Raw genomic sequence first — 115,343 nt, 5'->3', positions numbered from 1 at the left:
TACGTTCACGATACGCTACAGCTTCTTCTACAGTTTTGACGGGTGGAACAAGGTTCGGCATACAAATCGCACGTGCGAATTGTTTAGCCAAATCGGGTACTGTGCGTTTTAATGCTAAGCCATCACGTAAATGAGCATGCCAATCATCGGGTTGTAAAAGCGTAATAGTATTCAAGGTGAACTTCAAACTTAAAAATAATACAAATAATAATGCATAAAGTGTGAAAATGGTAACTACATTTACGGATAAGTGGTTAAGCAAAGTGCATGACAAAATGAGAAATTGTGTTATTTTTATCCAGCACAAAAATACATCACCATAAGAAGAGTAAAAAGGATGGAAAATCAATATGATCTTGATGAATTACAGAGGTCTAAAGAGGATCTAGAGCAGCTTGTTGCTCGACACTATAAAGGTCAAAAAACACAAAAAACTTTACCAGCAAAACTAGAAGAAGATTTCTGGAAATTTAACATTGATCGCACACGTATTAATGCGATTCAGTTTTTTGGACAAGGTGTCATTACTTACACGATTTTTGTCTTATTAATCTTACCTTCTAACTATTTGGTTATTCGTTCCAGTCCTCATTTTATTGTTGATTTTGTTTATAGCATTTTAAGTTTACTCATCGTTGGTGCAGCATTATTTTTATTTTGGACTTTTTCTAGATTTAGAAAATTGAGCCGACTTTTTTATCCAGTTGCTTGCGTTATTGGCTTTTGCACAATTTTCTTTCCATCTTTATTGATGATGAGTGTGTCTAACGTTGTATTACAGAATCAGGCAATGGTACTGATTGCATTTTTGTATATGTTAGGCTTCATTCTGAGTGGAATAAAACCCAATCATATGCTGTGGATTGGAACACTGGCTGCAGTATGTATTTTATTATCCCTCTATTATTTTAATATACCGTGTGATTTTTTGATGCTTGGGCGCACGTTTATAGGAAGCTTGCTCTTAGGTTTTTCTATCAGCATCATGTTGACCTCAAAAGAAAGAAAACTATTTTTAAAAACTAAAATTTCGGAAATAAATGAGAGAATTCTCCGTTTACAAGCATCAGAACTTTTACATTTAAGCCAGCATGATGAATTAACAAAGGTTTCCAATCGACGAACTTTTGAGGAAATGTTTAGTTATTACTATGACATGGCTTGTAAAGAAAATAAGTCGATGTCAGTTCTGTTTATCGATATTGATTATTTTAAAAATTATAATGACTTTTATGGTCACCAAATGGGAGATCAGGTTATTTCGTCTATAGCGAAGACCATTAAAAGTTCAATTCGGCACATGGACTTTATTGCACGCTATGGGGGGGAGGAATTTGTTGTATTGCTTCCTGAAACATCGGCTCAAGGTGCTTATGCCGTCGCAACGAATATTTATAAAGCAATTGATCGGCAAATGATTCCTCATGAAAAATCATTAGTTTCAAATCATGTCACGATCAGCTTAGGAATTACGGTATTTAATGGTAATCCTAAAATTAGCCAAGAATTATTGATTCATACTGCTGATAAAGCACTTTATAGAGCCAAACAATTAGGTCGAAATCAAATCTATTATCAGCCACTACCTGTTGTTGAATAATTATAGAATCAAAAAAAGCCGAATCATAAAATTCGGCTTTTAAAATTATGAAATGATTGGAATTATTCAAGGAATTTTACAGTCACACCTGAGCGAACTTTGTTACCCAAATCATTTGCATCCCAGTTCGTTAAACGAATACAGCCATGTGAAGCTGTTTTAGAGATTAATGAAGGGCTTGGAGTACCATGAATACCAAATGATTTTTTACTTAAACCAATCCAAATATTACCCACTGGCGCGTTAGGACCTGGTGGTAAAGAAAGAGGTTTAAGGTTATTACCTTGAACAAAGTTAGACGGTGAATAGCTATACCAAGGATTTTTTGCAACGCCAACTACTTTATACGTACCCGTCGGAGAAGGCGTGTCAGTACTACCAATTGTCGCAGGAAATGAAGCAATCATTTGGTTGCGACTGTTGAAAAGATAAAGCTGACGAGCACCTTTATGTGCAACGATCAAGTGAATATCTTCTGGTAAATCATTACGCACATTGGCAACAATAATTTTTTCACCAGCTTTTTTGAAAGTTGCTGTTGGGTTGATCTTTTTCAAGAAGTTTTCATCCATATGAAACTTCTCACCCAACATTTCTGTTACACGTGTGTAATACAAACCTTTCATTTTTGCTTGTAAAGCATAATCAGAAGGAATTGATTCGGCATATGGACCTTTCAAATCTGCTTCTGTAATTGTGTATTCTACATAAGCTGGTTTAGTTTGTTTCGCAACTAATGCATCCCAAGTTTCCTTGGTAAGTTCACCTGTCGGTGTTAAACCATTCATCTGTTGGAAAGATGCAATTGCTTTTAAAGTGTTTTTACCATTTGAGCCATCAATTGCACCAGGTGAAGCATGTGCATTGTTTAGCATTACATGAGCACGCGCATATACCGGAAATTGACCCTTACCAATATTTTCATACCATTCTGAATTGTTCAGACTGTCTAAAGTCCAAGTAACTTTTGGTGCTGGAGTTGTATTGGTTGTATCAGGAGTATTTTCTAGTTTTGAAGAAACTGCTGAAGCAACACCTGTGTTTACTTGAGGATCAGAAACTGCATTATCAGCGACACTAGATGCTGGTTGAGCAACAACGCTTGAAGCAGCTGAACGTTCTACTGCTAAAGGATCAATCGGATCTTGAACAGGTGCCGAGATTTTTTTTGGATTTAAAGGTTGCTCAGTTGTTGGGGCAGCAAAAGCAACATTGGCAATAATACAACTTAAACTCATAGCGAGTAATGAGCGAACGAACATGTAATTCAACCTTAAGAATTATTCATATTGAGATATAAGATGTTGCAAGTATTACAGAAAATCAGTGAGCTTGCAGTAGCAGTTTTGTGTCTAAGTAAAAAAATAATGTAGGAAGTCTGAATTTTTGTATGGATTTGGAATTATAAAAATTGGGTTAACTTTGTTATCATGCGTTTCACATGAAAAAATTTAGAGATTGGTAATGACAACGTTGAAAAATGATCGTTTTTTACGAGCTTTGCTACGTGAGCCTGTAGACACCACACCAGTGTGGATGATGCGTCAAGCAGGGCGTTATTTACCAGAATATAGAGCAACTCGTTCACAAGCGGGTGATTTCTTATCTCTTTGTAAAAACACTGAATTTGCTTGTGAAGTTACTTTGCAACCGTTGCGCCGCTATGAGTTGGATGCTGCGATTTTATTTTCTGATATTTTGACGGTTCCAGATGCGCTTGGATTGGGTCTGTATTTTGAAACAGGTGAAGGCCCAAAGTTTCATAAAACAGTACGGACAGAGCAAGATGTTGCTAACTTGCCGAAATTAAATTCAAAGTCTGATTTAGCCTATGTGATGAATGCTGTGTCCACGATTCGATCTGCATTAGGTGGTCAGGTCCCTTTAATTGGGTTCTCTGGAAGTCCTTGGACTTTAGCAACTTATATGGTTGAAGGGGGCTCAAGTAAAGAGTTTCGTTTCACTAAAAATATGATGTACGCTCAACCAGAAGTGTTACATGCATTACTTGATCATCTTGCAGATTCAGTAATTGATTATTTGAACGCACAGATCGATGCAGGTGCGCAAGCGATTCAAATCTTTGATAGTTGGGGCGGAGCACTTGCACATCGAGAATATGTGGAATTCTCATTGAATTATATGACAAAGATTATTGCAGGGCTTCAACGAGAAAAAGATGGTCGCCGAATTCCGATTATTGTCTTTACCAAAGGTGGTGGACAATGGTTAGAGACGATGTTAACTACAGGTGCAGATGCATTTGGCTTAGATTGGACGACACCTCTTTATACTGCACGCGAAGTTGTAAATGGTCGTGCAGCATTACAAGGAAATCTAGATCCAGCGGTACTTTATGGATCAGCAGCATCAATTGAAAAATCTGTAAAAGCGATGCTCGATGACGCTTATAAAAATGGTGAAAAAACAGGATATATTGCAAATCTTGGTCATGGTATTACTCAATGGGTTGATCCAGCTCAGCCGAAGATCTTTGTAGATACTGTCCATGCATACAGCCAGAAATATTTAGGTTAATCCCTTCGAATTTTTCATGATTAAATTGATTAGGATCATTTCGTGCATTTGATTGGATTAGCTTTAAATTTTGGAACTAAGGCAGCTTCGGCTGCCTTATTTGGATTGTTACTTTTAATCGCTTTTGCAGTAACAGCACCGATGGGAAGCCAAGAATATTATGGTATCTTCCGTTATGATTATCTATTGTTTTATGCATTGAGCATTCAAGTCTGCCTAATCTATTTAAAGTTAGAATCTTGGGCAGAGGCAAAAGTGATTGCTTTGTTTCATATCATGGCGATGGGGATGGAAATTTTCCTAACCCATCCAGCAATTGCTTCTTGGCAATATCCACAACCTGCAGTATTCAAACTATTAACTGTGCCTCTATTTGCGGGTTTTATGTATTCAGCTGTAGGTAGTTTTTTTGCTCGTTCATTGAGATTATATAAAGTTTCTTTTGAGAACTTGCCAAGATTTGCAAATATGTTGTGTTTGGCAGTTTTATCCTATTTAAACTTTATGACTAAGTTTTTTATTCCAGATTATCGGTTGGTTCTATTTGCATGGAGTATCATTATTTTCTGGAAAACAAAATTATATTTTCAGTTAAGTGATTCACGGTTCAAAGTGCCGATGCTTCCAATCTTACTTTTACTTGCGTTTTTGATTTGGATTGCTGAAAACATTAGTACATTTTATAAAATTTGGCTGTATCCAAGCCAGGTTGATGCTTGGCATATGGTCGGATGGGGGAAATTGGGGTCTTGGTATTTATTATTACTCTTAAGTTTGGTTTTGGTATTAAAAATCTTAGGAAAACGAGATAAAAAAGGTACTTGGCAGTTAAACTAGCTCAAGAGTTAAGTTTAAAATGAAGTGATTATTAACTTCTATATAAATATTTCAACTTTATTTCAAATTTTATTTGCTAAAAAAAGCTAACCTCGTTATTTTAATTCACGTGCGTATAGATTTAATGCTAAGCACGATAGTGATAACAAATACCAATAAATAATTGATACTGGAGATCTTTCCTATGTTAAAAAAAATTGCATTAGCAGCTTTGTTAGCAGCTGGTTCAAGTGTAGCTATGGCAGACAATGATGTTGGTTGTGGTGCAGGTACACAAATTTGGGCAGGACAAAAAGGTATTGCACCTAAAATCCTTGCTGCGACTACAAATGGTATTTTTACTAACCAGTTATTAGGTATTACTTTCGGTACTTTAGGATGCCGTCAAGGTGGAACTGTTACGGCTCAAGTCGTTACATTTACAAATGAAAATGCTGAATCTTTAGCGCGTGATATGGCAGTAGGTCAAGGTGAAAGCTTAAACGTACTTGCTGAACTTATGCAGATCAAAGCAACAGATAAAGCGCGTTTCTTTGCTGTTTCTAAAGCAAATTTTGCTGAAATTTACTCAAGCAAAAATAAAAATACGCTTCAAGTTTTAGATTCTTTACAAAGTGTAATGGCGAAAGACGCTGTACTCAAAGCTTACGTTTAATACGTTTGAACATAAAACCCTGTCTTAATGGCAGGGTTTTCTTATAGATAATTTATTCTTAATAATCTTAAAATTTGCGACTGAATGAAATTAATAACTTGCACCATTACTACTTTAATGTGCCATTTTGCACATGCTTCAGTTGAAACCGATATACAAAATTATTTGAAGATTGCTGAGCAGAAACAACTGCATCAAGACATCACATGGCAACGCCTAATGTATGCTGACCAATCGCAAAAAAGTGAGGTTACTTATGATGGATATTTTTATGCAAAAGATGGAAAAAATAATTTAAAAAATGAATTAGAAGCCGATGTAAAAGCTTTATTTATTAATTCAGCTGAGAATCAATCGATTCGTTGTAAACTTCCTGCTCGTAGTCGTTGGTTGATCCAACAACTCAATATTGATACCGAAAAGCTTCCAATCGTGAAGTGTCCTGAGTTTGATCAATGGATTAATCAAATTAAACCTTATAAAGCCACGTTGATTTACGCAACTGACTTTATGGGGAATCCAAGTTCGATGTTTGGGCATACCTTACTACGTTTAGATCCTAAAGATCAGAAACAACTGAATTTAGTTTCATACGCAGTAAACTATGCAGCGACAGTCAGTGGTGAAGATAATTGGTCATATGCTTGGAAAGGTCTAACAGGGCAGTATCCTGGTGAATACTCTTTAATGCCTTACTATCGTAAAGTAAAAGAGTATGGTGACTTTGAAAGCCGTGATTTGTGGGAGTACGAGTTAAATTTAACCCCTGAAGAAACTCGTTTCTTAGTCGAACATATTTGGGAAATGCAACATGTGAGTTTTCCTTATTATTTCGTAAGTGATAATTGTGCATATCGTTTGCTTGGATTAATTGATTTAGTTCGTCCGAACTTAGACTTAAAAAAACAATTTAATTATGCTGCAATTCCGATTGAAACGTTAAAGGCGGTTGATCAACAACACTTAGTCAAAGAGGTGGTCTACCGTCCAGCTTTGGAAACTCAATTACTATCACAAGCAAAACAACATGGTACTCCACTGGCTAAAGTTGCCCATCAAATTGCATTTCAAGATGTGGAAAAAGCTCAACTTTTATTAGAGAAATTTAATCGACACGATCAAGCAAAAATCTTAGAAATGGCATATGACGATTTGTATCTGCAATATATCAGTCGTCAGGTTGATGCAGACTTTGCACAGCCGAAGCTAAGACAACTACTTGCCGAGAGAAGCCAAATTGATGTTGAAAAGCAACGTCAAGAGCTTGAGCGTCCTAAAAAGCAACCTGTTGAAGGACACCATGCGCGAAATCTATCTGTAAATGTCGGTGAACTACAAGGAAAGAAGTTTATCGAGTTAGGACATCGTCAAGCTTACCATGATCTGATTGATCCTCAAGGTGGTTATCGTTTAGGTACTCAATTATTGTTTTTAGACGGCAATATTCAATATCGTGATGATCAACTCAAGCTCGAACATTTAGATTTATTGACCGTGAATTCCTATAATCCTATTCAGCCATTTAAATCACCCATTACTTGGGGATTTAATTTAGGTTGGAAACAAGAAGCTCTAGATCAAGGAAATTTTAGTGATGATCAGCAGCATGGTGTTATGAACCTAAATATGCAGGTCGGCTACAGCTTAGCTGATTATGATCGTCGACATTTGTGTTATGCCCAAATGCAAAGTCATTTTCAAGGTGGTCGTTCGCTGGATAAAGGTTGGCGAGTTGGTGTAGGACCAACAGTTGGGTGTATGAATATCTGGACGGATACGATTAATAGTGTTGTGCAAATTGAATTGCCGTATTGGGAAGATCAAAGTCAGTGGAATCTAAGAGTAGGTTCTCAACTCCAATATAGTTTAAATTCAAATAATGCTTTAAGGTTGAATTGGAACTTCGAACAGCAAGATCATAAAGACTGGAGTAAAGTTGGGTTGGGCTATGTTTGGTTCTTCTAATATTAAATTTTAAAGAGTTTGATAGATTAAAAATCTATCAAACTTCAACAATAACAAAGTATTTTTTTACAGTTTCAATCACTTCAAATGTACCCACAAATGCAGGTGGGATAATACCTGCTTGACCCGCAGAAACTTCAATATATGAATCTGTTTTGACATCATGAATACGAACAACGCCCTCAATGACTTGAAAGAACTCTTGTTTATTATCGGCAAACTGAATGTTCCAAGCACCCACTTCACATTGCCAAATTCCACATCCCATATGTGGGTGTGTATATAAGTCATAGGTAAGACGTTGTGGATTGCCCTTAACCAAACGGTCAGGCCGAGGATAATCAATGCTGGCTTCAGATTGAATTAACTCACCAAAGCCTGCTAATTGGATTGAAGTCATGACAATGCTCTGATTAATAACTCTCAGGGACAGCGCTTAAAAACTCACGACGTGCATCTTTGTCCGTTTTAAAATCACCCACAAAAGAAACAGTACGAGTGGTAGATTCTTGCTTACCAACACCGCGCATCATCATACACATATGTGCAGAATCGATCACTACAGCCACACCACGTGCTTGTGTCACCTCGGCAACAGCTTCAGCAATTTGTTGTGTTAAGTTTTCTTGAATTTGCAAACGGCGCGCAAACATTTCTGTAATACGTGCAAACTTAGATAAACCTAAAACCTGACCTTCAGGCAAATATGCAATGTGGACACGACCGTAAAAAGGGAGTAGGTGATGTTCACAAAGTGAATAAAATTCAATATTTTTAACCAATACCATTTCATGGTTATCGGATGGAAAAACCGCACTATTTGTAACTTCTTCAAGTGTTTTACTATAACCAGAAGTTAAAAAAGAAAAAGCTTTAGCCGCACGCATAGGCGTATCTTTGAGGCCAGGACGATTCAAATCTTCGCCAACGGCAGTTAAGATATTTGCGTACGATTGCTGCATAGACATAACAATGTTCACTTAGGTGGGTTGAACAAAACGGGAATTGTATCAGAAAACGATTCAAAAACTTAATTTTGAGTCAAATGCCGATTATTGTTTGTACTTTGGATTCTTTTCTGCACGTTTTAGTAGCACGAGAACAGCACCCGTACCACCTTGATTTTCAGGTGCACTGACAAAGGCAAGTACATCACGATGTTGTCTAAGCCAGCCATTTACATAGGTTTTTAAAATCGCTTCTGGACCTTTACCATGAACAATTTTGATGACATTTTGATTTTCGTCTTTAGCCATCTGAATGATTTGTAAAACTGCGGCACGTGCTTGCTCGACAGTACAACCATGTAAATCTACAGCTTCAAACCAACGAATTTTACCTGCTTTTAAGTCTTCGAATACTTTGTGCTGTAAAGTTGCAATTCGATAGCTTAATGCAGCTTGGCTTGCCACAGGATTTAAAATCGCTTGAGTATCTGAAATCTCAGTGAGTTCCTGTTCGGCGCTACCTTCAGCTGCTGCACGTTTTGCAAGGGTTTGCGCGTCAATTTTTTTTACGCGTTTTGGTTTGATTTGTGCAATGTTACCATTATCAATTGGCTTTACGCCTGTTAAGGCTTTTTTAAAAAGCTCAGTATCTTCCATTTCTTCTTCAACAGCTTGAGATTTTTTCATCTCTGCTTGTTTAACAAGATTGCTGGATTGAGGATTTGAGATTTGCTTTTTAAAAGCTTTCAGTAAATTAAACTGATCTTTAGAAAGCGAAGAATCATTTTTACTCATAATTTTAAGAAAATATGTAAGATACGAGAGGGATGGAAAATTATAGTCTGAAACCGTGTTGATTTGAACTGAATCAGATTCACATAATTTTTTTGATCAATGAAAGCTTGGTAGTGGTCTATTCTAAAAACAATGATTGATTATCTAAATCATCTTATTTCATATTGATGGTTTATATAGCCTATATTTTATAAAAAGTTCATCACTAAGCATAATTTCACTTTCCAGCTCAAATCCTAATAAATAAACCCCTTTAAATTTATTTCTTGTAAGGGGGGGAATAAGATCGTGATTGATTCCATCCACATTTCATTAAATGCTCTTCTTATAATTTCATTAAAGATTTTCTTGCTGAATCCCCAGTATTGAGGATGTAACACTAGTGCTAAATCAGCATCTCCATCTTCATATTGTAAGCCACCTCAACCTGCAAATTTATTGTCGACTAGAAATGCCCAAGGACCATAACCATGGTCTTGCTATTGTTTTTTTTCCCTTAACCCAAGTGAGACATTATTTTTCATCAAATAGGCTATCTTTAGCCAAAGGCATATGTTTGAGCACTCGGTCATTAGTTAGTAACGAAATAATGTCAGCGATTTCAATATTACTTAGATGACAAAACTCAATATTCAATGTTTATTCCTAAAAATATGAATGGTTCTTTATTATAAAATTTAAATGATTATTCTTTTCAAAATAAGATTGAGATATGAAAAAAGCCCAATCATAAGAATTGGGCTTTGCATTGAGCTATAAATTTAAATTTGCTCAGGCTTTCCAAACAATGCTGCAAATGCTTGATCTGGTTTAGGCTGTTTCATAAAGCTCTCACCAACTAGGAAAGTATGAATATCATTTTCCTGCATCATTTGGACATCAGCAGGAGTGGCGATACCACTTTCAGTGACTAACACACGAGAAGCAGGTAACAACTTCTTCAAACGGATAGAAGTATTCAAATCTACATCAAAGGTTTTAAGGTTGCGATTATTCACACCTAAAATGCATTGTTCAGAGAGTTTTAATGCACGCTCTAACTCATGTTCATCATGTACTTCGACCAGAATATCAAGCTGATGTTCAAATGCGGTCTTCGACATTTCTTCAAGTTGTTGATCAGATAAACATGCCACGATTAACAAAATACAATCGGCATGTAAGGCACGTGCTTCAACAACATTATAAGGATCAATCAAGAAATCTTTACGTAATGCTGGTAGGGAACAATGCTGACGCGCAATTGCAATATTCTCATCAGCACCTTGGAAAAAGTCTACATCTGTTAAAACAGAGAGACAGGCTGCACCTGCTTGTTCATATTGCTGTGCAATTTCAGCGGGATTAAAATCTGCACGAATCACGCCCTTGGAAGGTGATGCCTTCTTGATTTCAGCGATAACAGCGGGACGTTTGTGTTGTAAAGCATTCGCAAAACCACGAACAGGTGTTGCTTCTTTTGCCCACTGTTCTACATCATGCAAACTACGTTGTTTTAAACGTGCAGTAAGCTCCTCATGTTTGCGGTCAACAATTTTACCTAAAATGGTATTTTGAATATCGATCATGAGAAGTCCTTAGTCAGCCTGATATTGTTTCAATGTTTTAGTAAATTCAGCCAAGATACTCATTTTTTCCAAGGCTTGACCGCCATAAAGAATATCTTGAGCGAGTTCAACTGCTTGTTTATATGTTTTAGTCATGCCAGCCACGTAAATACCAGCACCAGCGTTCAAAGCAATCATATTTGCTGCTTTTTCACCAATTTCAGACTTATCTCGACTCAAAGCATCCTTGATCAACTTTAAACTTTCTTCTGAGCTATTCACCACTAAACCTGTAAGGGTTTGCGATGGGATACCTACTTCATCAGGTGTAAGTGTCCATTCAGTGATTTCACCATCTTTAAGTTCAGCCACAGTAGTTGGCGCAGCAAGACTGATTTCATCTAAACCATCTTTAGAATGTACAACCATTACGTGCACAGCACCGAGTTGTTTTAAAACCTCTGCGATTGGTCGGCAAAGTTCATCTGAGAACACACCTATGACGAAACGATTGACACCAGCCGGATTGGTAAGAGGGCCGAGTAAATTAAAAATACTGCGAATACCTAGCTCACGACGTGGAGCAACCGCATAACGCATTGCTTTATGATGATTTGGCGCAAATAGAAAACCTACACCAATTTCACGGATGCAACGTTCAGTTTGCTGCATATCCAAATCAAGTTGGATACCCATCTGTTCAAGTACATCAGAGGAACCAGATTTACTCGATACACCACGATTGCCATGTTTCGCAATGGTTGCACCAGCGGCAGCAATTACAAAACTAGATGCTGTAGAGACGTTAAATAAATTTTGACCATCGCCACCTGTACCAACAATATCAACCAAATGTGGAATATCACTGACATCAATTTTAATCGCAAACTCACGCATGATACGCGCAGCCGCAGTTATTTCATCAATACTTTCACCCTTCATACGCAAGCCCATCATCAATGCGCCAATTTGTGCATCAGTTGCTTCACCTTGCATGATACTGCGCATTACATCTTCCATTTGAGGTTGGGTAAGATGAATATTTTTAGTAATGTGATTCAGTGCCTGTTGGATATTCATAGTCATGAGTTACAGTATTAGGATTGATTAAAATTTGAAAATAACCTGATTTGGTCGCAATTGGTTCGGTATGACGAAAGAGTAATACTTGAGCTAAAAGCTAGAGAGTTATGTTATCAGAAAATAAAGTGGATTTTATATGCTTTGAATAAAAAGCTGATGTGCTCTAAATATAGACATATTGCTATAATTTTCCACTATTATACTTGGTTGATAAAAATTGAATTTATAAATTACTGTCTTGATGAGAATATCGATATGTACGTCAGTCAACTTTTAAATTATCCAGTGAAATCTTGTAGAGGAAATCAACTATCTGAAATGGAAATTGATAGTTTTGGACCAAAGTGGGATCGTAGATGGATGCTAGTTGATTGCGATGGTCGTTTTGTGACTCAGCGACAAATTGCTGAAATGGGACAAATAGGAGTTGCTATTTCATCAGAAATCATTCGCTTTTATTATCACTCTGAACATATGGAACTCAGTTTAATTGAGGCTCAGGGGCATAAAGACGAACGCCTTGTAACTGTTTGGCAAGATCAGGTAAAAGGAAATCGTATTGATCATCCCGTGAATGATTGGATCAGTGATAAATTAGGCAAAAAAGTACAGTTGGTTTATATGCCACAGGAAACGATTCGCCAAGTCGATCTTGAATACGCACAATTTGGAGATCGTGTAGGTTTTGCAGATGGTTTTCCCTTTTTGATTTTAAGTGAAGCATCTGTCCAATTTCTTTCCGAAAAAGTTGGATATTCATTGGATGTACGACGTTTTAGACCGAATATTGTCATCTCTGGTTGTGAGGCTTTTACAGAAGACACATGGCAGCAGATACAAATTGGTGAAATTGTATTTGATCTAGTTAAACCATGCTCACGCTGTGTCATTCCAACGATTGATCTTAATACTAGTCAAAAGCAACCTGAAGTCATGCAGGCGATGTTGGCTTATCGAAAACAAGGTAATAAAGTCATGATGGGGCAAAATGCATTACATCGTGGAGAAGGTATTATCAGAGTTGGAGAAGAGGTTAAAATTCTCTGATAGAAATGATTGAATTAAAAAAATTTGTACTAAAAAAGCCAATCACAAATAGCATGATTGGCTTTTATGACCTGACAAATCTTAATCCTTAGTCACGGTATCTCTAACACCGAGTAGTTGACTTGTTGCTACACCAGCTGTCATAGATCCATTTACGTTTAGCGCAGTGCGTCCCATATCAATTAATGGCTCAATTGAGATAAGTAAAGCGACTAATGTTACGGGTAAACCCATAGCTGGTAATACGATTAAAGCTGCGAAGGTTGCTCCACCACCGACACCAGCAACCCCAATCGAGCTTAAAGTTACAATTACGATAAGTTGAGCAATCCATAAAGGGTCTAAAGGGTTAATACCAACCGTTGGTGCCACCATGACTGCAAGCATTGCAGGATATAGTCCCGCACATCCATTTTGACCAATGGTCGCTCCGAAAGAAGCTGAAAAACTAGCAATACCTTCTGGTACGCCCAGTTGTTTTGTTTGAGCTTCAATATTCAGAGGAATACTTGCAGCACTGGATCGGCTGGTAAAAGCAAATGTTAAAACAGGAAAAACCTTTTTGAAAAACTCGATGGGATTGACACGGACAAAAAGCAAAATCAACGCATGGACGATGAACATAATCGTAAGACCCAGATAGGACGCGACAAGAAATTCACCTAGTTTCACGATATCAGCAACATTTGCCGTAGCAACCATTTTTGCCATTAATGCGAATACACCATACGGTGTAAATTGCATGACCAAACGAACTAAGCTAATGATTAATGCTTGTAGAGCTTCAATTCCATTTCTAATTCTCTCACCATTGATTGGATCTTTATCCATCAGCTTAAGTGCTGCAACCCCTAAAAAAGCAGAGAAAATTACAACACTAATAATTGCGGTTGGACGAACTCCAGTCAGATCAGCAAAAGGATTTTGCGGAAGTAGCGAAAGTAATAACTTGGGAATATCAAGGTTGGTGACTTGACCGATATAATCAGTTTGAATTGCAGCAAGTCGGGCTGTTTCTTGAGTGCCTTGAACTAAGCCCTCGGCAGTTAAACCAAATAAATTGGTCACACTAATTCCGACAAAAGCAGCAATCGCCGTGGTAAACAATAAAATACCGATAACGAAACTACTGATTTTACCGAGCGAAGTCGTTTGATGAAGTTTAACAACTGCACTTAAAATCGAGATAAAAATAAGTGGCATGATCACCATTTGTAACAGTTGAACATAACCATTACCAACTAAATTAAACCACGTCACCGACTCTGCAATAATAGAACTGTCTGCATAAACCGTTTTTAATACTAGACCATAAATGATACCGACACCCATACCGATGAGCACTTTTTTTGCAAGGCTCCAATATGCCCGATAAGTAAAAAACAATCCTGCCATGAGCAAGAAAAATACAATAATATTCAATAAAACCAAGGTATTCACAATAAGGCTATCCTGATTGGTATTTCAGGGGGAGATAAATAAAAAATAATATTCAGATTCTATCATCCAGTTACCCCTGAAGCTTAATCATTCCTATGACTATAGTTAATCTAAAAAATTAAAAAGGAGTCTAAATTGTCAGAAACCTATGTTTTAATTTTCTTTTGAAAATGAATGAAAAGTTGATTAATTATTGAAAAAGAATGAATTGTTCTAAATAAATGTTTCTTGTTTGATTTTAATGCTGAAAATTTAACCAGTGTGTATAAGTTCTATATTGATTTTATATGTTCAAAATAAAAACAGCCTATTCATAAAATAGGCTGTTTAAAGAATGAGAATTTGTTAATTCTTGCGATTATGCATAAATATCCAAGAAGTTTTTAAAAATCTGATGCCCATGTTCGCTTAAAATTGATTCAGGATGGAATTGGACGCCTTCAACAGGTAAGGTTTTATGCTTCACACCCATAATTTCTTCAATCGTGCCATCTGGTTGATTAGTCCAGCAGGTAACTTCTAAGCAATCAGGCAGTGTTTCTTGTTCAATCACTAGAGAGTGGTAGCGAGTAGCAGCAAAAGGAGAGGGTAAATTACTAAAAATTCCTTTATCACTATGGTGCATATCAGATAAACGACCATGCATGACTGTTTTAGCACGGATAATATTGCCACCAAAAGCTTGTCCAATCGCTTGATGCCCTAAACAAACGCCTAGTAATGGAATTTTTCCAGCAAAATGATTGATCGCAGGTATTGAAATCCCAGCTTCAGTCGGTGAACAAGGACCAGGGCCAATCACTAGGTATTTAGGCTGCCATCGTTCGATTTCCTCTAATGTCACTTGATCATTACGAACAACTTTTACTTCTTGATTCAACTCGCCAAAGTATTGAACGATGTTGTAAGTAAAACTGTCATAATTGTCAATCATTAGAAGCATGATTATAACCTTTTGAAAATATGCACTTTATTGTGCTTTTAGGATTCAATTGACCGATCAAAACAATTCAATATCCGTTACTAAGAATATATAAAAATATGTTCAAGATCGTTAGGGTAAATAATCATAGCAAAAACAGAAGCTCAATGTTCAATATTTCTAATTTGGTCGAGTAAGTCGTCAGTTCAAAATGAGCTTTTGACACACAAATAATTATCAATATTATTTTAAAATTTAAAGGTTTGATAAAAAAACATGTCGGTGAATCGAAAGTCCAGTGGAATTGATTGGAATGTACTCCAAAAGAATGATATAAAAAGCCAATTTATGCTAATAAATGATGGCGTAATTTAGCACTACAATAGTTCTTTGTTGCATATACTGCACTATTTTGGTTCATTATGTCTTTTTTGGGGACGGGCTGAAATGGAAATGTGTGAATATGGTGCATTTGCGATTGCAAACATTATAGAAGACATAGGACATGGAGCTTAAAGCATTTTTTCTGCAAAGAATTTCAATGTTTTAGGTATGCTTTAAAATTGTTGGTATGATAATTGCTAATTGTACACCAACAACTAACACGCACTTAACAAGTGCATATAAATTTCATTGGAGCAAATGAGCATGGCGAACAAGGTCCTTCAACTCATCAAAGAAAGTGGCGCAAAATGGGTCGATTTTCGCTTTACTGATACTAAGGGTAAAGAGCAACACGTAACTTACCCAGCTGACACGATTGATGAAGATACATTTGAAGATGGTAAAATGTTCGATGGTTCTTCAATCGCTGGTTGGAAAGGCATTGAAGCTTCTGACATGATCTTACGTCCAGATGCTGAAACAGGTTTTCTTGACCCGTTCTTTGCTGAGCCAACTGTTGTTGTGACTTGTGACGTTATTGAGCCATCTACTGGTCAAGGTTACGAGCGTGACCCACGTTCGATTGCTCGTCGTGCTGAAGAATATTTAAAATCTACAGGTATCGGTGATACAGCATTCTTTGGTCCAGAACCAGAATTCTTCGTTTTCGACGAAGTTAAATGGGATATCGATATGTCTGGCGCTCGCCATACACTAATCGCTGAAGAAGCTGCATGGTCTACTGGTAAAGATTACGAAGCTGGTAACTCTGGTCACCGTCCACGTGTGAAAGGTGGTTACTTCCCAGTTCCTCCAGTTGACTCACATCAAGACATGCGTGCTGAAATGTGTGCACGTATTGAAGACATCATGGGTCCAGGTCGTGTAGAAGTACATCACCACGAAGTTGCTTCTTGCCAATTAGAAATTGGTGTGAGCTTCAATACATTAGTTCGTAAAGCGGACGAAGTTCAACAGTTCAAATATGCAGTTTGGAACGTTGCTCACCAATATGGCAAAACAGCGACTTTCATGCCTAAGCCAATGGTAGGTGATAACGGTTCTGGTATGCACGTTCATATGTCTATCTCTAAAGATGGCAAGAACTTGTTTGCTGGTGATGAATATGCTGGTTTATCAGAAATGGCATTGTTCTTCATCGGTGGTGTAATCAAGCACGCGCGTGCATTAAATGCGATTACTAACCCATCTACGAACTCTTATAAGCGTTTGGTTCCTCACTATGAAGCGCCAATTATGCTTGCTTATTCAGCGCGTAACCGTTCTGCGTCAATCCGTATTCCATATGTTTCTAGCCCTAAAGGCAAGCGTATTGAAGCTCGTTTCCCAGATCCAATGATGAACCCGTATTTAGGTTTTGCTGCATTGTTGATGGCTGGTCTTGATGGTATACAGAACAAGATCCACCCAGGTGAAGCAGCTGACAAAAACTTATACGATCTTCCTCCTGAAGAAGAAGCAAAAATCCCAACAGTTGCTCACAACTTAGAAATGGCGATTGATGCTCTTAAAGCGGATCACGAGTTCTTATTAAAAGGCGGTGTATTCACTAAAGAAATGTTAGATGCTTACATCGAACTTAAAACTGAAGATGTACGTCGTCTTAACACGACTACTCACCCAGTTGAATTTGATATGTACTACAGCTTGTAATACATCCCAAATAAAAAAGCTCGCTTCGGCGAGCTTTTTTTATGCTTTGATTCAATTGAAAGTCATACGCTTTTTATTAAAAAATTCATGTAAACTAGATGCGATGTTTTTAGTGAGCCAAGCATGCGAAATTTACGACCAAACACAATAAATTCAAAGCAGATTCCTAAAGAATTAAAAAAATGGTTGTACGCATCAGGTTCATTAACTCAACAACTTACTGATCTTGCTCGTGGTGATTTCCATGTTGAGCGGATTAGAGAGCATTATCAACGTTTAACATTTGCTGACAGTAAATGGATGTTAATGCCTTACCATCATGTTGCTTGGGTACGTGAAACTCATTTATATGGTAGCGAGCGAGAGCCTTGGGTGAAGGCAAAAAGTATTTTCCCGATTCTTAGTCTACAAAAAAAAGCAAGAATATTTAAATATATACGCAATAAGCCAATCGGTTGGTTCTTATTTCAAAGAACTGATCCTCAGTGTGAACGACGTGTTATTCAACTTGATGACGGCTGGACTAGACAAAGTTGTTATACATGGCATGGGTGTAAATTTATTGTGCAGGAAACTTTTTTGCCTGCTTTTGAACAGTTTATTCGACAGCATTGACTCTCAGGATTACTCATGGAAACAGTGCAACATATAACATGGCGACAACGTTTAGAAGCCTATTATTATCTATGTAGATTTGATAAGCCGATTGGTACGGAATTGGTTTTTTGGCCAACCATGTGGGCGTTATGGATTGCATCTAAGGGTATACCTGATCTTAAGATATTACTAATCATGGCTTTGGGATGCTTATTTATGCGTGCTGCGGGTTGTGCAATTAATGATTTTGCTGATCGTAAAGTAGATGCACATGTAGAACGAACGAAAAATCGTCCTTTAGCCACAGGTGTGATCAAAGCAAAGGAAGCAGTATTTGTTTTTTTAGCCTTGGTAGTGCTTAGTGCAAGTTTGTTGTTGTTCTTGCCTATAGAAGCATTTTATTGGTCATTTGGAGCGCTATTGTTAGCGTTCATATATCCATTTATGAAACGTTATACGCATCTACCACAAGTTTTTCTCGGTGCTGCATTTTCTTGGTCAATTCCAATGGCATATGCCGCTGTTGGGCAGACCCCAGATTTGACTTGTTGGTTGCTTTATTTTGGCAATTTGGCATGGACTGTAGCATATGACACCCAGTACGCGATCACAGATCGTGAATATGATTTAAAAATTGGGGTCAAATCGACGGCTATTTTATTTGGTCGCTACGATATACAAATTATTGGTGTTTTGCAGCTTGTGAGTTTGGTATTGATCGGCATTGCATTGTATATCGAAAGTCTGCTTGTACCTTTTGGAATAGCTGGATTGATTGTTGTTGCTGGAGATTTTATTTATCAAACATTTAAGACTCTAGATAGGGATCCGCAACTTTGTTTTTGGGCATTTCGTCACAATAGATGGGTTGGAATGATAATTTTTCTAGGAATCTTTTTACAATTAGTGGTTTAAAATGACCAATTAGTTGAAAAGTGTTCTATGCAGAACACTTTTTTTATGCCTTAATAAAGTCGCATGTAGTTTCGTGCACACAAAAACAAGACTAAAAGAAAATTTTATGAAACGGTCTAAAATTGGATTAGCAATTAGCTTTTCAATCTCTGCTTTATTTCTATTTGCGTGTAATGACAGTAATGATGGTTATTCAAGCAGCAATAAAGATAAAACATATATTTCAGAAAGTAGCTATTCAAAAGATAATTTGACTTTTGCAGCATCGATCAAAGTTATGACCTATAACATGACTAATGTTCAGGGTAAAACAGCAAAAGCGACTGCGATGGTTATGTTTCCTAAGGTTGCTGCACCAAGCGATGGTTATCGTGTAGTGGTATGGGAACATGGAACAGTGGGAGTCGCTGATAGCTGTGCTCCTAGTAATAATGTGCTTAATCCGCGTTTTAGAATTTTAGCTGAAACCCTACTTGCTGCTGGTTATGTGGTGGTTGCACCTGATTACGAGGGTTTGGGAACGGCTGGTATCCATCCTTATCTTAATTTAGCAAGTGAAGCAAAATCTGCTATCTCAGCGATGCAAGCGGTTAAAGATCGTTATGGCACCCAATTAAATGGTGCATGGATGTCAGTAGGGCAGTCTCAAGGTGGGCAAGCTTCTATTGGTACGGCTGAATATGCAAATGCTGATGTATCTTATAAAGGGGCGGTTGCTGGAGCACCAGCTTCAAGTTTAGGTAAGATTATTCTTGAAGTCGCTCCAGCTGCATTGGCAAACATCGAGCAGGAAGAAGTAGCCAATAATGTTCCATTAGTAAATCGTGTGTCTGTAGATTCTTACGCAACGCTACTGGCATACGCTGCTTTAACGGGTGTTGGTATCAAAGCATATGAACCAAGATTTGATTATCGAGATATTTTCCAAGATCGTGCTAAATCATTAGCAGAGTTTGCTGAAGGTACAACTGGTGAAAATGGTTTATGTCTTGATAATGAAAGTGACCCAAGTGTAAATCTCATCGAGAAGTTCAAAGCAGATATCATCAAATTTATGACAGATAATCCAGATAAAAAAGTGATGGATTACCCTGGATTAGATACAAACAATTTTAAAACCAATCCAACCGTTCAGAAGTTTTTGGTAGATAATCAGCCTGGAACTAAGCGAATTGATAAGCCTGTCTTAGTTGTACAAGGTACAGCTGACACTAACGTTCCTTTCCCAGTGACTCAGGCATTGGTAGCTAATTTACAGGCATTAGGTTCTGATGAGGTGGAATTAAAACCTGTGCTTAATGCAACACATACGCAAGCGATCGTATGTAAAAACTTAGACATTTATAACTTTATTCAAGAGAAAATGCCTGCTAAGACAAATGTGGTGATTGATCCTGCAAAAATTGATGTAAGCAAAGACCCGCAGTGTACAGGTGCGAGTTCTTAATTATTCAACGATATGGTGATTAGATTGTAGAACTTGTAAATCAAAAAAGAGTCTCATCAGTGAGGCTCTTTTTTGTTATATTGTTGCATCGATTTTGATAGCGCATTTTGAATACTATGAGTCAGAATTCAGTTGAAAAAAAGCAAATCCCATGGGGTTTAATGGCTTTGGGTTTATTGATACCAATATTTATTGTTGGTATGGCTTTTATTGCAGCAAGAAGTGATGCAGAAACAAAACGTAAATATGATCAACAACGTGCTGAGATTGCAAAGAAGTTTGAAGATCAAAAAAATGCTGAACAAGCTAAGAATGCTGAATAAATGCTTATACCATTGTTTTTAAGAACGAATATCCATCTGTAATTGTTTTATGGATGGAATTTCAGTATAGCGAATGACATCATAGCCTGCCTCTTGTAACATTTGATCTCTTTGTTTGTCTTCCTGCTCTTTTCCGAGATGACTCGGATCATCTAATTCAATAATCACAACAACTTTCATATCTTTATTGAGTAGCACGAAGTCGGTAACTTTACGATTAAATTTGCTTCGAATTTTATAATGATCACTAGTAATTAATGCACTAAAAGCCACTTGAGTCAGAACGTGGTAGTGGGGGAAGGCTTGTTTTAATCGAAGGAACATTTGAGTTTCAAATGAACTAATGACTGATCGAGGAAAGAATTTTTGTTTAGGTAGAAAAAAAGGAACAAAGCTAACAAGAAGAATAATACTACTTATGCATCCAATAACTAGGAAAATAGTTTGAAGTAAGTCCAGCATATTCAAATCAAATAGTTAATAAAAAACCCACTCAAAGTGAGCGGGTTTTTAGAATTTGGCTCTCCCACCTGGGCTCGAACCAGGGACCTGCGGATTAACAGTCCGTCGCTCTACCGACTGAGCTATGGGAGAATCTAGGTAGGCATTCTATGCATGAAGCAGATGTAGGTCAAGTGAGTTTAAGCTAAAAAATTTAAATATTGATTTAATTGTATTTTTTATCATCATTTTCTAGATTTTAGCGATAAGGAAATGAAAACTAATTTTATTTGACAGAATTGGGGGAAATAAAAAAGCCTACATCAATGATATAGGCTTTTTTTTGAATCTTGGCTCTCCCACCTGGGCTCGAACCAGGGACCTGCGGATTAACAGTCCGTCGCTCTACCGACTGAGCTATGGGAGAATAGTAGATGGCTCTCCAACCTGGGCTCGAACCAGGGACCTGCGGATTAACAGTCCGTCGCTCTACCGACTGAGCTATTGGAGAATCTGATGCGCATTTTAGGGATGAATTTCAGATGCGTCAACAAGAATAGTAAATAAAATGAATTGTTTGCTTGATAATTATTCTTTTATGATTGGATAAATAAAAAAACTGCCCGAGATGGGCAGTTTTTACGCAAGAAATAAAAAATTATTTCTCTACACCAGCTGGCTGACCAGCTAATTTAGCGTTAGCGTAGTCCCAGTTCACTAAGCTTTCTAAGAAAGTAGCAATGTATTTTGGACGTAAGTTACGGAAATCGATGTAGTAAGCATGTTCCCATACGTCAATTGTTAATACTGCAACTTGACCGTGTGCAAGTGGAGTATCTGCGTTTGAAGTTTTAGTAATTGATAATTTACCGTTAACTTCATCAGCAACTAACCAAGCCCAACCTGAACCGAATTGAGTTGTTGCAGCAGCAGTGAATTCTTCTGCAAATTTTTCATAGCTACCAAAAGCTTCTTCGATTTTTGCAGCAATCGCGCCAGTTGGTTTACCACCACCGTTTGGCTTCATGCTGTTCCAGTAGAATGTATGGTTCCATACTTGAGCAGCATTGTTGAAAATTCCTGCTTTAGAAGCATCACCAGCAGATGCTTTGATGATCTCTTCTAAAGATTTACCTTCAAGGTCTGTGCCTTTGATTAAGTTGTTTAAGTTAACAACATAAGTATTGTGATGTTTATCGTGATGGTATTCTAAAGTTTCGCGAGTAATATGCGGAGCTAAATCATCATAGCCATATGGAAGTGCAGGTAAAGTAATGGTTGTCATGTTCCAATCCTTGCAATTGCTGGGTTTTACGTTAAGTGGCTCTATTGTAAATGATTCCAAACACAATAGGGCAGTCTTTTAAAGAACGATATACAATAAAGGTTCAATTAAAAACGATAAATGAAATCGGATTATTCAATTTAATTAAATCGGATTGTTTAACTCAAAATAATCTGTATCTACTGAAAATTGTGTTGTGATTGCCTTAGCTAAACGTTGAACGCCATAACGTTCTGTTGCATGGTGACCACATGCAAAATAATGGATGTTTTGCTCTTTTGCTTCGTAGAAAGTGCGTTCGCTGACTTCACCAGATATGTATGCATCACAATTGGCTTCAGCTGCTTTTGCAATGAAGTCTTGAGCGCCTCCAGTACAAAAACCTACCTTGTGAATAGTGTTTTTGCTGCAAGGTAAATGGAGAATATTAAAATCAAAAATATTTTTTAACTTTTCTTTGAACTGTTCAGGGCTTAATGGACTTTCTAGGTAGCCAATATTGCCAATTGGATGCTTTTCAAATGGATCCAAAGCTTCCAAATGGTTTAAACCAATTAAATCTGCAATTGCGGCATTATTACCAAGCGTGGGATGTGAATCCAAAGGTAAATGGTAAGCCACTAAAGAGATATTATTTTGGATTAATTTCTTAATTCGATTACCGCGCATTCCTGTGATTGGATATGGTTCGCCTTTCCAAAAGTAACCATGATGTACGAGCAAAACATCTGCATTTTGCTCAATTGCTGCATCAATTGCATCTTCAGATGCTGTGACAGCGCAAAGAATTTTATTAACTTCAGTTCGACCTTCAATTTGTAAGCCGTTAGGAGCATAGTCTTTAAATTCGTTGGTTTTTAAAGTTTGATTACACCATTGCACAATTTCATGCAAATTAGCCATGCTTATCCTCAGATTGTTAACACTCTCATTGTGAATAATAAAAACATATTTTTAAATGTAACTAAAGCTAGACAAAACTTTTTTAACTTTTGCATTGATTTTAAGGTATTTACTTTACAATGATAGAAATTTCTAGTTCATCAATATTTTACTTACTCATAAACTAATTTCGCCTAGAGGATAATAGACGTGCGCCGTGCATTTACATGGTTACCTTGGGTATTACTCATTCTTGTTATATTTAGTTTTCTGGCTTGGCAGAGATTTCATCAACCTAAACCAACAGTTGCAGCTGATGGTGTAAAAATGCCTGCTGAAAAAGTTGAACCTCTGATTGATACGACGCGAGCTGGTGGCGTTGTTTCATATAGTGCTGCAGTTAAAGTTGCTGCACCTGCTGTAGTCAATATTTTTACTACACAAAAAGTCAAACAGTTGAATCATCCATTGCTCAATGATCCTGTATTTCGTGAGTTTTTTGGTAATCAAATGCCACAACAACCACAGAATGAAAATAGTTTAGGTTCTGGGGTAATCGTTCGTGCAGACGGTTATATTCTGACGAATAATCATGTAATCGCTCAGGCTGAACATATTGTGGTTGCTTTGCATGATGGTCGTCGTGCAGAAGCGAAAGTGATTGGCACTGACCCTGATACAGATCTAGCTGTGATCAAGATTGAGTTGGATAAGCTTCCTGTATTGCCATTCAAATTGAGTGGTAATGAAGTAGGTGATGTCGTTCTCGCAATTGGCAATCCATTTGGTGTAGGGCAAACCGTGACTCAAGGGATTATCTCTGCCACTGGTCGTTCAGATCTTGGTATTAATACTTACGAAGACTTTATTCAAACAGATGCTGCAATTAACCCAGGTAACTCAGGCGGTGCATTAATTGATGTTGCTGGTAATTTAATCGGTGTAAATACCGCTATTTTCTCGCAATCAGGTGGATCACTTGGAATTGGTTTTGCGATTCCTGCAAATGTATGCCAACAAGTTCTAAATTCAATTTTGAAAGATGGACGTGTTGTGCGTGGTTGGTTAGGTATTAGCTTAATTCCGAACACTGTTGAGCAAGATGTATTAGCAGCCAAATCTGTAGGTGTTGTTGTTGCCGATGTTTTACGTGGTGGACCTGCGGATGAAGCAGGGGTGAAGCGTAATGATAAAATTATTCAAGTGAATAATGAGCAGATTACATCTGCATCTCACTTAATTAATTATGTAGCATTACAAGCACCTGAAAGCATCATTAATGTGATCGTTGAGCGTGATGGAAAACAACAAACGCTGCAAGTGAAAGTTGGTGAGCGAAAAGTTCAACAAAATGCTCAGTCACAGTACATACCATTACCAAAACGTTAATCAAAGAAAAAAGCTTGCTGAAGGTCAATCAGCAAGCTTTTTAGTTTTTTAAGCTTTTTTATTTTTCATTTAACCAGTCAATTCTTATATTTTGATGACAGTTTTTTGATGCTTTGATGACATTTCATCGCAACTTAACCTTTTCAATTTCTGCACCTTGGTTAATAAAGTGAATCAAATGAAATGATTAAGTGCATTCAATTCCACTGGATTAAAGTGAATAGTTATTGATCAATATTTATAATCGACCTGTAACCATAATTTTTGTGTATCAACACCAAAATCATTTGCTTGATAGTCTGAATATTTTGCTAGAGCAGATAAACCTTTGATTGGTAGGGTATGGCTATAAGAAATTGAATATTCTTGACCATAATCTATATTCTTTTCCTCGCTTCGATATTGATGCAATTCCGTACCCAGTTTCCCTTTGCTGAAAATATTAAAGTTAGATGTGATGTACAAGTCTTTCAAACCATTGGCAGGCGTCGTTAATAACATATCCGTCCAACCATTAAATTTATGTTTGGTTGCTAATGGTGTTTGGAATGCAATTTTTCCATCATCACTACCAAGAACTTCATAACCAATCGAAATGTCCCCAATAATTGTTGATTGACTCGATATATTGTAACCCAGCTCAAGAGCATAGTAGTCAGCATCATAATCGGTTGGTTGGTCTGCATATTCTGTTTGATTTGCATATTCTGCTGAATATTTGAAGTCATTTTTCTTACCTGTCACTCTCAAACCATAGGTTTGATTTGACCATGCAGCAAGATCTTCAAAGTCCATCAAATAACCATAAACCACAGCATTTAAAAGAGGATTGTAATTCATTTTGGCTTGAATCAAATGAATTTTACTTTCTTGTTTACTCGCTTGGGCTTGAATGAACTTAGGCTCAGGTTCTTCACTACCAAAAATGGTATTGACTTGATCAATATATGAATAAAATAATCCAAATTCTTTGCAAGGTTTATAGTTCAAACTTACAGCGTCAAAGGTTTGGTCATTCTGTCTCCAAGCAACTGCACCTACAAAACGTTGATTATCTAAGTTAATTGTTTGACGACCTACGGTTAAATCAAAATTAGGGTTGTAAACATATTTTAAATAGGCTTGATTGAGTTGCAAGTTTTCAGCATCAGGAACAGTGCTGTATTGAGTTTGACTATTTCGAGTGCTATTAAATTCATCATTAATCTCGACTGTACCTTCACCTTGAACGAATGCACTTAGACCATACCATGAACCCGTTTGGATCGCAGGACGAATACGTAATGTCCATGCATCAGCATTTTTGAGAGTATTATCTTGATCAACAAGCTCATAACGTAAGCGAGTATCTAAGCTAAGTTTTGTTTGAGAGAAAAAATTATCTGATGCTGAAGTAAGGGTAGATAAACATGCAAGCGTGATTAATGAATACGAAAATTTATTCATCGCAGTATCCTTAATAAAGTATTTGAATTTGGAGAGAGGGAGGATGAGAAAGCCTCATCCTCTAAAAGTATGCATTTAGGTTGTTAAATTACGCTCAAGCAAAGCTTGTTCATATAATTCTTTTTCTTTGTCTTTGTGTTCAACTGAGAAGCGAATGAGAACGACAGTGAATGCAGCTACAGTCACAAGGCATCCCAAAATCATCAAACAAGTTTGAACATCAAGTAAGCCTTTTAATAAGAAACCTGCTGCGACTGCACCCACATTTCCGCCTGCACCAATAATACCTGCTACGCCACCAAGTGCATTACGATCAATAAATGGTACTAAGGCATATGTCGCACCGCATGACATGTGTGTAAATAATGCAAACACAGTCATCGTGATGATTGCCAAACCAATTGTATTCATTTGAGAGAATAAAATGAGGAATAAGCCTTCAAGTAAAATCAGGATGAATAAAACTTTTGTACGACCATCTAATCCTTTAGTAAGTGCCACTTTATCCGATACGATACCACCAAGTGCGCGAGCGAATAGTGCGAGAAGACCAAAGATACCCGCAGTTAAACCTGCTTCTTTTAAACCCATGTTGAAGTGGTCAACGTAGTACATTGCTGCAATGTTATGAATGAAGATTTCGATACCGAAACATGCTGCATAAGAGACAAATAGGATCCAAACGCGGTAGTTACGTGCTGCCTGCATTAAAATCGCCATTCCACCTTTTTTACCGCTACCAACTTCGACACCGTTCGCACGTAATTCTTTGAAATCACCTTGTGGACAGTCTTGAGTGAGTTTCCAATAAAGTACACCAACAATCACCATCATAATGCCAGGTACAAGCAGTGCAATTCTCCAGCCCATTGCTTGTTCTACACCAAACATCACAATTGCACCGAGAATTAACGGCATGATTGCTTGTGTTGCACCACCACCTGCATTTCCCCAACCCGCAGATGCTGCATTTGCTGTACCGACAACGTTAGGCGCAAACATAACGCTGGTATGGTATTGAGTAATAACGAAGCTCGCACCAATTGCACCAATTAAAAGGCGGAAGAAAAGGAACGACTCATAGGTATTTGCTGCTGCAACACCGAATACTGGGATACTCCCCAAGATTAATAATGCAGTGTATGTTTTACGAGGTCCGTACTTATCGCAAAGTGGACCAACGATTAGGCGAATCAGAATAGTGATGGCAACAGCCGCAATATTGATATTTGCAATCTGATCTTTGGTTAAATTAAATTCCCCTTTAATAACTGGCATTAATGGAGCACATGCAAACCATGCGAAGAAACACACGAAAAATGCAAGCCATGTCATATGGAAGGCGCGCATCGCAGGAGTGGAAAAGCTGAATAATTTTATTTCAGTCGCTTTTTTTGCATCTAAATTCATATTTGAAGACATAGCCTTCTCCTGAACTGAACGTTATTAATTTTTGCTTCGCAATATTTGCGAGAGCACATCGAACAGAACGGACATCGTTGGCCGTCAACAAATTTTTTTGAATCGACATTGATTCTGTATGTTATGAAGTATGCAAGGGATGTGCCAATAAAAATATTTAACCAAAAGAACAATTTAAAATTCTAATTTAAATCGCGAAAATTAATTATTCTATTGTTATAGATTCCGAGTGGGCAGTTGCTTAAATTTTAAAAACAGGAAATGTGATAGCAACTGTAAGGCAATATTGAATGAGTTGTTTTTAAATGGTGCATCATTTTTATACAGTTTGATTAAAAACATAGCGATCGAAAAAAAGCAGCCGAAGCTGCTTTGATAAAAAGAAAAGATTAGAAACGGTAGCCGATACCTGCATAACCTAAAATAGGATTAATTTCGATATCTGCTTTGGCTTTAATTAATTCCCCATATTTTGAATCATTCACAGTAATAGTAGCATCAGTACTTAAGTGAGCATAAGATACAGAGCCTACAGCGTACCATTTTTCATTAAAATCATAGGTAAAACCAACCGTTGCTACAGGAGCAAAAGTATCTGAAGCATCTAACTTAACTTTTGGATTTCCTGAGCTTTTTTTCTGGTCTAGAGCTGCGCCAGCTTTACCGTCTTTAATATTGACAATCATATGACCAGCATTGACAAGATCTTTTTCCAAGTCTGGGTTCATTTCTAGTTCACTGAAGTAAGCATACATGAGCCCTAAACCAACATATGGTCTAAATTTATTTATACCGGTTTTTCCAAAGCGGTATTGGAGTTCGAATGCAGGTGTCCAAGCACGTGCGGAAGATGTCTTTTTATGGGCTTCTAAGTCCGTAATGAAAATATCTTTCTTTAATGGAAGATCACCAACTACTACACCTAATCCTTCTGGAGTAGCGATCCCTGTTAAAGGTGCATAAATTTTTCCTTTACCTTGAATATCTACTTTAGGAGGGATACCAGCTTTAACTTCCAACGACAGATTATCTGTAAAATGATAACTTGTCATGATCCCTAAGGTTAGAACATCATCGGCTTCAAGACCTGTACCTTGATTTTCCCATGAAGATAAACCATTGATTTCTGCTGTACCTGCAGTGCTCGCTCTGAGGTACTGTGCTCCATCATCACCTTTATAAGAGACAATACCTTCTTTACCCAAATTAAGGAGTGTATGTCTTTCTAGATCAAGAACGCCTTTTAATATAGCTTTTTTAGCTGTAGCTTCTGGTTGTGATTCATCAATCGCGTCTAATACAGAATCGCCTTTGACATCTCCAACTTTGGTTTTGGTTCCCTCTGCAACAGAGGTATTTACACGTATAGGTTGTCCTTTACCCGTTGGTTTTACATATAGGGGACCAGCTGAAATAGAGAAGCGCTTAAACCCATCTCCATCTTTGAGGCTAAAATATGGTGAATCTGCAAAAGTAAGTGTAGGAAGGGCACATAAACCTGTTGTAATCAGGCATGCAAATGACTTCTTCATCATCTTGGGACTCCATGTCCTAAAGTTTGTAAGGATTTTTCTTGCGCTCACCATAACGTTTTTTTATGCAGAATTTGTATAGATAGAATTTATAATTATTATAACTATGAAAAAAATTGTAGTAATTAGATTAAAATTGAGTGATTTTTACGCTAAAAAGGGTGGGTACTTAAGTACCCACCCTTAAAAATGAATTATTGAAAACGTGAAAGATCTTCTTCAGGGCGAGCTGTCAATACTTCAATTCCAGTCTCAGTCACTAAGATGGTGTGTTCGTATTGAGCAGACAATTTATGATCTTTTGTGACAACAGTCCATTTATCACCTAATAATTTTGTTTGCCAAACGCCAGCGTTCACCATTGGTTCAATAGTAAAGGTCATGCCAGCCTCTAAACGCATTCCTGTACCTTTTTGTCCATAGTGTAGAACTTGTGGTTCATCATGGAACACATTTCCAATACCATGACCACAATATTCTCGAACTACGCTAAAACGCTCAGACTCAACATATTGTTGAATAGCATGTCCGATATCACCTAAATAAGAACCATCACGTACAGTCGCCATACCACGATACATGGCTTCTTGTGCAACCTGACACAAACGGTTTGCCAAAATAGACGTCTCACCACCTACGATATACATCATATTGGTATCGCCGTGATAACCATCTTTGATTACTGTGACATCGATATTTAGAATATCGCCGTTTTTTAAAATTTTATTTTCAGATGGAATACCATGACAAACGACATGGTTAACAGATGTGCAAATTGAATGTTGAAATGCAGGTCGACCTGGAGCTGCACCATAACCTACACAAGCAGGAATAGCATCTTGTACATTTTCAATATGATTGCGACAGATTGTATCGAGTTCTAAAGTACTCACTCCCGCTTTAATATGCGGTTTAATCATGTCTAAAACTTCAGCCGCCAATTTCCCCGCGATGCGCATTTTTTCAATTTCATCGGGAGTTTTGATTAATCGACGAGGAGCTGTATAAGTCGTGTTCATGATCTCTAAAAACTTTTGGTAATTCGCAAGCGTCTATGGTATAAATAGCCGCCTATTTTATCAAATGCTTTTCGTGACTATTTTCTAAATAAGAAGTGGTTCGAAAAATTGATAAGTAGTTATACAAAATCCGCACATATATCGTCACATTACTCTGGGTGCCTAGCAATAGGTGGAGAATGCGGATATATGGAGGCCTAACCCAAACTTTAAGGTAAAGAAAATGGCAGATTACAACGTAAGCATGCGCGACCTTCTTCAAGCAGGCGCACACTTTGGTCACCAAACTCGTTTCTGGAACCCAAAAATGCGTCAATACATTTTTGGCGCGCGTAACAAAATTCACATCATCAACCTTGAGCACACTGTTCCTGCGTTAAATGATGCATTGAACTTCGTTAACAACTTGGCGAGCAAAAAGAACAAAGTATTATTCGTTGGTACGAAACGTGCTGCTTCTAACATCATCCGTGAACAAGCTCAACGTGCTGGTCAACCATATGTAGATCACCGTTGGTTAGGTGGTATGTTGACGAACTGGAAAACTCTTCGCCAATCTATCAACCGTTTAAAAGATCTTCAAACTCAATCTCAAGATGGTACTTTTGCTAAGCTTACTAAACGTGAAGCTTTAGAGCGTACTCGTGAGATGGACAAGCTTGAACGTGCTTTAGGCGGCGTTAAGAACATGGGTGGTTTACCTGACGCATTATTTGTAATCGATGTTGACCACGAAGCGATTGCAATCAAAGAAGCTAAAAACTTAGGTATTCCTGTAATCGGTATCGTTGATACAAACTCAAACCCAGATAACGTAGATTACGTTATTCCTGGTAACGATGATGCGATCCGTGCAGTAACGTTATACGCTTCAGCTATGGCTGACGCTATCATTGCTGGTAAAGAATACGCTCAATCACAAGCGAACGCTCAAGCAAAAGGCGATGACGCTGCGAAAGACGCTTCTGAGGCTTAATGCGTTTTGACGCAAGCTTGTCATTTTTGCGACATGTAATGGTGGCAAATTAAAGCGTCGAGATTGCAAACGGTCCAGAGTTTCTTTGGGCCGTTTTTGTTGAACAGATTTATTTTCTACCGATTTAGGAGATCAACATGACTGCAATTACTGCAAGCATGGTAAAAGAATTACGTGACCGTACTGGTCTTGCAATGATGGAATGCAAAAAAGCATTAACAGAAGCAAACGGCGACATCGAACTTGCAATTGATAACCTTCGTAAATCAGGTCAAGCAAAAGCAGCTAAAAAAGCTGGTAACATTGCTGCTGATGGTGCGATCACGATCATTCAAAACGGTAACAAAGCGATTCTTGTTGAAGTTAACTGTCAAACTGACTTCGTTGCTAAAGACGACAACTTCAAAAACTTCTCTGACAAAGTTGCTACAGCTGCTCTTGCCGCTGGTGAAACTGATGCAGCAAAAATTGCTGAACTTAAGCTTGAAGACGGGGCTACTGTAGAAGAAGCTCGTGTTGCGCTTGTTCAAAAAATCGGTGAAAACATCCAAGTTCGTCGTGCACAAATCGTTGAAGGCGAAAACTTAGCTGTTTACAAGCACGGTTTAAAAATCGGTGTTGTTGTTTCTTATACAGGTGATGCAGACACTGGTAAAGGTATTGCAATGCACGTTGCTGCGTTCAACCCAGTTGCAGTTAATGCTGAAGCTGTTCCAGCTGACTTAATCGCTAAAGAGAAAGAAATTGCTGAAGCGAAAGCGTTAGAATCTGGCAAGCCAGCAAACATCGTTGAGAAAATGGTAACTGGTTCAGTAGAAAAATACTTGAACGAAGTTGCTCTTGATCGTCAAATGTATGTTATCGACAACGACAAGAAAGTTGCTGATGTATTAAAAGCAACTGGTACAGTTGTAGCTCAATTCGTTCGTTTCGAAGTAGGCGAAGGTATTGAGAAGAAAGCTGAAATGAGCTTTGCTGATGAAGTTGCTGCTGCTCAAGCTGCTGCTGCTCAATAATTTTTATTGAATCAGTAAAATAAAAAAACCCAGTCACTTTTGACTGGGTTTTTTTATGCAAAAATTATGATGCAGATGATGGCTCATCATGCTGTTCTTTAAATTTAGCCAAAGCATCAATGCGATATTGAATCAACATTTCACCTATTTCAACACCTTGAATATCTGGCGGTAAATCTTGAGCACGTATTTTTCTCACAATTTCCATCGCATCTAAGATGTATTGTGCTTGTGGATAGGGGCGATTCTCTAAACCTAAACGACCTTTGGCATCACATTCACATGCCTGTACAAATGCCTGAACCTTCTCAGGTTTGCGTAATACATCTAAACGTTGTAATAAGCGCCATAGCGTGCCAGGTTTAAGGTTTTTGGCTTGGTGACATTTTAAATGTTCTTTACAAACGATAAGCGCCAAGTTCTTGAGCTGTGTAGGAACTTTTAAGCGATCAGAAATATCACCAACAGGTTTTAAACCTCTTTCTTCATGCATAATATGCTTGGGTAATTCCTCAGCAGGTGTGAGCGCCTTCCCTAAATCATGTACAAGTACTGCATAACGAACGTCTAGGGCGTAATTTGCTAAACAAGCCTGTCTTAATGACATTAATGTATGAATACCACAGTCAATTTCTGGGTGGAATTCGGGGCGTTGTGGGACACCAAATAATGCATCTATCTCAGGAAACAAAACTTTGAGAGCATTACAGTCTTTGAGTGTTTGAAAGTACACATCGGCATGATCTTCCATCAATGCACGAGAAGTTTCTTTCCAAACCCGTTCAGGTGTTAGTGCATCTAATTCACCAGAACTTGCGATTTCGCTCATTAGGTTTAATGTTTCTTCAGCAATCTTAAATCCGTAAGCTGTATAACGTGCAGCAAATCTTGCAACGCGTAAAACACGTAGTGGATCTTCAATAAAAGCATCTGAGACATGACGAAGAATTTTTTGGTTAAGATCATTTTGACCACCATATGGGTCATAAATATTTCCATTTTCATCCATTGCCATTGCATTGATGGTGAGATCACGACGTATTAAGTCTTCTTCTAATTTGACTGTTTTATCGGTATGAAATTGAAATCCATGATATCCCACGCCAGACTTACGTTCTGTACGCGCGAGAGCATATTCTTCTTTTGTTTTTGGATGAAGAAATACAGGGAAGTCTTTACCTACAGGTTGGAATCCATCTGCGAGTAATTGTTCGGGTGTTGCTCCGACCACCACGTAATCTTTTTCGTGATAGGGGCGCCCAAGTAAATGATCTCTGACAGCACCGCCTACTAAATAAACTTGCATAAAAAACCTCTATTCTTCACACAATCATGCAACAGAATAGAGGTTTTCTCAAGCATTAAGCGAAGCTTTTCTCGAAAACCTCTGCTTAAGATAATCAGTTTTGACTTTGTTGAATTTCTGCAACCGTCAATGCTGTCATATTAACTAAACGACGTGTTGTTGCCGTTGGGGTTAAGATATGAACTGGCTTAGCAGCACCTAATAAAATAGGACCAATAGTAACGTTGTTACCAGAAGTTGCTTTTAAGAGGTTAAATGAAATATTCGCTGCATCAAGATTAGGCATGATCAAAAGATTTGCTGAACCTTTAAAACGTGAGTTCGGGAATGCAAAATGACGAATATTGTCGTCTAATGCTGCATCACCATGCATTTCACCTTCAACCTCAAGCTCAGGAGCTTGTTCTGAAAGTAAACGGAAGACTTCACGCATCTTTTGAGCACTTGGGTCAAACTGATCACTACCAAAACTAGAGTGAGAAAGCAGAGCAACACGAGGTGTCATACCAAAGCGACGAACTTCTTCAGCAGCTAAAATTGTCATTTCAGCAAGCTGTTCAGCAGTAGGGTTAGTATTTACATAGGTGTCTGCAATAAATAAGTTGCGATCTTCAAGCATCAGCGCATTTAAAGTAAAGAATGTACTGCGACCTTCTTTTAGTCCAATGACATTTTTAACGAAATCTAAATGGATATCGTAGCTTGAATAAGTACCACACAACATACCATCAGCTTTGCCAAACTTCACCATCAATGCTGCGATTAGTGTTGAGCGACGACGTGCTTCACGCTGAGCATACTCAACTGTTACACCTTTGCGCTGCATCGTTTGATAATAGTCTTTCCAGAACTCTTCATATAAAGGGTTTTGTTCTTGATCTGCGATTTCAATGTTTACGCCATGTTGTAAGCGTAAGCCTAATTTCTTGATATTCGCTTCGATCACAGTTGTACGACCAATCAGGATTGGTTTAGCAAGACCTTCATCAACAACGATTTGTACTGCACGTAATACGCGTTCGTCTTCACCTTCAGCATAAGCAATGCGTTTAGGATCAGATTTAGCTTGAGAGAAAATAGGCTTCATCAAGAATGCTGAGTTGTATACAAACTCAGAAAGACGTTGTCGGTAAGCTGAGAAATCTTCGATAGGACGAGTCGCTACACCTGAATCCATCGCTGCTTTAGCTACCGCTGGCGCAATTTCAAGAATCAAGCGTTGATCAAGTGGGCGAGGAATTAAATAATTACGACCAAAAGATGCTGATTTCTCACCATACGTTGCAGCATCCGCTTCAACATGAGCCATGCGAGCGATTGCATGTACACATGCGATCTTCATTTCCTCATTAATTGTAGTTGCACCGACGTCTAGTGCACCACGGAAGATATATGGGAAACAAAGCGCGTTGTTTACTTGGTTAGGATAGTCTGAACGACCAGTTGCCATAATGACATCAGGGCGAACTTCATGTGCGTGTTCAGGCAAAATTTCCGGATCTGGGTTAGCTAATGCAAAGATAATTGGGTTTTCAGCCATTTCTTTAACCATTTCTTTGGTTAAAATGCCAGCTGCTGAAAGACCTAAGAACATGTCAGCGCCAGCCATTACTTCATGTAATTGCGTTGCTTGAATGTCTTGTACATAACGTTTCTTTGATTCATCTAGACCATCACGTGAAGTTGTAAGCAAACCACGAGAGTCAGCTACGGTGATATTTTGTTTATTTACACCGAGTGCACACAATAAATCTAAACAAGAGATGGCAGCTGCACCCGCACCTGAAGCGACAATTTTAATATCTTCGATTTTTTTATTTACGATTTGCAATGCATTTAGAAGTGCAGAACCAACAATAATACTTGTACCGTGTTGGTCATCATGGAACACAGGAATTTTCATGCGTTCGCGTAATTTTTTCTCGATATAGAAACATTCAGGTGCTTTGATATCTTCTAGATTGATACCACCAAATGTTGGTTCAAGAGATGCCACGATATCGACGATTTTATCTGGATCATTTTCAGCGATTTCGATGTCGAAAACATCAACGCCAGCAAACTTCTTGAATAAAACGCCTTTACCTTCCATTACAGGTTTAGAGGCAAGAGGACCAATATTACCCAAACCAAGCACGGCGGTACCATTACTCACGACTGCGACTAGGTTTCCGCGAGCTGTGTATTTCGCAGCAGCAGAAGGGTCACGTTCGATTTCCAAACATGGAGCAGCAACACCAGGAGAATATGCAAGCGCTAAATCTCGTTGGTTAACGAGCTGCTTGCTAGGTGTCACACTGATTTTTCCTGGGGTTGGAAATTCATGGTAATACAAAGCGGCTTGTTTTAAAGATTGATCGTCCATCTGAGTCTCGATTGTTCCGATAATAATCAGGATATATGTCTGATTATTATATTAAGATAAGTGCACAAGAATATAGCACTAGTTCACGCATTCGCCCAGTCAAAATAGCTTATTTTCACTGAACGTATGTGCTTATTGACAATTTATTTTTTGATCAAAATAAACATTCAAAAAGCTCAAATTGTAACGTTATATGGAATATCTCGCGGTTGACATTCTCATGTGTTGTTGCAAGTAGTCTGTAGCATCCGAAGCAGTTAAAGGTTTCGCAAATAAGTAACCCTGTAATATGTCACAATTTTGTCGCTTCAAGTAGTCACGTTGCTGTTCAGTTTCTACACCTTCAGCAACAACTTTTAAGCCAATGGTTTTACCCATGGCAATCATGGCATTAACTATCGCATCTTGCTTTGGATCACCAATTTTTGAAATGAATGCACGGTCAATTTTTAAAATGTCAATTGGATATTCGGTTAGGTAGGCGAGTGAAGAATAACCAGTCCCGAAGTCATCTAATGCAATTGAAATATTGCGTTCTTTGAGTGCACAAAGCACCATTTTTACGTTTTCAGTATTTTCTAAAAACGCAGATTCAGTGATTTCTAATTCAAGATTTTCCCCACCAATTGAGTATTGATCTAACACAGCATCAATATCTTGAAGCAATTGTCCCCGCAAGATTTGTTGAGCAACAATGTTCACAGCAACGTGTATGTGGACAAAGCCAAGTTTTTGCCAAACTTGAAGTTGACGAGCTGCCTCATAAAGTACAAAACGACCAATATCAGAAATTAGACTTGTACTTTCAGCAAGTGGAATAAAGATGTCAGGCATGATTAAGCCTTTTGTTGGATGCTTCCAACGAATCAGAGCTTCAAAACCTGTAATATTGGAATTTTGAGTATTTATCTTTGGTTGGTAATACACCACAAGTTCTTTATTTTGAATTGCTTTTCTTAGATCAAGCTCTAAATCCGTATGCTTAGCCACAAAGTTTGTGCGTTCGCTTGAGTAATAACGGATGGTATTTCCACCTAAACGTTTGGCTTCTGTGAGTGCTTGTTCTGCATGAGTATTTAAATTATCTACTTGGCGTCCATGTTCAGGGTAAATTGCAACACCAATCGAAATACTAACCACATGTTCTTGATCTGCAATGTAGAAAGGTTTGCTAAAGGCTTCCACGATATTATTGCAAATTTGATGAATTGGAGGGTGCAAAGGGGACATTTCATAGATGATTGCAAAATCATCAGCACTTAAATGAGCGACCAATAATGCATCTATATTGCTGATTCGTAGGCGTTGTGCAACTTGTTTTAAAAGCTCATTACCAGCTTGATTACTTAATAATTCATTTAATGCACGGAATCGATCTATATTTAAGCGAATGACGGCTAGATGCTGAATCGATGCTTCATTTACCAAGTATTGATGGAGTTGTTGATGGTAATAAAAGCGATTTGGTAGATCAGTTAAAGTGTCATAATTGGTTAAATATGATAAGCGTTGTTCTTGGTGTTTACGTTCACTTTGATCTGAAACGATACCGATATAATTTAATACTCGATCAGACTCATCTTTAACTGCATTGATATGCATCCAAAGAAAACAAGTTTTTTCAGATAGATAGGTTTCTTGGAACTCTCCTTCATATTCAAATTCTTCATGTAAAGTATCGAGAATAGAGAGATGAAAATTTAAGTGATGTTGTTTAGTCTGTTTTGTGATTTCGAATAAATGTTTATTCAAAATATATTGTTTGTCTAAACCAGTAAGTTGTTCATATTTTGGATTGACTTCAAGATAGTTAAAGTTTTCATCTAGAATAAAAATACCTTCAGATGCTTGTTCAAAGACACTTGCTGCCAATTTTAGTCGATCTTGATCTTTCTTTTCTTGATTAATGTCTCGATGAATACCAACCATTCTAAGTGGTGTACCGTCTTTTGGGTTTCGCTGAATCACCTGACCAACATCATGAATCCAACTCCAATCACCATTCGAACGTTTTATTCTGAAGGTTTCTTCATAACGTTTGGTTTGACCACACAAATGACTATATATCGTATTTTTTACACGTTCAGCATCATCAGGATGAACGATTTTACTCAATAGTTCGTAATGATTCTCTGAATTGCGTGTCACTTCTTTTTGGTGAGAATTTGTTACACCAACCGTATTCTCTTCAAGATTCCATTCCCATGGACGGATTCCAGCAGTTTCATGCGCAAATGCTAAATTTTGACGATGCTCTTCGAGTCGCTCATTCATCTTAGTAAGATCGTATGTCCGTTCACGTACTTTCTGTTCCAATAAATGGTTATTGAATTGCAGTTGTGCCTCGATATCTTTAGATTTATTTACTTCTCGCTGCAATTGTTGGCATAGTTCTTCAGTCCATTGGTTATGTTGTTCTGCAACATCTATCAGTTGCTTATTTTTTTCAAGGACTTGAAAGAAACGTTTATGAATTGTGAACGTTGCATGTGCACATAATAAAGTTGCAACAAAAGAAAAATAATAGGCTACATAAAACAAAGTATGTTCTTGGTCTCTATTTATAATTTGAGAAAGAACAAGAGGGAGAACACTAGGAATAAAAAACAAGAAAAAATAGCGAATATGCTGTGTTAAAAAGGTCAGCGAAATAATGTGTGATGATGTGAGGAGTAGTGCAGTTAATGTGAGAATATGAGAGTGTGAGAGATGGGGAACATCTTTAATAAGCATTTGGCTAATAACCACACTGCCTACACCCAGTAAGCTACCTATACAAAGACAAATCAGTTGAAAAGTCAGATTGGTTTTTTTAGCATGACGAACAGATGTGTAATGTTTAAGCGAGAAGTTGCAGATAATTAAAAAAATACTTAATACAATTAGTGAACTTATCGTCCAAATAGAGAAGATGTTTAAATCAAATGAATAGAAAAAACCAAATAAAAAATAATCGATTAAAATAATGAAGATTACGCTTACAACAAATAGACGTATATGGTTAGGATAATTAATCTGATCCGTATATATAAATTGTGGCAAATTTTTTTCCAGAACCCCTGACATATAAAGAATAATCCTTTTCGTTTTTTATCAGTGTTCACAGTCTTTATTTTTTTGTAAACACTATAGAGTTTTGTTTTAAATTAACGCTAAAGACAACTGAAAGCAAATGAAATGCATCAATTGCTAGCAAAGTGATAATTTAAAATTGATAAAGCCACGACTGGAGCTGTTTCTGTCCTTAGAACACGATCTCCGATACACCAATTTACAAATCCATGTTGATTCGATAGCCCAATTTCTGATTCACTCAGACCACCTTCTGGGCCGATCAATAAAGCGAGTTCTGGTTGTGCATCTAGTAATACATTTTTTTGATCTTTGTTCGGTGCCATTACAAAACGTGATATTGGCAGATCTGTTTGAATCCATTCCTCGATTGAAATTGGAGCCAAAACTTTAGGCACAATATTCATCCCACATTGTTCACAAGCTGCGACTGCAACTGATTGCCAATGGTCTAATTTCTTTTGATCACGGTCGTATTTAAGACGCATTTCACAACGATCACTGGTTAATAATTGAATCTTTGTCACACCAAGTTCAGTTGCTTTTTGAATCGCATAATCCATGCGATCACCTTTGCTCATGACTTGACCCAAAATTACCTTGAATGGTGCAGTTCGATCGATTGCTTCAAAATGATCAACAGATACGAAAGCATTTTTCTTGTTAATTTCAGTTAGCGTTACACGATATTCACCACCTTTTCCATTAAAAAAGATGGCTTGTTCTTGTACTTTCGCACGAAGTACACGAACCCAATGATGAAATACTGACTCAGTTAATTCAATCGTGTTGCCAGTATTTAATTCAGTTTCGATATAAAAACGATTCATGCTTGGGTCGTGCTCGTAGAAATTAGTTTAAACCTAAATCAACAACAAGTTGTCGGGTTGGTTCAGTTTGGTTCATTGAGTAAAAATGTAGCGTAGGTGCTCCACCAGCAATTAAGCGTTCACAAAGGTTAACGATGACTTCGTGACCAAATGCTTTAATGCTTGCGCTGTCATCACCATAAGCTGCAAGTTGCTTGCGAATCCAACGTGGGATTTCTGCACCTGTACCATCCGCAAAACGAATCAAGTTGCTTGCATTTGTGATCGGCATAATACCCGGTGCGATAGGAATATTAATTCCTGATTTCGCTAAGCGTTCGATGAAATAGAAATATGCATCAGGATTAAAGAAGAATTGGGTAATTCCTGCATTTGCGCCAGCTTGTACTTTTTCGACGAAGCGTTGGATGTCTGCATCAAAACTTTCAGCTTGTGGATGCATTTCAGGATACGCTGCAACTTCGATATGGAAATGATCACCTGAATGTTCGCGTATGAATCGAACTAAGTCTTGAGCATACGGAAGTTCACCTAAGCCAACCTGACCAGAAGGCAAGTCACCTCTTAGTGCAACGATGCGGTCAATTCCTTGTGATTTGTAAAGATCAAGAAGTTCAGCAATACGTGCTTTGTCGTCACCAATACATGAAAGGTGAGGTGCAACTGGTGTGCCCTTACCATTAAAATCATTAATCGCTGCCAAAGTGCGTTCACGGGTTGAGCCACCAGCACCATAAGTAATAGAAAAAAACTCAGGGTTGAGAAGTTGTAACTCTTGATGAACAACACGTAATTTTTCTGCACCAGCATCAGTTTTCGGTGGGAAAAACTCGAAAGAAATAGGCACTCGTTTCGTCATTTCAAATCCTTTTATAAATTACTGAGAAGATTTTATAAAAAAGGGCAGTCCGTGAAACGTCTGCCCTAATTGTCTTAGTATTTATAAGCGTCAGATTTGAATGGGCCTTCAACAGGTACACCTAGATAATCAGCTTGAACTTGAGTTAATTGAGTTACTACACCACCAAAGCCTGCAACCATTGCCGCTGCAACTTCTTCGTCTAATTTCTTAGGAAGAACTTCAACACGAATCGCCGCTTGCTTTTGATCAGCTGGTAAATCTGCAAATTTCTCAGCGAAAAGATGCATTTGTGCGAGCACTTGGTTTGCAAAAGAACCATCCATAACGCGTGATGGGTGACCTGTTGCATTTCCAAGGTTCACTAAACGACCTTCAGATAAAAGGATGAGATAGTTATTTTCATCTTCTGAGCGGTACACTTGGTGAACTTGAGGCTTCACTTCAACCCATTTATAACCACGTAAGTATGCCGTGTCGATTTCAGTATCAAAGTGACCGATGTTACATACCACAGCACCAGCTTTTAAGCTGTCTAACATTGCTGAATCACATACGTGGTAGTTACCAGTAGTTGTGACAACAAGGTCAGTATTTGATAACAAGTCTTGATTAATATCTTCTTTCTTGCCAGTTTGAACGCCATTTTTATATGGAGAAACAACCTCGTAACCATCCATACATGCTTGCATTGCACAGATAGGATCTACTTCTGTCACACGAACAATCATGCCTTCTTGACGTAAAGACTGAGCTGAACCTTTACCCACATCGCCATAACCAATCACTAAAGCACGGCGACCAGAAAGTAACATATCAGTTGCACGTTTGATTGCATCATTTAATGAGTGACGGCAACCATATTTATTGTCGTTTTTAGACTTAGTAATCGAGTCATTAACGTTGATTGCAGGAACTTTAAGAGAACCATCTTTCCACATTTCCAACAAACGTTGTACACCTGTTGTGGTCTCTTCAGTAATACCGTGGATGCGCTCTAAAAGAGCAGGGTATTTGTCATGAACAAGTGCAGTCAAGTCACCGCCATCGTCCAAAATCATGTTGGCATCCCAAGGCTTGCCGTTCACATTGATTTGTTGTTCTAAGCACCATACATATTCTTCTTCAGTTTCGCCTTTCCAAGCAAAAACAGGAATACCACGAGCAGCAATTGCAGCAGCAGCATGGTCTTGTGTTGAGAAGATGTTACATGAAGTCCAACGAACTTCAGCACCGAGTTCAATCAAAGTTTCAATAAGAACTGCTGTTTGGATTGTCATATGAATACAACCCAAAATTTTAGCGCCAGCAAGTGGTTTAGCAGCTGCATAACGCTTACGTAAGCCGATCAAAGCTGGCATTTCTGCTTCAGCAAGTTTGATCTCTTTACGACCGTAGTCAGCAAGGGAAATATCAGCAACTTTATAATCTGTAAATGAAGCATTCACCGCGTTCATCAGGATCTCCTAGAAAAAATAGTATTGATCATTCAGTTCGCGGATGCCGTTGTTGGTTAAAACGAATGTTTAACCGATCGTCGAGCCTGGCATGTGATTTATAGTCATAAATCAAATGTCGCAGCATCCCTCGACTAGGACATTATAATACTTGGAAAACTGTTTTGTTCCAATGTTATTTTTTCGAGAGATGGTTATAAAGTGAGAGATTGAAATTAAAAAAGCAAAGTTTGATTAGTTCTCTTTTATGCTTTAGGGCTTCATGTCCGTTTGAAACCCTAAATAATTAGCATGAACATTATGCTTTTAAATGGTCTTCAAATTCTTCACCGAGTTGCATTGCTAAAGCATTTCCTGATAAGTCACCTGTAACCAAGCCGTATTCTTTTTTAAAACTGAAAGTGAACCCGCGATTGTCTGCTAAATTTTTCACCGAATAACCTAATTTTTCTAACCAAATACGGAAAGCCAATAAATTTTTTGCTTTAACAACTCTGTTTTTCATAACCAGTACTCCTTGTGAATCATTATTCATTAATAGTGGTTGATGAATTTTTTTAAAGGGGGATTGCATATATTTATTTTTCTAGATGTAAATAATGTAAAACTAGAGTAAATTTTTAATACTAATTTTCGAGAATTAAAAAAATAAATAATTGTATTATATTGAAAAAATAAAATATTTAAGTGATATTTGATAAGCTGAAAAGCAATAAATCTTGGAAAATATATGTAAAAAATAATTTCATTTTCCACAATATGGCTAGGTTGGAAAATGAAATTATTGATTAACCTAAAATTTTAAAATTGATCTTTCAGACTACGAATGCGGGCAAACTCTTCAGCATTTTCTGTGCGTAAAAATGGATTAGTTTCTAGCTCAAGTTCTATCGTAGAGGGTAGAGTGATTTGATCTGATTCTCTTAGCATTTTTACTTGCTCGAAACGTTCTTGAAGAGCAATATTATGAGGTTCTATGGTTAACGCAAATTCAGCATTCGAAAGTGTATATTCATGAGTACAATATACTTTTGTCTGAATAGGTAAAGCTGCCAATCTATTCAATGAATGATACATTTGCTCAGCAGTACCTTCAAATAAGCGACCGCATCCCATTGCAAACAAAGTATCTCCACAAAACAAAGAATCTATTTCTTCAATAAAATAAGTGATATGACCTAAAGTATGTCCAGGAGTTGCAATCACTTCAATTTTTAAATCATTAAAGAAAAAATGATAATCATGCTGTAAAGGGTTTGAAAGGTAGGGAATTTTGCTGAGTTCATCACGCGGACCATAAACCAATATGTTTTGCTCAGCCAACAAGCCTTCTACGCCATTTGTATGGTCTGGATGCCAATGCGTCAGCCAAATTTGTTTAAGGTGTAATTGATGTGTTTCACAAAAATCCGTGACTAGTTTAGCTTCTGTTGGATCTACAACAATCACTTCATTTGTACGTGTATCTTCTAACAACCAAATGTAATTTTTTAGGTTGTTTTTAACATCGATAACGTGGATTTTGTATTGCATAAACCATCCCTAAACAGTTATTAAAATAACTTTTGTAGATCAATCAGAAAATCATTACTTAACAGTGTAAGTCCAAATTGTGACAAGTGCAAAAGCATGAACATCTTATCAAGTGAGTTATTGACCTTTCACGTCATTATATGACCTATCTAATCTAGGGTTGTATTTAAGGTTGACAAGTGTAGTAAATTGCATGAATATGAGATCAGAAGTCTTTATAAGATCATGATTTTTATGGGGCTTTGACAAAGAGCGGAAACTCGATATTTGAATAATAAACTCGAGCTAATCTATCTAAATAAATAATTATGAATATATGAAAGGGATGAAGTGGTGTTTGTGGGATATAAGAAGAATGAGGGGGTACTATGTCTGAATTAGTTGATCATGAAGTTGTCACTATTTTTAAAAAATATTTGCATCCCTTATCAGCAAAACTCACTGAAATGTTGAATGAACATTTCAGCCATCAAACTGAAAGACGGGGATGTGGTTATACACAAGCCACACGGGTAATAGCGGAGTTTGTTTCACAACCACGTGATTTAATTGGCTTTCAAGACTTACGCATTTTTGATGACTACGATACCAAAGCACTAAGAAATATTTTAAATCAATCTTCGTCATATGGTTTAGAGTTATCTACATGGCGCAATTTGGATCAAAATCCACAGGTGATTGAGTCTTTAACTCGTTTGAATCCCAAAGAAACATTTACCCAAAACCTACAACAAGAATATGATTTTCAATCGAAATTAAGAACACTACATCAATATGCAGAGTTAGAAGAAAGTATACTGATATGTCAGTTGCTGGCAGATATTATTCTTCCACAAGATTCAACAGTCTTAGATATGATTGAATGTCTTGCGCTGACCGAGAAGCCTAAAGTAGGTTCCTGTCCTATGGCAGAGAAGTTTTTTTTAAGAATTGCACATCATCGACTTCTTAGACAAGGCGAGATAAATATTTTTGTAGATGAACATGATCAACCGATAATGATGGAAAAAATGAATATGGGTGATAATCATTCCTGTATCAGTTTAGTTCCTTTGATCATGAATGGTGTGCGGTTACCAGCAGGGAGTCTGTTTTCTGCGCAATATGAGATAGAGAACTTAGAAAAATCAAATAATAAACAATATAAAGGTTATGTGATTCCGATTTCTCAGATGAATGGTTTTTGGTTTTTAAGACTGACGACATTAGCTGTATCTCCTCAAAATCGAGCGCGTGCTTTTGGTTATCATTTCAAGCAACAAGTCGATAATGGGCTATTTAGACCTGATTCAACTGAATTGAGTCAATTGATGGAAATTGCTCGAGATCAGTTATGCGTAGAGCATCCATGCTAAAAGCTTGTTATTCAACTCGATATTACGCAAAGACACATACCAACAGTATGGAGAAGCTTTCAGCTGTGGCGGAGGTCTTGCACCAGCAACAAATGGTAGAGTTTGTTGATCCTGGAATAATAGATGTTCAGATTTTAAAAAAGTTACACAACCCTCAGTTTGTTGACGCCTTTGTAACAGGTGAAAGTTCTTTCGCAACTATCCAAGGATTTAAACCGTGGAATGAACAATTACGTGATGCAATTTTGTCAGTACAAGCAGGACAGTTGGTTGCTGCTGAGATCGCTTTTAAAGAGGGTGTGGCAGCCAATATTGCCCAAGGTTTTCATCATGCTAGTTATGAGTCGGGTGCTGCATATTGTACTTTTAATGGCCTAGCATTGGTGGCAAAACAATATCCAGAAAAGCGCATTTTTATTTTGGATTGTGACCAACACGGTGGTGATGGTACTGCCATTTTTACTAACCGCCTGAGTAATCTTGTGAATTTTGGAATTTTTGGGATTCGATTCGGTTGTAAAGCTGGTGAGCGTAGTCTGACGCGGTATATTCATCCAAAAAATGGAAATTTTGATTTATATCGAGAAGCCGTATTTGAGGCATTTCAATACGCTTCTCGTTGGGAAGCAGACTTAATTATTTATCAAGCAGGGATGGATTGCCATCAGCATGATAAGTATGGGTCTAAATGGTTTACGACAGAATTGTTATATGCTCGAGACTATTTGGTTTTTGATATGGCAAAAAAAATGAAAATTCCAATTTTGTTTGTTTTAGCTGGTGGATATCAACAATTAGAGGATTTGGTACCATTACATGTAAATACCTTCAAAGCTGCAAATGAGATTTACTATTCTATGTAAATAAAAACTCTCAAAATAAACAAAGATCATTTTGAGAGTTTTTTTTGATGTTTTAACTTATCGAAGTTTAGCTAACCAGTCACCAAAAGATTGAACGAATTGAACTAAAAGCAATAGCACGATCACGGTTAAGATGACCACACTAGTATCAAAGCGTTGATAACCGTATGAAATCGCTAAATCACCAATACCGCCTGCACCAACTGCACCAGCCATCGCCGTTGCGCCAATTAAAGAAATTGTGCCAGTGGTTAAGTTTAGGATAAGAGAGCTACGTGCTTCAGGAATGATAAACTTGAAAATAATTTGCCAAGGCGAAGCTCCCATTGCTTGTGCAGATTCAACAATCCCTTCATTAACTTCAAGTAAAGATGTTTCGATGAGACGACCTAAATATGGTCCTACATAAATCGTTAGAGGCACAATCGCAGCCCATGTCCCAATTGATGTACCGACTAACAGTTTAGTCAAAGGGATAACAGCAATCAGTAATATAATAAAGGGCAAAGAGCGGAGTGCGTTTACGATGGGGTTTATGGCATAGTAAATTGCTTTATTCTGTAAAATACCACCTGTACGCGTAACAACTAAAGTTATGCCTTGAATGAATCCCCAAATGCAGCCGAACAATAAGGCGAAGAAAACCATTTGAAATGTTTCTTGCAATGCTGTAACAAACTGGTCGATTGTTAAAGCACTTTTCCAAAAAGGAGCTGTCACTTCAGTGAGCCACTGTACAATTAAATCTCTCATTGACTGACTCCTGATTGCTCAACTTTTACACCTTGACCCTCAAGAAATTTGATTGCTTCCTGAATGATGAGTTGATCGCCCAAAAGTTGAATAAACATTTGTCCGATTACAGTGCCATTAATTTCAGTCATGTTTGCAAAAAGAATATTTAAGCTGATATCGAATTTTTTAATGACGGCTTGAATAACAGTTTCTTGGGCTGACGTCCCGAGAAATTGCAAGCTATAGATACTATTGTGATTTTGGTGTTCTAAATTATCTAAAATATTAATCGGCAATTGCTGTTGTAAAACAGTTTGAATAAAGGTTTTGGTTGTTGGATGTTGAGGCTGACTGAAAATATCTAAAGTTGGACCAGTTTCAATCACTTTGCCCGCTTCCATGACCGCAACATAATCGCAAACAGATTCAATTACATCCATTTCATGGGTCACCATAACAATCGTAATATTCTGCTCTTTATTAATCTTCTTTAATAATGCTAATACTGATTTTGTGGTTTGTGGATCTAGAGCGGAAGTTGCCTCATCACAAAGCAGGATTTTAGGATGATTGGCAAGTGCACGTGCAATACCCACGCGTTGCTTTTGACCGCCAGACAACTCATCTGGATATGCATCTTTCTTATGTTTTAGGTCAATAAAGTCTAACAGCTCATTCAAACGCTTTTCACGTTCAACTTTGCTATGACCCAGTAATTTTAGTGGCATCTCGATATTTTCAGATACCGTCTTGGTCTGTAATAAATTGAAATGCTGGAAGATCATGCCAATATTTGCACGTTCTTGACGAAGGCTACGGGCATCTAAAGCCGTAAAATCAGTCTGATTGATAATGACTTGACCTTGAGTAGGGCGTTCAAGCAGATTAATCAAACGTATTAGCGTACTTTTCCCCGCACCACTATACCCAATAATGCCAAATATACTGCCTTCTGGAATTTCTAAATTAATTTGATCCAGAGCGTTGATCGTTTGACCTTTTAGCTGGTAATACTTTGAAATATTTTTAAATTGGATCATATCGTCAATACTAAGCAAAAATGAAAAAAACAGGCAAAGTGATTTGCCTGTTTCCTATACAGATTATATTACGAATTTGTTTCTGTGAGATAACTAACAGGTTTATTCACGTCAACTTTCGTACCAGCAAAATGTTCTTGAACATATTTTTTCACCGCTTCAGTGTGATAAAGAGTACCAAGCTTTTGTAATACAGGATCATTTTTTCTTGAATCAGCTGCAGCTAAAATGTTGACATTCAGCTTCGTGCTTTGGTCAATTGGTTCATAAAAGATAGAATCTTTTAGAACATTTAAGCCGCCTTCCATTGCAAGGGTATTCCCCAATACAATCGCATCAACTTCATCTTTAACACGTACAGCAGTTGCCATTTGAATTGGTTTAATATCGAGTTTTTTCGTATTTTCGATAATATCGCTTGGTGTGCCTTTTGCTGGATCAAAGTCAGCTTTTAATTTGATCAAACCAGCACTTTGTAATAACAATAACGCACGAGCTTCGTTTGCTGCATCGTTTGGAATCGCGATAGAAGCACCTTCAGCAAACTCTTCGACCTTTTTGACTTTGCTTGAGTAGATGCCCATAGGCTCTAAGTACGTCGTTGAAACTGGTGCAATCTTATCTTGATTTGAAGCATTGAAAGCAACAAGGTAAGCATATGATTGGAATGCATTCACATCAACTTCTTTATTTGCTACAGCTGTATTCATAGCTACATAGTCTGTAAAGTTTTTCACTTCAAGCTTGATACCAGCAGCTTTAGTTTCTGGCAAGGTCGCAATAAAACGCCAAATATCAGCATCTGAACCTGTTGATGCCATTACAACGGTTTGTAATCCACCCGCTTCATTTTTTTGTTCTGCTTTGGTGTCAGGTTGTTTACTGCACGCTGCAAGTAATAACACAGACACACTTAAAAAAAGACTAATTAGCTTTTTCATGTGTAAATCCTAATCGGAATAATGCTTAGTAAATAATCCGCTAATGCATTACTTAAGAGCTATAGGGTTCTTGTTACAAAGAGGTGAGTCGGTTCAAAATTTAGTGTTATGAACAGGCGACTGATCGAATTATTTGCAACAACAGAAAATTAAGAACGTTGATCTTAAGAATTTGACTTAAGCACATTAGTTCAATAATTTTCATATCAAATCGAGATTAGCTGATACTTTTCGAGTTAAATTTCATATTCTTATTCATATATAAAAAAATATGCATATAACTAAAAGTACTCGCCGAAAATTTTGGCAATCATAACAATAATTTGGGTTCTGTTATAGTGTTCTATTTTCTACTTATGGGTATAAATATATGATTATTAGAAAAATAGTTTAATTTTGGTAAAAGTAAATAAATGATACTTTTATAGTTTTTTCTAATGGTGGAAATGTCAGATTTTATTGAATTAGTGATATATATTTTTCTGAATTTAATATTTAAATAATGAATAAGGAAATGGTTTTTATGCTCATTAAAGAATAAAAAAGCCTTCCGAAGAAGGCTTTTGTTAATTAACCAAAGCTTATTCTGCTTTTTCACGTGCAATTGCGCGATAACCAATATCACTACGATACTGCATACCTGTAAATGTCACTTGACCACATACTTCTAGTGCATTGATTTGAGCTTCTAGAACGGTGTCTCCAAGCGCAGTCACGCAAAGCACGCGACCGCCTGCAGTAATCACATGACCATCTTCAGTCGTTGCAGTACCTGCATGGAAAATTTTTGTATCTTCTGGAGATTGACCAATACCTGATATCACATCACCTTTGCGTACAGTTTCAGGATATCCTTCAGCTGCAATTACAATGCCGATTGATTTGCGATCATCCCATTCGGCTTCACTTGGCAAGTTACCAGCAATACCAGCTTCTACTAAATCAACTAAAGATGATTTTAAACGCATCATGATTGGTTGAGTTTCAGGATCACCAAAACGACAGTTAAACTCGATCACGCGTGGTTGACCTTGTTCATCAATCATTAAACCAGCATACAAGAAACCAGTATAAACATGACCATCTGCTGCCATACCATCAACAGTAGGACGCATAACTTCGTTCATTACGCGTTCAAATACTTCCGGTGTAACAACTGGAGCAGGAGAGTACGCACCCATACCACCTGTATTTGGACCTTGGTCACCTTCAAAAATACGCTTATGGTCTTGTGAAGTTGCCATCGGTAAAATGTTTTTACCGTCGATCATGCAAATGAAGCTTGCTTCTTCACCTTCGAGGAATTGCTCAATCACAACACGTGATCCAGCATCACCGAATTTGTTGCCTGCTAACATATCATCAATTGCATCAAAAGCTTCTTGGTTAGTCATCGCAACGATAACGCCTTTACCTGCGGCTAAACCATCAGCTTTAATTACAATAGGGGCACCATTCTGCTCGACATAAGCCTTAGCAGCATCCACTTCAGTAAATACATCATAAAAAGCAGTGGGAATGTTATGACGTTTTAAGAAATGTTTAGCGAATGCTTTTGAACCTTCAAGCTGAGCTGCGTATTGAGTTGGACCCCAAATTTTTAGACCAGCTTCGCGTGCTGCATCCACAACACCATTTACTAATGGAGCTTCAGGTCCTACGATCACTAAAGCAACATCATTTGCTTTGGCAAAAGCGATAATTGCTGGATTATCTAGAATATCAAGTTCAACGTTTTCACATTTGTCTTCAGTTGCAGTACCAGCATTGCCTGGCGCAACAAAAACTTTAGTCACTTGTGCATCTTGTGCGATTTTCCATGCAAGTGCATGTTCACGGCCACCGCTACCCAAAACTAAAATATTCATTATTAATTTATTTCCTTTTTAAGTATCTCAAGTACATCCACTAAAAATAGAAAATTCCCCCTTGAGATGCAACTAAAACATCGCAAGAGGGATTTTTTAAATCTATTAGTGACGGAAGTGGCGCATACCAGTGAAGACCATTGCAATACCAGCTTCATCTGCTGCAGCAATCGTTTCTTCGTCGCGCATAGAACCGCCTGGTTGGATGATACATTTGATACCTGCTTTTGCAGCGTTATCAATACCATCACGGAATGGGAAGAATGCATCTGATGCCATAACTGCACCTTCGACCACTAAACCAGCATGTTCAGCTTTGATCGCAGCAATACGAGCAGAGTTCACGCGGCTCATTTGACCTGCACCTACACCAATGGTTTGACGGTTTTTGGCATAAACAATTGCGTTTGATTTCACATATTTTGCAACTTTCCAAGCAAAAATCATGTCATCAATTTCTTGTTCAGTTGGCGCTCGTTTAGTCACAACTTTAAGATCATCTTTAGTGATCATGCCTAAGTCTTGATCTTGAACTAACAAACCACCATTGACACGTTTATAATCAAGTTGCGGCGCACGTGCATCAATCGCTGGAAGCTCACCGCAAACCATGACACGGACATTTTTCTTCGCACCAGTGACTTCAAGTACACCTTCTGCGATGCTTGGAGCAATAATCACTTCAACAAACTGACGATCAACAATCGCTTGAGCAGTCTCTACATCTAATTCACGGTTAAATGCGATGATGCCACCGAATGCTGATTCTGGATCTGTAGCATATGCAAGATCATAAGCTGCCTTAATGCCATCTAAAGAAACAGCAACACCACATGGGTTTGCATGTTTAACGATGACACAAGCTGGTTTTGCAAATGATTTTACACATTCAAGTGCAGCATCAGTATCAGCGATGTTGTTATAAGAAAGTTCTTTACCTTGTAATTGCTTTGCAGTTGAAACTGATGCTTCTTTAGCATTTGCTTCAACATAGAACGCTGCATTTTGGTGTGGATTTTCACCATAACGTAAATCTTGTGCTTTATTTAACTGCGTATTGAACGTGCGAGGGAATAAATCTGCTTCACCCTCAGCTTTACCAACACGTGCTCCTAAATAAGATGCGATCATGCCATCATATTGAGCAGTATGTTCAAATGCTTTAACTGCTAAATCAAAACGAGTCTCGTAAGAAAGAGCTCCATTTGTCTTTAACTCTGCTATTACAGCATCATAGTCAGATGCATTCACAATGATACCAACTGAAGCATGGTTTTTCGCAGCGGCGCGAACCATAGTTGGACCGCCGATATCGATATTTTCAATCGCATCTGCAAGAGAGCAGTTTGGTTTTGCAACTGTAGCTGCAAATGGATAAAGGTTTACAATCACCAAATCAATCGGATCGATGTTGTGTTCTTGCATTACAGCTTCGTCCAGACCACGACGAGCTAAAATACCACCATGAATTTTAGGATGTAGTGTTTTTACACGACCATCCATCATTTCAGGGAAACCTGTATGCTCAGAAACTTCTACGACAGCGATGTTGTTGTCTTTCAGCAACTTATAAGTACCGCCAGTAGATAAGATCTCTACCCCTAGAGCAGCAAGGTTTTGAGCGAATTCAACGATTCCAGTTTTGTCGGAAACAGAGATTAAAGCACGTTTGATAGTCATGATTTTGGTCAACAGTTTGAAGTCTACAGATTAAAACAATTAAGCATAAAAAAATGCCCACGAGAACGTGAGCATTTTATCAATTATTCACTCATTAAACCGTGAGCTTTTAACTTTTTACGCAAAGTACCACGGTTAAGGCCTAAAATCTCGGCAGCACGAGTTTGATTGCCACGAGTATATTCTAAGACCACAGATAAAAGAGGTTTCTCCATTTCTGCTAAAACCATGTCATATACTTGAGATGGTTGCTCACCTTGCAACTGTGCAAAATAATGACGAACTGCGCGATCTACATGGATGCGAAGAGCGACATCAGATTGAGCCGTAAAAATAGGAGATTTGCTATTCATGCGTGTTAATCCGAAAAATCAAATATCACTTGGGTAAAGTGATATATAAATGTGGTCTAAATTACTGAGCCCTGTTTTAGATCCTAAAACAGTGACTCTAAAACAAAAGGACTATTAGCTTGCCACAAATCCTCGAATTGTGTAAAAAATAAGCGTAACAATAGTTAAATATTTGTTACAGCCTACTTTCAAAAACAAAAAAACCAACAATGCGCTTATAGGATTAAAGCACAGTTCGTTTAACGATTTTATTGTTTATAAATAACGAGGAGTAAGTAGGTCAAAGCATTCGTGGCGCGTATCATACCACTGTCTGCGAAAAAGTGAGCAAATTAACTGCACTTTTTTTTATTTTTTTGTCACTTTTTTATGCTTTTAAGGCTGTACAATTTCTAAACTATAGTTGTCGAAGCTATTTTTACTTTGTTCAACGGTAAATTCGAATTTAAATGGGCTGTTTGAAGGGATGCGTTGAATCGGTTTTAGACTGTCTACTAAATAGTCTTGGGGTTTGATTGTGATATCCGTAACGGTCTCACCTTTGTCTTTAAGGATGAGTCTAATCGAAGGAATCAAGACACTATCTTTATGATGATTGATCAGCACACCCGAAAACATTGTTTCGTTTTTACTGTAGCGTTTAACTTTAACTTTCTCAAAACTTAGATATTTATATTGTTCATCAAGTGTTTTGCAAGTCAAAACACCACATGCATAGTTAAAGATACGGTTTAAAGCAGGGCTTTCATGCATAAGCTTTGGGTTAAACCATAAGATTTGAAAAGCGAAAACCAAAATGAGGACAATATTACCGATTCCCCAAAGACTGTAATATAGCCAACCGTGTTGTTTCGATGTTGGTTCATGATCAACCAATAAAGCATCTTCGGATAAATTTAAATTTGGTAAAGCCGTGACTGGCTCAGTGTTAAAATAATTTAAATTGTTTAGATAGGTCAAAAGATCGATATTTGAGTTTTCAATTTTTTGATCGAAAATACTTAAAATTTGCATTTGCTTTTCAGCAAAGCTGCTATCAGGTTGGATAGAGGAAAATAGTGAACGACTGGTTTGTGTAGGAATCGTTTCGTTTGTCTCTGTATTTAAAAGATTGGTCAGTGCATTAAAGTTAATAACGCACTTGGGACAACAAACCATGCCCTGAGCAACACTGAGTTGTGAAGGGGTCACTTTATACACGGATGAGCATTTAGGGCAGCGGGTTTGTTTTTCACTCATGAGGAACAATATTCTCAAATTGTTGTTTTGCGTTTTCCTGAAATGCGACACCAGTTCTCTTCGCGCTTTTCGATCTCTAATATATCAAAAAACTCAGAGTAAACACTAGAAACATCAGCAACTTGCTCCTCGATTACACCAGCAAGTGCGAACTCTCCCTCATTTTTAATTAAAGTTGAGAATTCAGGCGCTAAAGCCATTAGAGGTGCAGCTAGAATATTTGCAACTAGTATGTCCGATTGTTGACCTTTAAACTCGTTATTGAATTCTTCTGGTAAGCCAACGTACAGACGCTCAAGTACACCATTCAACTCTGCATTTTGTTTTGTTGCTAGAACAGCCTGTGGATCAATGTCTGTGGCATATACTTTTTTAGCACCTAATAGAAGAGCAGCAACACCCAAGATGCCTGACCCACAGCCGTAATCAATCACGATTTTATCTTTTACATCAGTCTTACCTAGCCATTGTAAGCATAGGAATGTACTGGCATGGTTACCTGTACCGAATGCTAAGCCTGGATCCAGTTTAATGTTGGTTGCATCCGCTTCAGGTGGCTCTAACCATTCTGGTACGATCCAATATTTTTCACCAATTTGAATTGGTTCGTAATAATCCATCCATGCGCGTTCCCAAACTTGGTTTTCTAAATACTCATGGCGCATTGGAACATCAGGGAGTTGTGCTTTTAAAAATGCTTCTAAAGTATCAACATCAATTGGGTCATCTTCTTCTTGTTGATAAATGCCCGTTACAATGACTTTATTCCAAAGAGGGGTTTCACCTGGTAATGGCTCAAGCAGTGCTTGATCTTCGGCATCATCTAGCGTAACGCTGACAGCACCCAAAGAAAGGAGCAAAGTTTCAGTTAGTTCAACTTGTTCTTGATTGACAGTAATATGAATTTGTAGCCAGTTCACAGGAAAACCTAAGTTAATGTATTTTGGTTATTGTAATAGATTCAGACCATGCAGAGGGATTATAAAATAGACTGATTACAATTTTAAGATGTTTTTTCAAACATAATTCTTTTGATATAGCCTGAACAAAAAATAAGGATGCTGAACAGCATCCTTATATAACTATATATAGGTGTCCAATTTCTTATGGAGCGGTTTGTTCAATTTGTGGAGCTGATTGTTCCATTGGAGGAGGTGTCATTTCCATAGGCTGAACAGGCGCACTCACTGGTCGAGGTTCTGATTGTGTTTCTGAAATCTTAGTTTGAGTTTCAGGCATTGCATTATTTGCAGGCATTGGAGGTTGGAATGCTAATTTACCAGCTTCATTTGGCTCACATGTACCATTAAAGACAACACCTTTGTAGGCAAATGAAATCATATCACCTTGTTTTTTGCCCTTACATACTTGTTGATACTTTTGAGTTTGTGCATCAACTGTGGTTTTTGCATTGGTTTGTGCTGTTACAGCAAAACACAGGCTACAAATAAGCGTCGAAAATAAAAGCTTAGTGTTCATATCATTTTCCTAAAGTATTTGTTATGCACTAATAATGATAAGAATTTTTTGAATCGGAACAGTGGATATCAGGTTAATAGTTATAAGTCCATGTGTTAACAATGCATGAAAAGTGCAACATTAAGTTTTGTTTTGTATATATTTAAATCAAGCTAAGCAGATGGGGATTACAAGAATATTGACGGATTTTGTCAACTTAATAGAAAACTTCTGTATAATACTCTGTCATTTTTTAAATACACATTACCACTATGCACTATCCTAAAGTTTACGACGTTATCGTAATTGGTGGCGGTCACGCTGGTACGGAAGCTGCTCTTGCGGCGGCTCGTATGGGAAGACAAACATTATTGTTGACGCATAATATTGAGACTTTGGGGCAGATGAGCTGTAACCCAGCGATTGGTGGTATTGGTAAATCGCACTTAGTTCGTGAGATAGATGCGCTTGGCGGTGCAATGGCGCTTGCTGCTGATAAGGGCGGTATTCAATTCCGTATTTTAAACTCGCGCAAAGGTGCTGCTGTGCGTGCGACGCGTGCTCAAGCAGATCGTGTTCGTTATAAAGCTGCCATTCGTCATACTTTAGAAAACCAAGCGAACTTGGATATTTTCCAACAAGCTGCTGATGATTTAATTGTTGAAGGCGATACCGTAAAAGGTGTTGTGACCCAAATGGGTATTCGTTTTGATACCAAAACCGTTGTACTCACCACGGGTACTTTCTTAGGTGGTGTCATTCATATCGGGTTGCAAAATTCGAGTGGTGGTCGTGCAGGTGATCCTCCTTCGATTGCTTTGGCGCATCGTTTACGTGAGTTAAAACTTCCGGTAGGTCGTTTAAAAACGGGTACACCGCCGCGTATTGACGCGCGTACTGTTGATTTCTCTGTGATGACACCACAACCGGGTGATTTCCCATCTCCAGTGATGTCATTTATGGGTGATGTATCGATGCACCCTGAACAAGTGAACTGCTACATCACTCATACCAGTGAAAAAACCCATGAGATTATTCGTGGTGGTTTAGATCGTTCACCTATGTATACAGGTGTGATTGAAGGGGTAGGTCCTCGTTACTGTCCTTCGATTGAAGATAAAATTCATCGTTTTGCTGATAAAGATTCGCATCAGGTATTTCTAGAGCCTGAAGGTTTAGATACGCATGAGCTTTATCCAAATGGTATCTCAACCTCATTGCCATTTGACGTTCAGTTCAATCTTGTACGTTCGATTCGCGGTATGGAAAATGCTCATATCTTGCGTCCAGGTTATGCAATTGAATATGACTATTTCAACCCGCAAGCATTGAAATTTACTCTTGAAACTAAAGCAATTCAAAACTTGTATTTTGCTGGTCAGATTAATGGTACCACTGGTTATGAAGAAGCAGGTGCTCAAGGTTTACTTGCTGGTTTGAATGCAGCACGTCGTGCTTGGGAACAAGAAGAGTGGACACCAAAACGTGATCAAGCATATATGGGCGTACTGGTAGATGACCTGATTACATTAGGGACTAAAGAACCATATCGTATGTTTACCTCACGTGCAGAATATCGTTTGATGCTTCGTGAAGATAATGCAGATCAACGTTTAACTCCAATTGGTCGTGAACTCGGTTTAGTTGATGACGAACGTTGGGCTGCATATAGCGAAAAAATGGAAGCTGTTGAGCGCGAGACATCACGTTTACAACACTTATGGGCAGCACCGAATAACCCGATGGGTAAAAAGTTTGTTGAAATGACTGGTGCGGACCTAAGTAAAGAGTGCAGCGCGATTGATTTATTGAAACGTCCAAATATTAATTTTGGTCAAATTGCTGAACTTACAGGCTCAGAGGTTTCTGAACAGGTCGGTGAGCAAATTGAAATTGCTGTGAAATATGAAGGTTATATCAACCGTCAACATGATGATGTTGCACAGATGAAACGCCTTGAAGAAACGAAGATTCCTGCTGACTTTGAATATGATGGTGTTTCAGGTTTATCTCGCGAGATCACTCAAAAGCTCAAAACAGTTCGCCCTGAAACTTTAGCGCAAGCAAGCCGTATTCCAGGTGTGACTCCTGCAGCAGTTCAGTTGGTGATGATTACGATTCGTAAAAATAATATGGCGAAGAAATCTGCTTAAATATTATTAATAGATTCTTGATCTTAGAACTAGAAAACACCCTTTTTATTAAAGGGTGTTTTTTTATGATTGAATTAATAGATGTGAAATGTTTGTTTGGATAGAGCAGGTGTGGTAAATGAAAAGTTGGATATTTTTATTTGTAGCTATCACAGCAGAAGTGATTGCGACATCTGCACTGAAAAGTAGCGAAGGGTTTACAAAGCCATTTGCTTCGATCATTGTGATTTTAGGTTACATCATTGCATTTTATTGCTTATCTTTGACCCTGAAAACAATTCCAGTTGGTATTGCTTATGCGATATGGTCTGGGGTAGGAATTGTATTGATCACGATCTTTGCTTGGTTTTTCTATGATCAAAAATTGGATCTATGGGGAATTATCGGCATAGCATTAATTATGTGTGGTGTGTTGATTCTAAACCTTTTATCAAAATCTAGTCCGCATTGATTTATTTCCGAATAATAATTAAAACCGAACGAAGCGTTCGGTTTTAATTTAATGTTTAATCATTTTTATAAAGTAACTTCGATACCTAGACGCAGATTTTTCCTATCAAATTGAGTATTTGCATCAATTTCCGCATAAGCTTTTGGCAATAAACGACGAGCTAATTTATTGACCCTGTTTTCCATCCATTTAGGCATACTGATTGCCAAAGGGTTGGTTTCTGTTTCAGAAGCATCAGTCATCACTCGTGTACCCATAATGTAATCAAACCAAGGTTTAGTCACACACCAATTCGCATTTTGATTACTGGTCATATGATGATCATAATGCCAAGGGATACGTTTCTTTGCATACTCAGGATCGAGATGGGATTTGGCGTGGACTTTCCAATAATTCCAAATCCCATAATACAAACCTGCCGTAAAAAATGGAGCAACAGGTAGAAAAACCGTTGCAGCGGCTGTTAAACCAAGCAATGCCGTTTTCTCATTATAGATTTCAGCATTTTTAAACATCGATTCAGCGTAACCTTCATCATGAAAAGCATTTAAACGTGCACGTTTATGGTGAGCAATATGTGTGAAAAAAGGGCTATTTCTGTTTTTACTTGGAAACTCATGAAGCCAAACTTTGTGAAAATACCATTCCATCCCATTTGCTACAAAAACACCGACAGGAAAACCGATCATGTTAGATTACCTCTAAAAGCAATGATCGAAGTGTATAAATATTAAATATTTTGACTGCACTGACACTATTTTTATGCCTGATCAATCAAATCCATTTCTCTTATGTTGTCGATATGCGGTCGGGATTTCCTTAGTCCAGCGTTTAAATGCTCTCGAAAAAGCAGAAGGTTCAGAAAAACCTGTTAGGTAGACAATTTGATCAATCGACTCATCGGTTTGGGAAAGTAGGCGTCGTGCTAATCTTTCGCGATATAGAGCAATCACTTTTTCATAGGTGGTATTCAGTAATTGTAAATCTGCTCTTAAACTACGTGTGCTTTTGTTGAGATGCTCCAGCCACAACATTCTGATCAAATTTTCCTGATTCTAATAAACCATTAGCAAGAATTTTCTCAATTTCTCCAATCAGTTGATGCTTAATCAAGAGATCAAGTTGAGATTCTGCATGATGTTCATGCATTTTTAATAGTTCGGGTTCATGTGCAGGCGAAGGATAATTAAGAATTTTAGATTCAAATAAAATAGCACCATGTCTTTGACCAAGCAGAACATTGCAATTCCAAACTTTTTCATATTCTTCTTGATCAGCAGCATTTTCATATGGAAGCAAAACTTGAAATGGGATGAATGCATCATTCGTAATGTATTTGAAAAAATTAAGTAAAATACCAATCGCACATTCTAGACAATGTCGTACAGGATGCTCTAATCCATATAATCCAACAGTATTCTGATCAACTACTTCTAACTGAAAAGACATCGCATTGGTGAGAAGAGCTTGGTATCGTAGTGTTCGTTTTAGTCCTTCGCCAAATGTGGGACTACTAAGAAAAAGATATTCTATAACTTGACCACGAAATGGAGGTACATTTCCTCCGACATGAAGTCCGATATCTGAATCTGCACTAATTTTCTCAGCAGCATCCCAGAAACGTCTTTGTGTAGAATTATCTCTTCTCACTGACTTGTCAGGAGGTTGATCAGGTAAATGAACACTTGCAAAAATGTTTGCGGCATCTAAATCCATTTTTTGCATGGTTAGATACACCATACATAAAAAATGCCAGCATCGCTTGCTTTATTTGTGATCATGTTTGAAGGTTAAATGAACTTTTAAAACAATATACTATGTTCTTTTATCATAGAAATGAAATGTTTGTTAGAAGCTTCTTACAGGCTTCTATTAAATAAACTTTATATCTCATTAAAAATTTTTCTCTGTCATACAATCAAAGAAATAGCCATCAACTGGAATAAAAAAGCCAGTTGTAATAACTGGCTTTCTTGAATATTAAAACTTCTTTTCAAGACTAAATTGAAGAGAAGGGATTGATTCATTAATTCGTGCTTGAAATAAGCGCCCATCGTATTGATTGGTTAATCTTTCTTTATAATTTGTTCCTAAAATATTGTTAGCATTTACACTAGCAGACCAACCATTTTTGAATCGTTTAGTTGCACTGAGGTCTAAACTGATACGAGCATTTGTAGTTCGATCATAAGGTTGATTATTTAAAGCACGAGTATATTCAGGGGTATAACTGATATTTGCACTTGTAGAAAGTTGCCAAGGTTTAAAACTATATGAAACACCAGTGCTTGCATTGTATGGCGCAATGTCACTGACCAGTCGCTCAGATTTTTGCTCATCCTGAATTTTTGCACGGACAGTTGAGATCTGACCATTTAGCATGAATGAATGTCCAGCATTAGTTTGTTTTAATGCATAGCGGCCACTTAGTTCAACTCCATACGTTGTTGCCTTATTTTGGTTTTGAGGGCGTTCAACATAGCGTTCGCCTTCGAGCATAATCACTTTTTCGATATAATCTTTAATTTCTCTATGGTAAGCGGTTAGGCTCATACCACCGCTCGCAGAATCATAAGCAAGCGTGGACTCAGCGGCACGAATCTTTTCAGGTTTTAAATTTGGATTCCCACCACGGTCAGGATTATTTAAGCTACCTGCATCACTGTCAGTGGAAATGGTCACATTAGAAATTAGGCGGTCTGCATTCGGATTCCGAAATGCTTGGCTGATATTGGTTTGTAGTGACCATTGATCAGTTAAATCATACCGATATGCAAAAACAGGACTCAGGTGCTGGTCTTGATAATCGACTAAACCCGAACGTTTTAACCATTCTTGGCGAGCGCCTAAAGTAAACGTGTGTCGATCAATAAAGCGCCAACTTCCTTCGCCATAAACGGCATATCGCTGTTCATCTAGACTTTTACTAATATTGCTATCTAATTGATTATTTCGTGCATCAAACCCAAATTTAATTTGACGATCTTGATCTAACTTTCTTGTTCCATCGTATGCAAGACCATACTCATCAATGGTTTCATCTGTGTATGTCTTCGTTTCAGGTGTAAGGGTAAGTTGGCTTTCCGTTTGATATTCTACCGAGAGTCGTAACTTATCACTTAGATCTTGATCTTTACGTTCGTAACGAGTGTTGAGTTTGATACTGTCATTTTTATCATCTTGAATTTGATTTCCTGAAGTGCCTTCCATCTTGATATTGCGATAAAATAATTCAGCGATTAATTTTTGTTGATCATCAAGTTCGTATTGTAAGCGTGGAGCAAACATTTGCATGTTGCGATTTACGGTACGTGACTGTTCTCGCGTTCCGATTAAATTTTCAGTTTTAGTCACAGACGTATTGTCAAACCACATTTGGTTAGCTGAAAGGCTGTATGACCATTGGTTTTCACGACCATCTGCTTGAACATTAATTTGTTTACGTTCAGCTTCTTGTTGCTCACTTTCTCTCAAGCCATAGCCGATTTTTACTGATCCATTTATACGTGTATCCAATGGTTCTTTTAGAATGATATTAATGACAGCTGAGGATGCAACAGAACCCTGAGCAACACTCGGTTGTTTAGTTACTTCGATTCTTTCAATCATTTCAGGGCTAATGGTATCTATGACAGACATCCCACCACGTGGGCCACTTTGAATAGGTTCACCATTTACGAGAAAAGTTGGTGCACCTCCACCACGAAAACGCATGCCTGAAGCACCACCTCCACCAAGAGGTCCTTGTCCAAATACTGGAATTTGAAATCCTGCGGCACGGCGTAAAGCATCCATGACTGTTTGATCACCGTATTGAAGCATTTCTTCTCGTGTAATAATTGTTTTTGCAACTGCGCTGATATCTTGGTCTTTTTGTTTTTGAGTCTCAGATGTGGCTTTGAAAGAAAGCGTTGGCAGGACTTGAGTAGGTAACTCTGCGACTGCTGACGAATTTGTATTAGTTAGTGTATCAGTCGCAAATAGTGAGCTACTTATACTCAGTAGAGTAGAGCCGAGCACACTTAATTTTCCATAATTATGCGAGATTTGCATTGAAAATGCCCCAAAAGAAAGATCAAATTTTTATGGGCGTAGATTAATGTAAAATCATGAAGAAAAATCGAATTTATGCATGAACAGAATTAGAAATGGAAAAAATAATCTTTAATTTTGAGAATCATATTGTTATGAATAAGTAGTGTGTTTAATAAATAGACGTTAGTGTCGTATTGTTGCGAAATATGATGAAAATGAGAATTGCTTTTATTAAAATTGTATCGTTTTAATATTTTATGTTTCTCCTATTTTTGTCTTTCGGAACGTTATGATTTATCCATCTTTGAAATCAAATTCTAAGCCTGTATTTAGGCTTAGTATGCTTAGTTTAATGCTTATACAAGTTCAATATGCAGTTGCAAATCAAGATAATCTGCAAACAGCAGTTATGCCGACTATTAAAATTGAGGCAATGAGTGAGTTAGATCCAATCAAAAGTTATATTGATTATGATCAAGCAAATGTGACACGTAATGGTCTCAAGAAAAAAGATATTCCTCAGACTATCGACACAATCGATGTACAAAAATATAAGATTTATGGGGCAAATGATTTAAGCGTTATGCTTCAAGGAACCCCAGGTGTATCAACAAATTACGATACTCGTGGTGATGGAATTTCGCTTCGTGGGTTCAAAGCGGACGAGGGTGATATCTATCGTGATGGCGTCCGAGAAAGTGGTCAACTACGCCGTAGCACTGCAAATGTTGAGCGAATTGAAATATTAAAAGGTCCTGCTTCAGTACTTTATGGACGTGGTGCGGGTGGTGGTGTCATCAACATGGTGACTAAGTTTGCCAACTTTGATTCTAAAAGCTCAATAGGTATGTATGCTGGCTCATACGAAAATATTGGTGCAACTTTAGATCTTAATCAAATCATCAATGATAACTGGGCTATACGCTTAACTGGTGAAAAAGCTGATTCCAATAGTTTTCGTAAGGTGATTGGTTCGCAGATCGAAATGCTTTCTCCAAGCATAAGCTATCGCAGTGACGATGAAAAAATACTTTGGACTACCCAATACACCTACGATAAATTGGAACGTACTCCAGATCGTGGTTCATCGTATCAAAATCTTCCAAACAACGTTTCTATCAAAAATGCATTTGCTCGTAGTACTGATTTTATTGATGATGAATTGCAAACTGTGCGAACTGATTTGAAATATGAGTTTGCACCAAATTGGAATTTTCATTGGGCTGCAAGTTATCGTCAAGCTTATCAAAATTTTGATAATTTCTTTGGCGGAACATATTGTGAAAATGATTTAACCCTAGAGGCTAAGCCAAAAATTTGTGATTGGAATGGTTATTTGCGTCAAAGTTACGCATGGCAAGAAACCATGAATAAAACCGTCATGAATACATTCGAAATCACTGGGAAATTTGATACAGGGATATTTGAACACAATTTTATGATTGGAGCTGATTGGTCACACGAAAATCGTGATCCTAAGTTAGGTAACTATTCAAGTGGTCAATTTGCTGGAAAATATTATGGTTATATGAACCCATACCATCCAAATGATCATTATGAATCTTTTGATTTAGCGGATGGTCGTCCGCCAATGACATCTTATAGCCAACATAAATCTGAAAATAAGGCTATTTTTATTCAAGATTTAATCAGTTTGCTGCCTAGTTTAAAGATGATGTTGGGTGCTCGATATGATCACTTCGAATTCAAAACGCAAAATATGCTAACTGACAAAAAGCAATCTTATGATGGCGAGAGTTTTAGTCCAAATATAGGATTTGTATGGCAACCAAATGAGAGTCACAGTTTCTATACATCATATAGCAAGAGTTTTGCTCCATATGGTGGGCGAGGGATGATTAGTATTGATCCGACTTTAAATCCAAGCGTTTATGATGCTGAGCCTCAATACAACGAACAATATGAAATAGGAATTAAGAGTGATTGGTTGGATAACCGTTTAAACACTCAGATTTCTGTTTATGATATTCGAAAAAATAACATTCGTTATCAACCTGATGCACAAAATAATCCTGATGAATGGGTAGTCGGTGGTCAACATCGATCGAAAGGACTTGAATTTAGCTTTATCGGTAAAGCTTTAGAAAATGTTTTTGTTCGTGGTGGATATGGTTATACAGATGCAACGGTTACCCGTGATGATGTAACGCCTCAAAATATTGGCAAACCACTCAACAATACACCTATGCATACAGGAAATTTGTTTATTCGATATTTGCCGACAGATCAAATCTATACTGAGCTAGGTGCTACATATGTGGGTGATGCAAAAGTTTATCCAAATGGTAATCTCAATAGTACATCCACTGATTTAAAAGGTTTTACAAGACTTGATGCTGCGATTGGTTATAGTGCAAATCCTTGGAATATTACGCTTGCCGTGAATAATTTAACCAACAAAGAATATTGGCGTTCGGACTCTATGCCTGGAACACCACGTAACTTCTTAGTAAGAGTTAACTATCAGTTCTAAAAGCGATTTTTAGCAATATCAAATAGTACCTTTAAGCGATAAAGGTACTATTTAAGCTTAATTTATTACTGATTTAATAAATATTAATTAATCAATTGGTAAAATATTAAAATTATCTAATTGAATTTATGCAAAAGTTGTTGATTAAAATACTTTATTATTCTAATATTTAAGTGTGTAAAAAATGTTCAAATTCAGCTTTTATCGGAAAAATTTATTGTGACATTACATTTGTTTTTGATTTAAAAGTGTTAATTGATATACATTTTTGTACACATTTGTTAGTATTTAAGAAAAGCATACATTAGAGATAATAATAATGAAGATAGTACTTTCAATACTTATTCTCTGTTCTGTTTTTATTTTGGGTTATGCGGTTTATGTTGATTCGCAGAACAAAAAAAGACAAGAGCTGATGAAGATTGTGAACGATGCAGAACATAGCCTAAATTCGATTCAACACAATCCAAATTATGTGAAGCATTCTCGATTAGCGACCTACCGAAGCGAATAATTAAGTTCTCAGGTAAAATGTCACAGGATTTAGCTTTTTTTATCGGGTTGTGTCCAAGTTTTTATTAGAATCTGTTAAAATATTTACCATTAAATAAAAAAGCTGCATCTTGTTATGCGGCTTTTTACATTTTGAAATCGGAACCAAATTTATACATCTCCTCTGTATAGCAAGCGTGAAACTGGCATGTAGATTGCTTTTAGCCTTGTATACCATTTTGTGTACATTCAAAAAATTATTTGAAACACAAGCGTATAGATTTCATATTCTACGATCTTAGATTTTAACAGGTGCTATATGACAACGCCTAATGCTTCAGTTGGACTGTTAGAACGCTTATTTAAATTAAGTGATAACAAAACCAACTTTAGAACAGAAGTTCTAGCAGGTGTAACCACATTTTTGACCATGTGTTACATCATCATTGTAAATCCACTCATTCTTTCTGAAACCGGAATGGATCATGGTGCTGTGTTTGTTGCAACCTGTTTGGCTGCTGCAATCGGGTGTTTGGTCATGGGGATTGTGGCGAATTATCCGATCGCACTCGCACCAGGTATGGGTTTAAATGCATATTTTACCTATTCTGTGTGTTTGGGTATGGGGGTGCCTTGGCAAACTGCTCTAGCAGCGGTATTTGTCTCAGGTCTTGTTTTCCTTGCTATCAGTTTCTTTAAAATTCGTGAGGCAATCGTCAATGCGATTCCGATGTCTTTAAAGTTTGCGATTGGTGGGGGAATTGGTCTTTTCCTTGCATTGATTGCGCTTAAAAATGCAGGAATTATTGTAGATAATCCAGCGACATTGGTTGGATTGGGTGATATTAAACAGCCAACAGTATTGTTAGCATTATTCGGATTTTTAATGATTGTTGTTTTGCATCAATTAAAAATTCGAGGTGCAATCATCATCAGTATTTTAGTTGTCACTGCAATAGCGACTGTTTTGGGTTTGAATGAATTCAAAGGTGTCGTAGGACATATCCCATCAATCGCACCTACTTTTATGCAAATGGATTTTGAAGGTCTATTTACTGCAAGTATGGTCGGGGTTATTTTTGTATTCTTTATCGTTGACTTGTTTGACAGTACCGGGACTTTGGTTGGTGTTTCACATCGTGCTGGATTGCTTCAAGATGGTAAATTACCACGCTTAAAGAAAGCCCTATTTGCTGACTCAACTGCAATTGTAGCGGGAGCTGCATTAGGTACATCATCTACCACCCCGTATATTGAATCAGCTTCAGGTGTAGCAGCTGGTGGTCGCACAGGTTTAACTGCGGTTGTGGTTGCTTTACTTTTCATCGGCTGCTTATTCTTGGCTCCTTTGGCACAATCCGTACCAGGTTTTGCAACTGCACCAGCACTATTATTTATCGGTGTGTTAATGATTCAAGGAATTACGCACATTGATTGGGATGATATTACTGAAGCTGTACCAGCTTTTTTAACGATCGTATTTATGCCATTTACCTATTCAATTGCCGATGGTATTGCAATGGGTTTCATTAGTTATGCATTGGTTAAGCTGTTTACAGGTAAGGCAAAAACAGTACCTTATATGGTGTGGATTATTGCTGCACTTTGGGTATTTAAATTTGTTGCGTTTGGTGGCTAAGCCACTTAAAACTAAGTGATAAAACCTGTAAAGGGTGTACCGTGTTAGGCAGCACCCTTTTTTATTTAGACGTGGAGTTTATATGGATCAAATCGAGCTGATTCGTGCTTTGCCCAAAGCCGAATTACATGTGCATATTGAAGGGACATTTGAGCCAGAGTTGATGTTCGCTATTGCACAGCGCAATCAGATTCAGATTCCTTATCAATCTGTTGAAGAAGTGAAACAGGCTTATAACTTTCATAACCTTCAATCGTTTTTAGATATTTATTATGCTGGCGCCAATGTGTTAGTGCATGAGCAGGACTTCTACGATTTGGCTTGGGCATACTTTGAAAAATGCGCAGAAGATCGAGTGGTACATACAGAAATGTTCTTTGATCCACAAACACATACTGAGCGTGGTGTTGAGTTTGTTACCGTTTTAAATGGTTTAAAGCGTGCATGCACCGATGCAAAAGAAAAGTTGGGTATTAGCTCTCAATTGATTATGTGTTTCTTGCGCCATTTAAGTGAAGAAAAAGCATTTGAAACGTTAGAACAAGCCTTGCCATTCAAAGATGACATTATTGCGATAGGTTTGGATTCGAGTGAAGTCGGGCACCCACCATCAAAATTTGAACGTGTTTTTGCCAAAGCACGAGAAGCTGGTTTCTTGATCGTCGCACATGCTGGAGAAGAAGGTCCTCCTGAATATATATGGGAAGCTTTAGATTTACTTAAGGTGAATCGTATTGATCATGGTGTTCGTTCAGAAGAAGACGAGCAACTGATGACGCGCCTAATTGCAGAGAAAATGCCATTAACAGTGTGCCCGTTAAGTAACTTAAAGCTCTGTGTCGTGAAAGATATGACTGAGCATAACATTCGTCGTTTGCTACAAAAAGGTGTGCATGTCACTGTAAACTCGGATGATCCTTCATATTTCGGTGGATACATGAATGATAACTTTATTGCGATTCAACAAGCTTTGAATTTATCAAATGAAGAATTAAAGCAGCTTGCGATTAACTCTTTTGAAGCTTCGTTTATTTCTGATGATGATAAGCAGAAATGGATTACCGAAGTTAGAAAAATCTAATGCATAAAAAAACCGCGATAAGCGGTTTTTTTATATCAATTTTTATTTGGGTTGTCTTAGCATGCTGAGCAATACATTATCTTTGTCGATGAGATGATGTTTAATCGCTGCGAGAATATGACCTGCAATGAGTAAGCCCGCAAACCACGATATATAAATGTGTAGGGGTTTAACGATTGCTAATAAATCTGGATTGTCTTGAACTAGACGAGGAATTTCAAATAAGTATAAAACAGGGGCAGGGTGACCAGCGCTCCAACTGAATAAACAGCCTGTAATGGGTAGGGCTAATAACATTAAATATAATAAGAAATGACCAATGTGTGCCAAGGTTTTCATCATTGGTGACATGGTATTTGGTAGTTGTGGGGCTGGATGGGTATAACGCCAAAAAATTCTTATAACGACTAAAAAGATAATGGTTGTTGCAATATTCTTATGAAGTGTAATAACAGTGCCTTTAAACGTTCCATCAACTTCATAACTTAAAAAATTTCCACTGTAAAATCCAATAAGCCATGCAACGATAAAAATAGCGGCCATGAGCCAATGTAATACTTGTGCTGTGCGAGTGTAGTACTGTGCTGAGGTTGACATCGCAACATCCTAGCTGTGATATGATTTTGTAGATTTTAAATAGCGTTATTTATTCCTCATACGGTGTATATGTAACAGAGCGCCTTGTCCTTGCAACGATTATTAATCGAAACGATATGTTTAAATATGTAATAAGTCTGCACGGTCAATTGCTTAATAAAATGCTTTGTGCAAAATACGACTGCAATTAAGTCGCTATAAGGTTAAAAGTTGTGAAAAAATTATTGTTGGCTCTGCCAGTATTATTTGTTTTAAATGGATGTGTTGCGCCAAATACAAATACTTCTACAACACCATCTACATCTCAACAGTTAGGTGTAACGGCATTAAAGGTTGCGGTTAATGCTAAATGTATGAGTGAAATCAATACATTACCTGCATGGAAAACAGCAACACGTTTGATGACCACTGAACAGCGTGAAAATATTCAGATTGATGTTTGTGGGTGTGTAAGTGAAAAAGCGCCCAATAGTGTAACGACTTTGGAGTTGGCTACAGCTGCAATTGATCCAACTGCAAGAGCAACGATTGTGAATCAAGTGGTTGCTGAAACTGTTAATGCCTGCGTGTCTGAAGCATTAAAGAAATAGAAATAAAAGTAAGAAATTAGACAAAGCTGGATGATTTTCAGCTTTGTTTCTTAGAAGATATTCTTATAATTTCAAATCATTTTTAGTTTCTTAGAGTGCTAGATTAATCATGATATTATTCAACTAAAATGATAGTTACATGTATAAGAATAAATTTGTTTTGGCAATTTCAATGGTCTTTGCTTTGGCGGCTTGTAGTACTGTGCAAAGTGGTGAGCAAAGTAATTTAAAATTAGGAACATCTGCAATTCAGTTTGCTGCACAGACCAAGTGTAATCATGATATTGATGATTTTGCAGCTTGGAAAATTGCAAGTAAATTAATGACAAAGACCCAGAAGAAAGAGAAGAAAACCCAAATTTGTAAATGCGTTGGCAAAAATGCACCAACTGTTTTATCACCTTCAGAATTGGCACTTGCTGCAGTGGATTCTAAAGCGCGAACAACTTTAACAGGTGTAGCAGTAGCTAAAACTATGAATGCTTGCGTATCAGAAGTGGTAAAATAGTTCTGTATTCAATTGACTTTGATTGGCTGCTAAAATGCAGCCAATTTTTTGCGAGTAAATTATGTTTGTTGCTGGTGTAGATGAAGCAGGGCGCGGTCCTCTAGTGGGTTCAGTTGTTGCAGCTGCGGTGATCCTAGATCCTAATAATCCAATCGAAGGATTAAATGATTCTAAGAAATTAACTGAAAAGAAACGCGAAAAGTTGTTTATAGAGATTAAAGAAAAGGCATTAGCTTGGTCAATTGCTGAAGCTACACATACTGAAATTGATGAAATGAATATTCTGCAAGCCACATTTCTTGCAATGCGCCGTGCAGTCGAAAATTTAAAAACCACGCCACATAAAGTAATTGTAGATGGTAATCAAATTCCAAAAGGGATTGAGATTGCATGTGAAGCAATTGTGGGAGGTGATGCGACTCATGCTGAGATTAGTGCAGCCAGTATTTTAGCTAAAGTTACACGTGATCATCAAATGAAGACCTTAGATGAATTATATCCTGATTATGGGTTCGCAAAGCACAAAGGTTATCCTACAAAAGCGCATTTTGAAGCTATTACAGCACACGGCGTGATTGATCAACATCGTCGTAGTTACGCGCCTGTAAAAAAAGCTTTAGGTTTATAATTTCTTATAAATTGAGGTTTTAAATACAATTAAAGCGACCATCTTGTGTCGCTTTAATTATGTGGGGAGAATTCTGAAAATTAACGATTAAAGTTATTATGTCGCGGAAAATCGCTATTATCTTCTTCATACGAAAGTTGATAATCCTGATCAAGATGTTGTAAATGCTCATGCATGGCACGTTCATGTTGGATGCGTTGGTAAATTTCCTCACGATGCACAGAAACTTCTTTTGGAGCATTAACACCAATACGCACCTGATTGCCTTTTACGCCAAGCACAGTAACACTGACTTGATCCCCAATCATTAATGTTTCTCCGACACGACGGGTCAGAATCAGCATGTTTATCTCCTTGCTAAACGCTTAAACTTGCGACAGGGAATTCATTGTTCGAAAGCACAGCCTTAATATACAGAAAATTCCAACAGAAATATGTAAAAAACATTATTTTTCGTACGTTCTGTTGAGAATCACTGAAAAACCTCAAAGGTTAATATAACAGAGCCACTGTAGTAAAAACTATAGTGGCTCTGTTTTTTTTTGCTATTTACTTGAAAGTAAATATGTTTAACAAGCTATTAATTAAGCACGTGCACTGCTTTCGCCGTGTTCACGATCTAGACCAAAAGCTGTGTGTAAACAACGTACGGCAAGTTCTAAATAGTTTTCTTCGATAAGTACAGAAATTTTGATTTCTGATGTTGAAATCATCAAAATATTAATGCTTTCATCAGCTAATGCAGTAAACATTTTGCTTGCAACACCTGCATGCGAACGCATACCCACACCTACGATTGATACTTTAACGATATCATCACGAGTAACAACTTCGCATCCTTCAATGCTGCTTGCTGTTTGCTCTAAAATCGCTTTAGCTTTAGCTAAATCATTGCGATTTACAGTGAATGTGAAATCAGTTGTACCATCTTCTTCAACGTTTTGGATAATCATATCCACTTCGATGTTGGCATTGCTGATAGGTGACAAGATTTTAGATGCGATACCTGGTTCATCAGGAACACCTAAGATCGTTAATTTTGCTTCGTCACGGTTAAATGCAATACCTGCGATGATTGGTTGTTCCATATCGTCTTCAGCCTCAGTCGTAATTAGTGTGCCTACATTTTGTTTGAATTCTTCATCGAATGCGCCGTCATCGTCATTATCAAAACTTGATAATACACGCAATGGAACTTGATATTTACCTGCGAATTCAACAGAGCGAATTTGTAAAACTTTTGAACCCAACGATGCCATTTCTAGCATTTCTTCAAAAGAAATACGATCAACCTTTTTCGCTTTAGGTGCGACACGTGGATCAGTTGTATAAACACCATCAACATCAGTGTAAATCTGACATTCATCAGCTTTTAATGCAGCTGCAATTGCAACACCAGAGGTATCAGAACCACCACGACCTAAAGTTGTGGTATTTCCTTCGGCATCAAAGCCTTGGAAACCTGCAACAACGAGAACACGACCTGCATCTAAATCTTTGGTCATGACATCAGTATCAATAGATTCAATACGCGCTTTGGTAAAAGCACTGTCCGTTTTGATACCAACTTGACGACCAGTATATGACTTAGCTTCTACACCAATTGAATTCAGTGCCATAGCTAACATGGAAATCGTTACTTGTTCACCCGTTGACACCATTTGATCTAATTCACGTGGGTCAGGGGTGTTGGTAATGGCTTTTGCAAGCGCAAGTAAGCGGTTCGTTTCACCACTCATTGCAGACACAACAACGACCACTTTGTGACCGTGATCATGCCAGCGCTTGACACGACGAGCAACATTTAAAATGCGCTCAGGAGTACCCATAGAAGTACCGCCATATTTTTGAACGATTAATGCCATAGTTGTTCCATATAAGCCATGACCCTGAGAGGCATCAGGGTCAGTTACACAAAAGTGAAGTTCTTATTGCTCAAGCCAAGCAGGCAATGCTGCAAAAACTTGGTCAAACTTCTCGTTTAGTGGCGCGCCACCTTGTGCTAAGTCAGGTTTACCACCACCTTTACCACCTAGCTCTTGAGCCAAGTGTTTGATAATGTCACCCGCTTTTAGATTTGCAGCATATTGTTTAGCGACGGACGCGATTAAACTCACTTTATCGCCTTCAACGCCAGCTAAAATAATGACTGCATCTTCCAATTTTGATTTTACGCTGTCATGCAAATTGCGTAATGACTTGGCATCTAAACCTTTTACGGTTGTGATTAATGTTTGACGACCAGCAATTTCTTTAACTTGGTCTAATAAATCAGCAGCTTGGAAACTTGCTAATTTTTGATTTAACTGTTCAATTTGTTTTTGCAAACTTGATGCAGTCTCAACAATTGCTTCAACTTTTTCTACAGTTTGGTCTTTCTGAGCTTTCAACAAACCATTAATTGTTTGGATATCGCTGTCAGCTTTTTGAACAGCTTCTAAAGCTTTAGTTCCTGTTACAGCTTCAATACGACGAACGCCAGCTGCTACACCACCTTCAGAAGTGATCTTGAATAAGCCGATATCACCTGTACGTTTAACGTGGATACCACCGCAAAGTTCGATTGAGAAGTTTTTCTCTTCGATAATTGAACCCATCGACAGAACGCGAACCTCTTCGCCATACTTCTCACCAAACAGCATCATCGCACCTTTGGCTTTAGCAGACTCGATGTCAAGCAATTCAGTTGTCACAGGAGTGTTTGCAATAACTTCAGCATTCACTAGACGTTCGATTTGTTGAAGCTGTTCAAATGTCACTGGCTGGTCGTTAGCAAAGTCGAAACGTAAAATATCGCTAGCAACCAATGAGCCTTTTTGCTGAACATGATCACCTAAGATTTGACGTAAAGCTGCATGTAGAAGGTGAGTGGCAGAGTGATTACGCGCTGTTGCAGCACGAATATCTGCTTTAACTGTTGCTTCAACATTTTGAGTTGCTTTTAAGCTACCCATCGTCACGATACCTTGATGCACAAAAGCACCACCAGATTTCTTAGTATCTTGTACTTCGAAAATACCTGTATCGTTTTTGAATATACCTGTATCGCCGATTTGACCACCGCTTTCTGCATAGAAAGGTGTTTGGTTTAAAACGATAAGCGCTTCATCGCCCTCATTGATTTCATCAACTTGAGTACCGTCTTTGTAGATTGCAACGATTTGACCTTGACCTTGAGTTGCATCGTAGCCATCAAATTGAGTTTCACCTTCAACTTTGACAATACTATTATAGTCAACTGCGAATTTACCTGCGTCACGTGCACGTTGACGTTGTGCAGCCATTTCAACTTCAAAGCCAGTTTCGTCGATGGTAAAACCACGTTCACGTGCAATATCAGCAGTTAAGTCAGTTGGGAAGCCATAAGTGTCGTAAAGTTTAAATACAGTTGCACCTGGAATCACAGTATCTTTCAACTGTGCAAGCTCAGCTTCTAAAAGCTTCAAACCTTGCTCAAGTGTTTTTGCAAATTGTTCTTCTTCACGTAGTAAAGTCGCTTCAATCACATCTTTACGTGATGCAAGCTCTGGATAAGCTTCACCCATAACTTCGACTAATGGTTGTAGCATCTTGTAGAAGAATGTACCTGTAGCGCCTAGCTTATTACCATGACGTACTGCACGACGGATAATACGACGTAGAACATAACCACGACCTTCATTTGATGGGTTTACGCCATCAGCAATCAAGAAGCAGCAAGAACGAGCATGGTCAGCCAGTACACGTAATGATGGTTGTCCTTCATCTTGAATGCCGATGATATTTGCAGCAGCTTTTAGCAAGTGTTGGAACAAGTCGATTTCGTAGTTAGAATTAACATGTTGTAGAACAGCAGAAATACGTTCCAAGCCCATACCTGTATCTACAGATGGAGCTGGGAGAGGGTGCATCACACCATCAGCAGTACGATTGAACTGCATAAATACGTTGTTCCAGATCTCGATAAAGCGATCGCCATCTTCTTCTGGAGAACCAGGTAATCCACCCCAAATGTGATCACCATGATCATAGAAAATTTCAGAACAAGGACCACACGGACCAGTATCACCCATAGCCCAGAAATTATCTGATGCGTACTGACCACCTTTGTTGTCACCGATACGAATGATACGGCTTGCATCTAAACCAATTTCTTTGTTCCAAATATCAAATGCTTCATCATCAGTATGGTAAACAGTGACATATAAACGATCTTTAGGTAATGCTAGCCATTGCTCGTTCGTTAAAAAATCCCAAGCAAATTTTAATGCATCACGTTTGAAGTAATCACCAAATGAGAAGTTACCTAACATTTCAAAGAAAGTATGGTGACGTGCTGTGTAACCTACATTGTCTAGGTCATTATGTTTACCACCTGCACGTACACATTTTTGAGAAGAAACAGCACGTACATAGTCACGCTTTTCTAACCCAAGAAAACAGTCTTTAAACTGGTTCATACCAGCATTTGTGAATAATAAAGTAGGGTCGTTGGCGGGAACGAGTGAACTCGAAGCGACACGTGTATGCCCTTGCGATTCAAAGTAACGCAAAAATGCTTCACGAATTTCAGCTGATGTCATAAAACGAGTACTCACAACCAAGACACTCCATAATTTTGAATTTGGCTATATGTAAAATAGGCGAGTTGTTTTTGAATTTTTGCAAACAAAGCGCATTTACATGGCGTAGATTTTAAAAGTGCTAAATTATAACGGAAAATGTGTGCCCGACCAACGATTTTGCAAGCAATATCATATAAAACTGTGTTTCAGCTAAAAATCTATATTCAACAAGGCTGATCATGTTTTACCATATAGCAAGAAAATATGATGTTTTGATGAATATAAGGGCTTTGCATGCAACGTGTCGCTATCAATGGATTTGGTCGAATTGGTCGAAATGTATTACGTGCATGGTTTGAAAGCCCTAAGCAATTTCAATTTGATATTGTAGCGATTAATGATATTGCTGATGTTCAAACTTTAGTTCATCTCTTTAAATATGATACAACGCATGGTCGTTTTGCTGGTCAAGTCGATATTGAGATTGAGAACGAACAAATTTTTTTAAATATTCATTCAAATCAAAGACAACTAAGGCTGCAAGTATTTAAACAGGCGCAGCCGGAACTATTACCTTGGGCTGGTTTGGTTGTAGATGTTGTGCTCGAATGTACAGGTTTATTTCGATCGAGAGCTGATGCAACATGTCATATAGATGCAGGAGCAAAGCGAGTAATTATTGGTGCAGCACCATTTGATTCTGTTGATGCAGCTATCGTCTATGGTGTTAACCATGCGGATGTCAAACCTACTGATCAAATTATTTCTAGCGTTTCTTGTACGACACAGGCCTTAGTGCCTTTAGTCAAGATTATTGATGACGCTTTTGGCATTGATACTGCTCTCATGACCGAGATCCATGCTGTGACTGCAGATCAATCAGTTTTGGATCATGCTCATCGTGATTTACGAAGAGCCAGAGCGTCTGGACAAAATATTATTCCTACCACTTCAAGTGCTTTGGGCGCATTAAAACGCGTGATGCCAAAAATGGATGGTCGTATAGATGGGTACTCTATTCGTGTACCGACTATCAATGTTGCAGCGATAGATCTTTCATTTGTTTCACATTCACCGATCACAGTTCATAAAATTAATGAAGTTCTAAGTAAAGCTGCTAAGTTTGACTATGCTCAAATTATGCAAGTGACTGATGAAGATTTGGTATCAAGCGATTTTAATCATTCGCCATATTCATTAATTGTTGACCTAGCACAAACGATGGTCGTGGGGCATCAAGCAAAAGTTTTTGCATGGTATGATAATGAGTGGGGTTATGCGAATCGTTTATTAGATTTGTGTGAATCTTTTTAATATTTAAATAATAAAAAACAATTTATTGGGGAATGTAATGGGCTTAATGATGGTTTGGGGATTTATTGGATTATTGCTATTGGCAGTTTTATTTTTGTTTTGGTTCTTGTTTAAAAATAATCAACCTACTGATACTACAAAAGATATCGTTAGGCTAGAGGAAAAAGTCTTGCATTTAGAGCTGCACCTCAAAAAAGGTCTTGAGATTATGCAAGATATGGCAAAAAAAATGCATGTCCAACAAGAAGTATTAGACAAGACGATTGCGAATGTTGCTGCTTTAGAAAAGCAGAATGCTGAATTGGTAGGAGTTCTAGAAATCGTGGTAAAGGGCACAAAAGTCAAAAGCTGAGTTCTTTGATTTGAGCAGTTTTATAAATCTACTACTTAGTCCAGCAGCTTCGTATTTGGAAAAATACTATAAGCATATTTTGCTTCAATTGTTTAAGTAACATTCGCCATCAAAAAGTAATATCTCACCAATCGAGAACAGTTCAATAGTACAGATGTTGGGCACTTCTTTTCATGAAACATAAGTGTTGTTTGTATTGATGAGTGATCTTAATGTATTGAATCTATTTGTTAAATTTAAAATAACAAGTTGGTGGCTTTCTAGTTAATTGGTAAAGAATTATTCAAATTCGAAGGTGCATCACATAAATCTTCATGCTACACTACGCTGAATCGGGCATTCACCCGATTTTTTTATGTGGTTGCTTTTTATGTGGATGCCTCCACGTTAAACAGATTTTAGGTTTGGAACATGACCATTTCAGAGACATGGTTGCTCCCTGACGGGGTGGCAGATGTATTACCCGAACAAGCGCAAGTTGTCGAAACATTGCGCCGAGAAGCTCTAGATTTCCTCGCAGTTCGAGGTTATCAATTGGTGTATACGCCATTTATTGAATACATCGAATCGTTGTCTTCACTTTCAGAATCAAATCAAGATTTAGATTTAGTTACTTTCAAAGTTATAGATCAACTTTCTGGTCGCTTGTTGGGTGTTCGTGCTGATATGACACCTCAAGTAGCGCGTATTGATGCACATGTACGACCAATTGAAGGCGTCGCTCGTTATTGCTACGCAGGCACAGTCCTTCATACTAAGCCACAGAATTTCAATGCAACGCGTGCGCCTTTACAGTTGGGTGCTGAGCTTTATGGTCATGATAGCATCGAAGCTGATGTTGAAATGATTGATGTGATGTTGGGTCTAATTGAACAAGCGCATACTTTAGAAGGCGCTCATTTAGACTTAGGTCATGTAGGTTTATTCCGTAGCTTAGTTAAGCGTGCTGGTTTAAATAAAAATACAGAGAATCAACTTTCTGATCTTTATCAGCGTAAAGCTTTACCAGAATTAGCTGAGTTTACCCAAGACTTATCAATGGGCTCTGATTTTTATGCATTAGGTCGTTACGCAAGTGATTTGGGTGCATTAAAAGCGAATCTTAGCCAAGATATTTTAAATGATGCTGACTTCAAAGCTGCATTTGAGGCTTTAGAAAGCACATTTACACAAATTCAGTCTAAATGGTCGAATTTAAACATCGGTATTGATGTGATTGAGCTTCGTAGTTATCACTATCACACTGGTTTAATGTATGCCATTTACGCACCTAATCGCGCAGCACCACTAGCTCAAGGTGGTCGTTATGATGGAATTGGTGAACACTTTGGTCGTTCACGTCCTGCGACTGGTTTTAGCTGTGATTTATATGCATTAGGATCTACTCAGTTTACTGAAATTGAAACGATAGTAGCTCCTCGTGGAAATGATCAAAATTTATTGAAAGCAATTGCAGATGCACGTCATCAAGGTATGCGTGTAGTGCAACTGTTAGGTAAAGATGATTTAAACTCTGTTCCTTATGCGACGCATCAAATGGTGTCACAGAATGGGCAATGGGTAATTGAAAAAATTTAATTGCTAAGTTTTGACTTAGTTTCCAATTTTAACAGCATGATGTAATGAGGCTATTATGGGCAAAAATGTTGTGGTACTTGGTACCCAATGGGGCGACGAAGGTAAAGGTAAAATCGTCGACCTGCTCACAGACCAAGCGGCTGCGGTAGTTCGCTATCAAGGTGGACATAACGCGGGTCATACTCTAGTGGTCGGTGGTAAAAAGACTGTATTACACCTCATTCCATCTGGTATTTTACGTGAAAACGTATTGTGCTTAATTGGTAATGGTGTTGTGCTTTCACCTGAAGCATTAATCAAAGAAATGGCGATTTTGGAAGCTGAAGGCGTACCTGTTAAAGAGCGTCTTCGTATTTCTCCAAACTGTCCATTGATTTTGCCAAATCATATTGCACTTGACCAAGCACGTGAGAAAAAGCGTGGCAATGCTAAGATTGGCACGACTGGTCGTGGTATTGGTCCTGCTTATGAAGATAAAGTTGCTCGTCGTGCTGTACGCGTAGCTGATCTTGTTCGTGGTGGTGCAGTACTTGAAGAAAAACTCAAGGAAATGCTTGAGCTTCACAACTTCCAACTTTCTCAATTTTATGGTGTTGAAGAAGTTAAGTTTGAAGATGTGATTGCACTTTGCAATGAATGGCGTGAGGTTCTTGCACCATTAGTGATCGATGTAACTAAAGTGTTACATGATTATCGTAAAGAAGGCAAAGCAATCATGTTCGAAGGTGCACAAGGTTCATTACTTGATATCGATCATGGTACTTATCCTTATGTAACTAGTTCGAACACAACTGCTGGTGGTGTGAGTTCTGGTTCGGGTATGGGTCCATTACATTTAGATTATGTACTCGGGATTACTAAAGCATACACAACACGTGTAGGTGCAGGTCCATTCCCTACAGAGTTGCACTATGATGCAGCAACAGATACAGGTGATGCAATTGGTCGTCATTTAGGTACAGTGGGTCATGAGTTTGGTGCTTCTACTGGACGTCAACGTCGTTGTGGTTGGTTTGATGCCGAGATTCTTCGCCGTTCTGTTGAAGTGAACTCTTTATCTGGTATTTGCTTAACTAAGCTAGATGTACTTGATGGCTTAGAAGAAATTAAAATCTGTGTAGGCTATGAAGATGTTGATTCAGGCTGTGCAGGTTCTTCTGACGCGATCTCATTTGAAAGCTTGAAGCCTATCTATGAAACTATGCCAGGTTGGAGCGAATCTACAGTAGGTTTAACTCAGGTTGATCAACTTCCTGCAAACGCTTTGGCATATGTTAAACGCCTTGAGCAGTTGATCGAATGTCCAATTGATATCATTTCAACTGGTCCTGATCGTGCGGAAACAATTATTTTACGTCATCCATTTTCAGCTTAAGCTGAGTGAATGATTAAAAGCTCCCTTATAGGGAGCTTTTTTATTTTAAAAGCTTTATATATTTAAAATCCCTAGCAGATAATTAGATTTTCATTGCGATCTTTCTTATTTCACAGCTTGAAAAATCTTGATTATATTGATTGTACGTTCAAACAAAGAGGGCTTTAACTATGACGAAAAAGACGATTCGCTATAATGGATACGAACTTGCGTGCCGATGTTAATTCATTATCAGCTTTTCATCGTTGGAGGGACTTATTTTGATCTGGCGGGCGAAAAAATAAGTCCTATACAATATGTATAAAAATAAAAACCTTATCTTTAAGTATAAAAATTTTAATAAGTCTAAGAGAACCAAAAGGTTCTCTTTTTTATTCATTATTTTCAATCTCTCTCACTGCATTATAAACAGCCGCAGGTTCGATATTGAGTAATTTTTTACCAAAACTTCTCAGCCACCAAACGAGTTGTGATGTAAATGGAACTGTTGCCACAACTTCTACAATATTTTCTTCTAGAGATGTAATCGTTTGATCTTTGCTAAGTTGGCTTTCATAAAAGCTTTGAGCTGTGCTTTCGCTCATTGTGAGTTTTAGCTCAATTTGTTCGGTTGGTTTGCTGTAGTCCACTCTAAAACCAAGAGCACCCGAATCAATATAGTGATCAATATCAAAGTTAACGGGATGTAGAGCACGACTTTCAAGAACAGTCGCTGCTTTAAAACGGTGCAAGGCAAATGTTTGAACTTCTGTTTTATCATTACGTGTACAAATAAGATAAATCACAGCACCTTTTTGAACCAATGCTAGGGGATTTAAGATATAGGTTTTATCTTCGCCTTGATTAATTCTGGCACGATAAACACATTCGATTTGTTTATCTTGCAACAAGCCTTCATAAATGGCTTGTTGTGCATTTTTATCGACCATTGGCGGTATTAAAGGTTGGTTCGCTGGCACGATACGAACTCGATTAATCCATTGGCGCACGTTATTTTGTGTTGAAAGACTACGTTTCGCTAAATCAAACCAAGGCGTCATCTCTTCGAGTAGACTCGGCGGTAGTAAATGGCGTAGGTGTTCTTCTACCATCATAAAAGTTACTGCTTGTGAACTAGTCATATGCGGTAAGCTTTGGATCGGTGCATCTGAACGCCAGCGCCAACCTTGTGGTACGGTTTTGTTGCTCTCAATCGGGAAGCGTTGTGCAATTTGATTTAGATCTCTTTGAATGGTGCGCAAACTTATATCAATGCCTTCGCGTTCCAATATTTCTTGTAGTTCACGTGTACCCATCCATTTACCAGTAGATAGGCGAGACAATATTTGCCATTGGCGATAAAGGCTATTTGAAGTTTCTTTTTCTTGTATGGATGACATAAGTTCTGAATTTAACTCAATGCTCTAAAGTGTACACAATAAAAAAACTCACTTGATTTAGCAAGTTCATAACACAGAGATTACGCATTTACGACTGAAACATGGCTAAGTTTAATAGAGCATATAAATCTTGGTTAAAAAATATACATATATTATAAGTGGCATTGAAATTGCTTATTAGAGATATAAATAAATGATGAGACGAGGTTTCTATGTCAGAACAAGAACACGATCTATTTATCACGACTGATTACTATGCGACGGAGCAAACAACAGCAGTAAATTTACAATCGTCTACATTTATTTCACAGCTCAAAGTTAATACAAATTTGTTTGAGCAGCTTAAATCAAAATTCTTTAATGAGATGCTGGATGATAAAAGTTTTAACGGTGAAGCTTCTAAGAAGATCGAGGAATGGTTAAGTCAGCGAAGTCTTGATGAATTAAAAAATCTAGGTGCAGCCGCTAAACAGCATTTTCTATATGAAGGGATTACGTTTAATGTTTATGGAGATCAAGAGGGCACGGAACGTACCATTCCTTTTGATTTGATTCCACGTGTTATTGAAAAAAAACAATGGGAAAAAATTTCTTCAGGCTGTGAGCAGCGTGTTAAAGCTTTGAATTACTTCTTGGATGATATTTATCACGGTCAAAATATCTTAAAAGAAGGCATTATTCCTGCGCAACAAATTATGACTCATGAAGCTTTTCAGCCTCATATGCTGAAGCACCACCTCAAAGGAAAGATATATTCACAAATTAGTGGTATCGATATTATCAGAGATGATCAGGGTGATTTTTTTGTACTAGAGGATAATTTGAGAACACCTTCAGGTGTGTCATATATGCTTGAGAGTAGAAAAATTAGTCAAAAATTGATGCCTGATTTATGTGTGAGTAATAATTTACAAGGTATCGAACACTATCCGAGTATGTTGAAGCAAGTGCTGACGGAGAATGCTTATGTGGATCAACCTTTAATCGTGGTGTTAACACCAGGGTGTTTTAATAGTGCTTATTATGAACATGCATTTTTGGCACGGGAAATGGATGTACCCTTGGTTACGAGTCGAGACCTATTTGTTGAGAATGATAAAGTATTTGTAAAAACAATTCGTGGACGTCAACAAGTGGATGTAATTTATCGTCGTGTTGATGATGATTTCTTAGATCCTTTAGTCTTTAGACCAGATAGTACATTGGGCGTTGCAGGATTAATGTCGGCATATTTACAACATAATGTTGTGATTGCAAATGCACCAGGTACAGGTGTTGCTGATGATAAATCGGTTTATCCCTATGTTGCTCAAATGATTGAATATTATCTGGGTGAAAAACCAATTCTAAATAACGTACCAACATATCAATGTCGTGAAGATGTTCAATTAGATTATGTATTAAATCATTTAGAAAAATTAGTGGTAAAAGAGGCCCAAGGATCTGGTGGATATGGAATGCTGATCGGACCACAAGCAGATCAGGCACAGATAGAAGCATTTAAATTAAAGATTATGGCGACGCCACATTTATATATCGCTCAGCCGACTTTGGCGTTGTCTGTGGCGCCAACACTAACTGTCGATGGGCTAGCTGAACGACATATTGATTTACGACCATTTGTATTAAGTTCTCCTTATCGTACTGAAATAGTACCGGGAGGATTAACGCGAGTTGCGATGCAAGCAGGTTCGCTTGTTGTAAATTCCTCACAGGGTGGGGGTATTAAAGATACTTGGGTGGTAGAAACGTTACGTTCCTAATTTTCCTTCTCATTGTTCAATCGACTCACTCATTTAATTGACTTGGATGGGTGATTTGGAAATTTTAAAAATAAAGGAGGATATCTATGACGTTACTCATTTCAAGTGCTCAACATGTATATTGGTTAGGTCGTTATTTATTTAGAATCGGTTATGTTGCGGAGCAACTCCCTTTTGTGGATGATCAAAAAGCAGAAGTGTTTGCTCAAGGTTTATGTTTGCATATTGAAGATGCAGAAAATTTGAATCAATTTATGCTAGATGAGAAACAACCTTACTCATTAATTAATCAACTCGAAATTGCTCGTAATAATATCCAAGAACTTAGAGCTTTGTTTTCAGCAACTGCATATGCTGAATTAAACACGCTGATAAAAAATGCGACCAATACACCTGACATGATTTTAGAGCTAGTTCAAGATTGTCGAGAGATTTTAAAAAATGAGAAAGAGGAGGTTTTTCTATTTTTTCATCTAGGTCAGTCTGTTGAACAAATCGACACACATTTTAGATTCCATAAAAATATACATTCTGTTCTTGATTCAATTGATCCGATGATAGTTCAGCTTTCTAATTTGGGTTGGAGTGATCTTCAACACAGCTGGAATGGATTGAAAGATCAACCATATCTGAATCAGTTTTATGAATTTACTTATAAATTGGAAAATCAATTTGAGGTGTATGCATGAAACTTATGGTAAATCATCAAACACACTATCGATATACACAAAATGCACGTAATAGCGTGCAGTCAATTAAGATGATGCCGCAAAGTTCTAAGCATCAGATTATTGAGAATTGGCATATCAGTGTACCAGGCGAATATCGTTGCCAACGCGATGCCTTTAATAATCTCTGGTTAACTGCAACACAGCATCATGATTACCGATATTTGACGATCATGGCTCAAGGAATTGTAGACCTATTTGAAACTGAAATCGGGCATTTCGAAAATGAAATTTCGCCTTATATTTTTCTGCAAAGAACCAGTCTGACTCATTGTGATCAGGAGATGTTGCATTTCGCACAAGATATCGTTCGTGCCAAAGATCGACAGCATTTAATTCTTTTATCTGAGAAGATATTAGAAAAAATGCCATACCAACCTGAGAGCACATCTGTCACAACATTGGCTACAGATGCATTTTATGCTGCTAAAGGTGTTTGCCAAGACCATGCACATGTCATGATTGCAATGTGTAAAGCATTACATTTACCTGCACGTTATGTTTCTGGTTATTTGTATGATCAGAATCAACCGCACCTTGCCAGTCATGCATGGGCAGAAGTATTTGTTGACAATCAATGGTATTGTTTCGATGTTAGTAACCAGATATTTAGCCCTCAAAATCACATCTATGTTGCAGTTGGTCGAGATTATCTTGATGTTGCTCCTATTCGTGGGGTTCGTGAACAGGGTGGTGTGGAGAGTATGATGTCGGTTGTTCAGGTTTTAGCGTGTTGAAGAAAAGAGAGCAAGATGACCTATTGTTGTGCATTAAGATTGGAGCAAGGTTTAGTACTCATCAGTGATACTAGAACAAATGCAGGGGTCGATCATATTTCAGTATTTCGTAAATTACATACTTTTGGTATCGAGGGTGAGCGTTTCATCGCACTTCAGACCGCAGGTAATTTAGCGACAACACAAGCGGTTTTAGGGCATCTAGAAAATTCTTTAACATTGCATCAAGAGCCAAATCTATACACTGTAAATACAATGTTTGAGGTAGCTGAACTTGTTGGTAAAACTTTGCGCAGAGTTTTAGAAGACATCACAAGTAATACGCAAGAACAGATGAATTATTCATGTAGTATCTTGGTGGGTGGACAGATTAAAGGTGAGGAAATGCAGCTTTATAATGTTTACCCTCAAGGAAACTTTATTTGCGCGACTACGGATACACCTTATTTTCAGATTGGTGAAAGCAAGTATGGTAAGCCTATACTAGATCGAGCTTTGCACTATACGATGCCACTAGATGATGCTTTACGCTGTTCTTTGATTTCATTTGACTCAACGCTACGCTCAAATGTATCTGTAGGTTTACCTTTGGACGCTTTGTTATATCACAAAGATAGTTTCGTTATTCCTGAAGGCAAACGAATCAGTGAGGAAGATCCATATTTTACTCAAATTAGTAAACAGTGGTCAGAGACGTTACGTCGAGGTTTACAAGAGTTGCCAAAACCTACAGCGGATTACGGCTTATAAGAAAAAATCCAAGCTTTTGCTTGGATTTTTATTGATTAGATACGTTGTCTTTGTGGTCTATTACTTAGTCGGCATAAAAGTTCATAACCGATCGTACCATTTGCATTTGCGACATCATCAACCAATCGTGTTTTACCCCAAAGTTCAACTTTGGTGCCGACTTTAACTTCAAGATTAGTTGTGTCGATCGCAATCATGTCCATACTTACTCGACCAATAACAGGAGTCAGTTGCTTATCAATCGCTACGTAATTAGGTTTTACATATGCACGTGGATAGCCATCACCATAGCCAATAGAAACAATTGCAATTTGCATACTATTCGTTGCTGTAAAAGTAGAACCATAACCAACGCTTTCGCCTGCTTGTATTTGATTTAATGTAATAATTTCTGCTTCAAAACTCATTACAGGTTTTAAATCAAGTTCATTAACATCTTTATCTGCAAAAGGTGTTGCACCATAAAGCATAATCCCAGGACGTACATAATCAAAATGTAAGTTTGGATATTTATAGATAGCAGCAGAATTACAACAAGAGGCTAATATCGGTTCACATGCATTTTTTACTTCTAAAAATTGTTGAATCTGTTGCTCATTTAACGGGTGATCTACATCCGCATTTGCAAAATGCATAGTGAGTACACAGTTAAAATTCAATGATTTTAGTTGATGAATAACGGCTATAATTTCATTAATCTTAAAACCTAAACGATTCATCCCACTATTTAGTTTTACCCAAACCTTAAGTCCTAAGGCATTATAGGCTTCTTTATTTTGAATTAACCATTCTACTTGCTCATGTCGATGTACAACACATTCAAGTTTCTGTTGAATAACATCTTCCATTTCATCTTCAGTAAATACACCTTCAATTAAGGTAATGGGTTGCGTATATCCCAGTCGCCTAATCGCTAAAGCTTCTTCCAAACAAGCTACACCAAAAGCATCCGTTGCATTTAAGGCGGCTAAACAATCCTGTACTCCATGCCCATATGCATTGGCTTTCACCATACTTACAATTTGGGAATGTGGTGCAAGTTGTTTAACACGGTTTAAATTATATTGTAGTGCTTCACTATCAATATAAATTGTTGCTTGGCGCACCCTGAGTACTCCTTTGGGACGGCTAGAAAATAAGTAAGATTACAAAATATTATGCGTTATTCTTCATCATCAAATTGTGCATAGAATTCAGGTGAAAGATTACTAAAGCGAGTATATTGTCCTTCAAAGGCGAGACGGACAGTACCAATAGGTCCATTACGCTGTTTACCAATGATGATTTCTGCTGTTCCAGCCTCTTTAGATTCTTTGTTATAAACCTCATCACGATAAATAAACATAATTAAATCGGCATCTTGCTCGATCGCTCCAGATTCACGTAAGTCAGACATTACTGGTCGTTTATTTGGGCGATTTTCCAGACTTCGGTTGAGCTGAGATAATGCAATTACAGGGCAGTTCATTTCTTTTGCTAATGCTTTTAAGCTTCGTGAAATTTCAGAAATCTCACCAACACGGTTATCACCCATACCTGGAACTTTCATCAACTGTAAATAGTCGACCATGATGCAACCGATTTTTCCATCATGCATTTTGGCAATACGCCTTGCACGTGCACGAACTTCAGTTGGGGGTAATGCAGAAGAATCATCAATATAAAGATGTTTTTCCTGTAATTGTAGAATAGTACCAGTTACTTTTGACCATTCGTCGCCGTCCAATTTACCTGAACGTAAATGCCCTTGATGCACCTTCCCATAAGAGGAAATCAAACGCATTGCGATTGAATCTGCTGGCATTTCCATAGAATAAACAAGAGCAGGGAGGTTGCAATTAAACAGTACGCTCTCGACTAAATTCATGGCAAACGTGGTTTTACCCATCGAAGGACGTGCAGCAACAATAATTAAATCGCCCGCCTGCATTCCATAGGTTTTATTGTCTAATTCCAGAAAACCTGTAGAAAGTCCTGTGATGTTGCCATCCATTTTGGAAAGCTCATCTAATTTGCTAATTACGTCAGCTGTTACTGAGCTGATCGACTTTGGACCTGAATCTTTTTTATTGTTGTTGTGCTGTTCCGCTAAAGAGAAAATATTAGTTTCGGCTAAGTCTAGAATTTCACTAACAGGGCGACCTTTGGTGTCGTAAGCATTTTGTAAAATATCAGTACTGACTTTGATCATACTGCGTAAGGTTGAAAATTCCTTAATTTTGCTGGCATAGATCTCAAGGTTATAGAAGCTCGATGGTGAATCCGCCATCAATTGCATTAAGTATTCTTCACCGCCAATCGCATCCAGTAGATTCTGCTTAAGTAACCAGTCATTGACTAACACTGCATCATAAGGTGAGTTTTCTTGCGCTAATTTTTCAATAGCTCGATAAATATACTTATGTCGAGTTGCGTAAAAATCATTTTCCTTGAGTAAGTCACCCACTTGTTCAAATGATTCTGCTACCGTCATTAATGCAGCTAAAACAGCTTGCTCAATCGCAAGATTATGAGGAGGCGTTCTAAACTCTTTTAGTTGACTTGAGTCATTCACTTTACTCTCAGCGTTGGGAGTATTTTTTGCAAAATTGGCATTTGCCTGTGACATAACAAGACCTAATAAAAAGATGAAACCGTGAATGAATGACTATCTTAATCCAAATGGATACCAACAGGAGAAGTTTATTAAAGAAAATTGTTTAAGTGATGAAAAAGTAGAATCAAAGCTTAAAGCAAAATTATGGACATAAAAAAAGAGCATGTAAAAACATGCTCTTTTTTTTGCAGAAATTACTCAGATACGATAGTAACGAGAACTTCAGCAACAACATCATGATGCAATTGGATTGCGATGTTGAATTCACCAGTGTGACGAAGCGCACCGTTTGGTAAACGAACTTCAGCACGATCTACTGCTAGACCAGCGTTCGTTAAAGCGTCAGCGATGTCACGAGTACCGATAGAACCGAAAAGTTTACCTTCATCACCAGCTTTAGCAGTGATAACGATATTTACTTCGTTCAATTGTTCAGCACGTGCGTTCGCAGCAGCTAAAATAGCAGCTTCTTGTTTCTCAAGTTCAGCACGACGAGCTTCAAATGCAGCAGTGTTTGCTTCAGTTGCAGCTACAGCTTTACCTTGAGGGATCAAGAAGTTACGACCGTAACCAGCTTTTACTGATACTTTGTCGCCTAATTTACCAAGGTTCTTAATGCGTTGTAATAAGATAACGTCCACAGCTCACCTCACTTACTTATGGTTGTCAGTGTACGGAATCAAAGACAAATAGCGAGCTTGTTTAATAGCTAACGCTAATTGACGTTGATAACGAGCTTTAGTACCTGTAATACGGCTAGGAACAATCTTGCCGTTTTCAGTGATGTACTGTTTTAAAGTGTCGATATCTTTGTAGTCGATGTACGCAACATTCTCAGCTGTAAAGCGGCAGAACTTGCGACGACGGTAAAAACGTGCCATTGATGTTCTCCTTATTCAGCTTCTTGAATTGCTTGTTGTGCTTCTTCACGTTGAGCTTTACGCGCACGTTTTTCTTCAGCACTCTTAGCAAGTAAAGATTCTTCAGTAATTGCGTGTTCACGACGGATGATGATGTTACGAATGATTGCATCGTTATAACGGAACAATTCTTCTAATTCATCAAGAGTCGTTTGACCACATTCAACATTCATAAGAATGTAGTGTGCTTTGTGAATCTTGTTAATCGGGTAAGCCAATTGGCGGCGGCCCCAATCTTCTAAACGGTGAATTTGACCATCAGCTTCTTTGATCTGAGAGATATAGCGTTCAACCATACCTACAACTTGATCGCTTTGGTCTGGGTGTACCAATAGTACGATTTCGTAGTGACGCATTGTCAGCTCCTTACGGTTTAAGCAGCCCCTAACTTAAAATGAGTCAGAAGCAAGGAGTCATAACTTAAAAAGTTATGTCGCAAATTGCGAAGCTGCGATTTTAGACACCTTTCACCCAAATCGCAAGTAAATTCACGGTTTTTCACGCAGTAAAAAGATCACATAGCCTTTAAAATGCGGATCATGAACTGTCTTTAAGTCACTATATAATTTTCCATATTGCACAAAACCAATTTTATAAGGCAGTTTAAGATTTGCTATACGTTTTAAATATTCAGGGTAATTGGGAATAGAGGTGGTGCCTTGATAGGTTTGGATCACTAGTTCATCAATATTTTGTCTAAGAAGTTTTAGGGTGTCTTGCTCTTTAAAATTTGTCCAATCAAGTAATCCTGTAATACTGAGTTTATATTGAGCGGGAAGTTGACTTCTGAATTGACTTAAAAAATATGCGTATTCATTTAGATTGCGGGTTTTACTGTCAAAATCAATTTGAATCCCTTCAATCTGATTGCCTAGATTTTTCCAATGGTTTAAGCGAGTTAAGATGGTTTGGTAATTTTGTGAACTCCAATCTAGGTGGTGGGTTCGAAAAACGAGCCAAATTTTTTGATTGGGTAATTTTAAAGTACCAATACCTTGTGGTATCAAAATTGAAGTCTGTTTTTGTTTTGAATAACGAATTTCACCTTGCAGAATATAAAGCTCTTTAGCCTTTGAAAGATAGGGGGCAGATTTTATCTCACCCCAAATCCAAAAGGATTGAAATTGATTGGCATCGATAGTTGGAGTTGCTGGTCGACTCGGTTGGTTTAGCCCCAATATCAACAGCAACATACTAAAAAGAATACACCTTAACCACATTAAAGGATAAACCTACCAATAATATTTCAGTGATTTAGCCCATGTACTTGTTGGATAATCTCTTTTGATTTGATCGTACCATTGCTTACGCGTGTTTTTAGCCACTTCGGTACCCCCGCAATCATTTATTCCACTCGGTGCATAACATTGAATTGCCCTATACAGTGCATAAGCATGTAAATCATCTTTTCGAGAAGATTTGATAATGTCTTTATAAATTTCACCGCGTGCGAAAATTTTTCCACTTATAGTTGGTTTTTGTTGCTCGTCATAGCTGAGTTGTTGCAGGCTATAACCTTGTTCACTTCGCATAAACTCTCCCAAACAAATGTTGAGTAGGGGATCATTTGGCAATTTACTGAGTTGTTGGGTCAATGTTAAGAGATTATCGCATTTGAGTTGAGCCGTGATGTTTGATCCATTCCAAATAAAATTAGCAAACACAGGTTTGTTTTTTAGGTGTTCTTTTTCACTCGAATATCCTTTGTATTCATTCGCATTTTTAGGCAAATATGAATATTTTCGTTGAAATAAATCGAATCTCTGGTGAACTAAACTTTTGCTTAATAAGGTATGAATAGCAGCTTGTTTTTGATCGACAGTGCTTTGATTAGATTGAATAATCTTGTCTAAACTATCTATATTAGCTTGTTGAGTTATAAATTGTTTTTGTAGATTTGGTTGGCTTATTTTCGCTTGTTTTCCTATAAAAGCTGAATAATCTTGTTTGATATTCAAATGTTTGGATAATGCGGTTTCAAATAAGCCTTTCTGATAAAGTGTACGTGCTTGAGCAAGCTGATTAGTCCAGTATTCTTCAGCAGTTTGGTTATGACCGAGTTTTTCCAATATTTGACCTTTTAAAAAAGTTTGGCTCAGTTGTAAATAATTGGTATTTTTAGTATTTGGCTTTGGTAGATAATTTAAAGCATCTTGGGGTTTATTCTGGATAAAAAATAAATGAATTGCTCTTAAATAGTTAAATAACTCAGGTTGAGTTTTAAAGAAATCTTTTTGTGCATTAAGTTGAGACCACGTAATAGGTTGGTAATGTTCAGTTTTGTAGCCACGCATATTCATTAAATTATATATCGTCAAGAAAAAAGGGTCCTTGAGATTTTTGAGTTCAAATGAATTGCTACTAAAAATACGTCTATCAATTTCAGCAGGAAGTTGTCCCATATCTAAATTGTAAAATTTAGATTTAGGATTTTGAATTTGCCATACGATCTCATTGACTAAAAGATCTTGGCGTTTAGATAACCAAAAACCACGACGTAAAAATCCACGCGCACTTGCTACATAACGACCATTAGGGTAAGCATTTAGATAGTTCGTGATATGACCTAAGAACTGTTTTAGTAAGTTTTGATTAATATTATCAAGGTATACATCACCGTATTGATCAACACCTGTTGCATAAGCTGAATTGAGAGTCGTCCGAATCAACATATATTGAGCTGTTTCTTTCAACCATGCATCTTCAACCGAAGTTAATACCGTAAAAATTTTCGTAGAAGATGAATAGTTAGCATTATAAAACAAAATACTCGCATTTAAATAAGATGCATATTGACGCGTGGTTGTTGACCAATTTGGATCGATAGAGATCAATGCAATTTTATTGTCACATTGATTCATCTTCTTGCGTTCGTTGATCAGAACAAGCTTTTCATTTGCTGGAATTAGTTTATGGGTTTTAACTTGATTAATAAAAGCATAGTTGCCTGAATTAAAACTATAACAACGTTCATCAAATATGATTTCGTCTTTTACTGTTAATTCATTTCTCTGATTCTGAATTTTATTCTTCGTTGCCAATGATACATTTGCAGCATCAAATGGCACAGAACCAAAAGTCGCATCCCATAAGTTTTGATCTATAGGCATTGGTTCGATTTCAGCTAGACCCAAATCGCTTAGTAATAAGGCAGTATTAGTTTGACTATCGTTTGAAGGATATAGAACAGGTAAATTACTGCAACCATTTAGATCGCGATCATCTAAGTGTAGATTTGGTTCACAGATATTTTCAGCTCCAGCATAAATACTTTGAGCTTGAATAGAAATTGCTGTGATAAAAGTATAAAAAATGGGTTTTAAAATCGATATATTTTGAAGTTTCATTTAGGCAATAAAGTATGAATGTTTTTATTGCACGAAATGATAACAATTGAAGCAGAGAATAAAAAGATAGAGGTTCCTCTATCTTTTTAGAAAATAGGGAAGGTGGGTGCAGGACTATTAAAAGTAAAACTGAAACTTAAACTAATTACAGTAATCAAAATCACTGAAAATAAGAAAAAGCGTTTTGCCCAAAGTTGGTCATTTTCAGCTTTAAAACCTAAAATACCAATGTAGAACCAGTAAGCACAAAGTAAATTACAGATCACCAAGAATACAATATTGGTATATCCATAAACATATAAACCATTCATCGCAATAGTAAATAAAATCACATAAATTAAGGATTCTATTTTCGTGCGTAGAATAGAGCGTGCTACAGGTAAAATTGGTACTCCTGCGTTTTTATAATCATCAAAACGATAGATAGCAATCGCCCAAGAATGTGGCATTTGCCATAAAGCATATGCAACAAAAATTAATAGGGCAGCCATATCAAATTGTTGAGTTACAGCCGTATAACCAATAACAGGAGGACTCGCTCCAGAAATACTACCAATTACAGTTTGATGGATTGTAGTACGTTTAGTCCACAAACTATAAAAACCGACATAGACAACAAAACCAATGACAGCAAACAAGAATGCATATGCATTTACAAAGAACCATAAAATGCCAAATCCAATAGCTCCTAAGACCAATGCATAGAGCATTGCAATTGTTGGAGAGATTGTCTTTTTAACAAGAGCACGATTCATCGTACGCTGCATTTTTTGATCGATATCTTGGTCAATCACATTATTCACGACACAACCAGAAGCAACTACAAAAGTTGTCCCTAGTAAGGTCAATAATAATAAGAGGATATCTATAGCGCCTTGGGCGGCTAAAAAGAAGCCGCCCAAGGTGGTAATAAAATTACCGAAGAGAATTCCTGGTTTAGTCAGGAATAAATACTTTTTCCACATGACAATCAGTTTAGATCATCATGTTGTAGTGTAGGTAATTCATAATCCATACTGAACCAACAAGAAGAACAGCGATACATAGGATTGTGTAGATGAATGCAATCAAGTTCCAGCGTTGTTCTGATGATGTATTCATGTGTAGGAAATACACAAGCTGTACAAGCACCTGAGCAACCGCTGTAATTGCGATTACAGTCATTAAAATACCACGACTAAAACCACCCGCCATCACCATTCCAAAAGGAATGATGGTGAGGACAACAGACAGGATGAAACCAACCGTGTACTGTTTGAAGTTACCGTGTGATGCACCTGCAGCATTATGGTCATGACCACTCATTAGAGAACTCCCATTAAGTAAACGACGCTGAATACACAGATCCAAACGATGTCAAGGAAGTGCCAGAACAAGCTTAAGCAAGCAAGACGACGTGTATTCGGTAGTGTCAAACCATTCTTTTTAATTTGATACATAAGTACCAGCATCCAAACTAAACCAGAAGTTACGTGGATACCGTGTGTACCAACTAAAGTAAAGAATGCTGATAAGAACGCACTATGAGTTGGACCATGGCCAGCATGTACCAGGTGCTGGAATTCATAAATTTCCATCCCAATGAACGTTGCACCAAATAAGAAAGTAACAAACAACCAAGCAATCACTTGATTAACGTTCTTTTTATAAGATGCAAGAACAGCGAATCCAAATGTTACCGAAGAGATCAAAAGGGCAAAGGTCTCAGTTAAAACAAAACCTAAAGAATCACCAAAAAGATCTTTCGCACTTGGAGTACCAGGCGGAATATGACTGCTTAATACAGCGAACGCAATGAAGAGTGATCCGAAAAGAATCAAGTCACTCATCAAATATGTCCAGAAACCAAAGACCGTTAAGTCTGTGTCATCGTGTTCGTGATGACCGTCATGACCGTGGTTGTCGTGATGAAGTACTTCAGCCATTTCCTTAGTCCTTCTTCAAGTGTTTTTCAAGTAACGCATAGCGTTCATTTTCAATACGTTCAACTTCTGCAGCAGGTACATAGTAATCAACATTCTTAGTGAATGAGCTTACGATCAAGCTAACAACTGAAGCAACGAAAGAAACAACTACAAGCCACCAAATATGCCAGATCAATGCAAAACCAAGAACAGTAATGAACATTGCAATGATGAAACCAGCTGCACGATTAGTCGGCATATGGATATCTTCATATTTAGTATCGCGTGCGTAAGCTACACCATTTTCTTTATCTGTCCAGAAGCGGTCGATACCGTCAGCTGCTGGTAGATGTGCAAAGTTATAGAATGGAGCAGGAGATGAGGTAGCCCATTCAAATGTACGACCATCCCATGGATCGCCTGTGTAGTCCATATTTTGATGACGTTGTAAGAAACCAACGATAATCTGCATAAGGAAACAAGCAATACCGATAGCAATCAATACCGCACCGAACAATGCAATTGCTAAGTATGGATCCCATTCAGGGTTGTCATATGTATTCAAACGACGTGTCATACCCATGAAGCCAAGGATATAAAGAGGCATGAATGCAAAGTAGAAACCAATAAACCAGAACCAGAACGCAGCTTTACCCCAAGCTTCATTGAGTTTCCAACCAAACATTTTCGGCCAGTAGAAGATGATGCCGGCAAACATACCAAACACCACACCACCGATAATTACGTTATGGAAGTGAGCAATCAAGAAGAGTGAGTTGTGTACAAGGAAGTCCGCAGGCGGAACAGCCATAAGTACACCAGTCAAACCACCGATACCAAAAGTCACAAGGAAGCCAAGTGTCCAAAGCATCGGGGTAGTATAAGTAATGCGTCCCTTATACATTGTGAATAACCAAGAGAAGATTTTCACACCTGTAGGAATCGCAATAACCATCGTCATAATACCGAAGAATGCGTTAACGTTTGCACCCGCACCCATGGTAAAGAAGTGGTGAAGCCATACAACGAACGCAAGTACAGTAATTGCGATAGTTGCATATACCATTGATTTGTAACCGAACAACGTCTTACGAGAGAAAGTTGCAACGATTTCTGAGTATAGACCAAATGCTGGTAATACTAAAATGTAAACTTCTGGGTGACCCCAAGTCCAAATCAAGTTCACATAAAGCATTGGGCTACCACCAAGCTCATTTGTGAAGAAGTGGAAACCGAAGTAACGGTCTAATGTCAACATTGCAAGCGTACCTGTTAATACAGGGAAAGATGCAATGATTAACACAGCTGTGCAGAGTGATGTCCAAGTAAAAATTGGCATGTCCATTAATTTCATGCCAGGTGCACGCATTTTAATAATGGTAACGAAGAAGTTAACACCAGATAAAAGCGTACCTAAACCTGAAACTTGCAGTGCCCAAATGTAGTAGTCAACACCTACACCAGGAGAATATTCGATGCCAGATAGAGGTGGATAAGCCATCCAACCTGTCGCAGCGAATTCACCTAACGCTAGTGAAGCCATCATCAACCCAGCAGCACCAGCAAATAACCAGAAACTTAGTGAGTTCAATAATGGGAATGCAACGTCACGAGCACCAATTTGTAGCGGTACTGAGATGTTCATCATACCTACAACGAGACCCATTGCCACGAAGAAGATCATGATTACACCATGTGCGGTAAAAATCTGATCGTAGTGTTCTGGGTGTAGGTAACCTTCACCACCGCCTTTAGCGAGGAAAAGTTGTAAACGCATCATGATTGCATCAGCGAAACCACGCAATAGCATGATTACAGATACAATGATATACATAATACCGATTTTTTTATGGTCTACTGATGTGAACCATTCGTTCCACAGATAGCCCCATTTTTTGAAATAAGTAATACCAGCAACAAGCGCGATACCACCTAAAACCATCATTGCAACTGTGACCAACACGATCGGATCGTGCGGAATTGCATCAAGTCCTAACTTTCCAAACATGTCTTATTCCTCTGCAGAAGCTGTGGCATGTTCATCATTGGTATGAGTTTCTTCAGTTGCATGCTCAGCAGGAGCTGAGTGGTCTGCACCATGATAGTTGCTCATATAATGATTGATAACAGATTCGAATAATTTAGGCTCAACTGAAGAATAATAAGTCACAGGATGTGGCTCTGTAGGGTAAGGCTTCATTTCTTCAGCCTCTTGCTTTTCTTCTGGAGTCTTTGCTTTTGCTACAAGTGCTTCGATCTGATATTTAGAACGATTGCCATCTTTAAGAGTCGCTAATTCAGCTTGGTCAAGTGTACCTTTTTGAATTGCTTCAGCATTGATACTTGTACCATTACCCGCTTTAACAGCTTCTACCCACTGTGCAAACTCTGGTTCAGTTACACTATGTGCCTTGAAGCGCATTTGTGAGAAACCATAACCTGAATAGTTAGCTGAGAAACCACGGAATACACCTGGTTCGTCTGCTAAAAGGTGAAGATGAGTCTGCATACCCGCCATAGCATAGATCTGACCACCTAACTGTGGGATGAAGAACGAGTTCATCGTAAAGTTAGAAGTAATCTTAAAGCTTACAGGCGTTTTTTCTGGGAAGCGTACTTCGTTTACCGTTGCAATGTTTTGCTCAGGATAGATAAAAATCCATTTGAATTGTTCAGCGATGGCTTGAACAGTTAAAGGCGCTTTATCTGACTCTAACGGACGGTAAGGGTCGTACTTGTGGGAACCCCACCAAGTTAACCAAGCTAAAATACCAATAATAATGACAGGAACACCCCAAACAACGATCTCAATTGTCGTAGAGTGTGCCCAAGTAGGTTTATAGTCTGCATCTTTATTCGATGCGCGATATTGCCAACCAAACCATAATGCCATGATAATTGATGGAATTACCACCAAAAGCATTAGATAGATCGCAGTCATCATGAGGTCACTTTGACCTTGACCAACTGGACCTTTATTGTTTAGTAGTACCATATCACCGCCACACCCAGTCAAGAGTGCAGCCATCGTTGATAAAGACAATACAGCTAAAATCGTTTGTCTCATTTTACAACCTCGGTGAAGAGTCCCATTCCCTAATTAAATTATGGGATAGCGATTAAAGTGTCGCATGATTGATAAGAATTTTTTGTGAAATGCTTGTCAATTATCCGACACCGCTACGTTGTAGGGCATTATGCCTCATATTGAAAAACTAAGCTACTGATAAAGTACGCTGAAATGCTTGTTTTCAAACCCGATTTATCTTGTAGGGATTCGGGTTCAGTTGTTATTTTTCTCTATAGATATCAATTTAATATATAAAAAAAGAGGAGTAAATCCTCTTTTTTATATCTTCACTTATTTATTGCTTTACGACTTTCGTTTTGGCTAATTTATCATGCAAAGTTTGACGTTTTTTGTTCAACATGAAGAATCCATAATCAATAATTGTGATAAAAGGCATAAATAGTAGATTCAGAATGATGAAAAGTATGCTTCTCACCCAGAAAGCACGAATTGTACTTACATTTGTGGTTGTCTCAGCATCTACGATTTTGATTTTGGCAATTTTCTTTCCAAGACTTTGACCTGATTTAGCAATCATGAATGCTTGTAACATCAACATGATAATAAGATATGCAAAAATACTGATCCATGCTTCATTTGGAATTAATTGAATAAGTTGTTGTTGCAGTTCAACAGCTTTACTAGATGCTACGTCTGTAGCCTGTAATTGTTTTTGAATTTCAAACAATTGAGTGTATTGGCTTTGATCAAAAAAGAAAGAGGGAATTGCTGCCATCGGTAGCCATAGCATTAGATCAAATATTTTTGCCAACGCACGCGACGCAAATGACGCCAGTTCAAAATTATCAGACTTCGTTTCAACTTTAATTTTGAAGCTTGAATTTTCAGCTTCATTTTTAATTGGTGTATTAAAAGTTGAATAACCTACAGGTTCGTATACAAGTTTGCCTTGAGTTAATTCTCCAAGAGTTTTCCATTCAGTCATACCTTCATGCCATGCTAAGTCAGTAAGTAAAACTTGTTGACTTGCGAGCATTTGGTTTACTTGTTCTAAACTGTAAGGTCCAGCTTGTTGATTGTTACGAGCCAAGTAAATTTGCATAATTTTAAAATCTCAAGAACTAAAGATGAAAAAAGACCCTACGAAAGAGGGTCTTTTTCTAATAAAGATTAAGCCTTTTTGATCTGCTCTTCTGCAAGGAAGAACCAAGTATCAAGTACTGAGTCTGGGTTCAATGACACCGATTCAATACCTTGTTCCATTAACCATTTAGCAAGATCAGGATGGTCAGATGGGCCTTGACCACAAATACCAACGTATTTGCCTGCTTTGCGACAAGCATGAATTGCCATTGAAAGAAGCGCTTTAACTGCTGCATCACGTTCATCAAACAAGTGAGAAACAATACCCGAATCACGATCTAAACCTAGTGTTAACTGCGTTAAATCGTTTGAACCTATAGAGAAACCATCGAAATGTTCAAGGAATTGTTCAGCCAATAAAGCATTGGTTGGTAATTCACACATCATGATGATTTTTAAACCATTCTCACCACGTTTTAAGCCGTTTTGAGCAAGTAATTCGATAACACGTTTTGCTTCAGAAACTGTACGAACAAATGGAATCATGATTTGTACGTTAGTTAAGCCCATTTCGTCACGCACTTTTTTCAATGCGCGGCATTCAAGCTCGAAACAATCGCGGAAGTTATCTGATACATAACGACTTGCACCACGGAAGCCCAACATCGGGTTTTCTTCCTCTGGTTCGTATAATTTACCACCAATTAAGTTTGCGTATTCATTTGATTTGAAATCAGACATACGAACAATGACTGGTTTTTCCGCAAATGCAGCAGCAAGAGTCGAAATACCCTCAACTAATTTTTCAACATAGAACTCAATCGGAGAGGTGTAGCCAGCAGTTCGTGTCATCACTGCTGCACGTGTTTCGCGTGGCAAACTTTCAATATTTAATAAAGCTTTAGGGTGGACGCCAATCATTCGGTTAATAATGAACTCAAGACGTGCAAGACCGATACCTTCATTTGGAATTTGTGCAAAGTCAAATGCACGGTCTGGATTACCAACGTTCATCATAATTTTGAACGGTAGTTTTGGCATGGAATGAATAGAGTTACGTTGAACTTCAAAGTCTAACGCACCTTCATAAATAAAGCCTGTATCACCTTCAGCACAAGAAACAGTGACTTCTTGACCATCAGTTAATACTTCCGTTGCATTACCACAGCCAACAATTGCAGGTACACCAAGTTCACGAGCAATAATGGCTGCGTGACATGTACGACCACCACGGTTAGTTACAATCGCAGCAGCACGTTTCATTACTGGTTCCCAGTCTGGGTCAGTCATGTCAGATACAAGTACATCACCGTCTTGTACTTTATCCATTTCTTTAATCGAAGTTACGACGCGAACTTTACCTGAACCGATGCGTTGACCAATAGAACGTCCTTCACAGATAACTGTACCGCGTTGCTTTAACAGGTAACGTTCCATTGTGCCGACATTTTGGCGACTTTTTACGGTTTCTGGACGTGCTTGAACGATGTAGATTTGACCATCATCACCATCTTTTGCCCACTCGATATCCATCGGTGAACCGTAGTGTTGTTCAATGATTAATGCTTGTTTTGCAAGTTCATGAAGCTCATGATCATTTAATGCGAATTGTTGGCGTTCAGGTTTTTCTACATCAACCACAACAACAGATTTACCCGCAGAACCTTCTTCACCATAAATCATTTTTTGGTGTTTAGAACCAAGATTACGACGTAATACTGCATGCTTGCCATTGTTTAAAAGTGGCTTAGATAAGTAGAACTCGTCAGGGTTAACTGCACCCTGTACAACCATTTCACCCAAACCATAAGAGGCTGTAATGAATACAACATCACGGAAACCAGATTCTGTATCAAGTGTAAACATAACACCTGCAGCACCAGTTTCAGAACGAACCATACGTTGAACACCAGCTGAAAGCGCAACAACACTGTGTTCAAAGCCTTGGTGTACACGATATGCAATCGCACGATCGTTATATAAAGATGCAAAAACTTCTTTAATCGCGATCAGGATATTATCGATACCACGAATATTTAAGAAAGTTTCTTGTTGACCTGCAAATGATGCGTCAGGTAAATCTTCTGCAGTTGCAGAAGAGCGTACAGCTACAGCGATGTTTGGATTACCGTTTGAAAGTACTGCAAATGCCTCGCGGATTTCTTTTTCTAATGCGGCGGTCAGTGGAGTATCAACAATCCATTTACGGATTTTTGCACCAGTCTCAGCAAGTGCGATTACATCATCTACATTAAGTTGTGCAAGTTCAGCCTGAATACGAGCGTTTAAACCGCTTTGATCCAAGAACTCACGATAGGCAGCAGCAGTTGTTGCGAAGCCACCAGGTACCGATACACCAGCATTGGATAAATGGCTGATCATTTCACCCAAAGATGAGTTTTTCCCACCTACGAGTTCGACATCGTGTTTCCCTAATTTTTCCAGACCGATTACGCGCGCTTCCAAAGTATTTACTCCACTTTTTTTGCAGTATTAATGACCATCATTGGTATGAAATTATACGAAAGTGCCTAGATTAACCGTTTTACTAAGCGACAGTCATGTTAGATGAGTTTACTATAAAGATTATAGAGCACTAAGACAAATGTTTAAGGAGAATTTTGATGCCCGTAAGTAAAGAAATTAAACGGAGCGTATATTTTATTTCAGATGGTACAGCGATTACGGCTGAAACCCTTGGGCATTCACTACTTGCTCAATTTCCGAACGTTGATTTTGACATTCATATTATGCCTTATATCACCACTGAAGAAGCCGCGATGAACGTTGTTGCTGAGATCAATGCTTGTCAAAATAGAGACGGTTCTTTGCCCCTTGTTTTTGACACTTTAGTTGATCCACATGTTCGTGAAATCATCAACACAGCAAAAGCTGTAAATTTGGATGTTTTTGAAGGCTTAATCAGTAAATTATCTGATGAGCTTGGGACACCACCAACGACTTTAGTTGGTCAAACACATGCAGTAACGGATTCTGAATATTATAAGGCTCGTATTGATGCGGTTCACTTTGCGCTAGACAATGATGATGGTGCAAGAACTCGACATTACGATAAAGCAGATATTATTTTGATCGGAGTATCTCGTTCAGGGAAAACACCGACTTCAATTTACCTTTCTCTGCAATTTGGTATTCGTGTTGCGAATTATCCTCTCACAGAAGAAGATTTGGATGACAATCGTTTGCCTAAAATTCTCAAAGAACATAAGAATAAATTGTTTGGCTTAATGATCGATGCTGAGCGTTTGGTTGCGATTCGCAATGAACGTAAAGCGAATAGTCGTTATTCGAGTTTTAGTCAATGCCAAATGGAGTTGCGTGCGATTGAAGGTATTTATATTTCTGAAGGGATTAAATACTTAAATGTGACTGAAATGTCGATTGAGGAAATTTCAACGCGTGTTTTACAGATGACGGGTTTAAAACGTCGTATTGGATAAAATGAATGTTTATTGAGTATAGATAAAAAATCTATACTCAAATTTCTAATAAGAAAAACGGATAGATAAAATGAAAAACATCTTCATTTTTATTGCATTAATATTTAGCTCAATTATTCATGCCGAGACTTTAGCCCAGTTTGAAAGTAGGGTAGTTAAAAATTATAAAGACAAATCTTTTTATGATGTGAATCAGTCAATGGAGACTGAGATAGTGGCTAAAATTCAAAACGATAAAACAAGCTTTAGTTACTCTTTTCCTGCATTTCAAGATCACTATAATTTGAGAACACATTATTCTCCTGACAAAAAAATAAAATTTTATACCTTCGATATCGGTGGAGGAGGAACAATGGGGGAGTTTTCTTCTTATTCACAAACACTTATTTACGGAAAGAATGTAGTTACTCCCATTGAGACTGGTTTCATTTTGGATGTTAAACAAAGTTTGTTGAACAAACAGCCAATTTATTTGATTGAGAGTTATTATAAAGGAAGCAGTTGTGTTGGAACATATGTTATTCAAGGCTTTAAATTGTTAGCATCAGGGGAGTTGGAGCTTACAAAGATTTTTCAAACCAAGAAATCGTTGTTGGATCAAATTACAGTTGATTATGATTGTAATCATCATATGGGCAGCAGTGACACGCCTGAATATATTCGTATCAGTAAAGACTTGAGTACCATAGATATTCTTTTATTAAACCAAAATTTCAAACCACTAAATAAGTATTTAAGATATGTCAAAAAAGATGCAGCTTATCAATATTTGGGTACAGTGAAGTAAGTATTTTTCTAAGTCATACTTACTTCATAATCTAAAGTACTTAACTGTGTTTAATTTCCATCAGTAGGCTAAAGTTGTCTAAACGTTTTTGGGTATCGTATATATCACACGTGAAAATAAACTCATCAACATCATATTGTTGGATAATTTTACTTAGGCCCGCTTGAACAGTATCTTTCGAACCAATTTGAGCCATCGCATAAAAGTTTTGTATAGCTAGTTGTTCAGCGCTACTTGCAAGGCCTTCAGTCGATTTAACAGGAGGTTTAAGTTTTAAACTATCACCACGAATCAAGTTTAAAATACGTTGATAAGAACTAGTTGCTAAATATTGGGCCTCCTCATCCGTAGATGCAATAACAGTTGGAATACCCATTGATACATACGGTTGATCAAGATATTCAGAAGCTTGGAAATTGTCGCGATAAAGTTGAATAGCTTGTCCTAGCATGCGTGGAGCAAAATGTGATGCGAAAGAATAAGGAAGCCCAAGTTTCGCCGCCAATTGAGCACTAAATAGACTCGAACCCAATAACCAAACGGGCACATGAGTATTTTGTCCAGGTGTGGCAATAATTTTTTGATTGGGTTGAGGCGCTTTGAAATATTGTAGTATTTCTAATACATCCTGAGGAAATTGGTCCTCAGTCTCTTGGCGACCACGTCGAAGTGCTCGCATAGTTAAAGGGTCTGTGCCAGGCGCACGACCTAAGCCTAAATCAAATCGATTGGGGTAAAGTGTTGCTAGGGTACCAAACTGTTCAGCCACAACGAGTGGTGCATGATTAGGCAGCATAATGCCACCAGAGCCTAAACGAATATGTTGCGTGTGTGCGGCGATAAAACCTAAAAGAACAGCGGTAGCGGAACTTGCGATACCATCCATATTATGGTGCTCAGCTAGCCAAAAACGTTCATAATTTAGTTGCTCTACATGTTGTGCGAGTTCAAGTGCATGGTGAAGTGAAAACTCAATACTTTTATCTTCGCGAACAGGTGCCAGCTCCAAAACTGAAAACTTTATCTCTTGTAATGATTTCATCGATATAACCTAAAACAATATATCGGAATAATACGATATATTGTTTTTTATGTATATCGAAATTTTTCGATATATTATCTCAATAATAAAAAAAGCACCCGAAGGTGCTCATATTAAATATTTAAAATCAACGATTTTTGTACCAACCACGGTGTAAACCATTGTCGTGACGGTATTTGTAACGAGAATTGTAATAACGTCTATCATCGTATGAGCGACGATTTTCATAGCGGTCATCATATCTACGATTGTCTAGATCACGATCTTGACCTACTTTTTGACCTAAAACAGCACCACCTGCAGCACCTAGAGCAGCACCTACATAACCGCCATTGGTTCCTGCAACATTACGTCCTACAGTATAACCACCTACACCACCTAATCCTCCACCAATAGCAGCTTCAGTTCGATCGCGTTTATTACTTGACGCGGCTGCACCACCTGCACCACCAATCGCTGAACCAATCATAGCTCCAGTATTGCCACCGAGTTGTTGACCGATTGCAGTTCCAACAACACTACCCAGTGCTGAAGTCGCGGCAACACGAGTTGAATTATCCGCATGAGCAACAGACAGCATAGATGAGGTTGCAATAATAGTACTGTATAACCAAATTTTAGATTTCATACTGAAACTCCTTGTCCATTTTTTGGGACAATATTTTTGCTTGAAACAAATGTAACAAGAATTTTGAGCCAAAATATGGAGTGCAAGCCTCAGAGTTTGATTCTTTTAGAAGGGTTTTGTATTGCTTGTATTACAAATGGAGAAATTGTGAAGATTGCCTATATTGGATATACATACAGTTCAACATACAGCAGTATGGGTAAGGAATAGAGTACAATAAACGGAGTTTTTGATCGGATTTAAAAGATGTTGTTGGAAAAAATTTTGCAATCGCAAGGGTTTGGTTCTCGAAAATACTGTCAACAAATTATCAAAAATGGTTCAGTGACGATTGAAAACCAAATTTGTGATAATCCGAAGCAAAATTTCCCAACAGAACATTTAAGTTTTGAAGTTTTTGGCCAAGAGTATTTATTTCGCGAGAATGTTTATATCGTGTTAAATAAACCTAAAGGTTATGAGTGTTCTCACCAAGCAACGCATCATAAAAGCGTATTCAGTTTATTTCCCGAAATTCTTCTACATCGTGGTATTCAATGTGTTGGGCGGTTAGATCAGGATACAACAGGATTATTACTATTAACTGATGATGGTCAATATTTACAAGCTTTGACCAACCCGCGTAAACATGTTCCAAAAGTTTATCATGTCACAACAGCAGACCCTATTACACAAGAGCAAAAACAAGCTTTGGAACAGGGTGTTGAGCTGAGAAATGAAAAAGGAATTTACGCTGCAACGGATGTTCATTTATTCTCTGAACATCAGCTTTCTATGGCGATTCATCAAGGCATCTATCATCAAGTTAAGCGAATGTTAGCTGCAGTAGGGAATAAGGTGGAAGATTTACATCGTCATCAAGTTGGTTTATTGGAATTGCCAAAAATTCCAGAGGGTGAGTGGCTGTATTTATCTGCTACACAAAAACAACTTAGTCATAATATTGCACTGGAAAAGTAATTATTTGAGGAAGCAATGAAAGGTATTGAACTCATCATCCCGCATAAAACCCATTTGCTCATAAAGTCGATGAGATTCAATATTGTTTTTTTGGGTTTCTAAACTAATGCGTAAAGCATTTTCGTGTCTTGCAAATAAAATAGCGGTGTCGATGAGTTGTTTTGCCGAACCTTGTTTACGGTAGGATGGGGTTACATAGACATCATCCAAAATATAGTAGGTTTCACAAGCAACTGATGAGAACGCAAGATAAAGTAAGACAAATCCTGTAAAGACATTATCTTTTACGTGAATAAAGATAACACTTTCTTTATTGTCAAATCGGTGCTTCAAAAATTGGTAGGATTGCTTAATGTTTGCAGAGGCACCATAAAATTGACGATATTCATCAAATAAAACAGCAAGTTGTTCTAGGTCTTCACGTGTTGCTCTCTTGACAATCATTCCTAAATCCTTGAGTTATAATTTTATTTGGATTGTCAGAATATCTAAAAAGATTCAGCTTAAAAATTAAAAACTTGTTTAAAAATGCAACATTGTTAACTTTTGTCACTTTCACCAAGCAAAGCATTTAGTTCTTCAAACAAATCTTCATGGTCATCTTCTAAGTCTGTTGATGTTGAATGATCAGCGGTCGTAGCATTTTTTGATTTTCTTAATTTCAGTAACTGTTCCATGTTGATGTTTTGGTTTTCAATCGCAAACGGGATGGATTTTGTTAAAACTACTTGTTTGAAGAAAAGTCGAACTGCTTGAGCAGGGGAGATACCTAACTGCTTAAAGACAGCAAAAGCTTGTTTCTTTTCCTGTGAATCAAGACGAACCTGATAAACTTCTGTTTTTCTCATGAAAAATATGACCAAATATTTTTTAATTATCGCTAGGTATTTTAAACGATCAAAAGCTAATTTCAATCGTTTTGAGTTGAAATAATGCTTTTTTTGTCATTACGTCATACTTACAATGTCAATTCATGATTGGATCTAAACATTCTTTGTAAATTACTGATCGGATCAATAAAACTAATTTCTTTTGCTAACAGTTGAAGTGGATGATTAAAGTCATCGTCTGCTTTATGTAGTACGGTTGGATAAAAAGGATCATTTAGAATAGGAATATTTAGATGATTGAGATGCACCCGAAGTTGGTGTTGTTTTCCAGTTTTGGGTGAAAGTTGATATTTAGCATGTTGGAAATTGTGTTCAAGTAATTCTATAAATGTTTCAGTATTTGCTGTTTTGTCATAGTTCACTCGCATGGTATAGAAAGGATGACCTTTTTCCATGTGTACTTCCAAAGACATTGGAAATTTGATTTCTGGTCGATATGCAGCGATAGCATGATAAGTTTTTTGTACTTTTCGTTCGGCAAAAAGTTGCTGATAGATTCCGCGTGATTCTGCTTTCTTACAGAAAAGCACTACGCCTGCAGTTTCACGATCAAGTCGATGTATTGGTGTTAGTTCAGCATATCCCGTTTGTTTTTTTAGTCTTACCAATAATGTTTCTTGAACGTATTGACCTGTTGGAGACATCGTCAGGAAATGTGGTTTATCCACGACAAGCAAATGTTCATCTTCAAATAGAATTTGATGCTCAAATGGCACATGTATTTCATGTGCCAGAAAACGATAATAGAAAATAAAAGTATTGGGCGTATATCTATCCTGGATACTTAATTTCATACCGTCTGAGGCATAAATTAATCCATCCTCAAAGCGTTGTTGCCACTCTATTGCTTGTATATGAGGGAATTGAACACATAAGTATTCAAAAATAGTCAATTCAGAGACATCATTGGGTAGAAAGACTTTACTGGCACTAACACCATTTATTAACGGAGGAGTAAATAGTGATTTTGCTGCTTTCATCATAAGATATTAAAGTAGGTAATTTAAACTGAAGGATGTGGGTAGATATTGTGTTTATTTTTAATGCTGTCATAGCATTCAATACACACTACTGCCATTTGGTTGAAATTACGAAATACATCAGACATTTCTTGTTCTTGTGTAAAAACATATTCACATGCTAAACACCAACCTTGAGGATTGGTTCGATCTGAAACGTTTTCAATAAATCCTAATGGATGTTCATGATTTTGAACTAAATGCCCACATATGACAGCAGCATAGTTTTGACCGTGGCATGCACAGTCAATTAATAAAGCTTCAGAAGACATATTGATCCTTTAATTTTTGAGATCACAATTGCATTAAAATGTAGCAGCTTTTCTTTACGGATTAGGCTTTAAAGCAGGGCAATGTTATCATAGCTGCCATCCCAATTTTGTTTTATTTGCCATGTCGTATTCAGTGAAATTTACCCTAAATCATGAACAAGACACTCAACGTTTTGCACAAGTCTTATCTCAGCAGATTCGTTCAGGCATTATTTATTTGATTGGTGATCTAGGTGCTGGTAAAACGACTTTCACACGCTATTTTCTTCAGAGTTTGGGGCATCAAGGTTCTGTAAAAAGTCCGACATATACATTGGTTGAGCCTTATACCATCAATGGTCAAGAAGTTTTCCATTTTGATTTATACCGATTAGATGATCCATATGAATTAGAGTTAATGGGTATTAGAGATTATCTTGAAACACCAAATGGGTTATTTTTATTTGAATGGCCATCAAAAGGTGGTGATGAAATTCCACAGGCTGATGTTGTTATTGATATACAAAAATCAGATGATGAGTTAACTCGTTTTGTGACATTAGATGTAAATTCACAGCAGCTAGCCGATACTTTGCAGGAACAATTGCATGGTGCATGATTCAATACGTCGTATTCATACTCTTGATGCCGCACTAGCGAACCAAATTGCGGCAGGTGAGGTAATTGAGCGTCCTTCATCTGTAGTAAAAGAATTATTAGAAAACTCAATTGATGCTGGTGCGACTGAGTTGATTATTCGCGTAGCTCAAGGTGGCTCAACACTGATAGAAATCATAGATAATGGTCATGGTATTCATTCAGATGATTTACCTTTGGCTGTAATGCGCCATGCTACGAGTAAAATTAAAACTTCTGAAGATCTTCATGCAATTGTCAGTTTAGGTTTTCGTGGGGAAGCGCTTGCATCGATTGCTGCGGTGTCACGTTTAACATTAACCAGTAGTCAAGATGATCAAGGAATTGGCTATCAGGTTGAAGTGAATGGTACTGCGTTTGATCATCAACAAGTTCAAGCTGTCGCTGCACAGAAAGGAACACATATTCGTGTGCAAGATTTATTTTTTAATGTACCTGCGCGGCGTAAGTTTTTAAAGAAACCAAGTACGGAATTTGGTCATATTGAAGAAATAGTTCGCCGTTTGGCTTTGACTCATTTTGATATTCGTTTTGTTTTAGAACACAACGACAATATTCGCCTGAATTTACCCGTCGCAGATAGTGGAGAGTTACGCTATCAACGTGTTCAACAACTATTAGGTCAACAATTCATTCAAAATGCGTATTGGATAGATGCTGAAAGTATCAATATGCGTTTGTCAGGTTGGTTAGGTCATCCATCTGATGCACGTGCTCAAGCAGACTTGCAATATGTGTATGTAAATGGTCGTATTGTAAAAGATAAAACAATTTCACATGCTTTAAGAATGGCTTATGACGGGATTTTGCATGGTCATCAGCATTCTTCGTACTTACTTTTTTTAGAAGTTGATCCAGAAAATATTGATGTAAATGTACATCCAACGAAGCACGAAATACGGTTTTTGAATCAGCGTGAAGTTCACGAGTTTGTGCGACACTATGCAAAAGAAACCTTGTCACAATTTCAAACTGCAAGTGCTGATTTAGCCCAAGCGATGAAAGTGGAAGAATCCACAACAAATTTTAATTATCAATCGCAACCTAAGTACCAAGAACAATTTAATTTACATCGTAATCATGTTGAAACTGAATCCTCAATAAATGATCAAAATCAGATTTCAACTGATTTACTAACAGAGTTTAATCAAAGTCGTCCACAGGCTGTGCAATATAATTCAGTACCGCAAGAACCTCGTTACAATGGTTCAGTTCAACTCAATAATGCACTAAAAACTTATCTCGCTCCTTTACGAGATGAGAAAACATCATTTGAGCATGAAGATACTTCATCTGTGAAAAATGGTGACCTAGAGGGATTTAAAACTCGAGTAGACGAATTTCCACTCGGTATCGCAATTGCACAGCTTCATGGAATCTATATATTAGCTCAGAATACTGAGGGCTTAATTATTGTTGATATGCATGCCGCGCATGAACGTATTTTGCTGCAACAAATGAAATCAGCATGGGATAAACCCGAATTTTGGACATCACAGCAACTCTTAATTCCAAAAGTTGTTTCTATAACCCGTATGCAAGCCGTGCGAATTGAAGAATTACAATCTCAATTACAGCGTTTGGGTTTAGAAATTAATCAATATGGTGATGAGCAAGTGATTGTGCGTGGCGTACCTGCCATTTTACAAAAAGCTGACTTTGATCGTCTGATTCCAGAGCTGTTAAATGATCTTGATCCAAATGATGAAGCAAGAGGCTTATTGCAAAAACGTGATGAACTTTTAGCAGGAATGGCATGTCATGGTGCTGTTCGTGCACATCGTCAATTGAGTTTATCTGAGATGAATGCTTTATTACGTCAAATGGAACAAACTGAATTTGCCAGTCAATGCAACCATGGTCGTCCAACGTGGCGTGCATTTCCACTTCACCAACTAGATAAATTATTTGCTCGAGGAGAGTAGTTCTACATGTCAAATCAATTGCCCGTCATCAATTTAATGGGGCCTACCGCAAGTGGTAAAACAGCATTGGCATGTGAACTTTATGAGCGTGGAAATTTTGAACTTATTTCAGTCGATTCAGCTTTAGTTTATAAAGACATGGATATTGGTACTGCAAAACCAACTAAAGAAGAGCAGGAACAATATCCTCATCATTTGATTGATATTATTACACCATTAGAGGTTTATTCTGCAGCGCAATTCGTCGAGGATGTATGTCCACTGATTGATGATATGCACAAGAGAGGCAAGACCCCGATTTTAGTGGGTGGCACGATGCTTTATTTCAAAGCATTGCTGGAAGGGCTTGCAGATAACTTACCTAATGCAGATGCTAAAACGCGGGAAGAAATCGTAGCAAAAGCGGAACAAGAAGGCTGGCAAGCAGTTTATGATGAATTAGTAGCGGTTGATCCCATTGCGGGGCAGAAATTTAAAGTCTCGGATAAACAACGCATTATTCGTGCGCTCGAGGTGTATAGATTAACTGGCGAGCCGATAACAAAACTACAAGCAGAACAACCTAAAAATCAACCATACCGTTACACTTTTCATAACTACGCTTTGATGCCTGATCGGTTAGAATTACATAAACGCATTGAGCAAAGATTGTGCAAAATGTGGGATATTGGTTTTTTGAATGAAGTGGAGGAGCTAATTGTTAAATACGATTTAAATGACAATTTACCATCCATGCGGTCTGTTGGTTATCGTCAAGCTTTAGATTTTTTATTAAAAAGTGACTTAAGTCTCAAAAATAAAGTAGAAATGGAGAGCAAAGCGCTATTTGCGACACGGCAACTTGCCAAACGTCAATACACTTGGTTACGTTCTTTGCAAGAAATACACGATTTTAAAACTTACGTGACGATAAAGCAGGCGAAAGAAGACTTGCGAAACTTCTTTGGATAAAGCAAAATTCGCAGGCTGTCTTTTTATAATTTTTAGTTGAAAAATAAAGATAGTTTTTTTGCGCTGATTTAAAATTTTTTTGGAGTTAAAAATGTCTAAAGGTCAAACTTTACAAGATCCGTTCTTAAATTCTCTCCGTAAAGAACGTATTCCAGTTTCTATTTTCCTTGTGAACGGTATTAAATTGCAGGGGCATATTGAGTCTTTTGACCAATATGTTGTTTTGTTAAAGAACACTGTAAGCCAAATGGTTTACAAACACGCTATTTCTACAGTTGTTCCTGCGCGTAACCCTCGTCCAGCTGGTGCTCAAGGTACTGGTGGCTTCCCAGCTCAAGGTGCTACAGGTGGCTTCGGTGGTCAAGGTGCTGCTGGTGGCTTCGGTGGTCAAGGTGGCGGCTTCGGCGGTCAAGGTGGCTTCGGTGGTCAAGGTGGCGGCTTCGGCGGTCAAGGTGGCTTCGGCGGTCAAGGTGGCTTCGGTGGTCAAGGCGGCTTCGGTGGTCAAGGCGGCTTTGGTAGCCAAGGTGGCTTCGGTGGTCATCAAGGTGGCTTCGACAGCGAAACTAAATTCGAAGATGGTCAAGAAGACGAAAATAATCGTTAATTGATAATGATCGTTAAGAAAATGCCAGTCTAATTTCAGACTGGCATTTTTTTGTGTTTAAAAAGTCAGAATAAATATTATGGAAATGATTATTGCTGCTGCGTGTTGCAGTGTACTGGTATCGATTTTATTAAAGTTTTTAAAAACAAAAGGGTTTGATGTCTTTCAAATGATCGCATGGAATTATTTGAGTGCAAGCATCTTGTGTTTTTATTGGTTTAAAACTGACATCACGCATATCTCAATTCAGAATACTCCTTGGTGGCTTATTTTTCTTTTAGCTATTTTACTCCCTAGCATTTTCTTATGCTTAGCTAAATCATTGCAATTTGCTGGAATTCTTAAAACTGAAATAGCCCAAAGATTATCAGTTGTACTTTCTTTACTTGCGGCCTACTTTATATTTTCAGAACAATTTAGCCAGTTAAAATTAATTGGTGTCGGTGTTGGGATAATCGCAGTCTTCGCTATTATTTTTGGACAGGCGACTGAGAAATCGCTTAAAGGCACCAGTGTAAGATCAGCGCTTTTCCTGTTAAGTGTTTGGGCTGGATACGCTGCAATTGATGTATTGCTTAAATATAGCAGTACTTTAGGGCTGCAGTTTGCAGTGACATTAAATTTAACATTTATAGCTGCATTTATTTTATCAATAGGCTATCTCGCATTTGCGCAACCAAATTGGCAACCTAAAAATATATTTATGGGTCTACTTCTTGGTGGGATAAATTTCGCGAATATTGCCTTGTATGTAAAAGCACATATGATTTTTAAAGAGTCACCTGCAATCGTATTTGCTGGAATGAATATTCTTGTCGTCATGTTAGGTGTAATTAGTGGCGTAGTGTTCTTTAAAGAAAAACTAACTACTTACACATGGATTGGTTTATTTGCTGGAATACTTGCGGTGCTGTGTTTAGCTAAATCAATGATGAATTAAGGGAGCTTTAACTCCCTTAAATTAAAATTATAAGCGAGTGAATACGACTTGATCTGGCAGTCGAGATTTAGGCAATTTTGCATTAAAGTCATTTTCACTACGATAACCTAGAGAAACAACAACGGATGCCTTTAAACCTTTTTCAGCTAATCCAAATTCTTGATTGATAGTATCTCGATCAAAGCCTTCCATTGGGGTTGCATCAATTTCTTCTAATCCTGCAGCGAATAGTAGTTGCCCAAGAGCAAGATAAGTTTGATTCTCCATCCAAGCAGATAGATTTTTGAGTTCATTACGATAAAACTCAACATAGCCTTTACGAGTATCTCGTTGACCTTGTTTTGCGGTTTCATCTTTGAAGCGACCATTTAGTTCATCTTGTTGTAGTAATTGTTCTAAGTATTCAGCGCTGATATCAGTACGAGTACAAAATACAAGAGTATGCGAAGAATTTAAAACTTTTGCTGAATTATAAATATAGTTACCAGTCAGGGCTTTCGCAATTCTTTGTTTCGCCTCATCGGTTTCAGCAATTAAAAAGTGCCAAGGCTGAATATTTACTGAAGAAGGGCTGAAACGCAGAACTTCGAGTAGTTTTTCAAATTGTTGTTGTGGAATTTTTTTCTCTGCATTATATGCCTTTGTTGCATAGCGTGTTTTGGCAGTAACTAGAACATCCATCCGTCTTTAACTCAATTAGAAATTTTAATGATTTTACTTGATATTAATTACATCGAAAGTAGCTAAATGTGATTTTTTATAGAGATTTAAGTTTTACGAACAGTGAATAAGTTAGTCAAAAATATTCTACGTATTTACTCGATTAATATGACCATTTTTTGAAATCGAGCTTAAAGTTTTCTTGCTCATTTATCTCAAGTATCCAAGCAGTATCTTCACGCCAATCACCAAGGACAATACGCTTTTTATTGATAACTTCGTGAATTTCAGGGCGATGGGTATGACCGTGGATTAAGAAATCTACTTGATGAATTGCATTTTCAACTGCATGCAGATTCACATCCATAATGTCATAACTTTTTAGTTGTTTAGTTTCACTACTTTTTTTACGAAAACCATTGGCAAGTTTTTGTCTAAAATTTAAAGGTGTACGCTTTAGAATGCCCAATAAGATTGGATTACGTATCACTTTGCGAAAACGTTGATAAGCAACATCATCGGTACATAAAGCATCACCATGTTCGAGGCGAAACCTTTTATGATTAATTTCTAGAATATAAACATCAGGTAAAAGCGTAGCATTAAATAATGCTAAAAACTTCTTACCCAAAACAAAATCTCGATTTCCAACTTGGAAATAAACATGATTATTCGCAGCTGTGAATTCTTGTAAGGCTGTAATAATTTCATCTAGCCATGGGGCACTATAATCATCACCAATCCAAGCATTAAACCAATCACCTAAAATATAGAGTTGGGTGTTATTATTTTTATATTCTTTTAATAAAGCCAAAAACCCTCGAACGAGTCGAGGGTGATCAGGTGACAAGTGTAAATCTGAAATAAACAGATAAGTCACAAAGAATCCTGTTGGATAAAATTATTCAGAGATAATTTTAGCAGATTCGATAACTACATTCTCTAAAGGAACATCAGCATGGTAACCACGGTTACCAGTACGCACACCTTTAATTGTAGCTACAACATCCATACCTTCTACAACTTTACCAAATACTGCGTAACCCCAACCTTGTGCTGTTTTACCAGTGTGGTTTAAGAAAGAGTTATTTTTTACGTTGATAAAGAATTGAGCTGACGCAGAATGAGGAGCTTGCGTACGTGCCATAGCAATTGTGCCTTCATCGTTGCTTAAGCCGTTGTCAGCTTCATTTTCGATAGAATCACGAGTAGCTTTTTCTTTGAAGTTTTCGTCCATGCCACCGCCTTGGATCATGAAACCATCAATCACACGGTGGAAAATTACGCCGTCATAGAAACCGTCACGTACATATTCTAAGAAATTTGCAACCGTTTTTGGTGCTTTTTCAGCGTTAAGCTCAAGAACAATACGACCTTTGTTGGTGTTTAATTCGACTTGAGGAAAACTCATTACATTAATCTCCTAAACATGGGCAAATTGACCATGGGTTTTTGGTTGAGAGAAGCATAAGCAAACTGTAAACTACAAGGCAAGTAAAAAACGTTAAAATCTTTGATAAAAACCAAAGTTTGCGTTTTAATTTTCTATTTTTCAACAAGCAAGAAGTGATTTACACCTTATGAAGCCAAATGATGTTGTTTCAGAACTGCCAAAGACCCCGACGAATACTCATGCCTCTGTCGATGCTGCGCAGCAAGAACAACAGGCAGGCTTAGATTTCATTCGCCAAGTAATCACTGATGATTTAAAAGAAGGTCGTACTCAGAAAGTTGTGACACGTTTTCCACCTGAACCAAATGGTTATTTACACATTGGTCACGTGAAAGCGATTTGTCTAAATTTCGGTATTGCCGAGGAATTTGACGGCTTATGTAATCTGCGTTTTGACGATACAAATCCTGATGCCGAAGATCAAGAGTATGTAGATGGGATTGCCAATGATGTGAAATGGCTCGGTTTCGACTGGAATGGTGAACCTCGTTATGCTTCTGGCTATTTTGATCAACTTTATACATGGGCGGTTCAGCTCATTAAACAGGGTGATGCTTATGTCGATCTGCAAACGCCTGAAGAAATTAGACTTAATCGCGGTAACTTTGTAGAGCCAGGTAAGAACTCACCTTATCGTGATGCGACCGTAGAAGAAAACTTAGCGCGTTTTGAACAAATGCGTAACGGTGAAATTCAGGAAGGTGGTGCTGTTTTACGTGCCAAAATTGATATGGCTAGCCCAAATGTTCACATGCGTGATCCGATCCTTTACCGTGTATTACATTCAGAACATCATCAAACAGGGGATAAATGGAAAATTTATCCAATGTATGATTACGCTCATCCATTATCTGATGCTATCGAAGGGATTACGCATTCTTTATGTACATTAGAGTTCCAAGATCATCGCCCATTCTATGACTGGATTGTTGAAAAAGTTCACTCTGATGCAGTTCCTCGTCAGTATGAGTCTTCACGTCTAAATGTGGATTATACGATCACCTCTAAACGTAAACTACGTAAATTGGTTGAGGGTGATTATGTGAATGGGTGGGATGACCCACGTATGCCTACCGTTGTTGGTATGCGTCGTCGTGGTTTTACTCCAGAAGGTTTACGTGATTTCTGTAAGCGTGTAGGTGTGTCTAAAACGGATGGTATTGTTGATGTAGCAATGCTTGAATTCTGTATTCGTCAGTCATTAGAAAATACCGCAGCACGTGGAATGGCTGTACTAAATCCACTTAAAGTGACTCTGACGAATTTAGCTGAAGAGTTAGATCTAACGCATGCCCGTCATCCAAACGTAGATATGGGTCAGCGAATTATCCCTTTAACTCGTGAAATCTATATTGATCGTAAGGATTTTGAAGAAGTCCCACCTAAAGGTTTTAAACGTTTAATTCCTGATGGCGAAGTACGCTTACGTCATGCTTATGTGATCAAATGTGATGAAGTGATTAAGGATGCGAACGGTGAAGTTATTGAACTTAAATGTTCAATTGATCCTGAAACTTTAGGTAAAAACCCTGAGGGGCGTAAAGTTAAGGGGGTTATTCATTGGGTATCAGCAACTAAAGGCGTACCTGCAGAAGTTCGAATCTATGATCGTTTGTTTACTGAAGCGGCACCTGATGCAGATGATGACTTCTTAGCACATCTTAATCCTGAATCATTAAAAGTTGTGCAAGCTGTTATTGAACCTGCTTTAGCTCAAGCAAAGCCTGAAGATCGTTTCCAATTTGAACGAGAAGGGTATTTTGTTGCGGATCAGCATGATCATAATGCTGATAAACCTGTATTCAACCGCATTCTTGATTTGAAAGATAGTTTTAAAGTCGATAAGAAATAAGACAGCAAAAAGGGGGAATATCCCACTGCTGTCCCACAAATATCACAAGAAGAACCTCAATTGAGGTTCTTCTTGTTTTCGCCATTTTTTATCAGGCACAAAGAGTGACCTTAAAA

The 115,343-nt window shown here is 37.8% G+C and carries 105 protein-coding genes, 3 tRNA genes and 2 pseudogenes (1 of these 110 running past the window's edge); 42 read left to right on the top strand and 68 right to left on the bottom strand.

Features of this window, described 5'->3' with window-relative positions:
• Positions 1 to 175, bottom strand: partial view of a dihydroorotase gene (gene pyrC, locus MKL32_RS12885; RefSeq protein ID WP_005402315.1) — the start only. The gene continues 860 nt to the left of window position 1, outside the view; only the first 175 of its 1,035 coding nucleotides appear in the window; it begins with the start codon at positions 173 to 175; its stop codon lies off the left edge, out of view.
• A 162-nt stretch (positions 176 to 337) separates the two neighbouring features.
• Between pyrC and MKL32_RS12880 the strand changes: the two genes are divergently transcribed.
• Positions 338 to 1,600, top strand: a complete 1,263-nt coding sequence (locus MKL32_RS12880) for a GGDEF domain-containing protein (RefSeq protein ID WP_004963058.1) — start codon at positions 338 to 340, stop codon at positions 1,598 to 1,600.
• 62 nt (positions 1,601 to 1,662) lie between these two features.
• On the opposite strand, the gene MKL32_RS12875 is transcribed toward MKL32_RS12880, so the two are convergent.
• Positions 1,663 to 2,862: a L,D-transpeptidase family protein gene (locus MKL32_RS12875; protein ID WP_004912365.1), complete on the bottom strand. Its 1,200-nt coding sequence runs from the start codon at positions 2,860 to 2,862 to the stop codon at positions 1,663 to 1,665.
• A gap of 202 nt (positions 2,863 to 3,064) precedes the next feature.
• Between MKL32_RS12875 and hemE the strand changes: the two genes are divergently transcribed.
• From hemE to MKL32_RS12855, 4 genes are all read left to right on the top strand, one after another.
• Positions 3,065 to 4,138: a uroporphyrinogen decarboxylase gene (hemE, locus tag MKL32_RS12870; RefSeq protein WP_004912363.1), complete on the top strand. Its 1,074-nt coding sequence runs from the start codon at positions 3,065 to 3,067 to the stop codon at positions 4,136 to 4,138.
• 42 nt (positions 4,139 to 4,180) lie between these two features.
• The gene (locus tag MKL32_RS12865; protein ID WP_004963054.1) at positions 4,181 to 4,975 is read left to right on the top strand and encodes a DUF817 family protein; all 795 of its coding nucleotides are present in this window, start codon (positions 4,181 to 4,183) and stop codon (positions 4,973 to 4,975) included.
• A 184-nt stretch (positions 4,976 to 5,159) separates the two neighbouring features.
• Entirely contained in the window at positions 5,160 to 5,630 is a 471-nt protein-coding gene (locus MKL32_RS12860) for a DUF3015 family protein (protein ID WP_004912357.1), read from the top strand.
• 84 nt (positions 5,631 to 5,714) lie between these two features.
• On the top strand, positions 5,715 to 7,595 hold the full coding sequence (locus tag MKL32_RS12855; protein WP_204378875.1) for an Lnb N-terminal periplasmic domain-containing protein: 1,881 nt from the start codon (positions 5,715 to 5,717) through the stop codon (positions 7,593 to 7,595).
• Between the two features lie 37 nt (positions 7,596 to 7,632).
• Here MKL32_RS12855 and MKL32_RS12850 read toward each other — a convergent pair whose 3' ends face one another.
• The 6 genes and pseudogenes from MKL32_RS12850 to trpD form a co-directional block, all read right to left on the bottom strand.
• Positions 7,633 to 7,995 (bottom strand): cupin domain-containing protein, encoded by a 363-nt coding sequence (locus MKL32_RS12850; protein ID WP_004963047.1) that lies wholly within the window; start codon positions 7,993 to 7,995, stop codon positions 7,633 to 7,635.
• 13 nt (positions 7,996 to 8,008) lie between these two features.
• Positions 8,009 to 8,557 carry a GTP cyclohydrolase I FolE gene (gene folE, locus MKL32_RS12845; RefSeq protein ID WP_017397502.1) on the bottom strand — a complete coding sequence of 183 codons (549 nt, stop codon included), beginning with the start codon at positions 8,555 to 8,557 and terminating at the stop codon, positions 8,009 to 8,011.
• A 90-nt stretch (positions 8,558 to 8,647) separates the two neighbouring features.
• Positions 8,648 to 9,337 carry a Smr/MutS family protein gene (locus tag MKL32_RS12840; protein WP_004955223.1) on the bottom strand — a complete coding sequence of 230 codons (690 nt, stop codon included), beginning with the start codon at positions 9,335 to 9,337 and terminating at the stop codon, positions 8,648 to 8,650.
• A 159-nt stretch (positions 9,338 to 9,496) separates the two neighbouring features.
• Positions 9,497 to 9,973: pseudogene (locus MKL32_RS16160) on the bottom strand (GNAT family N-acetyltransferase).
• Positions 9,974 to 10,098: 125 nt separating this feature from the next.
• Complete coding sequence (trpC, locus tag MKL32_RS12835; protein ID WP_212388383.1) at positions 10,099 to 10,905, bottom strand: indole-3-glycerol phosphate synthase TrpC; 807 nt, start codon at positions 10,903 to 10,905, stop codon at positions 10,099 to 10,101.
• A 9-nt stretch (positions 10,906 to 10,914) separates the two neighbouring features.
• Positions 10,915 to 11,964, bottom strand: coding sequence for an anthranilate phosphoribosyltransferase (gene trpD, locus MKL32_RS12830; protein WP_035338689.1), 1,050 nt, complete (start codon positions 11,962 to 11,964; stop codon positions 10,915 to 10,917).
• A 258-nt stretch (positions 11,965 to 12,222) separates the two neighbouring features.
• Between trpD and MKL32_RS12825 the strand changes: the two genes are divergently transcribed.
• A complete protein-coding gene (locus tag MKL32_RS12825; RefSeq protein ID WP_075696671.1) occupies positions 12,223 to 13,014 on the top strand; it encodes an MOSC domain-containing protein in 792 nt (263 codons plus the stop codon).
• Between the two features lie 81 nt (positions 13,015 to 13,095).
• Here the strand turns inward: MKL32_RS12825 and MKL32_RS12820 are convergent, their stop codons facing one another.
• A complete protein-coding gene (locus MKL32_RS12820; RefSeq protein WP_270900627.1) occupies positions 13,096 to 14,454 on the bottom strand; it encodes an L-cystine transporter in 1,359 nt (452 codons plus the stop codon).
• A 358-nt stretch (positions 14,455 to 14,812) separates the two neighbouring features.
• Positions 14,813 to 15,397 carry an anthranilate synthase component II gene (locus MKL32_RS12815; RefSeq protein WP_270900626.1) on the bottom strand — a complete coding sequence of 195 codons (585 nt, stop codon included), beginning with the start codon at positions 15,395 to 15,397 and terminating at the stop codon, positions 14,813 to 14,815.
• A 621-nt stretch (positions 15,398 to 16,018) separates the two neighbouring features.
• Here MKL32_RS12815 and glnA point away from each other — a divergent pair.
• The 5 genes from glnA to MKL32_RS12790 all read left to right on the top strand — a co-directional run bounded on the left by glnA (position 16,019) and on the right by MKL32_RS12790 (position 20,716).
• Entirely contained in the window at positions 16,019 to 17,434 is a 1,416-nt protein-coding gene (glnA, locus tag MKL32_RS12810) for a type I glutamate--ammonia ligase (RefSeq protein ID WP_270900625.1), read from the top strand.
• 123 nt (positions 17,435 to 17,557) lie between these two features.
• Positions 17,558 to 18,049, top strand: a complete 492-nt coding sequence (locus MKL32_RS12805) for a chorismate--pyruvate lyase family protein (RefSeq protein WP_151830338.1) — start codon at positions 17,558 to 17,560, stop codon at positions 18,047 to 18,049.
• A 15-nt stretch (positions 18,050 to 18,064) separates the two neighbouring features.
• Complete coding sequence (ubiA, locus tag MKL32_RS12800; protein WP_004963022.1) at positions 18,065 to 18,946, top strand: 4-hydroxybenzoate octaprenyltransferase; 882 nt, start codon at positions 18,065 to 18,067, stop codon at positions 18,944 to 18,946.
• A gap of 106 nt (positions 18,947 to 19,052) precedes the next feature.
• Positions 19,053 to 20,393 (top strand): prolyl oligopeptidase family serine peptidase, encoded by a 1,341-nt coding sequence (locus tag MKL32_RS12795; protein WP_270900624.1) that lies wholly within the window; start codon positions 19,053 to 19,055, stop codon positions 20,391 to 20,393.
• Positions 20,394 to 20,509: 116 nt separating this feature from the next.
• Positions 20,510 to 20,716 carry a hypothetical protein gene (locus MKL32_RS12790; protein WP_004912325.1) on the top strand — a complete coding sequence of 69 codons (207 nt, stop codon included), beginning with the start codon at positions 20,510 to 20,512 and terminating at the stop codon, positions 20,714 to 20,716.
• Between the two features lie 18 nt (positions 20,717 to 20,734).
• On the opposite strand, the gene MKL32_RS12785 is transcribed toward MKL32_RS12790, so the two are convergent.
• From MKL32_RS12785 to MKL32_RS12760, 6 genes are all read right to left on the bottom strand, one after another.
• Positions 20,735 to 21,178, bottom strand: a complete 444-nt coding sequence (locus tag MKL32_RS12785; RefSeq protein WP_004912322.1) for a DUF2726 domain-containing protein — start codon at positions 21,176 to 21,178, stop codon at positions 20,735 to 20,737.
• 56 nt (positions 21,179 to 21,234) lie between these two features.
• Positions 21,235 to 21,310 (bottom strand) — tRNA-Asn (locus MKL32_RS12780).
• A gap of 198 nt (positions 21,311 to 21,508) precedes the next feature.
• Positions 21,509 to 21,584 (bottom strand) — tRNA-Asn (locus MKL32_RS12775).
• Positions 21,585 to 21,592: 8 nt separating this feature from the next.
• Positions 21,593 to 21,668 (bottom strand) — tRNA-Asn (locus tag MKL32_RS12770).
• A 147-nt stretch (positions 21,669 to 21,815) separates the two neighbouring features.
• A complete protein-coding gene (locus MKL32_RS12765) occupies positions 21,816 to 22,442 on the bottom strand; it encodes a superoxide dismutase (RefSeq protein ID WP_004963006.1) in 627 nt (208 codons plus the stop codon).
• A gap of 144 nt (positions 22,443 to 22,586) precedes the next feature.
• Positions 22,587 to 23,345: a Nif3-like dinuclear metal center hexameric protein gene (locus MKL32_RS12760; RefSeq protein ID WP_270900623.1), complete on the bottom strand. Its 759-nt coding sequence runs from the start codon at positions 23,343 to 23,345 to the stop codon at positions 22,587 to 22,589.
• A gap of 189 nt (positions 23,346 to 23,534) precedes the next feature.
• On the opposite strand from MKL32_RS12760, the gene MKL32_RS12755 reads away from it, so the two are divergent.
• Positions 23,535 to 24,713, top strand: a complete 1,179-nt coding sequence (locus tag MKL32_RS12755; protein WP_004912314.1) for a trypsin-like peptidase domain-containing protein — start codon at positions 23,535 to 23,537, stop codon at positions 24,711 to 24,713.
• Positions 24,714 to 24,944: 231 nt separating this feature from the next.
• Here MKL32_RS12755 and MKL32_RS12750 read toward each other — a convergent pair whose 3' ends face one another.
• From MKL32_RS12750 to map, 4 genes are all read right to left on the bottom strand, one after another.
• A complete protein-coding gene (locus MKL32_RS12750; RefSeq protein ID WP_270900622.1) occupies positions 24,945 to 26,159 on the bottom strand; it encodes an alginate export family protein in 1,215 nt (404 codons plus the stop codon).
• 75 nt (positions 26,160 to 26,234) lie between these two features.
• Positions 26,235 to 27,581, bottom strand: coding sequence for an MFS transporter (locus tag MKL32_RS12745; protein WP_004682636.1), 1,347 nt, complete (start codon positions 27,579 to 27,581; stop codon positions 26,235 to 26,237).
• A 389-nt stretch (positions 27,582 to 27,970) separates the two neighbouring features.
• Entirely contained in the window at positions 27,971 to 29,116 is a 1,146-nt protein-coding gene (locus MKL32_RS12740) for an OmpW/AlkL family protein (protein ID WP_004963000.1), read from the bottom strand.
• Between the two features lie 191 nt (positions 29,117 to 29,307).
• Positions 29,308 to 30,132 carry a type I methionyl aminopeptidase gene (gene map / locus MKL32_RS12735; RefSeq protein ID WP_194597964.1) on the bottom strand — a complete coding sequence of 275 codons (825 nt, stop codon included), beginning with the start codon at positions 30,130 to 30,132 and terminating at the stop codon, positions 29,308 to 29,310.
• 223 nt (positions 30,133 to 30,355) lie between these two features.
• Between map and rpsB the strand changes: the two genes are divergently transcribed.
• On the top strand, positions 30,356 to 31,108 hold the full coding sequence (gene rpsB, locus MKL32_RS12730; RefSeq protein ID WP_004912304.1) for a 30S ribosomal protein S2: 753 nt from the start codon (positions 30,356 to 30,358) through the stop codon (positions 31,106 to 31,108).
• A gap of 137 nt (positions 31,109 to 31,245) precedes the next feature.
• Complete coding sequence (gene tsf / locus MKL32_RS12725; protein WP_004955180.1) at positions 31,246 to 32,124, top strand: translation elongation factor Ts; 879 nt, start codon at positions 31,246 to 31,248, stop codon at positions 32,122 to 32,124.
• Positions 32,125 to 32,188: 64 nt separating this feature from the next.
• Here tsf and MKL32_RS12720 read toward each other — a convergent pair whose 3' ends face one another.
• The 8 genes from MKL32_RS12720 to gloB all read right to left on the bottom strand — a co-directional run bounded on the left by MKL32_RS12720 (position 32,189) and on the right by gloB (position 43,546).
• Entirely contained in the window at positions 32,189 to 33,430 is a 1,242-nt protein-coding gene (locus tag MKL32_RS12720) for a multifunctional CCA addition/repair protein (RefSeq protein WP_270900621.1), read from the bottom strand.
• Positions 33,431 to 33,524: 94 nt separating this feature from the next.
• Positions 33,525 to 35,795 (bottom strand): NADP-dependent malic enzyme, encoded by a 2,271-nt coding sequence (locus MKL32_RS12715; protein WP_005402331.1) that lies wholly within the window; start codon positions 35,793 to 35,795, stop codon positions 33,525 to 33,527.
• A gap of 189 nt (positions 35,796 to 35,984) precedes the next feature.
• Positions 35,985 to 38,861, bottom strand: a complete 2,877-nt coding sequence (locus MKL32_RS12710) for a bifunctional diguanylate cyclase/phosphodiesterase (protein ID WP_233738463.1) — start codon at positions 38,859 to 38,861, stop codon at positions 35,985 to 35,987.
• A gap of 116 nt (positions 38,862 to 38,977) precedes the next feature.
• Entirely contained in the window at positions 38,978 to 39,697 is a 720-nt protein-coding gene (locus MKL32_RS12705) for a 16S rRNA (uracil(1498)-N(3))-methyltransferase (RefSeq protein ID WP_270900620.1), read from the bottom strand.
• A 22-nt stretch (positions 39,698 to 39,719) separates the two neighbouring features.
• The gene (gene metF / locus MKL32_RS12700) at positions 39,720 to 40,556 is read right to left on the bottom strand and encodes a methylenetetrahydrofolate reductase [NAD(P)H] (protein WP_004912291.1); all 837 of its coding nucleotides are present in this window, start codon (positions 40,554 to 40,556) and stop codon (positions 39,720 to 39,722) included.
• A 74-nt stretch (positions 40,557 to 40,630) separates the two neighbouring features.
• The gene (ahcY, locus tag MKL32_RS12695) at positions 40,631 to 42,013 is read right to left on the bottom strand and encodes an adenosylhomocysteinase (protein WP_004955169.1); all 1,383 of its coding nucleotides are present in this window, start codon (positions 42,011 to 42,013) and stop codon (positions 40,631 to 40,633) included.
• A 298-nt stretch (positions 42,014 to 42,311) separates the two neighbouring features.
• Positions 42,312 to 42,518: a hypothetical protein gene (locus MKL32_RS12690; protein ID WP_004676939.1), complete on the bottom strand. Its 207-nt coding sequence runs from the start codon at positions 42,516 to 42,518 to the stop codon at positions 42,312 to 42,314.
• A 296-nt stretch (positions 42,519 to 42,814) separates the two neighbouring features.
• Positions 42,815 to 43,546 (bottom strand): hydroxyacylglutathione hydrolase, encoded by a 732-nt coding sequence (gene gloB / locus MKL32_RS12685; protein WP_151738640.1) that lies wholly within the window; start codon positions 43,544 to 43,546, stop codon positions 42,815 to 42,817.
• Positions 43,547 to 43,914: 368 nt separating this feature from the next.
• Between gloB and MKL32_RS12680 the strand changes: the two genes are divergently transcribed.
• Positions 43,915 to 44,901, top strand: a complete 987-nt coding sequence (locus tag MKL32_RS12680) for a hypothetical protein (RefSeq protein WP_233738459.1) — start codon at positions 43,915 to 43,917, stop codon at positions 44,899 to 44,901.
• Positions 44,895 to 45,764: a histone deacetylase gene (locus tag MKL32_RS12675; protein WP_126132578.1), complete on the top strand. Its 870-nt coding sequence runs from the start codon at positions 44,895 to 44,897 to the stop codon at positions 45,762 to 45,764. Before MKL32_RS12680 ends, MKL32_RS12675 begins: the two co-directional genes overlap by 7 nt.
• A 57-nt stretch (positions 45,765 to 45,821) precedes the next feature.
• On the opposite strand, the gene MKL32_RS12670 is transcribed toward MKL32_RS12675, so the two are convergent.
• The 9 genes from MKL32_RS12670 to MKL32_RS12630 all read right to left on the bottom strand — a co-directional run bounded on the left by MKL32_RS12670 (position 45,822) and on the right by MKL32_RS12630 (position 55,099).
• The gene (locus tag MKL32_RS12670; RefSeq protein WP_004912277.1) at positions 45,822 to 46,517 is read right to left on the bottom strand and encodes a methionine ABC transporter permease; all 696 of its coding nucleotides are present in this window, start codon (positions 46,515 to 46,517) and stop codon (positions 45,822 to 45,824) included.
• On the bottom strand, positions 46,514 to 47,539 hold the full coding sequence (locus MKL32_RS12665; RefSeq protein ID WP_125318206.1) for a methionine ABC transporter ATP-binding protein: 1,026 nt from the start codon (positions 47,537 to 47,539) through the stop codon (positions 46,514 to 46,516). Before MKL32_RS12665 ends, MKL32_RS12670 begins: the two co-directional genes overlap by 4 nt.
• A gap of 68 nt (positions 47,540 to 47,607) precedes the next feature.
• Positions 47,608 to 48,480 (bottom strand): MetQ/NlpA family ABC transporter substrate-binding protein, encoded by an 873-nt coding sequence (locus MKL32_RS12660; protein ID WP_125318205.1) that lies wholly within the window; start codon positions 48,478 to 48,480, stop codon positions 47,608 to 47,610.
• A gap of 581 nt (positions 48,481 to 49,061) precedes the next feature.
• Positions 49,062 to 50,348, bottom strand: a complete 1,287-nt coding sequence (purD, locus tag MKL32_RS12655; protein WP_204379142.1) for a phosphoribosylamine--glycine ligase — start codon at positions 50,346 to 50,348, stop codon at positions 49,062 to 49,064.
• A 105-nt stretch (positions 50,349 to 50,453) separates the two neighbouring features.
• Positions 50,454 to 52,028, bottom strand: coding sequence for a bifunctional phosphoribosylaminoimidazolecarboxamide formyltransferase/IMP cyclohydrolase (purH, locus tag MKL32_RS12650; protein WP_005402339.1), 1,575 nt, complete (start codon positions 52,026 to 52,028; stop codon positions 50,454 to 50,456).
• An 83-nt stretch (positions 52,029 to 52,111) separates the two neighbouring features.
• On the bottom strand, positions 52,112 to 52,381 hold the full coding sequence (fis, locus tag MKL32_RS12645) for a DNA-binding transcriptional regulator Fis (protein ID WP_001086304.1): 270 nt from the start codon (positions 52,379 to 52,381) through the stop codon (positions 52,112 to 52,114).
• A gap of 375 nt (positions 52,382 to 52,756) precedes the next feature.
• The gene (locus MKL32_RS12640) at positions 52,757 to 53,620 is read right to left on the bottom strand and encodes a DUF3426 domain-containing protein (protein WP_204379143.1); all 864 of its coding nucleotides are present in this window, start codon (positions 53,618 to 53,620) and stop codon (positions 52,757 to 52,759) included.
• Between the two features lie 14 nt (positions 53,621 to 53,634).
• Complete coding sequence (gene prmA, locus MKL32_RS12635) at positions 53,635 to 54,540, bottom strand: 50S ribosomal protein L11 methyltransferase (protein WP_005402341.1); 906 nt, start codon at positions 54,538 to 54,540, stop codon at positions 53,635 to 53,637.
• 184 nt (positions 54,541 to 54,724) lie between these two features.
• On the bottom strand, positions 54,725 to 55,099 hold the full coding sequence (locus MKL32_RS12630) for a hypothetical protein (RefSeq protein WP_004912249.1): 375 nt from the start codon (positions 55,097 to 55,099) through the stop codon (positions 54,725 to 54,727).
• A gap of 251 nt (positions 55,100 to 55,350) precedes the next feature.
• Between MKL32_RS12630 and mnmG the strand changes: the two genes are divergently transcribed.
• Both mnmG and MKL32_RS12620 read left to right on the top strand, forming a co-directional pair.
• Complete coding sequence (mnmG, locus tag MKL32_RS12625; RefSeq protein ID WP_099948890.1) at positions 55,351 to 57,231, top strand: tRNA uridine-5-carboxymethylaminomethyl(34) synthesis enzyme MnmG; 1,881 nt, start codon at positions 55,351 to 55,353, stop codon at positions 57,229 to 57,231.
• A gap of 118 nt (positions 57,232 to 57,349) precedes the next feature.
• Entirely contained in the window at positions 57,350 to 57,682 is a 333-nt protein-coding gene (locus tag MKL32_RS12620) for a DMT family transporter (protein ID WP_204379145.1), read from the top strand.
• A 65-nt stretch (positions 57,683 to 57,747) separates the two neighbouring features.
• Here MKL32_RS12620 and MKL32_RS12615 read toward each other — a convergent pair whose 3' ends face one another.
• The 3 genes and pseudogenes from MKL32_RS12615 to MKL32_RS12605 all read right to left on the bottom strand — a co-directional run bounded on the left by MKL32_RS12615 (position 57,748) and on the right by MKL32_RS12605 (position 61,735).
• The gene (locus MKL32_RS12615; protein WP_136695094.1) at positions 57,748 to 58,371 is read right to left on the bottom strand and encodes a sterol desaturase family protein; all 624 of its coding nucleotides are present in this window, start codon (positions 58,369 to 58,371) and stop codon (positions 57,748 to 57,750) included.
• Between the two features lie 81 nt (positions 58,372 to 58,452).
• A pseudogene (locus tag MKL32_RS12610) lies at positions 58,453 to 59,463 on the bottom strand (AraC family transcriptional regulator).
• Positions 59,464 to 59,662: 199 nt separating this feature from the next.
• Positions 59,663 to 61,735 (bottom strand): TonB-dependent receptor plug domain-containing protein, encoded by a 2,073-nt coding sequence (locus MKL32_RS12605; protein WP_270900619.1) that lies wholly within the window; start codon positions 61,733 to 61,735, stop codon positions 59,663 to 59,665.
• Between the two features lie 271 nt (positions 61,736 to 62,006).
• Between MKL32_RS12605 and MKL32_RS12600 the strand changes: the two genes are divergently transcribed.
• The 4 genes from MKL32_RS12600 (at position 62,007) to MKL32_RS12585 (ending at position 67,423) form a co-directional block, all read left to right on the top strand.
• On the top strand, positions 62,007 to 64,211 hold the full coding sequence (locus MKL32_RS12600; protein ID WP_270900618.1) for a TonB-dependent receptor: 2,205 nt from the start codon (positions 62,007 to 62,009) through the stop codon (positions 64,209 to 64,211).
• A gap of 319 nt (positions 64,212 to 64,530) precedes the next feature.
• A complete protein-coding gene (locus tag MKL32_RS12595) occupies positions 64,531 to 64,725 on the top strand; it encodes a hypothetical protein (RefSeq protein WP_004912232.1) in 195 nt (64 codons plus the stop codon).
• A 297-nt stretch (positions 64,726 to 65,022) separates the two neighbouring features.
• Positions 65,023 to 66,342, top strand: coding sequence for an NCS2 family permease (locus tag MKL32_RS12590; protein ID WP_204378901.1), 1,320 nt, complete (start codon positions 65,023 to 65,025; stop codon positions 66,340 to 66,342).
• 82 nt (positions 66,343 to 66,424) lie between these two features.
• On the top strand, positions 66,425 to 67,423 hold the full coding sequence (locus tag MKL32_RS12585) for an adenosine deaminase (RefSeq protein WP_004955131.1): 999 nt from the start codon (positions 66,425 to 66,427) through the stop codon (positions 67,421 to 67,423).
• A 42-nt stretch (positions 67,424 to 67,465) separates the two neighbouring features.
• Here MKL32_RS12585 and MKL32_RS12580 read toward each other — a convergent pair whose 3' ends face one another.
• Positions 67,466 to 68,020 carry a cytochrome b gene (locus MKL32_RS12580; RefSeq protein WP_042892535.1) on the bottom strand — a complete coding sequence of 185 codons (555 nt, stop codon included), beginning with the start codon at positions 68,018 to 68,020 and terminating at the stop codon, positions 67,466 to 67,468.
• Between the two features lie 212 nt (positions 68,021 to 68,232).
• Here MKL32_RS12580 and MKL32_RS12575 point away from each other — a divergent pair, with 212 nt between their 5' ends.
• The 3 genes from MKL32_RS12575 to rnhB all read left to right on the top strand — a co-directional run bounded on the left by MKL32_RS12575 (position 68,233) and on the right by rnhB (position 69,746).
• The gene (locus tag MKL32_RS12575) at positions 68,233 to 68,610 is read left to right on the top strand and encodes a hypothetical protein (protein ID WP_004962943.1); all 378 of its coding nucleotides are present in this window, start codon (positions 68,233 to 68,235) and stop codon (positions 68,608 to 68,610) included.
• Between the two features lie 139 nt (positions 68,611 to 68,749).
• A complete protein-coding gene (locus MKL32_RS12570; RefSeq protein WP_005402351.1) occupies positions 68,750 to 69,118 on the top strand; it encodes a hypothetical protein in 369 nt (122 codons plus the stop codon).
• Positions 69,119 to 69,179: 61 nt separating this feature from the next.
• Positions 69,180 to 69,746, top strand: coding sequence for a ribonuclease HII (gene rnhB, locus MKL32_RS12565; protein ID WP_004962936.1), 567 nt, complete (start codon positions 69,180 to 69,182; stop codon positions 69,744 to 69,746).
• Between the two features lie 80 nt (positions 69,747 to 69,826).
• On the opposite strand, the gene csrA is transcribed toward rnhB, so the two are convergent.
• From csrA to alaS, 3 genes are all read right to left on the bottom strand, one after another.
• A complete protein-coding gene (gene csrA, locus MKL32_RS12560) occupies positions 69,827 to 70,090 on the bottom strand; it encodes a carbon storage regulator CsrA (protein WP_004912217.1) in 264 nt (87 codons plus the stop codon).
• A gap of 240 nt (positions 70,091 to 70,330) precedes the next feature.
• Entirely contained in the window at positions 70,331 to 71,611 is a 1,281-nt protein-coding gene (locus MKL32_RS12555; RefSeq protein ID WP_004955120.1) for an aspartate kinase, read from the bottom strand.
• A 63-nt stretch (positions 71,612 to 71,674) separates the two neighbouring features.
• Positions 71,675 to 74,323 carry an alanine--tRNA ligase gene (gene alaS, locus MKL32_RS12550; protein WP_026057440.1) on the bottom strand — a complete coding sequence of 883 codons (2,649 nt, stop codon included), beginning with the start codon at positions 74,321 to 74,323 and terminating at the stop codon, positions 71,675 to 71,677.
• Between the two features lie 261 nt (positions 74,324 to 74,584).
• On the opposite strand from alaS, the gene MKL32_RS12545 reads away from it, so the two are divergent.
• From MKL32_RS12545 to MKL32_RS12530, 4 genes are all read left to right on the top strand, one after another.
• A complete protein-coding gene (locus MKL32_RS12545) occupies positions 74,585 to 75,604 on the top strand; it encodes a type I glyceraldehyde-3-phosphate dehydrogenase (protein ID WP_212388549.1) in 1,020 nt (339 codons plus the stop codon).
• Between the two features lie 37 nt (positions 75,605 to 75,641).
• Positions 75,642 to 75,956 (top strand): hypothetical protein, encoded by a 315-nt coding sequence (locus tag MKL32_RS12540; protein WP_005402354.1) that lies wholly within the window; start codon positions 75,642 to 75,644, stop codon positions 75,954 to 75,956.
• A gap of 411 nt (positions 75,957 to 76,367) precedes the next feature.
• The gene (locus MKL32_RS12535) at positions 76,368 to 77,534 is read left to right on the top strand and encodes an ATP phosphoribosyltransferase regulatory subunit (protein WP_005402355.1); all 1,167 of its coding nucleotides are present in this window, start codon (positions 76,368 to 76,370) and stop codon (positions 77,532 to 77,534) included.
• Between the two features lie 55 nt (positions 77,535 to 77,589).
• Positions 77,590 to 78,909, top strand: a complete 1,320-nt coding sequence (locus MKL32_RS12530) for an adenylosuccinate synthase (protein ID WP_004912203.1) — start codon at positions 77,590 to 77,592, stop codon at positions 78,907 to 78,909.
• Between the two features lie 371 nt (positions 78,910 to 79,280).
• Here MKL32_RS12530 and MKL32_RS12525 read toward each other — a convergent pair whose 3' ends face one another.
• Entirely contained in the window at positions 79,281 to 80,288 is a 1,008-nt protein-coding gene (locus tag MKL32_RS12525) for a helix-turn-helix transcriptional regulator (RefSeq protein ID WP_004912201.1), read from the bottom strand.
• A 212-nt stretch (positions 80,289 to 80,500) separates the two neighbouring features.
• On the opposite strand from MKL32_RS12525, the gene MKL32_RS12520 reads away from it, so the two are divergent.
• From MKL32_RS12520 to MKL32_RS12505, 4 genes are all read left to right on the top strand, one after another.
• Positions 80,501 to 82,051, top strand: a complete 1,551-nt coding sequence (locus MKL32_RS12520; protein WP_270900617.1) for a circularly permuted type 2 ATP-grasp protein — start codon at positions 80,501 to 80,503, stop codon at positions 82,049 to 82,051.
• Positions 82,052 to 82,137: 86 nt separating this feature from the next.
• A complete protein-coding gene (locus tag MKL32_RS12515; protein WP_005402357.1) occupies positions 82,138 to 82,740 on the top strand; it encodes an alpha-E domain-containing protein in 603 nt (200 codons plus the stop codon).
• A complete protein-coding gene (locus MKL32_RS12510; RefSeq protein ID WP_005402358.1) occupies positions 82,737 to 83,516 on the top strand; it encodes a transglutaminase family protein in 780 nt (259 codons plus the stop codon). Before MKL32_RS12515 ends, MKL32_RS12510 begins: the two co-directional genes overlap by 4 nt.
• A 15-nt stretch (positions 83,517 to 83,531) precedes the next feature.
• Positions 83,532 to 84,266, top strand: a complete 735-nt coding sequence (locus MKL32_RS12505) for a proteasome-type protease (protein ID WP_005402359.1) — start codon at positions 83,532 to 83,534, stop codon at positions 84,264 to 84,266.
• Positions 84,267 to 84,301: 35 nt separating this feature from the next.
• On the opposite strand, the gene alr is transcribed toward MKL32_RS12505, so the two are convergent.
• From alr to ppsA, 14 genes are all read right to left on the bottom strand, one after another.
• Positions 84,302 to 85,372: an alanine racemase gene (gene alr, locus MKL32_RS12500; RefSeq protein ID WP_270900616.1), complete on the bottom strand. Its 1,071-nt coding sequence runs from the start codon at positions 85,370 to 85,372 to the stop codon at positions 84,302 to 84,304.
• 56 nt (positions 85,373 to 85,428) lie between these two features.
• Positions 85,429 to 86,874 (bottom strand): replicative DNA helicase, encoded by a 1,446-nt coding sequence (gene dnaB / locus MKL32_RS12495; RefSeq protein ID WP_004912188.1) that lies wholly within the window; start codon positions 86,872 to 86,874, stop codon positions 85,429 to 85,431.
• 182 nt (positions 86,875 to 87,056) lie between these two features.
• Positions 87,057 to 87,503, bottom strand: a complete 447-nt coding sequence (gene rplI / locus MKL32_RS12490) for a 50S ribosomal protein L9 (protein ID WP_004912185.1) — start codon at positions 87,501 to 87,503, stop codon at positions 87,057 to 87,059.
• A gap of 12 nt (positions 87,504 to 87,515) precedes the next feature.
• A complete protein-coding gene (rpsR, locus tag MKL32_RS12485; RefSeq protein ID WP_000090661.1) occupies positions 87,516 to 87,743 on the bottom strand; it encodes a 30S ribosomal protein S18 in 228 nt (75 codons plus the stop codon).
• An 11-nt stretch (positions 87,744 to 87,754) separates the two neighbouring features.
• Positions 87,755 to 88,138 (bottom strand): 30S ribosomal protein S6, encoded by a 384-nt coding sequence (gene rpsF, locus MKL32_RS12480; RefSeq protein WP_004912183.1) that lies wholly within the window; start codon positions 88,136 to 88,138, stop codon positions 87,755 to 87,757.
• A gap of 132 nt (positions 88,139 to 88,270) precedes the next feature.
• Positions 88,271 to 89,002: a DUF3142 domain-containing protein gene (locus MKL32_RS12475; protein ID WP_005402361.1), complete on the bottom strand. Its 732-nt coding sequence runs from the start codon at positions 89,000 to 89,002 to the stop codon at positions 88,271 to 88,273.
• A gap of 12 nt (positions 89,003 to 89,014) precedes the next feature.
• The gene (locus MKL32_RS12470; protein WP_005402362.1) at positions 89,015 to 91,129 is read right to left on the bottom strand and encodes a hypothetical protein; all 2,115 of its coding nucleotides are present in this window, start codon (positions 91,127 to 91,129) and stop codon (positions 89,015 to 89,017) included.
• 86 nt (positions 91,130 to 91,215) lie between these two features.
• Positions 91,216 to 92,094: a heme o synthase gene (cyoE, locus tag MKL32_RS12465; protein WP_004962903.1), complete on the bottom strand. Its 879-nt coding sequence runs from the start codon at positions 92,092 to 92,094 to the stop codon at positions 91,216 to 91,218.
• Positions 92,095 to 92,104: 10 nt separating this feature from the next.
• Complete coding sequence (locus tag MKL32_RS12460; protein ID WP_004912170.1) at positions 92,105 to 92,434, bottom strand: cytochrome o ubiquinol oxidase subunit IV; 330 nt, start codon at positions 92,432 to 92,434, stop codon at positions 92,105 to 92,107.
• Complete coding sequence (gene cyoC, locus MKL32_RS12455) at positions 92,434 to 93,054, bottom strand: cytochrome o ubiquinol oxidase subunit III (RefSeq protein WP_004962899.1); 621 nt, start codon at positions 93,052 to 93,054, stop codon at positions 92,434 to 92,436. Before cyoC ends, MKL32_RS12460 begins: the two co-directional genes overlap by 1 nt.
• A gap of 4 nt (positions 93,055 to 93,058) precedes the next feature.
• On the bottom strand, positions 93,059 to 95,041 hold the full coding sequence (gene cyoB, locus MKL32_RS12450; protein WP_004962896.1) for a cytochrome o ubiquinol oxidase subunit I: 1,983 nt from the start codon (positions 95,039 to 95,041) through the stop codon (positions 93,059 to 93,061).
• 3 nt (positions 95,042 to 95,044) lie between these two features.
• Positions 95,045 to 96,100 (bottom strand): ubiquinol oxidase subunit II, encoded by a 1,056-nt coding sequence (gene cyoA, locus MKL32_RS12445; protein ID WP_005402364.1) that lies wholly within the window; start codon positions 96,098 to 96,100, stop codon positions 95,045 to 95,047.
• Positions 96,101 to 96,398: 298 nt separating this feature from the next.
• Entirely contained in the window at positions 96,399 to 97,166 is a 768-nt protein-coding gene (locus MKL32_RS12440; RefSeq protein WP_004912158.1) for an RDD family protein, read from the bottom strand.
• A 68-nt stretch (positions 97,167 to 97,234) separates the two neighbouring features.
• Positions 97,235 to 99,613: a phosphoenolpyruvate synthase gene (gene ppsA, locus MKL32_RS12435; protein WP_005402366.1), complete on the bottom strand. Its 2,379-nt coding sequence runs from the start codon at positions 99,611 to 99,613 to the stop codon at positions 97,235 to 97,237.
• A gap of 158 nt (positions 99,614 to 99,771) precedes the next feature.
• On the opposite strand from ppsA, the gene ppsR reads away from it, so the two are divergent.
• Together ppsR and MKL32_RS12425 are read left to right on the top strand one after the other, a co-directional pair.
• On the top strand, positions 99,772 to 100,608 hold the full coding sequence (ppsR, locus tag MKL32_RS12430) for a posphoenolpyruvate synthetase regulatory kinase/phosphorylase PpsR (RefSeq protein WP_004912152.1): 837 nt from the start codon (positions 99,772 to 99,774) through the stop codon (positions 100,606 to 100,608).
• Positions 100,609 to 100,678: 70 nt separating this feature from the next.
• Complete coding sequence (locus MKL32_RS12425; protein ID WP_270900615.1) at positions 100,679 to 101,395, top strand: hypothetical protein; 717 nt, start codon at positions 100,679 to 100,681, stop codon at positions 101,393 to 101,395.
• Positions 101,396 to 101,435: 40 nt separating this feature from the next.
• Here the strand turns inward: MKL32_RS12425 and MKL32_RS12420 are convergent, their stop codons facing one another.
• Positions 101,436 to 102,437, bottom strand: coding sequence for an LLM class flavin-dependent oxidoreductase (locus tag MKL32_RS12420; protein ID WP_126131988.1), 1,002 nt, complete (start codon positions 102,435 to 102,437; stop codon positions 101,436 to 101,438).
• A 127-nt stretch (positions 102,438 to 102,564) separates the two neighbouring features.
• Positions 102,565 to 103,065 (bottom strand): hypothetical protein, encoded by a 501-nt coding sequence (locus MKL32_RS12415; protein ID WP_004955072.1) that lies wholly within the window; start codon positions 103,063 to 103,065, stop codon positions 102,565 to 102,567.
• 246 nt (positions 103,066 to 103,311) lie between these two features.
• Between MKL32_RS12415 and MKL32_RS12410 the strand changes: the two genes are divergently transcribed.
• The gene (locus tag MKL32_RS12410) at positions 103,312 to 104,025 is read left to right on the top strand and encodes a pseudouridine synthase (RefSeq protein WP_270900614.1); all 714 of its coding nucleotides are present in this window, start codon (positions 103,312 to 103,314) and stop codon (positions 104,023 to 104,025) included.
• Here MKL32_RS12410 and MKL32_RS12405 read toward each other — a convergent pair whose 3' ends face one another.
• The 4 genes from MKL32_RS12405 to MKL32_RS12390 form a co-directional block, all read right to left on the bottom strand.
• Entirely contained in the window at positions 104,026 to 104,469 is a 444-nt protein-coding gene (locus MKL32_RS12405) for a GNAT family N-acetyltransferase (RefSeq protein WP_004912141.1), read from the bottom strand.
• A 95-nt stretch (positions 104,470 to 104,564) separates the two neighbouring features.
• A complete protein-coding gene (locus MKL32_RS12400; RefSeq protein WP_004955067.1) occupies positions 104,565 to 104,873 on the bottom strand; it encodes a type II toxin-antitoxin system RelB/DinJ family antitoxin in 309 nt (102 codons plus the stop codon).
• 110 nt (positions 104,874 to 104,983) lie between these two features.
• On the bottom strand, positions 104,984 to 105,898 hold the full coding sequence (locus MKL32_RS12395) for a pseudouridine synthase (protein WP_270900613.1): 915 nt from the start codon (positions 105,896 to 105,898) through the stop codon (positions 104,984 to 104,986).
• 20 nt (positions 105,899 to 105,918) lie between these two features.
• Positions 105,919 to 106,206 (bottom strand): hypothetical protein, encoded by a 288-nt coding sequence (locus tag MKL32_RS12390; RefSeq protein ID WP_004912137.1) that lies wholly within the window; start codon positions 106,204 to 106,206, stop codon positions 105,919 to 105,921.
• A 121-nt stretch (positions 106,207 to 106,327) separates the two neighbouring features.
• Here MKL32_RS12390 and tsaE point away from each other — a divergent pair, with 121 nt between their 5' ends.
• The 5 genes from tsaE to MKL32_RS12365 all read left to right on the top strand — a co-directional run bounded on the left by tsaE (position 106,328) and on the right by MKL32_RS12365 (position 111,262).
• On the top strand, positions 106,328 to 106,804 hold the full coding sequence (gene tsaE / locus MKL32_RS12385) for a tRNA (adenosine(37)-N6)-threonylcarbamoyltransferase complex ATPase subunit type 1 TsaE (protein WP_004912134.1): 477 nt from the start codon (positions 106,328 to 106,330) through the stop codon (positions 106,802 to 106,804).
• Complete coding sequence (gene mutL / locus MKL32_RS12380) at positions 106,794 to 108,767, top strand: DNA mismatch repair endonuclease MutL (RefSeq protein WP_099948863.1); 1,974 nt, start codon at positions 106,794 to 106,796, stop codon at positions 108,765 to 108,767. Before tsaE ends, mutL begins: the two co-directional genes overlap by 11 nt.
• A gap of 6 nt (positions 108,768 to 108,773) precedes the next feature.
• Entirely contained in the window at positions 108,774 to 109,718 is a 945-nt protein-coding gene (gene miaA / locus MKL32_RS12375) for a tRNA (adenosine(37)-N6)-dimethylallyltransferase MiaA (RefSeq protein ID WP_270900612.1), read from the top strand.
• Between the two features lie 91 nt (positions 109,719 to 109,809).
• A complete protein-coding gene (gene hfq / locus MKL32_RS12370; protein ID WP_087544291.1) occupies positions 109,810 to 110,322 on the top strand; it encodes an RNA chaperone Hfq in 513 nt (170 codons plus the stop codon).
• A gap of 79 nt (positions 110,323 to 110,401) precedes the next feature.
• Entirely contained in the window at positions 110,402 to 111,262 is an 861-nt protein-coding gene (locus MKL32_RS12365; protein WP_270900611.1) for a DMT family transporter, read from the top strand.
• 27 nt (positions 111,263 to 111,289) lie between these two features.
• On the opposite strand, the gene nfsB is transcribed toward MKL32_RS12365, so the two are convergent.
• The 3 genes from nfsB to MKL32_RS12350 form a co-directional block, all read right to left on the bottom strand.
• On the bottom strand, positions 111,290 to 111,943 hold the full coding sequence (gene nfsB, locus MKL32_RS12360; RefSeq protein ID WP_125318188.1) for an oxygen-insensitive NAD(P)H nitroreductase: 654 nt from the start codon (positions 111,941 to 111,943) through the stop codon (positions 111,290 to 111,292).
• Between the two features lie 142 nt (positions 111,944 to 112,085).
• Positions 112,086 to 112,802, bottom strand: a complete 717-nt coding sequence (locus MKL32_RS12355) for a UDP-2,3-diacylglucosamine diphosphatase (RefSeq protein WP_004955030.1) — start codon at positions 112,800 to 112,802, stop codon at positions 112,086 to 112,088.
• 21 nt (positions 112,803 to 112,823) lie between these two features.
• The gene (locus MKL32_RS12350) at positions 112,824 to 113,333 is read right to left on the bottom strand and encodes a peptidylprolyl isomerase (RefSeq protein ID WP_004912121.1); all 510 of its coding nucleotides are present in this window, start codon (positions 113,331 to 113,333) and stop codon (positions 112,824 to 112,826) included.
• A 169-nt stretch (positions 113,334 to 113,502) separates the two neighbouring features.
• Here MKL32_RS12350 and MKL32_RS12345 point away from each other — a divergent pair, with 169 nt between their 5' ends.
• Entirely contained in the window at positions 113,503 to 115,227 is a 1,725-nt protein-coding gene (locus tag MKL32_RS12345; RefSeq protein WP_270900610.1) for a glutamine--tRNA ligase/YqeY domain fusion protein, read from the top strand.
• Positions 115,228 to 115,343: the final 116 nt, after the last annotated feature.

Origin of the sequence: Acinetobacter sp. AOR34_HL (assembly GCF_027854795.1) — a bacterium.
In the GTDB taxonomy this organism is placed as follows: domain Bacteria; phylum Pseudomonadota; class Gammaproteobacteria; order Pseudomonadales; family Moraxellaceae; genus Acinetobacter; species Acinetobacter junii.
The sequence above is the reverse complement of the archived record's forward strand: the minus strand, read 5'-3'. Positions and strand labels throughout refer to the sequence as shown.

What these genes read in the sequence shown, in the direction of transcription:
- MKL32_RS12880 (WP_004963058.1), top strand. Translation starts at nt 338, where the DNA reads ATGGAAAATCAATATGATCTTGATGAATTACAGAGGTCTAAAGAGGAT.
- MKL32_RS12875 (WP_004912365.1), bottom strand. Translation starts at nt 2,862, where the DNA reads ATGTTCGTTCGCTCATTACTCGCTATGAGTTTAAGTTGTATTATTGCC.
- hemE (WP_004912363.1), top strand. Translation starts at nt 3,065, where the DNA reads ATGACAACGTTGAAAAATGATCGTTTTTTACGAGCTTTGCTACGTGAG.
- MKL32_RS12860 (WP_004912357.1), top strand. Translation starts at nt 5,160, where the DNA reads ATGTTAAAAAAAATTGCATTAGCAGCTTTGTTAGCAGCTGGTTCAAGT.
- MKL32_RS12855 (WP_204378875.1), top strand. Translation starts at nt 5,715, where the DNA reads ATGAAATTAATAACTTGCACCATTACTACTTTAATGTGCCATTTTGCA.
- MKL32_RS12850 (WP_004963047.1), bottom strand. Translation starts at nt 7,995, where the DNA reads ATGACTTCAATCCAATTAGCAGGCTTTGGTGAGTTAATTCAATCTGAA.
- folE (WP_017397502.1), bottom strand. Translation starts at nt 8,557, where the DNA reads ATGCAGCAATCGTACGCAAATATCTTAACTGCCGTTGGCGAAGATTTG.
- MKL32_RS12840 (WP_004955223.1), bottom strand. Translation starts at nt 9,337, where the DNA reads ATGAGTAAAAATGATTCTTCGCTTTCTAAAGATCAGTTTAATTTACTG.
- trpC (WP_212388383.1), bottom strand. Translation starts at nt 10,905, where the DNA reads ATGATCGATATTCAAAATACCATTTTAGGTAAAATTGTTGACCGCAAA.
- trpD (WP_035338689.1), bottom strand. Translation starts at nt 11,964, where the DNA reads ATGAATATCCAACAGGCACTGAATCACATTACTAAAAATATTCATCTT.
- MKL32_RS12825 (WP_075696671.1), top strand. Translation starts at nt 12,223, where the DNA reads ATGTACGTCAGTCAACTTTTAAATTATCCAGTGAAATCTTGTAGAGGA.
- MKL32_RS12815 (WP_270900626.1), bottom strand. Translation starts at nt 15,397, where the DNA reads ATGCTTCTAATGATTGACAATTATGACAGTTTTACTTACAACATCGTT.
- glnA (WP_270900625.1), top strand. Translation starts at nt 16,019, where the DNA reads ATGAGCATGGCGAACAAGGTCCTTCAACTCATCAAAGAAAGTGGCGCA.
- MKL32_RS12805 (WP_151830338.1), top strand. Translation starts at nt 17,558, where the DNA reads ATGCGAAATTTACGACCAAACACAATAAATTCAAAGCAGATTCCTAAA.
- ubiA (WP_004963022.1), top strand. Translation starts at nt 18,065, where the DNA reads ATGGAAACAGTGCAACATATAACATGGCGACAACGTTTAGAAGCCTAT.
- MKL32_RS12795 (WP_270900624.1), top strand. Translation starts at nt 19,053, where the DNA reads ATGAAACGGTCTAAAATTGGATTAGCAATTAGCTTTTCAATCTCTGCT.
- MKL32_RS12790 (WP_004912325.1), top strand. Translation starts at nt 20,510, where the DNA reads ATGAGTCAGAATTCAGTTGAAAAAAAGCAAATCCCATGGGGTTTAATG.
- MKL32_RS12785 (WP_004912322.1), bottom strand. Translation starts at nt 21,178, where the DNA reads ATGCTGGACTTACTTCAAACTATTTTCCTAGTTATTGGATGCATAAGT.
- MKL32_RS12765 (WP_004963006.1), bottom strand. Translation starts at nt 22,442, where the DNA reads ATGACAACCATTACTTTACCTGCACTTCCATATGGCTATGATGATTTA.
- MKL32_RS12760 (WP_270900623.1), bottom strand. Translation starts at nt 23,345, where the DNA reads ATGGCTAATTTGCATGAAATTGTGCAATGGTGTAATCAAACTTTAAAA.
- MKL32_RS12750 (WP_270900622.1), bottom strand. Translation starts at nt 26,159, where the DNA reads ATGAATAAATTTTCGTATTCATTAATCACGCTTGCATGTTTATCTACC.
- MKL32_RS12745 (WP_004682636.1), bottom strand. Translation starts at nt 27,581, where the DNA reads ATGTCTTCAAATATGAATTTAGATGCAAAAAAAGCGACTGAAATAAAA.
- MKL32_RS12740 (WP_004963000.1), bottom strand. Translation starts at nt 29,116, where the DNA reads ATGATGAAGAAGTCATTTGCATGCCTGATTACAACAGGTTTATGTGCC.
- map (WP_194597964.1), bottom strand. Translation starts at nt 30,132, where the DNA reads ATGAACACGACTTATACAGCTCCTCGTCGATTAATCAAAACTCCCGAT.
- rpsB (WP_004912304.1), top strand. Translation starts at nt 30,356, where the DNA reads ATGGCAGATTACAACGTAAGCATGCGCGACCTTCTTCAAGCAGGCGCA.
- tsf (WP_004955180.1), top strand. Translation starts at nt 31,246, where the DNA reads ATGACTGCAATTACTGCAAGCATGGTAAAAGAATTACGTGACCGTACT.
- MKL32_RS12720 (WP_270900621.1), bottom strand. Translation starts at nt 33,430, where the DNA reads ATGCAAGTTTATTTAGTAGGCGGTGCTGTCAGAGATCATTTACTTGGG.
- MKL32_RS12715 (WP_005402331.1), bottom strand. Translation starts at nt 35,795, where the DNA reads ATGGACGATCAATCTTTAAAACAAGCCGCTTTGTATTACCATGAATTT.
- MKL32_RS12710 (WP_233738463.1), bottom strand. Translation starts at nt 38,861, where the DNA reads ATGTCAGGGGTTCTGGAAAAAAATTTGCCACAATTTATATATACGGAT.
- MKL32_RS12705 (WP_270900620.1), bottom strand. Translation starts at nt 39,697, where the DNA reads ATGAATCGTTTTTATATCGAAACTGAATTAAATACTGGCAACACGATT.
- metF (WP_004912291.1), bottom strand. Translation starts at nt 40,556, where the DNA reads ATGACGAAACGAGTGCCTATTTCTTTCGAGTTTTTCCCACCGAAAACT.
- ahcY (WP_004955169.1), bottom strand. Translation starts at nt 42,013, where the DNA reads ATGAACGCGGTGAATGCTTCATTTACAGATTATAAAGTTGCTGATATT.
- MKL32_RS12690 (WP_004676939.1), bottom strand. Translation starts at nt 42,518, where the DNA reads ATGAAAAACAGAGTTGTTAAAGCAAAAAATTTATTGGCTTTCCGTATT.
- gloB (WP_151738640.1), bottom strand. Translation starts at nt 43,546, where the DNA reads ATGCAATACAAAATCCACGTTATCGATGTTAAAAACAACCTAAAAAAT.
- MKL32_RS12680 (WP_233738459.1), top strand. Translation starts at nt 43,915, where the DNA reads ATGTCTGAATTAGTTGATCATGAAGTTGTCACTATTTTTAAAAAATAT.
- MKL32_RS12675 (WP_126132578.1), top strand. Translation starts at nt 44,895, where the DNA reads ATGCTAAAAGCTTGTTATTCAACTCGATATTACGCAAAGACACATACC.
- MKL32_RS12670 (WP_004912277.1), bottom strand. Translation starts at nt 46,517, where the DNA reads ATGAGAGATTTAATTGTACAGTGGCTCACTGAAGTGACAGCTCCTTTT.
- MKL32_RS12665 (WP_125318206.1), bottom strand. Translation starts at nt 47,539, where the DNA reads ATGATCCAATTTAAAAATATTTCAAAGTATTACCAGCTAAAAGGTCAA.
- MKL32_RS12660 (WP_125318205.1), bottom strand. Translation starts at nt 48,480, where the DNA reads ATGAAAAAGCTAATTAGTCTTTTTTTAAGTGTGTCTGTGTTATTACTT.
- purD (WP_204379142.1), bottom strand. Translation starts at nt 50,348, where the DNA reads ATGAATATTTTAGTTTTGGGTAGCGGTGGCCGTGAACATGCACTTGCA.
- purH (WP_005402339.1), bottom strand. Translation starts at nt 52,028, where the DNA reads ATGACTATCAAACGTGCTTTAATCTCTGTTTCCGACAAAACTGGAATC.
- fis (WP_001086304.1), bottom strand. Translation starts at nt 52,381, where the DNA reads ATGAATAGCAAATCTCCTATTTTTACGGCTCAATCTGATGTCGCTCTT.
- MKL32_RS12640 (WP_204379143.1), bottom strand. Translation starts at nt 53,620, where the DNA reads ATGAGTGAAAAACAAACCCGCTGCCCTAAATGCTCATCCGTGTATAAA.
- MKL32_RS12630 (WP_004912249.1), bottom strand. Translation starts at nt 55,099, where the DNA reads ATGAACACTAAGCTTTTATTTTCGACGCTTATTTGTAGCCTGTGTTTT.
- mnmG (WP_099948890.1), top strand. Translation starts at nt 55,351, where the DNA reads ATGCACTATCCTAAAGTTTACGACGTTATCGTAATTGGTGGCGGTCAC.
- MKL32_RS12620 (WP_204379145.1), top strand. Translation starts at nt 57,350, where the DNA reads ATGAAAAGTTGGATATTTTTATTTGTAGCTATCACAGCAGAAGTGATT.
- MKL32_RS12615 (WP_136695094.1), bottom strand. Translation starts at nt 58,371, where the DNA reads ATGATCGGTTTTCCTGTCGGTGTTTTTGTAGCAAATGGGATGGAATGG.
- MKL32_RS12605 (WP_270900619.1), bottom strand. Translation starts at nt 61,735, where the DNA reads ATGCAAATCTCGCATAATTATGGAAAATTAAGTGTGCTCGGCTCTACT.
- MKL32_RS12600 (WP_270900618.1), top strand. Translation starts at nt 62,007, where the DNA reads ATGATTTATCCATCTTTGAAATCAAATTCTAAGCCTGTATTTAGGCTT.
- MKL32_RS12595 (WP_004912232.1), top strand. Translation starts at nt 64,531, where the DNA reads ATGAAGATAGTACTTTCAATACTTATTCTCTGTTCTGTTTTTATTTTG.
- MKL32_RS12590 (WP_204378901.1), top strand. Translation starts at nt 65,023, where the DNA reads ATGACAACGCCTAATGCTTCAGTTGGACTGTTAGAACGCTTATTTAAA.
- MKL32_RS12585 (WP_004955131.1), top strand. Translation starts at nt 66,425, where the DNA reads ATGGATCAAATCGAGCTGATTCGTGCTTTGCCCAAAGCCGAATTACAT.
- MKL32_RS12580 (WP_042892535.1), bottom strand. Translation starts at nt 68,020, where the DNA reads ATGTCAACCTCAGCACAGTACTACACTCGCACAGCACAAGTATTACAT.
- MKL32_RS12570 (WP_005402351.1), top strand. Translation starts at nt 68,750, where the DNA reads ATGTATAAGAATAAATTTGTTTTGGCAATTTCAATGGTCTTTGCTTTG.
- rnhB (WP_004962936.1), top strand. Translation starts at nt 69,180, where the DNA reads ATGTTTGTTGCTGGTGTAGATGAAGCAGGGCGCGGTCCTCTAGTGGGT.
- csrA (WP_004912217.1), bottom strand. Translation starts at nt 70,090, where the DNA reads ATGCTGATTCTGACCCGTCGTGTCGGAGAAACATTAATGATTGGGGAT.
- MKL32_RS12555 (WP_004955120.1), bottom strand. Translation starts at nt 71,611, where the DNA reads ATGGCATTAATCGTTCAAAAATATGGCGGTACTTCTATGGGTACTCCT.
- MKL32_RS12545 (WP_212388549.1), top strand. Translation starts at nt 74,585, where the DNA reads ATGCAACGTGTCGCTATCAATGGATTTGGTCGAATTGGTCGAAATGTA.
- MKL32_RS12540 (WP_005402354.1), top strand. Translation starts at nt 75,642, where the DNA reads ATGGGCTTAATGATGGTTTGGGGATTTATTGGATTATTGCTATTGGCA.
- MKL32_RS12535 (WP_005402355.1), top strand. Translation starts at nt 76,368, where the DNA reads ATGACCATTTCAGAGACATGGTTGCTCCCTGACGGGGTGGCAGATGTA.
- MKL32_RS12530 (WP_004912203.1), top strand. Translation starts at nt 77,590, where the DNA reads ATGGGCAAAAATGTTGTGGTACTTGGTACCCAATGGGGCGACGAAGGT.
- MKL32_RS12525 (WP_004912201.1), bottom strand. Translation starts at nt 80,288, where the DNA reads ATGTCATCCATACAAGAAAAAGAAACTTCAAATAGCCTTTATCGCCAA.
- MKL32_RS12520 (WP_270900617.1), top strand. Translation starts at nt 80,501, where the DNA reads ATGTCAGAACAAGAACACGATCTATTTATCACGACTGATTACTATGCG.
- MKL32_RS12515 (WP_005402357.1), top strand. Translation starts at nt 82,138, where the DNA reads ATGACGTTACTCATTTCAAGTGCTCAACATGTATATTGGTTAGGTCGT.
- MKL32_RS12510 (WP_005402358.1), top strand. Translation starts at nt 82,737, where the DNA reads ATGAAACTTATGGTAAATCATCAAACACACTATCGATATACACAAAAT.
- MKL32_RS12505 (WP_005402359.1), top strand. Translation starts at nt 83,532, where the DNA reads ATGACCTATTGTTGTGCATTAAGATTGGAGCAAGGTTTAGTACTCATC.
- dnaB (WP_004912188.1), bottom strand. Translation starts at nt 86,874, where the DNA reads ATGTCACAGGCAAATGCCAATTTTGCAAAAAATACTCCCAACGCTGAG.
- rpsR (WP_000090661.1), bottom strand. Translation starts at nt 87,743, where the DNA reads ATGGCACGTTTTTACCGTCGTCGCAAGTTCTGCCGCTTTACAGCTGAG.
- rpsF (WP_004912183.1), bottom strand. Translation starts at nt 88,138, where the DNA reads ATGCGTCACTACGAAATCGTACTATTGGTACACCCAGACCAAAGCGAT.
- MKL32_RS12475 (WP_005402361.1), bottom strand. Translation starts at nt 89,002, where the DNA reads ATGTGGTTAAGGTGTATTCTTTTTAGTATGTTGCTGTTGATATTGGGG.
- MKL32_RS12470 (WP_005402362.1), bottom strand. Translation starts at nt 91,129, where the DNA reads ATGAAACTTCAAAATATATCGATTTTAAAACCCATTTTTTATACTTTT.
- cyoE (WP_004962903.1), bottom strand. Translation starts at nt 92,094, where the DNA reads ATGTGGAAAAAGTATTTATTCCTGACTAAACCAGGAATTCTCTTCGGT.
- MKL32_RS12460 (WP_004912170.1), bottom strand. Translation starts at nt 92,434, where the DNA reads ATGAGTGGTCATGACCATAATGCTGCAGGTGCATCACACGGTAACTTC.
- cyoC (WP_004962899.1), bottom strand. Translation starts at nt 93,054, where the DNA reads ATGGCTGAAGTACTTCATCACGACAACCACGGTCATGACGGTCATCAC.
- cyoB (WP_004962896.1), bottom strand. Translation starts at nt 95,041, where the DNA reads ATGTTTGGAAAGTTAGGACTTGATGCAATTCCGCACGATCCGATCGTG.
- cyoA (WP_005402364.1), bottom strand. Translation starts at nt 96,100, where the DNA reads ATGAGACAAACGATTTTAGCTGTATTGTCTTTATCAACGATGGCTGCA.
- MKL32_RS12440 (WP_004912158.1), bottom strand. Translation starts at nt 97,166, where the DNA reads ATGCAAATTTACTTGGCTCGTAACAATCAACAAGCTGGACCTTACAGT.
- ppsR (WP_004912152.1), top strand. Translation starts at nt 99,772, where the DNA reads ATGCCCGTAAGTAAAGAAATTAAACGGAGCGTATATTTTATTTCAGAT.
- MKL32_RS12425 (WP_270900615.1), top strand. Translation starts at nt 100,679, where the DNA reads ATGAAAAACATCTTCATTTTTATTGCATTAATATTTAGCTCAATTATT.
- MKL32_RS12420 (WP_126131988.1), bottom strand. Translation starts at nt 102,437, where the DNA reads ATGAAATCATTACAAGAGATAAAGTTTTCAGTTTTGGAGCTGGCACCT.
- MKL32_RS12415 (WP_004955072.1), bottom strand. Translation starts at nt 103,065, where the DNA reads ATGAAATCTAAAATTTGGTTATACAGTACTATTATTGCAACCTCATCT.
- MKL32_RS12410 (WP_270900614.1), top strand. Translation starts at nt 103,312, where the DNA reads ATGTTGTTGGAAAAAATTTTGCAATCGCAAGGGTTTGGTTCTCGAAAA.
- MKL32_RS12405 (WP_004912141.1), bottom strand. Translation starts at nt 104,469, where the DNA reads ATGATTGTCAAGAGAGCAACACGTGAAGACCTAGAACAACTTGCTGTT.
- MKL32_RS12400 (WP_004955067.1), bottom strand. Translation starts at nt 104,873, where the DNA reads ATGAGAAAAACAGAAGTTTATCAGGTTCGTCTTGATTCACAGGAAAAG.
- MKL32_RS12395 (WP_270900613.1), bottom strand. Translation starts at nt 105,898, where the DNA reads ATGATGAAAGCAGCAAAATCACTATTTACTCCTCCGTTAATAAATGGT.
- MKL32_RS12390 (WP_004912137.1), bottom strand. Translation starts at nt 106,206, where the DNA reads ATGTCTTCTGAAGCTTTATTAATTGACTGTGCATGCCACGGTCAAAAC.
- tsaE (WP_004912134.1), top strand. Translation starts at nt 106,328, where the DNA reads ATGTCGTATTCAGTGAAATTTACCCTAAATCATGAACAAGACACTCAA.
- mutL (WP_099948863.1), top strand. Translation starts at nt 106,794, where the DNA reads ATGGTGCATGATTCAATACGTCGTATTCATACTCTTGATGCCGCACTA.
- miaA (WP_270900612.1), top strand. Translation starts at nt 108,774, where the DNA reads ATGTCAAATCAATTGCCCGTCATCAATTTAATGGGGCCTACCGCAAGT.
- hfq (WP_087544291.1), top strand. Translation starts at nt 109,810, where the DNA reads ATGTCTAAAGGTCAAACTTTACAAGATCCGTTCTTAAATTCTCTCCGT.
- MKL32_RS12365 (WP_270900611.1), top strand. Translation starts at nt 110,402, where the DNA reads ATGGAAATGATTATTGCTGCTGCGTGTTGCAGTGTACTGGTATCGATT.
- nfsB (WP_125318188.1), bottom strand. Translation starts at nt 111,943, where the DNA reads ATGGATGTTCTAGTTACTGCCAAAACACGCTATGCAACAAAGGCATAT.
- MKL32_RS12350 (WP_004912121.1), bottom strand. Translation starts at nt 113,333, where the DNA reads ATGAGTTTTCCTCAAGTCGAATTAAACACCAACAAAGGTCGTATTGTT.
- MKL32_RS12345 (WP_270900610.1), top strand. Translation starts at nt 113,503, where the DNA reads ATGAAGCCAAATGATGTTGTTTCAGAACTGCCAAAGACCCCGACGAAT.